The organism is Neisseria sp. RH3002v2g, assembly GCF_014596425.2.
GTDB lineage: Bacteria > Pseudomonadota > Gammaproteobacteria > Burkholderiales > Neisseriaceae > Neisseria.
In genome coordinates this window covers 115,164-230,506 of record NZ_CP110721.1, presented here as the reverse complement: position 1 = coordinate 230,506, position 115,343 = coordinate 115,164, and the positions used below count along the sequence as shown (strand labels likewise).

Genomic DNA, 115,343 nt, shown 5'->3' with positions numbered 1-115,343 from the left:
TTGAAAAAGCAGACGCAGAATACCGCGCCTCTAAATAAGGTGTTTTCAGACGGCCTGCATGATTCCGTGCAGGCCGTTTTTACGACATAAACTGTCTCAAAATAATCTGATACTTATCAGAAAAAACAGCAATTTATGCGGATGCATCTTGTATCCGCATCATAAATTTATTACGATATTACTATCCTTCAGAATACCTGTTTTAGCAATCCTATCCAGGCCGTCTGAAATCATGAAAAAACCTCTGGAGAACTTAAATAATGTTTAACTTTGCTTTTCCAACACAAACTCCTTTGCGCCAAGCGATAACCGATGCCTACCGCCGCGATGAAATCGAAGCCGTACAGGATATGTTGCAACGTGCACAGATGACCGACGAAGAGCGCAACGCCGCTTCCGAGCTTGCCCGTCGTTTGGTTACCCAAGTCCGTGCCAGCCGTACCAAAGCCAGCGGTGTAGATGCCTTGATGCATGAGTTTTCCCTCTCCAGTGAAGAAGGTGTTGCACTGATGTGTCTGGCCGAAGCCCTGCTGCGTATTCCGGACAATGCCACCCGTGACCGCCTGATTGCCGACAAAATCTCTGAAGGCAACTGGAAAAGCCACTTGAACAACAGCCCTTCCCTCTTCGTTAACGCGGCCGCATGGGGTCTGCTGATTACCGGCAAACTGACCGCGACAAACGACAAACAGATGAGTTCCGCATTGAGCCGTCTGATCAGCAAAGGCGGCGCGCCCCTGATCCGTCAAGGCGTTAACTACGCCATGCGCCTGCTGGGCAAACAGTTCGTCACCGGTCAAACCATTGAAGAAGCGCTGCAAAACGGTAAAGAGCGCGAAAAAATGGGTTACCGCTTCTCCTTCGATATGTTGGGCGAAGCCGCATACACCGAAGAAGATGCCAACCGCTACTACAACGACTACGTCCAAGCCATTCACGCCATCGGTAAAGATGCCGCAGGCCAAGGTGTTTACGAAGGCAACGGTATTTCCGTCAAACTTTCCGCCATCCACCCACGCTACTCACGCGCCCAACACGAACGCGTGATGAGCGAACTGCTGCCGCGCCTGAAAGAATTGTTCCTTTTGGGTAAAAAATACGATATCGGTATCAACATCGATGCCGAAGAGGCCAACCGTCTCGAATTGTCTTTGGACTTGATGGAAGCTTTGGTTTCCGATCCTGACTTGGCCGGCTACAAAGGTATCGGTTTCGTTGTTCAAGCCTACCAAAAACGCTGCCCGTTCGTTATCGACTACCTGATCGACCTGGCCCGCCGCAACAACCAAAAACTGATGATCCGTTTGGTTAAAGGCGCATACTGGGACAGCGAAGTGAAATGGGCCCAAGTAGACGGCATGGACGGCTACCCGACTTACACCCGTAAAGTCCACACCGACATCTCCTACCTTGCCTGCGCACGCAAACTCTTGGATGCACAAGATGCCGTGTTCCCACAATTTGCCACACACAATGCCTACACCTTGGGCGCAATCTACCAAATGGGTAAAGGCAAAGACTTCGAACACCAATGTCTGCACGGCATGGGCGAAACCCTGTACGACCAAGTGGTCGGCCCGCAAAACTTAGGCCGCCGCGTACGCGTGTATGCCCCGGTCGGCACACACGAAACCCTGCTTGCCTACTTGGTACGCCGTCTGCTGGAAAACGGTGCGAACTCTTCTTTCGTGAACCAAATCGTTGACGAAAACATCAGCATCGACCGCCTGATTAAGAGCCCGTTCGACACCATCGCCGAACAAGGCATCCACCTGCATCCGGCATTGCCTCTGCCACGCGATTTGTATGGCAAAGGCCGTCTGAACTCCCAAGGCGTCGATTTCAGCAACGAAAACGTATTGCAAAACCTGCAAGAAAAACTCAACCAAGCTTCTTCCGAAGACTTCCACGCTGCATCTATCGTCAATGGCGAAGCGCGTAACGTGGGCGAAGCGCAACCCGTCCGCAACCCTGCAGACCACAACGATATTGTCGGCACTGTCAGCTTTGCCGATGCAGCCTTGGCTCAAGAAGCTATTGGCGCAGCCGTTGCCGCCCTGCCGGAGTGGAGCGCCAAACCTGCTTCAGAACGCGCCGACTGCCTGCGCCGTTTTGCCGATTTGTTGGAACAACACACGCCTGCATTGATGATGCTGGCCGTCCGCGAAGCCGGTAAAACCCTGAACAACGCCGTTGCCGAAGTACGCGAAGCCGTTGACTTCTGCCGCTACTATGCCAACGAAGCTGAGAACACCCTGCCTAAAGATGCCAAAGCCGTCGGCGCAATCGTTGCTATCAGCCCATGGAACTTCCCATTGGCCATCTTTACCGGCGAAGTCGTTTCCGCCCTGGCTGCCGGTAACACCGTTATCGCCAAACCTGCCGAACAAACCAGCCTGATTGCCACTTACGCCGTTTCCCTGATGCATCAAGCCGGTATTCCGACTTCTGCGCTGCAACTCATACTCGGCGCAGGCGATGTCGGCTCCGCCCTGACCGGCGATGCCCGCATCGGCGGCGTGATCTTCACCGGTTCTACCGAAGTAGCGCGCCTGATCAACAAAGCACTGTCCAAACGCGACGACAGCCCTGTCCTGATTGCCGAGACCGGCGGTCAAAACGCGATGATCGTGGACTCTACCGCCCTGCCGGAACAAGTCTGCCTCGACGTATTGAACTCTGCCTTCGACAGCGCAGGCCAACGTTGTTCCGCCCTGCGTATCTTGTGCGTTCAAGAAGATGTTGCCGATAAAATGATCAACATCATCAAAGGCGCAATGGATGAGCTGGTTGTCGGCAAACCGATCCAACTGACCACAGACATCGGTCCCGTCATCGATGCTGAAGCCCAACAAAACCTGTTGGCCCACATCAACAAAATGAAAGGCGTAGCGAAGGCTTACCACGAAATCAAAACTGCCGCCGACGTTGATGACAACAACTCTACCTTCGTTCGTCCAATCCTGTTTGAATTGAACAACCTGAACGAGTTGCAACGCGAAGTGTTTGGTCCTGTACTGCACGTTGTCCGCTACCGCGCCAGCGAATTGGATCAACTCATCGACCAAATCAACGCCAAAGGCTATGCTCTGACCAGTGGTGTACACAGCCGTATCGAAGGCACTGTCGACCACATCCGCGACCGCATCGAAGCCGGTAACATCTACGTTAACCGCAACATCGTCGGTGCCGTTGTCGGCGTACAACCTTTCGGCGGTCACGGCTTGTCCGGTACCGGTCCAAAAGCAGGCGGTTCATTCTATCTGCAACGCCTGGTACGTACTCCTGAATGGGTTGCCCCAACCCTCAGCCGCATCGGTCAAGCAGACGAAGACGCGCTCAAACGTTTGGAAACCCTGGTTCACAAACTGCCGTTTAACGCCGAAGAGAAAAAAGCCGCAGCCGCAGCTTTGGGTCACGCCCGCGTTCGTACCCTGCGCAAAGCCGAAACCGTATTGGTCGGCCCGACCGGCGAACGCAACTCATTGAGCTGGCGCTCTCCAAAACGCGTTTGGGTACATGGCGGCAATCTGCTGCAAGCCTTCTCTGCCCTAACCGAGCTGGCAGCCGCAGGCATCCAAACCGTTGTTGAGCCTAACAGCCCATTGGCTTCCTACTCAGCCGATTTGGACGGTTTGTTGCAAGTCAACAGCAAACCTGAAAACGCAGGCATCAGCCATGTTGCCGCTATCGAGCCTTTGAGCAGCGAGCGCAAACAAGAGTTGGCTGGCCGCGACGGTGCGCTCATCCGTATCCTGCCTTCCGAACAAGGTCTGGACATTCTGCAAGTATTTGAAGAAATTTCTTGCAGTATCAATACTACCGCTGCCGGTGGTAATGCCAGCCTGATGGCAGTTGCCGACTAATCACAGCCAAATCAAAGGCCGTCTGAAATTCAGACGGCCTTTTTTTATCTGTTTTTATTTACATTTTTGCAGGATATTCGCACAAATCATTAATCAAACATTTGCTGCATTGCGGTTTCAAAGCCTTACATGTATAGCGACCGTGCAAAATCAACCAATGATGGGCATCCATCAAAAATTCTTTGGGAATAAAACGCATCAGCTTGTCTTCAACTTCGCGCACATCTTTGCCCGGCGCGATTTTGGTGCGATTGGCCACACGGAAAATATGGGTATCGACCGCCATAACAGGTTGCCCAAATGCAGTATTCAATACCACATTAGCGGTTTTCCGGCCAACACCGGGCAAAGATTCCAAAGCCTCGCGGTCGGCAGGCACTTCACCATTGTATTTTTCCAGCAAAATACGGCAAGTCTGCATGATGTGTTTGGATTTGGTTTTGTAGAGGCCTATGGTTTTGGTGTATTCCATCACGCCGTCCAGCCCCAAATCCAATATGGCTTGCGGTGTATTGGCAACGGGAAAGAGCTTGGCAGTCGCTTTGTTCACACCGACATCAGTCGCCTGAGCAGACAATAAAACGGCGATGAGCAGCTCAAACGGCGAGCTGAAATTTAACTCGGTAGTCGGATGAGGATTGGCAGCGCGGAAACGCTCGAAAATTTCTTGGCGGATTTGTTTGTTCATGGTTGGAATTGTTTTTATATGGCGCGGCAATTATATCCGATGGGGCTGCTTCAAACAAAGCAGGCCGTCTGAAACACATTCAGACGGCCTGATGATCAAACAGCCTACTGTTTATTTTTTACTCAGAGTCAGCCCTGTCCAGCCAAACACCAGCGTCAGAGCCAAGCTCAAGTAGCAGAAGAAGGCATAAGGCAGGTATTCCCAAACAGGCACGCCCAAGGCATGGCTGATGAATACGCCGCAGACGCTCCAAGGCACCAACGGGTTGATGACCGTACCCGCATCTTCCAACGTACGGGCAAGGTTGCGCGAATGCAGGCCGAGTTTGTCATAAACCGGCTTAAAGGTTTCACCGGAAAGCAGAATACTCAAATATTGTTCACCAATCAGGAAGTTGACGCCGACCGATGTCATGGCCACGCTGAAAGTAGCGCGTCCGGCATTGGTCAGGAACGCACGAATGGCTTCCAACAAAGACGGAATCACACCAATGCTGAACAACAGGCCGCCCAAGCTCATGCCGAGTATCACGATGGTTTGCGTAAAGAACATGCTTTCCAAGCCGCCGCGCGAAATCAAGCGGGCAATGTCTTTGAATGCTTCGCCTTCGAGTTTGTATCCGCTGTAAAACCACGCGCCCAGCTGTTTCAAATCAGGCGTACTGTGGAAGTAAGTCACAATCAGCGCCACCACAACGGTAAACAACATGGCCACAATGGCATTGACGCGCATCAGGGCGAGGACGACCAATAAAGCAAACGGAATCAATGAATAAGCATGCACCAAACCGGTTGCTTCCAATTGCGCGCGGAAAGCTTCGACGCTGTTCATGTCATGCGCAGCCACATTGGGCAAGAGCCACAACATCAAGGCCGCACTGATCAACCACGCAGGTACAGTGGTGTACATCATGTTTTTGATGTGTTCGAACAAATCAATGCCGACAATCGAAGCAGAAATACCGGTCGTATCGGAAAGCGGCGACATTTTATCGCCGAAGAACGCGCCCGACACAATCGCACCTGCCGTCATCGCCATATCGGCATGAAATGCAGCCGCCATCCCCATAAAGGCCACGCCGACAGTCGCACAAGTCGTCAAACTACTGCCGATAGAAATACCGATGACCGAGCAAAGCGCAAACGCCGAGAAATAAAAATAAGTCGGCGAAATCAATCCGAAACCGTAATACATCAGCGTCGGAATCGCACCGCTCATCATCAGCGCGCTGACCATCAGGCCGATAAAGAAAAACAGATAAATCGCGCCCATGCCCTGCCCGACCGCGCCGATCATACCGTTTTGCATGTCTTGATATTTCAAGCCGCGCATCAAGCCGTACAAAAGCAAGACCACAATCGCCGTCACAATCGACATATGCGGCAGCCATTCAAGCGAAATAATCGTATAACCCATTGCCGCCACCAAAGCCAAGGCCACCGCAATGGCCTCGAAACGCGGCATATTGAGTAAGGATTTGAAAGCAAACATTGTTCTTTGCCTTTTTAATAAGTATTTAACAGATTTTAGCATAACAGGCCGTCTGAAAAACCGGTTTCAGACGGCCTGCTGATTATTTTACGAAAACAACGCTCACAAATCCTTGCCATTTTCTTTAAAATAAACGAATTATTTAGAATAAAATATTTTTTAATTAGAATAAATGGTGTTTTATTGCTTTTTAAAATATCCATCATGCAAAAATGCCACCACCTGTCCGGCAGTTTTGCGGTTGAACAGCATACCGCTATGGCTGACCGGCAAAACGACATGATCGCGCATATTCGGACAATGCGTTTCGCTGACCAAAACCGTACCATCATGTTCGCCGTGCAAACCTAAAACACGGCCCAGACCATACGGTTTGTTACCGGCGATACTGCCCAGCTCAATACCGACAGGCAACTCAGGCATACTGCCGTCCAACGCCCCTTTGTAAGAGCCGCCCAATACCGGCTTTTGCAAACCCAAATTGAGCACACGTTGCGCAGCCCGGCTGCCTTGGTGCGGCGTACCCATGGTAACGATACGGCCGCTGACTTTATCCGGATATGCCGCCGCAAAATTGCGTAAAACCAAGCCGCCCAAACTGTGGCCGACAAAGTGCAGCGTTTCATCAGCATGATTCTCATCAATCCATCGGGCCAAGTCCTCAACATGCCGATTCATCGCGTGCAACACACTGCAATAATCGAACAGCGCAACTTCAAAACCTTCTTGTTCCAGCAAATACGCTAGCGGTCTCATGACCCACGAATGCATATGCAAGCCATGCAGCAAAATGATTTTGGCCATTTTTTCCTCCTGTCATTTAAATCATTATGCCACAAAGTCAAAAGGCCGTCTGAAATCCCATAAGGTTTCAGACGGCCTGTTATCAGGATAGATTATTCGTCAGCTTTGTAGCCTTTTATAGCAAAGAAGACGATATAGACATAACAAATCGCTGATACAACGAAAGAAATCATCAAGCCGTAAGTATCCGCAGCCCAACCTTGTACCACAGGCACAACCGCACCGCCGACAATCGCAGTACACAATACGCCGGAAGCGCTGCTGGTGAATCGGCCCAGACCTTTGGTTGCCAAAGAGAAAATCGTTGGGAACATGATGGAGTTGAAAAAGCCGATGGCCAACAATGCCCACATCGCAATATCCGCACTGGCTTTACCTGCCAACATAGCAACGCCCAACAAGGCAACAGCAGCAGTAGCGTTAAATGCCAAATAGCGGTTAGGCGCAATTTTCGCCATGATGGCAGAGCCTAAGAAACGGCCGACCATTGCACCGCCCCAGTAGAACGACAAATATTTCGCGGCAGATGCGTGGTCCAAACCTTTCAGATAGCCCAACACGCTGACCAATAAAGAACCGATGGATACTTCCGCACCGACATAACAGAAAATACCGGCCGCACCAAAAACTAAATGACGGTATTGCCAAACACTATGTTTGCCATCATGGTTATGTTCGCTCTCTTCTTCGGCAATTTTACGCGCATCAGGCAAACGAATCATTTTGACAAACACAGCCAAAATAATCAGTAAACCGGCCAACCCTAAATACGGAATTTGAACGGAAGAAATTTGCTCGGCTTTGCTGACAGTTTGTGTTGCATCAGCCAAAATCAGGAATGCACCGATTTGCGGAGCAATGGTCGTACCCAAAGAGTTAAATGCCTGAACCAAAGTCAGTGTTGCAGATTCTTTACCTGGTTTAGACAACAGGGTCACATAAGGGTTACCCGCTACTTGCAACAGTGTTACACCTGAAGCCAAAATAAACAATGCACCCAAAAAAGTTGCATAAGAATGACTGCCGGCAGCAGGATAGAAGAGCAGACAGCCGATGGTAGTCAATACGAAGCCGCTAATCACGCCGTTTTTATAGCCGATTTTGCCGACCAAATAACCCATCGGAATCGACATAATCGCATAAGCGGTAAAGAAACAGAATTGAATCAGCATTGCCTGAACATAAGTCAGGTCGAAAATATCTTTCAAATGCGGAATCAAAATATCGTTCATGCAGGTAATGAAACCCATCATGAAAAAGAGTGTGGTTAGGACAACCAGCGCAGGAGTATGATTTTGTTGTGAATGCGCAGACATGATTTGCCTTTCGTTTTGTTAAGATTTGCTGGAAAAATGAGCTTAAATCAGTTCATTAAACTTAACACCCATTAACAGCCGCCCGTATCATACTGATAATCCATCACTTTGAAAACTATTTTCTAACAGCCGACTACATTATCCTTCAGCCGTTTAATTTTAAAAAATTCAATAATATTGGATTTATCTTTTGATAGATTAAAAAATAAAGGCATAATCCTCTTATTAAGCCTGTTATTTCTTTTTTACAATACTCATTGATATAACTCAAAATATGCCCCTTCTTTACGCTTACCTTGGCCTGATTGCCTCTGCCTTTACTTCTGCCACACTACTTCCGGGTACATCCGAGGCGGCATACGCCGCATTTGTGTACCAATATCCGCAACACGCCCTCAGCGCATGTTTGTGTGCCGGATTGGCGAATGGCTTGGGCAGTATGGTTTCGTATTACATGGGCAGGATGTTTCCGGCCAAGAAAAGGCCGTCTGAAAAAGTATTGGCGCGTATACAAAGATGGGGAATTTGGCCGCTATTGTTTGCATGGCTGCCCATTATCGGCGATGCCCTCCCCCTTGCTGCAGGCTGGCTCAGGCTTAATGCTTTGCATTGCGCCATTATTCTGATTGCAGGCAAACTGCTGCGCTATGCCATGATTTATTGGGGAATGAACGCAGTTGCCGGATAAGCTGACAAGTCAAAAATAAAGGCCGTCTGAATAATTCAGACGGCCTTTGCCTTTAATTCGACAATTACAACACTTTCACAATGCTCTCGCACAAATAATCGATGTTGTCATCGGTAATGCCTGCAACATTAATGCGGCCGGAGCGGACGGCATAAATGGCAAACTCGTTTTTCAAACGGTCGACTTGTTCGGGAGTCAAGCCGCTGAAAGAGAACATGCCGTTTTGTTCGATAATGAAATCAAAGTCTTGGCTAGCACCTTTGGCCTTGAGCAATTCGACAAATTTTTGGCGCATGGCTTTGATGCGGCCGCGCATTTCATCGAGTTCGGCAATCCATTGTGCTTTCAAATCATCATTTTTCAACACCAGCGCAATGGTGTTCGCACCGTGTGAAGCCGGGTTGGAATACAAGGTACGGATGATGGTTTTGACTTGGCTGTGGGCACGGGTGGCAGTTGCTTCGTCTTCAGCCACCAAAGTGAACGCGCCGACGCGCTCGTTGTACATACCGAAGTTTTTGGAATAAGAGCTGGCAATCAGCAATTCTTTATTGTATTTCAAGAATACGCGCAAGCCGTAGGCATCTTCTTCCAAACCATTACCGAAGCCTTGGTAAGCAAAGTCAAACAGCGGCAACCAGCCTTTTTCGGCAGAAAGTTTTGCCAAAGTTTCCCATTGTTCAGGCGTAGGGTCGATACCGGTAGGATTGTGGCAGCAGCCGTGCAGCAGGACGATGTCGCCTTTTTGCGCTTGGCTCAAGTCTTCAATCATGCCGTCCCAATCCAGACCGTGTTTGGCGGCATCGTAATAACGATATGGTTTGTCTTGGATACCGACTGCTTTGGCGATGGCGTTGTGGTTTGGCCAAGTCGGATTGGAAATCCAGATGGTTTGCGCGTTCAACTGGCGTTTGGCAAACTCGGCAGCAATGCGCAATGCGCCTGTGCCGCCGAGGCTTTGCGCTGTTTTGGCGCGACGGCTGGCAATGATTTCGTGGTCTTTGCCAAACAACAGGATTTGGGTTTGCTCGTTGTAATCGGCAACGCCGTCGATGGTCAGGTAATTTTTAGTCGTCTCGCTTTCCAGCAGGCGTTTTTCAGCCTCTTTGACGGCTTTGACAATAGGCGTTGCGCCGGATGCGTCTTTGTACACGCCGATGCCGAGATTGACTTTTTCGGGACGGGTTTCGGCTTTAAACGCTTCGCCCAAACCTAAAATCGGATCAGCAGGAGCTGCTTCGATATGCTTGAAGAACATGATTTTTCTCTTTACAAGTAGTAAAACGGTTGAAAAAATACAAATTTATGTAATTTTACGCCGTTTCAGGCCGTCTGAAAACGGATTATTACAGGGTTTTAACGCAAGATTGCCAACAAATCCAAAGGCGTGGCAATACGGAAATCGGCAAGCCAGTTTTCGGTTTGGTCTTCGGCAGAAATATAGCCCCAATCGGCAAGCACGGTTGTCATCCCGGCATTTTTGCCTGCCTGCATATCGCGCTCTGCATCGCCGACATAAAAACATCGCTGCGCCTCAACGCCAATCTGTTCGCACGCATAAAACATAGGCTTCACGCTGGGCTTGGGTTCATCGCAGGTATCGCCGCTGACAATCACGGCGGGAGGCACGGCAAACCCAAGCTTAGGCACGAGGACATCGGTAAAACGCATGGGCTTGTTGGTGATAATGCCCCATTGGATACCGCGTTGAACTAAGGCTTCCAGCATTTCGTTTACGCCGTCGAACAAGATGGTTTGATCGGCATAGCAGCGGCTGTATTCATCCAAAAATTCTTTGCGCCATTGCATATAGTCCGGATGCTCGGGCGTAATGCCTGCACCGAGTTTGAGCAAACCGCTCGCACCGTGGCTGGCCTGCGGACGGATTTCATCCATGCTTTTTTCAGGCAAACCGTGTCGGCGCAATACCGTGTTGAGCGCGCCACCCAAATCAAGTGCGGTATCGGCAAGCGTGCCGTCAAGGTCGAATAATACGGCTTGGGTCATAAGTGTTCCTTTGATGATTTTAGAAGGCCGTCTGAACAATCCAACAAGTTTCAGACGGCCTGAATATGGTTAATGGTGATGGTGTTCATGCATTTCCTGCGAACACAAGACTTCATCTTTATGCGGGTGCCGTTCGCTTTCAATCTGAATCGTACAATGCCCGATGTTGTGATGCACCAATTCATGTTCGATACGGTAGGCGATTTGTTCGGACTCTGCCACCGTCATGCCGCCATCGACAACAATATGGCAGGATAAAACGTGGATATTGCTGGTAATCGTCCAAACATGCAAGTCATGAACGGATTTTACGCCTTCCGTATTGCGGATCACGCTGAGCAACTCATCGGTATGGATGTTTTCCGGCGCGCCTTCCATCAAAATGTGCAAAGTCTGTTTAAACAGCGTCCAACCGCTGCGCCCTACCAAAGCCGCCACCAATACGCTGGCAACTGTATCCGCCCATTGCCAGCCATACGCCATTATTAGCACTGCTGCAACAATCGCCCCTATCGAGCCGAACAAATCGCTGATTACATGCAGATACGCGCCGCGCATATTGACGTTTTCTTTAGTATCGCTATTTTTCAACATATAAACGGCGACGCCGATGTTGACCAGCAATCCGATGATACTGACCACCAACATGCCGCCCGTCAAAATTTCCGGCGGATAAAACAATCGTTTGACTGCCTCATAAAAAATCATCGCCGCAATCAACACCAGCGACAATCCGTTAAACATCGCCGTCAAAATTTCAAAACGTTTGTAACCGAATGTCTTTTGCAGCGTGGTCTGTTTCTCGCCAAGTTTGAATGCCCACAATGCCATGCCCAGCGAAAACGCATCGCTGAACATATGCCCCGCATCGGAAAGCAGGGCCAAAGAGTTGGTCAGCCAGCCACCGACCGCCTCAACCAGCATAAATCCGGCAATAACAAAAAATGAAATGCGCAATACCTGCTTGTTGGCGGTATGCGTATGAGCGTGCGAATGATCGTGATAATGTGCCATGATGGTTTTACCGTTTCAGACGGCCTTTTTATCCTGTTTCAAACTTTTCTCAAAATCTTCCAACATATCCAGCTCGAAACGGCTGAATCCAGCACGTTCCCGCGCTTCGATATTGACGTAGCCGCGGAAGATAAACATATCGTAACGCGCAATCAGGCTGCGGAACAGGGCGACCGGTTCCAAACCGCGCTCACGGCAAAGATGCTGATACCAATGATTGCCGATAGCGACATGCCCCACTTCATCGCGGTAAATAATATCCAGCACATCGCAGGTTTCCATATCGCCGCGCTGCGCCACTTTTGCACGAATACCCGGCGTAACATCCAAACCGCGCGCTTCCAACACCCGTGGCACCAAAGCCATGCGCAATAAAGGATCGTAAGCGGTTTTATACGCCATGTCCCACAAATGCCCGTGCGCTTCAAAATCGCCGTAATCGTAGCCCAAGCTGTTCAGACGGCCACGCATCAAGCCGAAGTGAAACACTTCTTCTTTCGCCACCCTTACCCAATCGCGTACAAACTGAAACGGCATATTGCGGAAACGATACGCCGCATCCAAAGCCAAATTAATCGCATTAAATTCAATGTGCGCAATCGCATGCAACATCGCCGCATAGCCTTCGACCGTATTCATCTTGCGCGGCGTAACCTCCGAAAGGGCAACCAAACGCGGACGCGACGGATGACCGGCAAAACGGCAATCCACAGGTTTAGACGCTTCAGCCGTCAAGCCTTCCGCCTCGCCCAACTGCGCAAACAAGGCCTGCGTCAATTTTCCTTTTTCATCCGGATTGTCCGACAGCAAAGCCTGTTCCAATAAAGGATAAGGATTCAGATACATACAAAACCATTGTTTTCAAAAGATAAATATTATAACCGTTTTAAAAAGCAAACAGAAAGACTATAATTTCACGCTTTCCGTAAAATGACATTAAATACCACACCAAGCCCTTATGCGTTTCATTAAAAAAACGTCAAAACCAAATACAGGCCGTCTGAAGAAATAAAATTATTTCAGATACTTGCTTAGTTTTTTCATATTTACACAAATTAAACCCGCCCTTCAGCCCCTTGCCTGTTACACCATAACGTCTATACTGAACCCATCTCTCCGAACAAGGAACCAAAACATGAAAACTACCCGACTGTTCACCCTGACCGCTGCCGCGCTGCTTTCTTCAGCCATCGGCTTTGCACAAGCCGGCGCAGTGGACGCCCTGAAAAAATTCAATAATGACGCCGACGGTATCAGCGGCAACTTCAGCCAAACCGTTCACAGCAAAAAGAAAACCCAAACCACATACGGTACATTCAAAATCCTGCGCCCGGGTTTGTTCAAATGGGAATACACCAAACCCTACAAACAAACCATCGTCGGCGACGGCAAAACCATTTGGCTCTATGACGTAGATTTGGCGCAAGTAACCAAGTCCTCACAAGACCAAACCATCGGTGACAGCCCTGCCGCCATTCTCTCCAACAAAACGGCATTGGACAGCAGCTACACGCTGAAAGAAGACGGCTCTGCCAACGGCATCGACTACGTTTTGGCTACGCCTAAGAAAAACAACGCCGGCTACCAATACATCCGCATCGGCTTCAAAGGCGACAACCTCGCCGCCATGCAGCTGAAAGACAGCTTCGGCAACCAAACCAGCATCAGCTTCAGCGGTTTGAACACCAAACCTAACCTTTCCAGCGGTATGTTCAAATTCACTCCTCCTAAAGGCGTTGATGTCTTGAGCAATTAAGCTTCTAATGAAACACAAAGGCCGTCTGAACAACAGACGGCCTTTTATTTAGTTCAATTCAACATCAAACACACTGTTACTTTTGACCTTGAATGGCGGCGGCAATTTTTTCTGCGCCTTTTTTCGCCCAGTCCGCCTGTTTGGCTTCCACCATCACACGCACGACAGGCTCGGTACCGGATGCACGCAAGACCACGCGGCCTTTGCCTTCGAGTTCTTTTTCCACTTCGGCCAAAGCTTCTTTAGAAGCATCCTGCCAGTTTTGGCCTTTTTTGATGCGGACGTTAATCATGGTTTGCGGATACGGCTGCCAATCGGCGCAAACGGTGGCAAGGTCTTGATTCAAGGTTTGCAATGCAGCCAAAACTTGCAGCGCGGAAATGATGCCGTCGCCGGTATTGTGTTTGTCCATGCACAAAATATGACCGCTGGCTTCGCCGCCAATCAGCCAACCGCGTTGGTGGAGCTGTTCCAACACATAGCGGTCGCCTACTTTGGCGCGGCAGAAATCAACGCCCTGCTCTTTCAAAGCAACTTCCATCGCCATATTGGTCATTACCGTACCCACAACGCCGCCGATTTCCACGCCTTCATGTGCGCGTGCTTTGGCAATCACATAAATCAAGCTGTCGCCGTCATACACTTTGCCATTGCGGTCAACCATCATCAAACGGTCGCCATCGCCGTCCAAGGCAATGCCGTAATCGGCTTCATTTTGCAACACAGCGGCTTGCAAAGCTTTCGGATGGGTCGCACCGCATTTTTCATTGATGTTGTAGCCGTTTGGCTCATTACCGATACTGACCACTTGCGCACCCAATTCATGGAATACTTTAGGCGCAACCGCATAGCCTGCACCATTGGCGGTATCGACCACCAATTTCAGACCGCGCAAGTCCAAATGACTTGGGAAAGTGGATTTACAGAACTCGATATAGCGGTCATCCGCACCATTAATCCGGCGCGCACGGCCAAGACGGCTGGACGGCTGGGTTTTCATTTCCTCATCGATTTTGGCTTCGATTTCCAACTCGATTTCATCGCTCAGCTTCACACCGCCTTCGGCAAAGAATTTAATGCCGTTATCGGAATAAACATTGTGGGAAGCAGAAATCATCACACCTGCAGACAAACGCAAAGCACGGGTCAAATACGCCACGCCCGGAGTCGGCAAAGGGCCGGTTTGAATAACATTAACACCGGCGGCGGTAAAACCGGCAATCAGCGCGGCTTCCAGCATATAGCCTGAAATACGCGTGTCTTTACCGATCAAGACGGTCGGTTTGATTTCGCCTTCATGCTGCACCAAAACCTGACCTGCCGCATAGCCTAATTTCAGGACAAAATCAGGATTAATAGGGAATTGACCGACTTCGCCACGCACACCATCAGTACCGAAATATTTTTTTGCCATGAGATAACTCCGTGATTGTTTTGTCGTATGTGAATATGGTTGAACTTCTTTAAAAGAATCTTGATTGTATTCGAAGGCTGTCTGAATCTTTCAGACGACCCTTGATCATGAGAATAATTTACTACTTCAGTATTATAGCAAGATCCGGATTTCCTGCACGAAAAAAGCGCATCCTTTTGCAGAATGCGCTTCCTATTCGAGATTCGAAATCAAATCTTAGAATTTAGCACCAGACTGATTAGCCATGTAATCAACTGCAGCTTTCACTTCATCATCGCTCAGGCTACCGTTACCGCCTTTGGCAGGCATTGCGTTAAAGCCTTCGAGTGCGTGTTTGTGCAGGGTGTCTTTACCTTGTTTGATACGAGGAGCCCAGTCTTCTTTTTTACCTACATGAGGAACACCTGGAACTGCACCGCCGTGACATGCTTGGCAGTTGGCTTCGTAAACTTTTTTGCCGTCTGCGCCGCCGGCTGCTGGAGCTGCCGCACCTTTATCATCTGCTTTGGCCGCATCTGCTTTAGGGGCTTCTGCAGGAGCTGCACCTTCAGCCGCCGGAGCTGAAGCAGCTTCGCCGGAAGCGGCTGCATCGGCAGGAGCTGCGGCATCAGGATCAGGGAAAGTACCGCCAGCTTTGTTGGCCATATAAGTAATCACGCGTTTCAATTCTTGGTCGGTCAAATCAGCCGCACCGCCTTTGGCAGGCATTGCATTGAAACCGTTCAGAGCGTGTTGGAACAAGGTATCGAAACCTTGGGCAATGCGAGGCGCCCAATCGCCTTTGTTTTCAAATTTAGGCGCTTTGGGAACGATGCTGTCCGCCGCGTGACATTGAATACAGATTTTGTTGAAAATCTGATCGCCTTGACGCTCGCCGACTGGAATACCGTCGCCCAATTTCAGTTGGCCGACTGGCTGGATACGGGTTTGAGTCGCAGCTTCGGTTGTTTCGGCAACATCGCCGAATGAACCGCTTCCCGCCAGTTTGATCAGGAAGTAAATCACTGCAATGACAATAACGATACCGCTCACAAGGGTGAACAATGCAGAGCCTTGGGCTTTGTGGTCGCGGAGTTGTTTCATTTGGTAGGCCTCGCCGTTAGGTTAGGTTGTGCTGTAAGTTATAGTTTATGTGTTAAACGCAGTTAACAATATTTTGCTGGATTATACTGAATTCGCAAAGGCTTTCCAATCCATCTTGAGAAAAAGATACGCAAAAATCCTCAAAAAGGCCGTCTGATTCTTGTAAACCTTTGTAGTTATTTGAATATTCCACCCATGCAAAAGCGTGACCGCCAATGCCACTTTCTGACACTTTCAAGATAAACTTTGCCAACGGCGCCAATATGCGTTAACCTTACGGCTCTCGCACCCATAGCTCAGTTGGAAGAGTGTCAGTTTCCGAAGCTGGAGGTCACAGGTTCGATCCCTGTTGGGTGCGCCAATTATAAAGAGGCCGTCTGAAAGATGAAAATTTTTCAGACGGCCTTTTGATTTACTTCAAATAAAACTACATTCAATTTCAGATTAAACGGCTATTGCAACACTTTGGCAAATGCTTCGGCCACATAATCGATATTCGATGCATTCAAACCGGCTACACACATCCTGCCCGAATCCAGCAGGTAAACGGCAAACTCGTCACGCAGGCGGTGTACCTGCTCTACGGTCAAGCCTGTATAGCTGAACATACCGCGCTGTTTGATGAAATAGCTGAAATCACGATTGGGGATTTTGGCCGTCAAAACATCATAAAGTTTCTGACGCATGGCACGGATGCGGTCGCGCATGGCGTAAACTTCGTTTTCCCACAAAGCGCGCAGCTCCTCGCTGTTCATCACATCAGAAGCGATATATGCACCATGCGCGGCAGGGCTGGAATAAATACGGCGGACGGTAAATTTCAACTGTCCGAACACCAGCTCTGCTTCTTCCTTATTGGGACACACTGCGCTCAAACCGCCGACACGCTCGCCGTACAGCGACAGGTTTTTCGAAAAAGAATTGCTGACAAACAAAGGCAGGCCCATTTCGACGGCTTTACGGATTGCATAGGCATCGCTGTCCAAATCCTCGCCGAAACCTTGATAGGCAATGTCCATAAACGGAATCAGCTTGTGCGTTTTGATAATGTCCAACACTTTATCCCATTGCGCTTGCGACATATCGACGCCGGTCGGGTTTTGACAGCATGGGTGCAAAATCAAGACGCTGTTTTCCGGCAAGGTCTTGAAAAACGCAGTCATTTCTTCAAATTTCACGCCGACGGTTTCAGGGTTGTAATAAGGATACGTCCCCACTTCAAAACCGGCGCCTTCAAAAATACCTTTATGGTTGTCCCAAGTCGGGTCGCTGACATAGGCTTTCGCTTCAGGGAACCAACGGTGCAAAAAGTCGGCACCGACTTTCAACGCCCCCGAGCCGCCCAAAGTCTGTACGGTCGCAATGCGCCCTTCTGCCAATGCCGGATTATCCTTGCCAAACAACAAACGCTGAACCGCGCTTCGATAAGTGTCCAAACCTTCCATCGGCAGATAAGGCGATGGGCGCGGTACGGCCGCACGCTCTGCTTCTGCCCGGCGGACAGATTCCAAAACCGGCATTTTGCCTTCGTCATCAAAATAAATGCCGATGCTCAAATTGACTTTTTCAGGACGCTCGTCGCGTTTGAAGGTTTCAACCAAACTCAAAATCGGGTCACCCGGATAATACTCGACATGACGGTACATGGTGCTTCCTTTGTTTTTAGACAGAATGAGGAAGATTGTGGCACTAAAAGGCCTTATTTGCAAAATCAGGCCGTCTGAAAAAATTCAGACGGCCTGATTATTTTTAAACGCTACCAATCTACCCGTTTCAAATCATTTTGCGCCAATACGTCCGCATGCTCGCTGCGGCTTTGATATTCCCTGTCCTGCAAAATACGGCGGGCGACATAATTCAAATGCAGTTTTGCCGCTTCTGCCGCCTCGGCCGGTTTGGCCTGGGCAATGGCTTCAAAAATAGTGCGGTGCTGCGCAATCAGCGTCGGGCGCGGGTCTTCGGTTTGATGGATATAGATAATGCCGCTGCGTGTTTGCTGATAAAGCATTTTGAGCAGGCTGCTGGAAAGGTGGCTGAACAGGATATTGTGTGCGGCATCGGCAATGGTTTGATGGAAGCTGACGTCTGCTTCGGCTTGATGCTCCAAATTTCTGCTTTCGCAGGCCGCTTCAAATTTCTGCCGCCAAAAGTCAATGCGTTTCAAGTCGGCATCAGTCCGTCTTTCGGCGGCCAGCGCCGCCATACAGCCTTCAACGTGACAGCTGAAATCGAATACGTCTGTTTCCCAATTGGTATGTTTGCCGAGCAACTCCTGCCAGCTTTGTAAAAAATCCTGCTGCGGCTTGACGGAAACATAATAGCCATCGCCCTGCCGCGCTTCCAAAACCTGCTTGGCAATTAAAATATTCAACGCCACCCTGACCGACGGCCGCGATACGCCGAATTCTTCCGCGAGCGTACGTTCGGGAGGCAATTTACTGCCTTCTTCATAAATGCCGGTCGCGATACGTTCTTCCAAAACGGCTAAAACCTGATCGCTGATTTTTTGCGGACGAACCAATTTCGTCATGTTGTATTCCTGATGATTGAAGGACAGTTTTATTCAGACGGCCATAAATTGGATTGACCAATTGGCCGCCCATTCTAATCAATCCCCTATTTTTTCGTCAAGAAATGCCATTCTCCCCATCGCAAGCATTTTAATTCAAACACATTCATTTTTATTGATTAACCTCACCAATGCCTTCAAATCAATATTTTGGTATGACCAATCTTAACAAACAACCTATGCGCCAAAAATCTGAAAATATTGATTTAGATTAAAATCCCACTGCTTCTATTTTACTAGACTTTATGTATAATACTTAGGTATTAGTTAATATAATTCCTAATAATAGAGAGAAACAATATGAAATACCCACCATTACTTATCTTACCCATTGCCTTAGCCGTATCCCAAGCATGGGCAGAGACTAACCCTACACCTGAAGAAACAGTTACCCTTTCCCCTGTCACCGTCACCGGCACACAACAACAAAAAGCCAATCGCGTTACTTTCAACCCCAAAGCTGCTTTGCAACCCCTCCCTGCCGGAGACGGGGCAGACCTTTTACAATCCGTGCCCAACATGAGCATCATCCGCAAAGGCGGCAGCTCGGGCGATCCGCTGTTCCGCGGTTTGGGCGGCTCGCGCCTCTCCGTCAATGCCGACGACCAGTTTATTTATGGCGGTTGCGGTATGCGCATGGACCCGCCGACTGCCTATATCCACCCCAATTCTTTCGACAAAGTCGTGGTCACCAAAGGCCCGCAAACCGTTACCCAAGGCATGGGCTTGGTCAGCGGCTCGGTGCAATTTATCCGCAAAGACCCTGATTTCACTGAAAAACCTTACAACGTTAACGCTACCCTGACGGCAGGCAGCAACGACCGCCGCGACGGCTCGTTGGAAGCCGAGTTCGGCGGCAAATACGGCTACGTCCGCAGCAATATTTCCCATAACGAAGCCGACGATTACAAAGACGGCGACGGCAACCGCATTCACTCCAACTTCAAACGCGACAGCCAAATGCTGCAACTGGGCATCACCCCGACCGAAAACACCACCATTGCCGGCACATACGAGCGCAGCAGGGCCAAGGTTGCCTACGCCGACCGCATGATGGACGGCAGCAAGTTCGACCGTGATGCGTGGAATGTCCGCTTTACCCAACGCAACCTCACCCCATGGTTCAGCGAATTGGAACTGCGCTACGGTAAAAGCGAAATCGACCACGTGATGGACACATACAGCCTGCGTACCATCCGCAACCCTGCCGGTATGCAGATTAAAAATGCCAACAACCCTAAACGCAATACCGATACAGGCCGTCTGAAAGCCACTTTCGACTGGGACAAACTCAATCTGCAAACCGGTTTGGATTATCTGGACGACGTCCACGTCGCGCGTATGGAGCGCGGCGGCGACGGCTACAGCCACAAGCCCTATATGCCCAACCAAAGTTTCAAACAATGGGGTATCTTCACCGAAGCCTCTTGGCAGCAAACCGACAAACAACGCTGGGTAGCAGGTTTGCGCCATGACCAAGTCAAAGCGCATTACGATACCGCGCGTGTGACCGACCCCATTTTGAAACATCAAAAATTCAATTTGAACTCAGGCTTCCTGCGTTGGGAAAGAAATACGGACAACGGCCTGAAATACTATGCCGGATTCGGCATTGCCGAACGCGCGCCTGACTACTGGGAACGCCTGCGCTCTGAAAACAAAGCCATCCGCGCAGAGCAAAATCGCCAAATCGATGCTGGTGTAATCTGGAAACGTCCCAACCTCCACGCATCCGTATCCGTATTCGGCAGCGACATCAAAGACTTCATCATGATGGAGCGCCAAGGCATGAATTTCAACGTGCGCAACATCAACGCTTCACGCTTTGGCGGCGAAGCCGAAGTCAAATGGACATTTGCGCCTAACTGGGAAGTCGGCACCAGCCTCGCCTACACCCACGGCAAAAACCGTACCGACGGCAAACCTTTGGCACAAACGCCGCCGCTCGAGTGGAACAACACCCTTGCCTTTGACAACGGTAAATTCAGCGCGGGCGCATTATGGCGCGTCGTAGCCAAACAAAACCGTTACAGCAAAGGCCAAGGCAATATCGTCGGCCAAGACATCGGTGCATCTTCGGGCTTCGGCGTACTCTCGCTCAATGCCGGTTGGAAATTCAGCAAATACGCCACATTGCAAGGCGGCGTGGACAACGTGTTCAACAAAACCTATGCTGAATTCGTCAGCCGCGGCGGCGACCCGTCTGCCGGTACTCAAACCATGCGCGTGAACGAACCCGGCCGTACTGCATGGCTGAGACTGCAAGCGAAGTTCTAATCAACCTCGAGCGTATATAAAAAGGCCGTCTGAAAATTTTTCAGACGGCCTTAATATTTTTATGATGTTTTAAACAAACAGTCCGGCGAAGCAATGCAACGCCGGACTGTTTGCTCACTATCGGTTTAAATCAAACCTAAAGAGTTGATGAACACCACAATAATCGCAATCGGCGCAAGATAGCGAAGCGCACCCAGCCACAGGTAAAGCAACTGTTTCGGAATGGTGCTGCCCATGCCTGCATCACGCAGGACGGACTGTTTGTCCTGAACCCATGACGTAAACACGGCAACGCTCAATGCGCCAATCGGCATGATGACGGCGGAAATAATGAAGTCCCACAAGTCAAAAATGGTTTTGCCGAAAATCTTAAATTCGCCCCAAACGCCAAATGACAGCGCCGAAGGAATACCGACTATGAAAATCGCAATGCCGGTTACCCAAGCGTGGCTGCTGCGCTTTTTCTCGTCTTGGCGGATGGTTGCCGCGATAACGGTTTCCAGCATGGAAAATGCGGAAGTCAGCGTCGCAAAGACAACCAACAGCATAAACACGGCAAACAAATATGTACCCATCGGCATCTTCATAAAGACCGCAGGCAACACGACAAAAATCAAACCAGGGCCTTGGCCGGGCTCAAAACCGAAGGCAAATACCGCAGGGAAAATCACCAAACCGGCCAGCAGCGATACAAACAGGTTCATCCACATAATCATATGGCCGGAGCGGAACATATCCTGATCCTTACCCAAATACGAGGCATAGGTAATCATCGCAGACACGCCGATACTCAAGGCAAAAAATGCCTGACCCAAAGCAGTCAGCATTGTGCCCGGTTTCAAATACGACCAATCCGGCTTCAACAAGAATGCCACGCCCTCCATTGCGCCGGGCAAAGTCAGCGAACGGATAGCCAGCGCGATAAAGAGGATAAACAAACCCGGCATCAACACGCGGTTTGCCTTTTCAATGCCGTCTGAAATGCCGCCTTTAACCACCCAAATGGTAATCAGCATGAACAAGCCTTGGTAAAACAGCGAACCAAACGGTGAAGAAATCGTGTTGCCGAACAAGGCTTCAAAGTCTGCACCGGCATGAATTTCACCGGTAAAGCTGTGCACGACGTAGTTCAACACCCAGCCGCCGACCACGCTGTAAAACGACAGCAAAATAAAACACGCGGCCACACCCATGCGGCCGACCCACGGCCACTGCGAACCCGGGCGCAATACTTTAAAGGAATCAATGGCGTTTTTACCGCCTGTACGGCCGATGTAAAACTCGGCCAGTTGAACCGGCAAAGCCACCAAAATGGTGAAAATCAAAAACAAAAGAAAGAATACGGCGCCGCCGTTGGTACCGGCTGTATAAGGGAATTTCCAAATTGCACCCAAACCGATGGCCGAGCCTGCCGCAGCAAGCACAAAGCCGATTTTGGATGACCAAGACGAATGGTTGCTCATGATGTAAGATTAAGAAATGTGAAGATGCCGAATTGTAACAGGGTGAAGTCAAGCCGTGAGTGGCCTGCAGACCGCCGATAAGCAATTCGCACGGATGGTGCGTACTTATCAAGCAAATTGGCATGAATTTTTGATAATTAAGCTTTTAATAGCACAAAACTAATTTTTATATTTTAAATTTGACGATTTGTTTCAAAAATAAGCATATAAAAGGCCGTCTGAAACCTTGTTTCCAAGTTTCAGACGGCCTTTATCTTGAAACCGTTTTATTTTTTCATGGCATCAGTCAAAACTTTGACATTGTAGCGGTACATGCCGATGTAGCTGTTGGCCGGTGCGCCACCCAATGCATCGGAATACAAACGTCCGCTGACATTGACGCCGGTTTCTTTGGCGATACGGTCAATCATGCGCGTGTCTTTGATGTTTTCGGTAAAGACGGCTTTAATGCCCTCGCGTTTGATTTGGCGGATGATGGAAGCCACTTGTTTGGCAGACGGCTCGGCTTCGCTGCTCACGCCTTGAGGGGCGATGAATTCAATATTGTAGCGTTTGCCCATGTACGTGAACGCATCGTGTCCGGTCAAGACTTTACGCTTGGCGGCAGGTACGGCATTAAAGGCAGCCTGCGCATCGCTGTGCAGTTTTTTCAGCTGCATTTGATAGTTGCCCAAACGTTGCTGATAGTAGGTTTTGCCTTCAGGGTCAGCTTGAATCAGCGCATTGGCAACGTTTTGCGCATAAGTGCCCATCAGGACGGGGTCGGTCCAAACGTGCGGGTCAAATTCGCCGTGATCGTGATGATGGCCTTCGTGATCGTGGTCATGATGATGGCCGCCCTCTTCTGCTTTCAAAGCCTGAATGCCTTTGGTCGCTTCAGCGAAAGGCACTTTGCTCTGTTTGACTGCGCGTTGCACATCGGCGGCTTCCAAGCCCAAGCCGTTGAGCAATACCAATTTTGCGCTGCGGATTTTTTTGATGTCGCCGCTGGTCATGTGGTAGGCATGGCTGTCTTGGTTGGCGCCCACCAAGCTTTGAACGGCCACGCGGTCGCCGCCAATCTGTTTGGCCACGTCGCCCAAAATGCTGAAGCTGGTCACAACAGGCAACGGAACGGCATAAGCGGCACCGGTCAATAATGCGGCAACGATGCCGAGTTTCCAATGTTTCATATTCTCTCCAGTGATATAACGTAACATTAACATCATCATAAGACAGACCGCCTGATTATTCAAGCCGCCGTCTGAAAAATCATGCCGTGCGGTGTTTTTTACGGCGCAACCATTTTGCCAAAATGCCGCCCTCCCAACCAAACACGACGGAAATCAGGTAAAGCGTGCCGCAGCATAAAATAATCGCCGGGCCGGACGGGATTTCAATATGGTAGGAAAACAACAGTCCTGCCAAACCGCAAAGCAAAGCCAATGCGACCGACAAAATCATCAGCCAACCCATGCTTTTCGCCCACAGTCTGGCGGTAATTGCCGGCAACATCATCAAACCGACCGACATCAGCGTGCCCAATGCCTGGAAACCGGCAACCAGATTCATCACGACCAGCACCAAAAACAGCACATGCCAAAAGCCGCCCTTACCACCGACAGCCTTGAGGAACAAAGGGTCTATGCTTTCCAACACCAGCGGGCGGAACATAACCGCCATCAGCAAAATAGTGACGCTCGCAGAAACGGCAATCAGCTGCAAAGCCGGAATATCCACCGCCAACACCGAGCCAAACAGCAAATGCAGCAAATCGACGCTGCTGCCGTTTTTGCTGACCAAAACCACGCCGATGGCAAGGCTGCTCAAATAAAATGCGGCAAAGTTCGCGTCTTCTTTCAATGAAGTAAACCGGCTGACCAAACCGGCCAACAAAGCCATCAGCAAACCGGCTGCAAAACCGCCGACGCTCATCGCAGGCAAACTCAAACCGGCAAACATATAGCCAATGGCCGCACCGGGCAAAACCGCATGGCTCAAAGCATCGCCCACCAAACTCATGCGGCGCATCACCAAAAATACACCGACAGGCGCCGCGCTCAATGCCAGGCAGAAAATCGACGCCAGGGCATAGCGCATAAAGTCGAATTCGACGAACGGCGCGACGACCAAATCATATAAATCCATGTTTTATCGCTTTTTTATTAATCTCTGAAAGCCTGAGGCCGTCTGAAAAACACTTACTTTCAGACGGCCTTGTCCATTAAACCGCGCACCAATCGGCCGCTTCCTGCTTCTGCATCATTCGGTTGGCCTGTGCCAAAAATTCATCGGTCAACACATTTTCCGTCGCACCGGCAGCCACTTTTTCACGCGCCAAAAGCAGCGTGTTGGCAAAATATGCCCGCACCTGCTCGTAATCATGCAACACGGCAATCACTGCCTGACCGTCCTGATGGCACTGGCGCAAAACTTCCAACAGCGCATAAGTCGTCCGCGCATCCACTGCGTTAAACGGCTCATCCAGCAGCAAAAACTTGGCATCCTGCACCAGCATCCGCGCAAACAATACGCGTTGGAATTGGCCATTGGACAAGTGCGCGATTTGGCGCGTGGCAAAATCCTGCATTTCCACGCGTTCCAAAGCCGCCATCACGCGCTTTTTCTGCGCTGCGTTCACACGTCCGAAAAAGCCGATTTCATACCACAGCCCCATCGCCGCCAGTTCAAACACCGTCATCGGCTGGCTGCGGTCAATGTCCGACTGCTGCGGCAGATAGGCAATATCCTTGCGCGCCATATTTTCATAGCGCACGCTGCCCGTATCCGTTTTCTGCAAACCCATAATGGCTTTGAGCAGGGTCGATTTGCCCGCGCCGTTCGGCCCGAAAATCGTCCACATCTTACCATCTTCAAACACCATATCAACATGGTGCACCACCGGCCTGCGCTGATAGCTGACCGTCAGATTTTCTACCACGATACTCATGGCGATACCGCCCAAAAATATACAGCCCACAACGCCACCAATGCGACAAGTGCAATCAGCAGCCTTTGCAGCAATCCGGTCAACAATACAGAATTCATAAGCCTAAAACCGCCCTTGCCCGAATACGGACAACAGGCCGTCTGAAAGAAAATTAAAACATTAAAATGATACTGTATAACGTTAACCCTGTAAATTTCTTTCGTTTTCAGACGGCATCGGGCAAAAGGCCGAATATCGGTTACAATCCGTTTTTTATTTGATGATTGTCCTATGTCTATTCCACTCTTAAACGAAAAACTCAATACCGAAACCGCCCGCATTTCATGGGAAGAGCTGCAACCCCACTTCGCACGCGGTGCCGCCGTTTATGTTGCGCCCGATTTGGATTTGATTGCCGTCGCCCGCCATGTTGCCGAAGATGAAGCCGCGCCATTGAAACAATGGATGGAACAAGGCAAATTCGGCACCGTCAGCGATGATATGGCGCGTACTTTTCTAGCGGATAAGCAAGAAATGTGGGCGGTCGTTGTAGCGCCATGGGTATTGGTACAACCTTGCAAAGACTGATAAGGCCGCCTGAAAAAACGAAACCGGAACATTTCCCATGTTCCGGTTTTTCATTTTTCAGACGGCCTATTGTAAAGTAAAGCCTGCTTTGAATTCAAGCTTCGGCACCCCGATAACGAAACGTTTGCCGATGCTGTCTTCAAATTCATACGCGCCTTCAATACTGCCCCAAGGCGTGCTGATTTGCGAACCGCTGTTGTACTCATAGGCTTCGCCCGGGTACAAAACAGGTTGCTCTTCAATCAAGCCAGCATGACCGACCTGCTCTGTCTCACCGTGTCCGTCGGTGATTTCCCAAAAACGCTGACGCAAAGTAATGATTTCATCGCTGCGGTTGCAGATGGTAATCAGATAATTGAAGGCGTAGCGGTCGCGGTAGACGTCGCTTTGGCCGGCCATATAACGCGGCTCCACGTTAATCTCGATTTCGTTCATAATTGTTCACCCGTATATTTATTTTATTTAAAACCGGATAATTCCGGCGTGTCCGCCCTATTTTTGCAAAGGGTCGAAACACTTAAAACACATCACGCAATCCAATGAAACAGCCCCAAGACCAATAAAGTCATCACAGCCACAATCAAATCATCAAGCATAATGCCCAAACCTCCATGAATCCGCCGGTCAAACCATTTGATCGGCCAGGGTTTCAACGCATCAAACAAGCGGAAAATAACAAAAGCCGCCAGCCACCAGCTCCATTTAAACGGAATCAGCGACAGCACCAGCAGCATCGCGACAATTTCATCCCAAACGATACCGCCGTAATCCTGAATGCCCAGTTCCCTCTCGGTATAACCGCAAATGCGGATGCCCCAGAAAAACAAGGCGATACACAATAAAAGCAATATCCAGCCGTCTATGCCCAACAGGCACAATACAAAAGCCAGAGGTAACGCGGCCAGCGTCCCTGCCGTACCCGGCGCAACCGGCGATAAGCCGCTGCCAAAACCAAATCCTAAAAAACACAATGGTTTGTGCAACAGCCAAGAAAAAGTAGGTTTACGTTCAGCCAAAATGATCAAATCCTAAAGAAGTCAGTTCCAATACGCCGCCTTCGGCATCCAAAATATTCAGACGGCCTGAGTCAGTCATTTTACCAATTCGGGCAACCGGTACGCCACTTTGTTCCGCCGCCTGACAAACACGTTCCCTGTCTTCTGGAGCAGCAGTAAAAATCAGTTCGTAGTCATCGCCGCCGGCCAATACTGCCGACAACCATTGCTCGCTCGACAAAACGTTTTTCAATTCAGGCAACGACGGTACACAATCGGCAAAGATTTCCGCCCCGACAGCAGAGGCTTTTAAAATATGCCCCACATCTTGAGCCAGGCCGTCAGAAACATCTTGCGCGGCATGGGCAAACGGCAACAATGCCTGACCCAATGAAACGCGCGGCTCCGGACGGAGCAATTTCTCATCGCAAACCGCCATGATTTCAGACGGCAATTGATAATGCCCAAGATGTTTGTTCAACGCAGCGGCAGCCAAACCCAAGCGGCCCGATACCCAAATATCGTCGCCGACTTCGGCCCCATCACGCCGCAGGGCACGCCCTGTCGGAACTTCACCCACTATCGTTACATTAAAGACCAAATCGCCTTTGGTGGTATCGCCACCAATCAACACCGTATCAAAACGCGCGGCCAAAGCAAAAAAGCTGTCGCAAAAACGTGTCAGCCAGTCTTGATTCAATTCAGGCAGCGCAGCACTGAGTAACACCCACCGCGGCTTGGCACCCATAGCGGCCATATCGGACAAATTTACTGCAAGCATTTTCCATGCCAAATCTTCAGGCGAAACATCTTCAAAAAAATGTCTGCCTTTGACCAACATATCTGCGCTAAAACATAAATCAAATCCGTTACTTGGGCGAATAATAGCGGCATCGTCCCCTATGCCCAAAATCAGACCTTCCGATTTTTGTCGCTGCAAATATTGTCTGATAAAGTCAAATTCCGTCATATTTATCCAATACAACTATAACTTAGATTATTATATCTAATTTTGTGCCAGCCTGATGTTTGCCTGCTAACACGTCAAACATCAAACTTCAACATTATTTAGATATAAAACTCAATAAGTTAAAGGCCGTCTGAAAATACAGATTTCAGACGGCCTCATGTTTTCAAACCACTCTGAGCAGGTAGATTTACAGATAGACGATTTCGCCTGTCCGCCCCCTGCTCTCTCGGCTTGCCCACCAAATAAATTGCGGCAGGACATCTTCGTAGTTTTTACGTTCGCTTTTCGATTCGCCCGGATGAGATTTGATACGTTGCGGCGAATTGATGGCTCCCGGCACCAAAACATTGGCACGCAGGTTGTCAAAACGTTCCCACTCGTCCGCAGCCACTTTACACAAATAATTAAGCGCAGCTTTGGAGGCACCGAAACCACCCCAATAAGCTTGCGGTTTTTCGCCGTGGCTTTCGCCGACAAAAATCACAGAAGCGTCTTCGGATTGCTTCAACAATGGGAACAGCGCACGGGTCAAGCCCATAGGCGCAACAGTATTGATACGGTATTGGTTGACCCATTCCGATACGGTTTGGAAATCCAATGGCGACAAGGCATAGAAATAGCTGGCGCAATGCACCACGCCATCCAATTTTCCGCCGGTAGCTTCATCAATGGTTTCTGCGAATTGCTTAAACTCTTTCTCCTCCGCGCTCATCAAATCAAAGCAGATGGCAAATGGCTCAGGGCTGCCCGCAGCCACAATGGCATCATATACTTTTTCCAAACGCTTTTGATGACGCGCCACCAAAATGACAGTCGCTCCGGCAGCCGCATAGGCTTTGGCAACCTGCTCGCCCAAGCCTTGGGATGCGCCAGTAATCAAGATGGTTTTGTTCGCTAATGTCGTCATGACTTTTCCTTGAACTTTATGGTTTCGGATATTGTATCGGCTTGGTAAGTTTTGTAAAGTCAAAAAGGCCGTCTGAACATTCAGACGGCCTCAGTTTATTCAAACCGCAAATCCAGCATAAGCTTTTCAGCCGCGGCAAAACCTGACTGAACCGCCGCTTCCAAGGTTGCCGGATAGCGCGGATGGAGGTAGTCGCCGGCCGGATAAATACGGCGATGGTGCAGCCATGAGAAACCAGGTTGTACAAAATCAACCGTTGCCTCCGTAGTCGCGCGTTTTTCCGTAATAATGCGTACGGCTTCGGGTTTATCCAAATCCGGACAAATCCGCTTGATGTCCGCATGAATTTTCTCGGCTAAATCTTTGTCCTTCCAAGCCTCGACGTAATCGGAAACGCTGATGACGACCGCGACTTCATTATCCGGCAAACCCAACACCCCCCGATGCAGCACCCACTGCGCCATACCATCAGCAAACCCGGTTAAAGGCGCAGGCAACTTGACTGCTTGGGCATAACGCAAATAAACCGTAGTAATCGCATGGTAATGCAACGATTGATAGGCCGTCTGAATATAGTCAGGCGTATCTTCAGGCAAAAGCGCGTCAACATGATATGGCGCAACGGCTAAAATCACCGCATCAAATACTTCGCCATTGATTTCAATTCGGCCATCGATATGATGATTTAAATCGGAAACACGAGTTTCAAGATGTATTTTTGCACCATGTTTGTGTAGAAAATCCAAAGCCGGTTCGGCTACGATCCGCCCTAAATCCTGCTTGGGCAAAAGATAATCGCTGTTCGCCTTTTCAGACCACACGCCATCATTCAATACATTGCATAAAATGCGCAACGATGCCTGTTCTAACGGCGTATTTAAAGCACCCCAAACCAAAGGTTGCCAAAATTGGCCAAGTAGGCTGCGCGGAACATTTCTTGTTCTCAACCACTTTGCAACCGTCAAATCGGTTTTATGATGGCCTGCCCAACGTTGCAATGCCGACATATCCGACAGCAATTTGATTCTCAATGAAAAGGAAAGATTTTTTGCACGCAGGATACCGACAAGCAAATGCCACGGTGCAGGCAGAGAGGCCGTCTGAAACTGTAATCCTTCATGGATGTACCATTGCAAAGGCTGGCGTAAAAAGGCTGATTCAGGTTTAACGCCAATATGTTGCATCAAAGTTTGAACACCATGATACGCACCCAACAAGATATGCTGCCCATTATCCAAAAAGCTGAATCCATCATTTTTCCCGGCTAAGGCACGCGCTCTACCGCCCGCTTGCCTCCCGGCCTCAAACAAAGCAATATCAGCTCGATGAATCAGGGAAACCGCCGCAGACAAACCTGCCCAACCGGCACCAATCACAGCAATTTTTGGACGCTGAGTATTCATGGTTTAAATCCAAACAGCCAAGTTTTCAAAGCAATCCGTTTTTTACGGGGAGAAGGAATCGCAATTTTGTAAGTCAACACATTTTGCGCACCATCACGGTCGATTTCATTCAACAGCGCATAATAAATGGCCGCCATAATCAGACCGACTTTTTGCGATTTCTTATCCGCAGCCGGCAAAAGCAACATAGCCTCACGATAAGTTTCACGCGCCCTATCCACTTGAAACTGCATTAATTTCGCAAAATTGTCTGTTGGTTTACACTGCATGATGACGTTGGCAGGCACATCAAATTTCTGCATTTCCTCTATCGGCAGATAAATTCTTCCCTGCCGCGCATCTTCGCTCACATCACGAATAATGTTCGTCAACTGCAAAGCTAAGCCCATTTTTTCCGCATATTCCAAAGTTTTCGGATTGGAAAAACCTAAAATCCGTGCAATAAGACGCCCTACAACTCCGGCAACACGGTGGCAATACAGCTTTAATTCATCAAAACTACCATAACGAGCCTGCTCCAAATCCATCTGCATCCCATCAATCAAAGCTTCAAATTCATTCTTCGGCAAATCAAAACTTGCCCGAATATCTTTTAAAGCTTGATGAACTGGATGCTCAGGCATCTCATTGTTGAATACTTTCTCTAAATCACTGCGCCACCAATTCAAGGTAATCTGAGCCACATTCGGATCGGTACAGCCATCGACCACATCATCCAGTTCGCGACAAAAAGCATATAAAACAGTGATCGCATTTCGTTTTTCTACTGATAAAAAACGAAAACCGGATAAAAAACTGGAATGGCTTTCCGCGGCCTTTTGATGACAATAATCCAAAGCAAGCACTGTGAGTCCTAAAAATATCGTTATAAATAATTAGCAGGGATTTTATCTGTATTTAAAAAAGTACGCCAATATCAAAACTCATCTTACGACAAGGCCGTCTGAAAGCTGATTTCAGCATCTTTCAGACGGCCTAAGATCTTGCGATAATATAAGTTACTAAAATTTTATGATCAATCTCATTTTCAAAATACAAAAATTTTCTAATTTCCCAACTCTTTGTTCGATATGAGGAAAATTTTAGTTACTTGAAAATTTATGGCGCATTTTTATGCATTAAATGTCGTTAAAAGACTATTTTTATGAAGGTCTCAACCTGAAACCTATTTTGTAAATTCTATTTCATTTCCCATACTCATTCTCCTTTTCCAACAACCGTTTTTTAATGCAATATCGTCAAATCCTCCTTGCTTCTTACCTTATTACCCAACGGAAGCCCCCACTGGTTCAAGCTTCATCCCCGCCGCCCCAAACAAAGCCGCCCCGGGCCCAACCGGCAAACGGTTCGGCCGCAGGGCGGCATACAGGCAGAATCCGGCTTATTTTTTCACGGCAGGCTGGGCGGCCTTAGGCGCGGCAGAAGAAACCGTCGCCTCCGCCTTCAACTTGTTCAGCACCGCATCACCGATGCCCTTCACGTTTTTCAGCTCCTCCACCGATTTGAACGCACCGTTCTTCTGACGGTATTCCACAATCGCCTTCGCCTTAGCCGGGCCGATACCCGGCAATGCCTCCAGTTCCACAGAAGAGGCCGTATTGACGTTCACGGCAGCCAAAGAGAATGCCGTACACACGGCGGCAACTACACCAAATAAAAATTTCTTCATCAGGGTTTTCCTATAACGTGTTGGATTGAATCAACCGGGCCGTCTGCAGGACGGTTTTCCCCACCCCGCCGACACTGCCACACGACAGTAGAACACGGCCCTATTCCATATAAATGCATACGACATATTAACGCAAATACCGTTCGATTTCAAACATTCCAAACGGTTAACCATAACTTTCGGTACTTTTGTGCAAGAATAACAACAGGGTAAATATTTCCGATTCCAATACCAAGATGCACAAATACTCCATAAACACCGGCATATCACTATCCCAATGTGTGATCCCAACACCTGTTACCCCAATTCTGCCGCCAAACCGATAGAAACGACAGGCATGTAAAAAGCCCCCGACATCAGTCGGAGGCTTCGGAATGGGTGTTTGGCGGTGACCTACTTTCACATGGAAGAACCACACTATCATCGGCGCTGAGTCGTTTCACGGTCCTGTTCGGGATGGGAAGGCGTGGGACCAACTCGCTATGGCCGCCAAACTTAAACTGTTACAAATCGGTAAAGCCTTAATCAATTATTCGGTGATGACTGAATCAGTCAGTAAGCTTTTATTATTTGAAGTTCTTCAAATGATAGAGTCAAGCCTCACGAGCAATTAGTATGGGTTAGCTTCACGCGTTACCGCGCTTCCACACCCCACCTATCAACGTCCTGGTCTCGAACGACTCTTTAGTGTGGTTAAACCACAAGGGAAGTCTCATCTTCAGGCGAGTTTCGCGCTTAGATGCTTTCAGCGCTTATCTCTTCCGAACTTAGCTACCCGGCTATGCAACTGGCGTTACAACCGGTACACCAGAGGTTCGTCCACTCCGGTCCTCTCGTACTAGGAGCAGCCCCCGTCAAACTTCCAACGCCCACTGCAGATAGGGACCAAACTGTCTCACGACGTTTTAAACCCAGCTCACGTACCACTTTAAATGGCGAACAGCCATACCCTTGGGACCGACTACAGCCCCAGGATGTGATGAGCCGACATCGAGGTGCCAAACTCCGCCGTCGATATGAACTCTTGGGCGGAATCAGCCTGTTATCCCCGGAGTACCTTTTATCCGTTGAGCGATGGCCCTTCCATACAGAACCACCGGATCACTATGTCCTGCTTTCGCACCTGCTCGACTTGTCGGTCTCGCAGTTAAGCTACCTTTTGCCATTGCACTATCAGTCCGATTTCCGACCGGACCTAGGTAACCTTCGAACTCCTCCGTTACTCTTTGGGAGGAGACCGCCCCAGTCAAACTGCCTACCATGCACGGTCCCCGACCCGGATTACGGGTCTGGGTTAGAACCTCAAAGACACCAGGGTGGTATTTCAAGGACGGCTCCACAGAGACTGGCGTCTCTGCTTCAAAGCCTCCCACCTATCCTACACAAGTGACTTCAAAGTCCAATGCAAAGCTACAGTAAAGGTTCACGGGGTCTTTCCGTCTAGCAGCGGGTAGATTGCATCTTCACAACCACTTCAACTTCGCTGAGTCTCGGGAGGAGACAGTGTGGCCATCGTTACGCCATTCGTGCGGGTCGGAACTTACCCGACAAGGAATTTCGCTACCTTAGGACCGTTATAGTTACGGCCGCCGTTTACTGGGGCTTCGATCCGATGCTTGCACATCTTCAATTAACCTTCCAGCACCGGGCAGGCGTCACACCCTATACGTCCACTTTCGTGTTAGCAGAGTGCTGTGTTTTTAATAAACAGTCGCAGCCACCTATTCTCTGCGACCCTCCAGGGCTTACGGAGCAAGTCCTTAACCTTAGAGGGCATACCTTCTCCCGAAGTTACGGTATCAATTTGCCGAGTTCCTTCTCCCGAGTTCTCTCAAGCGCCTTAGAATTCTCATCCTGCCCACCTGTGTCGGTTTGCGGTACGGTTCGATTCAAACTGAAGCTTAGTGGCTTTTCCTGGAAGCGTGGTATCGGTTACTTCATGTCCGTAGACACTCGTCGTCACTTCTCGGTGTTAAGAAGACCCGGATTTGCCTAAGTCTTCCACCTACCGGCTTAAACAAGCTATTCCAACAGCTTGCTAACCTAACCTTCTCCGTCCCCACATCGCATTTGAATCAAGTACAGGAATATTAACCTGTTTCCCATCGACTACGCATTTCTGCCTCGCCTTAGGGGCCGACTCACCCTACGCCGATGAACGTTGCGTAGGAAACCTTGGGCTTTCGGCGAGCGGGCTTTTCACCCGCTTTATCGCTACTCATGTCAACATTCGCACTTCTGATACCTCCAGCACACTTTACAATGCACCTTCATCGGCCTACAGAACGCTCCCCTACCATGCCAGTAAACTGGCATCCGCAGCTTCGGTTATAGATTTGAGCCCCGTTACATCTTCCGCGCAGGACGACTCGACCAGTGAGCTATTACGCTTTCTTTAAATGATGGCTGCTTCTAAGCCAACATCCTGGCTGTCTGGGCCTTCCCACTTCGTTTACCACTTAATCTATCATTTGGGACCTTAGCTGGCGGTCTGGGTTGTTTCCCTCTTGACAACGGACGTTAGCACCCGCTGTCTGTCTCCCGAGGAACCACTTGATGGTATTCTTAGTTTGCCATGGGTTGGTAAGTTGCAATAACCCCCTAGCCATAACAGTGCTTTACCCCCATCAGTGTCTTGCTCGAGGCACTACCTAAATAGTTTTCGGGGAGAACCAGCTATCTCCGAGTTTGTTTAGCCTTTCACCCCTATCCACAGCTCATCCCCGCATTTTGCAACATGCGTGGGTTCGGTCCTCCAGTACCTGTTACGGCACCTTCAACCTGGCCATGGATAGATCACTCGGTTTCGGGTCTACACCCAGCAACTGTTCGCCCTATTAAGACTCGGTTTCCCTACGCCTCCCCTATTCGGTTAAGCTCGCTACTGAATGTAAGTCGTTGACCCATTATACAAAAGGTACGCAGTCACACCACAAGGGTGCTCCCACTGTTTGTATGCATCAGGTTTCAGGTTCTATTTCACTCCCCTCCCGGGGTTCTTTTCGCCTTTCCCTCACGGTACTGGTTCACTATCGGTCGATGATGAGTATTTAGCCTTGGAGGATGGTCCCCCCATATTCAGACAGGATTTCACGTGTCCCGCCCTACTTTTCGTACGCTTAGTACCACCATTGAGATTTCGAATACGGGACTATCACCCACTATGGTCAAGCTTCCCAGCTTGTTCTTCTATCTCGACAGTTATCACGTACAGGCTCCTCCGCGTTCGCTCGCCACTACTTGCGGAATCTCGGTTGATTTCTTTTCCTCCGGGTACTTAGATGGTTCAGTTCTCCGGGTTCGCTTCACTTATCCTATGTATTCAGATAAGGATACCTCCTAAGAGGTGGGTTTCCCCATTCGGACACCGCGGGATCATAGCTTTATTGCCAGCTCCCCCGCGCTTTTCGCAGGCTTACACGTCCTTCGTCGCCTATCATCGCCAAGGCATCCACCTGATGCACTTATTCACTTGACTCTATCATTTCAAGAACCTCTCTGACTTCGTTTACCTACCCGTTGACTAGGGAAGCAAACTTGAAATTCCTACTTTGATAAAGCTTACTGCTTGTTGTGTCTTAATCCTGCCTTTTGTGTTTCAGGATTAAGTCGATACAATCATCACCCAAATACTGTGTTTGTTTTCTTTTCTCTTGCGAGAGATTCTTTATCCTTTGCAAAGAATAAAAAATCAAAACAAACTCATTGTCTTTGTTTGTTGATTTCGGCTTTCCAATTTGTTAAAGATCGATGCGTCGATATTTCACTTCGCAAATCAAAATAAGCTGCTAAGTATAGCAGGCTTCCTTTGATTTGTAAAGTGCTTGGTGGAGGCAAACGGGATCGAACCGATGACCCCCTGCTTGCAAAGCAGGTGCTCTACCAACTGAGCTATGCCCCCGTTCTTGGTGGGTCTGGGAGGACTTGAACCTCCGACCCCACGCTTATCAAGCGTGTGCTCTAACCAGCTGAGCTACAAACCCGGATTCTCTTCTTAAGCGAATCTTGTCTTCACTCAAGCTTTTCTCTTCCGCATCTTTTACAGTTTACCGATAAGTGTGAATGCATCAGACCTCTTCTTTCTCTAGAAAGGAGGTGATCCAGCCGCAGGTTCCCCTACGGCTACCTTGTTACGACTTCACCCCAGTCATGAAGCATACCGTGGTAAGCGGGCTCCTTACGGTTACCCTACCTACTTCTGGTATCCCCCACTCCCATGGTGTGACGGGCGGTGTGTACAAGACCCGGGAACGTATTCACCGCAGTATGCTGACCTGCGATTACTAGCGATTCCGACTTCATGCACTCGAGTTGCAGAGTGCAATCCGGACTACGATCGGTTTTGTGAGATTGGCTCCACCTCGCGGCTTGGCTACCCTCTGTACCGACCATTGTATGACGTGTGAAGCCCTGGTCATAAGGGCCATGAGGACTTGACGTCATCCCCACCTTCCTCCGGCTTGTCACCGGCAGTCTCATTAGAGTGCCCAACTTAATGATGGCAACTAATGACAAGGGTTGCGCTCGTTGCGGGACTTAACCCAACATCTCACGACACGAGCTGACGACAGCCATGCAGCACCTGTGTTACGGCTCCCGAAGGCACTCCTCCGTCTCTGGAGGATTCCGTACATGTCAAGACCAGGTAAGGTTCTTCGCGTTGCATCGAATTAATCCACATCATCCACCGCTTGTGCGGGTCCCCGTCAATTCCTTTGAGTTTTAATCTTGCGACCGTACTCCCCAGGCGGTCAATTTCACGCGTTAGCTACGCTACTAAGCAATCAAGTTGCCCAACAGCTAATTGACATCGTTTAGGGCGTGGACTACCAGGGTATCTAATCCTGTTTGCTACCCACGCTTTCGAGCATGAACGTCAGTGTTATCCCAGGAGGCTGCCTTCGCCATCGGTATTCCTCCACATCTCTACGCATTTCACTGCTACACGTGGAATTCTACCTCCCTCTGACACACTCTAGTCACCCAGTTCAGAACGCAGTTCCCAGGTTGAGCCCGGGGATTTCACATCCTGCTTAAGTAACCGTCTGCGCTCGCTTTACGCCCAGTAATTCCGATTAACGCTCGCACCCTACGTATTACCGCGGCTGCTGGCACGTAGTTAGCCGGTGCTTATTCTTCAGGTACCGTCATCAACTGTCGGTATTAGCGACAGCCTTTTCTTCCCTGACAAAAGTCCTTTACAACCCGAAGGCCTTCTTCAGACACGCGGCATGGCTGGATCAGGCTTGCGCCCATTGTCCAAAATTCCCCACTGCTGCCTCCCGTAGGAGTCTGGGCCGTGTCTCAGTCCCAGTGTGGCGGATCATCCTCTCAGACCCGCTACTGATCGTCGCCTTGGTAGGCCTTTACCCCACCAACTAGCTAATCAGATATCGGCCGCTCGAATAACGCAAGGCCCGAAGGTCCCCTGCTTTCCTCCTCAGAGAATATGCGGTATTAGCTAATCTTTCGATTAGTTATCCCCCATTACTCGGTACGTTCCGATATATTACTCACCCGTTCGCCACTCGCCACCCAAGAAGCAAGCTTCTCTGTGCTGCCGTCCGACTTGCATGTGTAAAGCATGCCGCCAGCGTTCAATCTGAGCCAGGATCAAACTCTTATGTTCAATCTCTAACTTATAACTTCTGGTCTGCTTCAAAGAAACCGACAGGACAATGTCTAAAACATCATCTTGTCTGTCTTTCAAACAGTGTGAGGCCTAATGCACTCACACTTATCGGTAATCTGTTTTTTAAAGAGCGAATCGAATTATACAGTACATTTAGCAAATGTCAACTAAAATTATCGAAAATTTCAACCAACTGTGTTATACTGTCTGCTTCGTTTTCTTCACCGCGTCAGCGGCGAAGAACCGAACTATACGCCTCTCAACAAAACCAGTCAACACCTAATTTCAAAAAAATTGCAGAATTTCTGCAACTACCTGTATTTAAATAATTTTAAATTTATCAAATTTTATACATTCACTAGATATACAGAATCTTCAAAGATAATAGCCCTACAACTTTGCTCTTAATTTGCTACATTCAGATGCTATTTCTCTTTATATTGCTGGCGCTTTGGTCCTATCTACTCTTACAATCTACACTTTCTTCAATAAAACAATCATAAATTTAAAATTGTCCTATTATGAGCAACCAACAAATCCAACAAAAATTTGAACAGGCATATCACTCTTTTATCGAAGAGGAAAATTACGAGGAAGCGCTTAAACGTGCGGAGATTCTTTGCCTTCTCAATCCACAATCTGTCGAATTTCATCACAAAGTTGCTTATGTCTATCTAAAGCAATTGAAATGGGAAAAAGCCATTGAGGCCGAAATGAAAACATTGGAGCTGGATTGCGCCTATATCCCTGCTTTGGATTTACTTGCACATGCATACGGCGGTTTGGGAAATTGGGAAAGAACCGGATTTTATGGCCATCAGGCTTTGGTCTTGAAAGATAAAGCCATACCTGATCTTCAGCATGAAATTATTCCTGCATCGGCGCCAAAAGATGGAAAACGGATTATCTCGTTTTCTTTATTTGGTAATAGTTCCAAATATATTGAGCCTGCCGTCTTAAATACCCAGCTTGCTCCTGTTCTTTTTCCTGGCTGGACATGCCGTTTCTATGTTGATGATTCTGTTCCAGCCGAAGCCATCCAACGGTTTAAGGCCAATGGTGCGGAGGTTATCCATATTGATCCCCAACTGCGCAACTGGCCCGGAACGATGTGGCGTTTTCTTGCGATAAATGATCCTGAAGCTGAATATGTGATATTTCGCGATGCTGATTCTATTATTTGTTATCGAGATGCAGCTTCTGTTTCGGAATGGATAAAAAGTGGCACCCTATTCCACACCATACGCGATTCGGGCTCGCATACTGCTTTAATTCTTGCGGGCATGTGGGGGGCTAAGGCCGGTGCCGTTCCTAATATGCAGGAAAGAATTCAAAACTTTATTGATAGCGGCTATTCTTCAAGGCATTTCGCGGATCAGGATTTCTTAGAAAAAGAATTGTGGGCCTATATACGCCAAAATCTCTTTGCACATGACCGACTGTTCAACTTCCGTAATCCGCATGACATCCCCGGAGAATTCAACCCAGATTATCAAATTGCTTTCTGCGAAGGTGCAACCAGCTTCAACGCGACAACCGATTATGAAGATAACAGCTTGGCGAGATGGACTTTATATTCGCGTGTATCTCCTTTAGTCAATCGGGATTATTCGCTTAATATTGTTCCTGAATTTAAGGTGTGCAGTTACGTAACTGAAGTAAAAAACGGAATTGTTTCAGCTTCCTTACCCAGAAGATACGGTAATGCCATTAAAGCAGGATTGGCAAAAATCAATATCGAGAGAATTTGATTTCAAACAATAGCTTAACTAAACATCCAATATCATGAGCAAACACATTCTCCTCGGCATTACCGGTGGTATTGCGGCGTATAAATCTTGTGAACTGGTTAGACTGCTGAAAAAGCAAGGACATTCTGTTTCAGTGGTGATGACAGATTCTGCGACGGAATTTGTCTCTCCGCTGACTTTCCAAGCTTTAAGCGGCAATCCCGTGTTATCGGATACTTATTCAGGCGCTTCCAATAATGGCATGGCGCATATCAATCTGACGCGTGAAGCCGACGCATTTCTTATTGCGCCTGCGACTGCCAATACGATTGCCAAAATTGCCAACGGATTGGCCGACGACCTGCTGACTACTTTGGCCGCAGCCAGAAAATGTCCTTTGGCCGTTGCGCCTGCAATGAATGTCGAAATGTGGAGCAACCCTGCCAACCTGCGCAATATTGAGCAGCTGGTTTCAGACGGCATTACCGTGTTTTACCCAAACAGCGGCGAACAGGCTTGCGGCGAAACAGGCACTGGTAGAATGGTCGAAGCGGTCGATCTGGCAGATTTGCTAGAGGATTTATGGACACCCAAGCTACTGAGCGGAAAAAAAGTTCTGATTACCGCCGGCGCAACGTTTGAAGCCATCGATCCTGTTCGCGGCATTACTAATATTTCCAGCGGACAAATGAGCATAGCTTTAGCGCGTGCCTGCCGTGCTGCCGGAGCGAAAGTCACGCTGATTTACGGTCAAATTCAGACGGCCTTGCCCGCAGGATTGGATCATTCTGAACAGGCTGTCAGCGCAGAAGCCATGTATCAGGCAGTTCATCGCCATATTCCGGAACAAGATGTCTTTATTTCCGTTGCAGCCGTTGCCGACTATAAAATCAAAAACAGCAGCAACGAGAAACTGAAGAAAAACGGCAATCAGCCTCCGGTTATCGAACTGACGGAAAATCCGGATATTCTCGCATCCGTTGCCGCCCTGCCTTCTCCACCGTTCTGCATCGGCTTTGCTGCCGAAAGCCATCAGGTTTTGGAATTTGCTCGGGCAAAACGTTTGCGTAAAAACGTACCGATGCTGGTGGCCAACCAAGTTTCCGTTTCCATGGGTAAGCCAACCAATCAAATCACCATTATTGATGACCTTGCCGAAACCTCATTTCCGGAAACATCAAAACGCCAAGCAGCAGATGAAATCGTCAAACGCCTGGCTGAATTATTGGCTTGATCAAACAAAAGGCCGTCTGAAAATTTTTCAGACGGCCTTTTGTTCAAACACACATTACATTACAGTCCCAATTCGCGTAGAAAACGAATATCGTCTGCCCAACCGGATTTTACTTTCACCCAAATCTTCAAGAAGACTTTGGTATCAAACAATTTCTCCATATCAAGGCGTGCTTCAGTAGAAATTTTCTTCAATTTCTCCCCACCCTTGCCAATCAGAATCGCCTTTTGGCTGTCTTTATCGACCAACACTGCGATATAAATGCGGAACAGTCCACTTTCCTCTTCCTCAAACTGCTCCACTTCAACATTCATCGCATACGGCAACTCTTCGCCCAAATAGCGGAACAATTTTTCACGTACAATCTCCATCGCCAGGAATCGGCTGGATTTGTCCGTCACCATATCTTCCGGATACATCGGAATACTTTCCGGCAGATACGGCTTGAGCAGTTCCAGCAAATTGGCAATACGCAGGCCATGTTTCGCACTGACTGCCTCGCTGGCGGCAAACTCAAACTCTTGGCGCACTTCATTGATAAACGCCTCAAGCGCAAATTTGTCTTTGGCTTTGTCTTTATCGATTTTATTGACCACCAATACCACAGGCGTATGCTTAGGCAACTGTTTCAACACCACGCGGTCGGCATCGGTAAAACGCATGGCTTCCACCACAAAAACCACCACGTCCACGCCGCTCAACGCTTCAGTTACGTTTTGATTAAGACGGTCATTCAAGGCATTGCGGTGATTGGTTTGAAAACCCGGTGTATCGACAAACACAAATTGCGCCGTATCGTCGGTGTAAATACCGGTTACACGGTTGCGCGTGGTTTGTGCTTTTTTACTGGTAATACTGATTTTCTGACCGATTAAATGGTTCATCAGCGTGGATTTGCCGACATTCGGGCGACCCACGATGGCCACAAAGCCGCAACGATAATCCGTCGGGTGTTGCGACTCGTTTTGCAAAAAGGTTTCGATATCCATTTATATATGACTTTCTTGATTGTTTCAGACGGCCTTTGCATTTTCTCAAAGGCCGTCTGAAATATTATTTTTTAGATTTTTTCAAAGGAAACTTCTGTTCCAACCATTCCAAGGCTTCACATGCCGCTTTTTGCTCGGCTACTTTCCGACTGCTGCCGCGTGCATTGCAGATGAAACCGAGTTCGCCCAAATCGCAGGAAATTACAAACATCGCATCGGCCGTCTGCTCCGCCTGCTCTTCGATTCGATATTTTGGCAGGGCAAAGCGGCGTGCCTGCAAGGCTTCCTGCAAAGCGGTTTTACTGTCTTTTTTGCCGATATTCAAATCCGCACGTTTCACGCGTTCCGCAAACAAATGGCGAACCACTTTTTCCGCCGCAGAAAAATCCGCGTCAAAGCTGACCGCCGCAAACATCGCCTCCATCGCGTCGGCCAAAATCGAAGGCCGTCTGAAACCGCCACTCTTCAACTCGCCGGCACCCAAATACAAACCGTCGCCAACATTCATTTCCAACGCAATTTCAGCCAACACGCCTTCATTCACCAAAGCCGCGCGCATCCGCGACAACTCGCCTTCCGACAATTTTGGAAACGCGTCAAACAACATCCGCGCCACGGAATAGTTCAAAATCGAATCGCCGACAAATTCAAAACGCTCATTGTGTTTGGCATTGTAGCTACGGTGGGTCAAAGCCTGCTGAAGCAGCTCCATATTGCGGAACTCATAGCCCAGACGCTTTTGAATCGCTCGATGCGCCTGCTGTTTGAGCAAATCAGGTTTCATTCCATACTTTCAAAAAACAGCCCGAAAATACGCCTCATCCGCAGTGAAACAAAATAAAAAGGCTACACCGGCAACTTTTTTATTTTGGCTCATTGTTTCTTGCGTCCCTCAAGCCGATAAACAATCAAAAGCCGTCATGTTCAAACCTGACGGCACTCGACCGACATTGTACCATCAAACCGCCCCCGCACACATCCGTGCGGAAAAGCGGCGAATCGTGTAAAATCATGCCAAATCATCTCTTTGTCAACTCCATGAACAAATTTGCCCAAGCATTGGCCGCAGCGCTCGACCGCTGCATTGTTACCAACACCGTCGCCGAACAAGGCGAACCCGTCGGCTTCCTCTACCGCGAAGCCCCCGTATTTGAAAACGACAGCGGCTGGCGTATTTTCAGCGGCGACGAAACCGACGAATACACCGACAATCCCGACAACTTCAGCATTGTTAGCCTCTCCGCCATTACCGCAGACAATCCCGACATCGCGCCCCTGCTGACTCAGGCAGAAGGCAGCGCGTGGGAATTGAACGAAGACGGCGAGTTCCAAGCCGTTGCCGATTGGCAGCCGCAAGAATAATCCATCCCCATTTCGTTTCAGACGGCCTTCCCTCTAACCAGGCCGTCTGAAACCGAGCCGAATCCCTATTTCACCAATATTGAAGGAATCATCATGAACATTATCGAACCCCGCCTCGACGGTACCAACTTGCGCATCGGCATCGTTCAAGCCCGCTTCACCAACGAAATCGGCAGCGAAATGGTCAAAGTTTGCTGCCGCACCTTGAAAGAATTGGGCGTATCCGAAGACAACATCACGCTTGCCACCGTTCCTGGCGCGCTTGAAGTGCCTATCGCGCTGATGAACCTTGCTTCATCTGAACAATTCGATGCCCTGATTGCCATCGGCGTTGTCATTCGTGGCGAAACTTACCACTTTGAATTGGTATCCAATGAGTCCGGCGCAGGTGTCAGCCGCGTTGCCCTTGACTACAACATCCCTATCGCCAACGCCATCCTGACGACTGAAAACGACGAACAAGCCGTTGCACGAATCGAAGAAAAAGCCTCCGATGCCGCCAAAGTTGCCGTAGAATGTGCCAACTTGGTCAACCATCTTTTGTCAGAACAATACGAAGACGACGAAGAATAAGCTTCTCTCCGTATTGAATACCGTATATTTTCAGACGGCCTCTCAATCATGACATTGAGGCCGTCTGAATCATTCAATATTCAGCCGACAACCATCGTCCCTCTTCACAAGGAATACCCATGAAAAGCCCACGCCGCCGCGCACGCGAGCTTGCCGTACAAGCTATTTATCAAGCAGGCATCAACAAAACTGCCGCTCCCGAAATCGCCAAAAACATCCACGAACTGTCTCAAACATCCAATATGGATGAAGAGCTGTTCAACAAACTGTTTTTCGGTGCACAAACCCATGCCGAAGAATACATGGAAAAAATCAGCCCCCTGCTCGACCGCGACGAAAAAGACCTCAGCCCTATCGAACGCGCCGTTTTGCTGGTTGCCTGCCATGAGCTGAGCACCATGCCTGAGACCCCCTACCCTGTTATCATCAATGAAGCCATCGAAGTTACCAAAACTTTCGGCGGTACAGATGGCCATAAATTCGTCAACGGCATCCTCGACCAACTGGCTTCACGCATCCGCCCTGACGAACCGCGCCGCAAAGGCTAAGCTGGGCTTCACATCAGGTCGGGATTGCCGATCTTTGCCCTGTTTAAGCTAATGTGCTTATACAGCCAAACCATCAAAAAGGCCGTCTGAAATTCAGACGGCCTTTTATACTTCAATTTATTCTGATTTTGGCATTTCATAACCGGGACAGTTTTGCTTGTCGCTGCTTGCCCAGATGATACCGCTGTCGTTGTAAAAAACGGTACAAGTTTCATCGGCATTGGTTTCTTTATTGGGTACAGCCTTCAAAATATAACCTGAATCGGAAGGATCCGCACCTTTGGAAAAACTAATATCGAAATATTGATTTTGCTGCAAATTTTCGGCAGGAAAATCCTTAAAAGTACTTTTTTGAGTATAGTAGCGTTCAAGTTGTTGGGCATTATGCAGCATCTGTGTGCGGACGGATGCGAGACGCGTTTGGCGGATGTAGTTTTGATAAGACGGATAGGCGATGGTAGCAAGAATGGCTGCAATCAAAACGACTATCAGCAGCTCGATAAGCGTGAAGCCTTGTTGGAGTTTCATTTTATTTGTGTCGTTAATAATTGGAATAAGACATGAATATTATAGTCGTTTTCTTGTGGCTTAAATGTTCAGATTCGGAGGGAGTTTGGGAATTTATGTAAACGAGGTACAAGTTCTGAAAAATATCTTCATCCTTTTATTTTTTATTTCAATAAGTTAAACTTCAATTTAAGCTGACCGTCTCTTGGTTGGCCTTGGTCTTTACAGTAAAATCCAGTTGTTTTTTGTCTCCATCACACATTTATTGCTTGTCTGCAACGTTATTTTATTGAATTGGTTCCTTTTATATGTCTAAAGTTTTCAAGTGGGCGGCCGGTACGGCTGTTGTAGTAGCAGCGGCTTTCGGCGGCTGGTCTTTGATGAAGCCTGAGCCTCAGTCTTCTTTTATTACGGAAGTGGTCAAACGCGGCGATATCCGTCAAACCGTGTCGGCAACCGGCGAAATCTCACCTTCCAATTTAGTATCCGTAGGCGCGGAAGCTTCAGGCCAGATTAAAAAACTGTATGTGAAACTGGGCCAACAAGTGAAAAAAGGCGATTTGATTGCAGAAATCGACTCAACCAATCAGCTCAATACCTTAAATACCGAAAAATCCAAACTGGAAACTTATCAGGCAAAATTGGTTTCTGCCGAAATTGCACTTTCCAGTGCGGAGAAAAAATATAAACGCGAACTTGCCTTATGGAAAGAACAGGCTACTTCCAAAGAAGATTTGGAATCTGCACAAGACTCTTTAGCCGCAGCCAAAGCCAATGTCACCGAATTGAAGGCCTCCATCAAACAATCCAAAATCTCCATCAATACGGCCGAATCCGAATTGGGGCACACGCGGATTACCGCCACCATGGACGGAACCGTGGTCGCCATTCCTGTTGAAGAAGGCCAATCCGTCAATGCGGCGCAATCTACGCCGACCATTATCCAGCTGGCCAATCTGGAAACCATGTTAAACAAAATGCAGATTGCCGAAGGCGACATCACGAAAGTCAAAGCCGGTCAGGATATTTCGTTCACCATTTTGTCTGAGCCGGACACCCCGATTAAAGCGAAATTAGACAGTGTCGACCCCGGCCTGACCACCATGTCTTTGGGCAGCTACACCAGCAGCACGGACACGACATCCAATGCGATTTACTACTATGCCCGCGCACTGGTACCGAATCCCGAAGGCAAACTTTCTATCGGTATGACCACTCAAAACACGATTGAAATCAACGGCGTGAAGAATGTTTTACTGGTACCGACGCTGACCGTGAAAAAGCATAACGGCAAATCCTATGTCAGCATTTTGGGCGCAGACAATAAAGCGGTAGAACGCGAAGTGACCGTCGGCTTGAAAGACAGCATGAATACCGAAATCAAAAGCGGCTTGAAAGAAGGCGAAAAAGTGATCGTTTCTGAAATGAGCGCAGATGAAAAGAATAAGAGCAGTGAACGCGCGATGATGGGCGGCGGCCCTCCTCGCTGATTGATTAAGGCCGTCTGAAAGGTTTGGCTGTGTTTCAGACGGCCTTAGTTCCTGTATTTCTATTTTTCGCCCGGAAAGATTATGAGTTTAATCGAATGTAAGAATATCAACCGTTTTTTCGGTAGCGGTGAAAACCGTGTGCACGTATTGAAAGATGTCAGCCTTTCTATTGAGAAAGGCGACTTTGTGGCGATTATCGGCCAGTCCGGCTCAGGCAAATCGACGCTGATGAATATCTTGGGCTGTCTGGATACCGCCACCTCCGGCTCTTATCAAATTGACGGCATCGAAACATCGCAAATGCAGCCGGATGAGCTGGCAGCTTTGCGCCGTGAGCGTTTCGGCTTTATTTTCCAGCGTTACAACCTGTTAAGCTCGTTGACCGCCCGGGACAACGTCGCCCTGCCTGCCGTGTATATGGGCATGGACAGCAAAGAGCGCGCGGAACGTGCGGAAAAACTGTTGGGCGATTTGGGTTTGCAAAATAAAGAAGGCAACAAACCCAGCGAACTTTCCGGCGGTCAGCAACAGCGTGTTTCGATTGCCCGCGCGTTGATGAACGGCGGCGAAATCATCTTTGCCGACGAACCGACCGGCGCATTGGATACCGCCAGCGGTAAAAACGTGATGGAAATCATCCATAAGCTGCACGAAGACGGGCATACCGTGATTATGGTCACCCACGATCCGGGCATTGCGGCAAACGCAAATCGCGTCATCGAAATCCGCGACGGTCAGATTATTTCGGATACATCTAAAAATCCGGATATTCCGCCAAGCAAAGTGGAGAGGATTAAAGAAAAAGCTTCTTGGTCGTTTTATTACGATCAATTTATGGAAGCATTCAAAATGTCGGTACAGGCGATTATGGCGCACAAAATGCGTTCGCTGCTGACCATGCTGGGGATTATCATCGGTATCGCCTCGGTGGTATCGGTAGTGGCCTTAGGTAATGGCTCGCAACAAAAAATCCTGGAAGACATCAACTCGATGGGCACAAACACCATCAGCATCTTCCCCGGTCGTGGTTTTGGTGACCGCCGCAGCGGACGAATCAAGACACTGACGATTAATGACGCAAAAGCCATCAGCCAACAAAGCTACGTCGCCTCTGCCACCCCTCAAACCAACTCCGGCGGCACCTTAACCTACCGCAACACCGACCTGACCGCCTCACTTTACGGCGTAGGCGAACAATATTTCGACGTGCGCGGTTTGAAATTGGAAGAAGGCCGTCTGTTTGATGATGACGATGTAAAAACCGATGCCCAAGTCGTCGTCATCGACCAAAACACCAAAACCAAACTCTTCGGCGAAGGCGTCAATCCTTTAGGCAAAACCATCCTTTTCAAAAAACGCCCGCTAACCGTCATCGGCATTATGAAAAAGGATGACAACTCATTCGGCAATTCCGACTCGCTGATGCTTTGGTCGCCGTATACAACGGTCATGCACCAAATCACCGGCGAAAGCTATACCAACTCCATCGTTGTCAAAATCAAAGACGATGCCAACACGCAGGTTGCCGAAAAAAGCCTGACCGAGCTGCTGAAAGCACGCCACGGTACAGAAGACTTCTTTATGAACAACAGCGACAGCATCAAAGAAATGGTTGAAAGCACGACCGGCACCATGACGCTGCTGATTTCTTCCATCGCGGTCATCTCTTTGGTGGTCGGCGGTATCGGCGTGATGAACATCATGCTGGTCTCCGTTACCGAGCGTACCAAAGAAATCGGCGTGCGCATGGCAATCGGCGCACGTCGCAACAATATTTTGCAGCAGTTTCTGATTGAGGCTGTCTTAATTTGTATCATCGGCGGCCTGTCAGGCGTATTGTTGTCCGCAAGCATCAGCCTGGTGTTCAATTATTTTGTCACTGATTTCCCGATGAGCATTTCCATGGCTTCCGTCATCGGCGCAGTTGTCTGCTCAACCGCCATCGGCGTCGCGTTCGGCTTTATGCCTGCCAACAAGGCTTCCAAGCTCAACCCGATTGATGCCTTAGCTCAAGATTGATTATGTTTCAGACGGCCTATTATCTTAAGGCCGTCTGAAATGCCGTTACCCGAAAGATTTTTATGAAGACGAAACCTTTTTCCCAAGTAGCCTTGTCATTGGCTGTTGCCCTTGCCCTAAGTGCATGCGCCGCGCCTAAAGCCAATCCGAACCTGACGCTGGAAGCAACCGGCCAAGTCATGAGCGCAGCGGAAACTGCCGAACGCTACGATGTAAACGGCAACTGGTGGGAAATCTACCAAAGCCCGCAACTCAACGCGCTGATGGAGCAGGCGTTGGCGAATAATGTCGATTTGAAACAGGCGGCCATCAGCGTCAACAAGGCTTTGTACCAAGCCAATATTTTGGGCGCGGATTTGGTGCCTTCGTTCAGCGGCTCGTTGGGCGCGAATGCTTCTAAAAACCTGAAAACCGGCAGCCACGGCAATACCTTCAGCAGCCAGCTTGGCTTGAGCTACGAATTGGATTTGTGGCGCAAACTCAGTGCCACTGCCGATGCGCAGGTATGGGAATACCAAGCCACGCATGAAGACATGGCCAACACGCGCCTGACTTTGATTAATAATGTCGCCGATGCGTATTTCAATATCGCCTACCTGAACGAAGCCATCGAGTTGGCGCAAAAATCGCTGAAGCAATATCAGGAAATCAACCGCATTGCGAATGCCAAGTTCCGCTACGGCCGGGCCGACTCCAGCCAACCGACGCAAGCCAAACAGTCATTGTTGAACGCAGAAAACAGCCTGTTGTCTTTGCAAAACAATTTGGATACGCAAAAACAGGTTTTGCGTAATTTATTGAATTTAAGGCCGTCTGAAAACATGGCCGCCGATCCGGCACAATTCCGTCTGTTGCCGGTCAAAGGCGTGAACTTGGACGTACCGATTACCGTTTTAGCCAACCGCCCTGACCTGCGCGCCGCCGAATACCGCCTGCAAGCGTCGCAACAATCGGTCAACGCGCAAAAACGCAGTTGGTATCCGTCGATTACTTTGGGCGCAAGTTTGAGTACGTCGTCCGACAAAGCAAAAAGCACGTTCAATATCCCCATGTTAGGCGGCTCGGCCACCATCAATCTGCCTTTCCTTAATTGGCAGACCATGAAATGGAAAGACAAAACCGTACAAGCGGAGATGGACAGCGCCAAGCTGAATTTTGAAAAAGCCCTGACCACCGCGCTCAACGAAGTCAACACCAACTACCTTGCCTACAAAAACGCGCAGGCCGGCCTTGCCAATCAGGAACAGCGTTATCAGTTGGACAAGAAAAACAGCCATTACTATCAAGTGCGCTACCAACACGGTAAAAACGAACTGAAAGACTGGCTGGAGGCTTTGAATACGGAATACAGCTCGGCGCAAAACCTGCTGAACCAACGCTATGAGGCTTTAAAATACGAAAATATGGTGTACAAAGCCATGGCAGGACGTTATACACCGAAATAGCATTTTCAGACGGCCTTTGGTTAATTTCCGTCAAAGGCCGTCTGAAACCATTCAAGCAACTGAATTTTCATATATAATCGCGCGTTTATTTGATTTTATCCGGACAACATTATGGCCTTCGCCTCTCTCTTTACGCTTTTGGACGACATTACCGCCGTTTTGGACGATGTAGCGATGATGACCAAAGTCGCCGCCAAGAAAACCGCCGGCGTGGTCGGCGACGATTTGGCGCTCAACGCCAATCAGGTAACCGGCGTATCTGCCGAGCGCGAATTGCCGATTATTTGGGCGGTGGCAAAAGGCTCTTTGGTCAACAAGCTGATTCTGGTGCCGCTTGCGCTGTTGCTTTCCGCTTTCGTGCCTGCACTGATTACGCCCTTGCTGATGATCGGCGGTGTTTATTTGTGTTTTGAAGGCGTGGAAAAACTGTTGCACAAATTTCTGCACCGCAATGAACACGAAGACGGACACGATGCCGAGCCTGAAGTTACAGACGAAAAAACAAAAGTTAAAGGCGCGGTCCGCACGGATTTCATCCTCTCCGCCGAAATTATCATTATCGCGCTGGGCGTTGTTGAAAAATATGACCTGATAACACGTTCTTTGGTTATGGCCGCCATCGGTGTCGGCATGACTGCATTGGTCTATGGTTTGGTCGGCATTATCGTCAAACTTGACGACCTCGGTATGATGCTGATGCGCCAGAAAAGTGCCGCCGTACAAGGCATCGGACGCGGTTTGATTTCATTTATGCCTTGGTTTATGCGCGGCTTGAGCATTGTCGGCACGCTGGCGATGTTCTTGGTCGGCGGCGGACTGATCGCCCACAACCTTGGTTTTTTGCACGATTTCCTCCACGTGCAACATTGGGACAGCGGCATGATGGAACATATCGCCAATCTGGTGGTCGGAGTAGCCGCCGGTGCATTGGCCTGTGCCATTGTCCTGCCTGCAATGAAACTGTTTCAAAAAGACTGATTTTGTTTCCCTGCCGTCTGAAAACCTTTCAGACGGCCTCAATACCATTTAAAGCATGAATATTTTCCGTAAACTCGAACAATACTGGCAACACCCGCTGCTGTACTGGCCGCTGGTCATCTTGATTGCCGCCGCGACGCCGTTCACTTTTGCCCCGTATTATCATTTCTGGCTGATGCCGCTGTTGTTTGGCGCGCTGATACGCCTGATTGAATTGCGTCCGCGCTTTGCCGTCATGACTGCCTATCTATTCGGATTAATCGGTTATACAGCGCAGTTTTATTGGATACACACTGCCTTGCATGATGTTTCGGGTCTGCCGGATTCATACGCCATCCCTCTCACCTTCCTGCTGCCGGCATTTCTTGCGCTTTATCCGGCCATCTGTTTTTGGGTGTGGAGAAAATGCAACCTGGCTCGCTGGGCCAAAACCGGCCTCCTGCTGCCGATTTTGTGGACGCTGGCAGAATTTGCCCGCGAACGCTTCCTGACCGGATTCGGCTGGGGCGCAATCGGCTATTCCCAAATCATCAAAGACAGCCCGTTGGCAGGCTTCGCGCCTTTGGGCGGCATTCATATGGTTACGCTGGCAACCGCTTTCCTCAGCGCATGGCTGGTGTTGCTGATTGACAACCACGGCCGTCTGAAACACCGCCTGCTGCCTTTATTCCTTATCGTTGCGCTCTGCTCCGTCGGCTACATTTCCCAACAAACCGAATACACCCGCCCTGACGGCAGCACCAGCACCGTCGCCCTGATTCAAGGCAATATCGAACAAAATCTGAAATGGAAAGAAGAGCAAATTATTCCGACCATTCAGAAATACTACGAACAAATCAGCAAAACCAGTGCCGACATCGTCATCCTGCCTGAAACCGCCCTGCCGCTGATGCGCCAGGACCTGCCCGAAGGCATCTTGGAACAATTCGCCGAACAGGCGCAAAGCAACGGCAGCGCATTGGCCATCGGTATCAGCCAATATACGCCCGACGGCAACGGCTACGAAAATGCCGTCATCAATTTGAGCGACTATCACAACAGCACTTCCGACACCATCCCCTACTACGCCAAGAACCACCTCGTTCCATTCGGCGAATACAAGCCATTGCCCATCATTACCGAGCGCCTCTATAAAATGATGGATATGCCTTTGGCCGACTTTCAAAAAGGCGGCGACAACCAAGCGCCTTTGACAATGAAAGATCAAAAAGTCGCCTTCAATATCTGCTATGAAGACGGTTTCGGCGACGAACTCATCGCAACGGCCAAACGCTCCACCCTGCTTGCCAACATCAGCAATATGGCGTGGTACGGCAAATCCAATGCCATGTACCAGCAGCTTCAACAGTCCCAAGCACGCGCAATGGAGCTAGGCCGCTACATGGTTCGCGCCACCAATACCGGTGCGACCGCCATTATTTCCCCTAAAGGCACGATTGTTGCCGAAGCCCAACCGGATACAGAAACCGTCCTCGAAGGCCACGTCAAAGGCTACATCGGCGAAACGCCTTATATGAAAGCAGGCGGCTCAACCTGGCTTATCAGTATTTTGGCCGCCATCAGCGTATTCCTTATCCTAATCGGCAGAAAGAAGTCTGAATAAAAATTTTAATACCTTGTTTAACAAGGTCTTTTTTATTGATATAACTATTTACATACAGAAATGTTTGTAATATACTTACCCAAAACCTAGCAAATCACTCAAATTTTCAAAGACAATCAACCCCTGCAATTTAAGCAGCAAAAACTATTGAATCCATCGTTTAATTTACAGAAAAAATCCAACCCATAACAAAACAAACCACAGGCAGTGTTATACTGCTTGTCACACAATAAACAAAAAGCCGTTTTCAGACGGCCTAATCAAGGAGAGCATCCTTTTATGAATAAAGCTTTTGCATTACCCGTTATCCAAAGCGGCAACGGTAGCCTCGAGCAATACATTCATACAGTCAACAGCATTCCCATGCTGACTGCCGAAGAAGAAACGCAACTGGCCGAACGTCAACAAAAAGGCGACCTCAACGCCGCCAAACAGCTTATTCTGTCCCATCTCCGCGTCGTCGTATCCATTGCACGCGGCTACGACGGCTACGGCCTCAACCAAGCCGACCTGATTCAAGAAGGCAATATCGGCCTGATGAAAGCCGTCAAACGCTACGAGCCAAGCCGCGGCGCGCGCCTGTTTTCGTTTGCCGTGCATTGGATTAAAGCCGAAATCCACGAATTCATTTTGCGCAACTGGCGTTTGGTCCGCGTTGCCACAACCAAACCGCAACGCAAACTGTTCTTCAATCTGCGCAGCATGCGTAAAAACCTGAATGCCTTGTCTCCAAAAGAAGCGCAAGAAATCGCCGACGATTTGGGCGTCAAATTGTCCGAAGTCTTGGAAATGGAACAACGCATGACCGGCCACGACATCGGCATCATGGCAGAAAACAACGATGACGAGGACAACTTCGCCCCTATCGACTGGTTGGCAGACCACGATGCAGAGCCTAGCCGTCAGTTGTCCAAACAAGCCCACTACGCCCTGCAAACCGAAGGTCTGCAAAACGCCTTGGCGCAACTGGACGACCGCAGCCGCCGTATCGTTGAAAGCCGCTGGTTGCAAGACGATGGCGGTTTGACCCTGCACGAATTGGCTGCCGAATACGGCGTATCTGCCGAACGCATCCGCCAAATCGAAGCCAAAGCCATGCAAAAACTGCGCGGTTTCTTGGCAGAAGAAGCAGAAGCCGTTTAAGCCTTTCTTGATAAAAAGGCCGTCTGAATCTTTTCAGACGGCCTTTTCGATGGCAAACCTCATCATATCTTCTCCCCCCAACACATTCATTTTAAAGCCCACTTAAGCTATAATAGCCACCACACACACTACCTGGTCATACCATAACCATGCAACTTACCGTCGTCGGACTCAACCACCAAACCGCGCCCTTGAGCATACGCGAAAAACTGGCATTTGCTGCTGCAAATTTGCCGGATGCCGTGTCTAACCTCGCGCGCAGCGAGGCGGCGGAAGAAGCAGTCATTCTTTCTACCTGCAACCGCACCGAGCTTTACTGCGTCGGCGAATCCGAAAAAATCATCAACTGGTTGGCAAAATATCACAATCTGCCTGTCGAAGAAATCCGCCCCTACCTCTACACCCTAGACAACAATGAAACCGTCCGCCACGCCTTCCGCGTCGCCTGCGGTTTGGATTCCATGGTCCTGGGCGAACCGCAAATTCTCGGCCAAATCAAAGATGCCGTCCGCGTTGCGCAAGAACAAGAAAGCATCAATACCCACTTAAACGCCCTGTTTCAAAAAACCTTTGCCGTTGCCAAAGAAGTGCGCACCGATACCGCTGTCGGCGAAAACTCCGTCTCTATGGCTTCCGCATCGGTCAAAATGGCAGAGCAAATCTTCCCTTCCATTTCCGACCTTAATGTCCTCTTTATCGGTGCAGGCGAAATGATCGAGCTGGTGGCCACTTATTTTGCCGCCAAAAATCCCAAGCTCATCACCGTTGCCAACCGTACACACCAGCGTGCGCAGGAATTGTGCGACAAACTCAGCGTCAACGCCGAAGCCTGCCTACTAAACGAATTACCCGATATTCTTCATGATTACGACGTGGTCGTTTCTTCCACTGCCAGCCAACTGCCCCTCGTCGGCAAAGGCATGGTCGAACGCGCATTGAAAAAACGCCACAACATGCCTGTTTTCCTGCTGGATTTGGCCGTTCCGCGCGACATTGAAGCCGAAGTCGGCGAATTGGAAGATGCATATCTCTATACCGTGGACGACATGATGGATATTGTCCAAAGTGGTAAAGACGCGCGCAAAAAAGCAGCGGCGGCGGCTGAAAGCATGGTGGAAGAAAAGGTCGGCGAATTTATCCGCCAGCAGAAAAACCGCCAAAGCGTTCCGCTTATCCGCGCCTTGCGCGACGAAGGCGAACGTGCACGCCGCCAAGTGCTGGAAAATGCCATGAAACAACTGGCAAAAGGCGTATCGGCCGAGGATGTCCTCGAACGCCTCTCCATTCAGTTGACCAACAAACTGCTCCACTCTCCGACACGCACGCTCAACAAAGCCGGCTCGGACAACAGCGAATTAATCGATGCCGTGGCGCAGATCTACCATTTGGACCAACACGACTGACCTTAATTTAAAGGCCGTCTGAAAAAAGCGAGACAACAGGTTCTATGTCAAAGTTTTCAGACGGCCTCAAAGCAACAAATTTCAATCATCATTTTTTCATTTAAAATGAAATGCTTGAAAAAAAACCGTTAAAGTGTAAAAATCCTACTTTATACATTTGAACAACATTCAAACAATAAAACTGCCTGCCGGCTCAAATACATGCCGACAATACGATAGGCACCGGCAAAAGGAACTTTCGTGCATATTAAAACAAACACATATCTGGCCCTTGCTGTCCTCTCAGCATCCCTTCTTTCAGGTTGCGACAAAGTCAGCACCTTTTTCGGTAAAGAAGAAAGCAAAGAACTCGTCCAACGCATAGAAACCAATACCGATGACGGTAAGGTCGGTATGCTGTTGCCCGATTTCGCCCAATTGGTACAAAACGAAGGACAGGCCGTCGTCAATATTCAAGCAACTCCGGCAAAACGCACTGCGACACCGGATGACGACCACAGCATGGACCTGAGCCAATTCCCCGACAACGACCCGTTTTACGAGTTCTTCAAACGCCTCGTTCCCAATATGCCCGATATGCCTCAAGAAGAGGCCGAAAGCGATGATTTGAATTTCGGCTCCGGCTTCATCATCAGCAAAGACGGCTATATCCTGACCAATACCCACGTGGTTGCCGGCATGGGCAACATCAAAGTCCTGCTCAACGACAAACGCGAATACACGGCCAAACTGGTCGGCTCAGACGCCCAATCCGACGTTGCCCTCTTAAAAATCGAGCCGCAAGAAGACTTGCCTGTTGTCAAAATCGGCAATCCGAAAGATTTGAAACCGGGCGAATGGGTAGCCGCCATCGGCGCGCCTTTCGGCTTTGACAACAGCGTAACTTCAGGCATCGTCTCCGCCAAAGGCCGCAGCCTGCCGAATGAAAACTACACGCCGTTCATCCAAACCGACGTTGCCATCAACCCCGGCAATTCAGGCGGCCCGTTATTCAACCTCCGCGGCCAAGTGGTCGGCATCAACTCGCAAATTTACAGCCGCAGCGGCGGTTTCATGGGTATTTCGTTTGCCATTCCGATTGATGTCGCCATGAATGTGGCCGACCAATTGAAAGCCAACGGCAAAGTCCAACGCGGCCAATTGGGCGTGGTTATCCAAGAAGTTTCTTACGATTTGGCCAAATCTTTCGGTTTGGACAAAGCAAGCGGCGCGTTGATTGCCAAAATCATGCCGAACAGCGCAGCGCAACAAGCCGGTTTGCAAGTCGGCGATATTGTCCGCAGCGTGAACGGGGAAGAAGTCCGCGCTTCCAGCGATTTGCCGGTCATGGTCGGCTCGATGATGCCGGGTAAAGAAGTGACTTTGAGCATTTGGCGCGGCGGCAAACAAACCGATGTCAAAGTCAAACTTGGCAGCGCAGCCGAACAAACGGAAACATCGGCCAAAGAAACCGAACAGCCGCAACACGAAGGCGGCCATGACGGCTTTACCGTTGAAAACGCAGGCCTGACTTTGCAGGTTGAAAACGCAGACGGCAAACAACGCTTGATCGTTCTGCGCGTTAGCGGCGCGGCCGAACGTGCCGGCCTCAAACGCGGCGACGAAATCATTGCCGTCAGCCAAATCAGCGTCAATGACGAATCTACCTTCCGCAGCGCCTTGGAAAGCGCAGGCAAAAACGTACCGCTTCTGGTGCAACGCGACGGCAATACCTTGTTCCTCGCACTCAATCTGCAATAGCAAGATTTTCAGACGGCATGATGATGCGTTAAATGGTAAAATACCCATCTGTCAGAGGCGGTGGGTATTTTGTTATCCGCTTTCCAAATCTAGGCCGTCTGAAAATATTTCACCGCTTATATACAATATAATTATGCAACTTATTAATTATTCGAATTCTATTTTATCCATTGTTCCGGCAGCCATCGCGCTCGCCCTGGCCATTGCCACGCGCCGTGTATTGCTGTCCCTGGGTGTCGGCATTATCGTCGGCTCATTCCTGCTGGTAGGCGGTAATCCGCTTGATGCCTTGGTTCACTTGAAAGACATGGCTGTCAGCCTGACTTGGGCGGACGGAGATTGGTCTTTGGGCAAACCCAAAATCCTGCTCTTCTTAGTGCTTTTGGGGATTTTTACTTCCCTGCTGACACATTCCGGCAGTAACCAAGCATTTGCCGATTGGGCGAAACAGCACATCAAAGGCCGCCGCGGTGCGAAGCTGCTGACTGCCTGCCTGGTATTCGTTACCTTTATTGACGACTATTTCCACAGCCTTGCCGTCGGCGCAATTGCCCGTCCTGTAACCGATAAATTCAAAGTTTCCCGTGCCAAACTGGCTTACATCCTTGACTCCACTGCTGCACCGATGTGCGTTTTGATGCCGGTATCCAGCTGGGGCGCATCGATTATTGCTACTTTGGCCGGCCTTTTGGTAACGTACAACATCACAGGCTACACACCGATGGGCGCATTCGTGGCCATGAGCCTGATGAATTACTATGCCGTCTTCGCATTGATTATGGTATTTGTCGTTGCTTGGTTCTCTTTCGATATCGGCTCAATGGCTCGCCTGGAACGCGCCGCTTTAAACGAAATTCATGATGAAACCGTTGACACCGGCCATCCCAACGGCCGAGTATTCGCGCTGATTGTACCGGTTTTGGTACTGATCGCCGCCACGGTTTCCGCCATGATTTACACAGGCGCGCAAGCTTCTGAAACCTTCTCTTTGCTCAGCGCATTTGAAAATACCGATGTGAACACTTCCCTCGTGTTCGGCGGCACTTGCGGCGTATTGGCCGTTATCCTCTGCACCATCGGCACCATCAAAACCAGCGATTACCCCAAAGCCGTTTGGCAGGGTATCATCTCTATGCGCGGCGCCATTATCATCTTGATTTTGGCATGGATTATCAGCACCGTTGTCAGCGAGATGCACACCGGCGAATACCTCTCCACCTTGGTAGCAGGCAATATCCATGCAGGCTTCCTGCCCGTGATTTTATTTCTGCTCGCAGGCGTGATGGCCTTCGCTACCGGTACAAGCTGGGGTACATTCGGCATCATGTTGCCGATTGCCGCCGCCATGGCCGTCAAAGTCGAACCAGCGCTGATTATCCCCTGCATGTCCGCCGTCATGGCCGGTGCCGTATTTGGCGACCACTGCTCGCCGATTTCCGACACCACCATCCTCTCTTCTACCGGCGCACACTGCAATCACATCGACCACGTTACCTCGCAATTCCCTTACGCACTGACCGTTGCCGCCTCTGCCGCTATCGGCTACCTGATTTTAGGCATGACCGGCTCTGCGCCTTTAGGTTTTGTGGTAACCGGCATCGTGATGGTTGTGTTGATTTTCATCTTAAAAGACAAGAACAAAGCAACTGCCTAATTCAAAACCAATATTCAGACGGCCTGAGATATTCCGACACGCTCAGGCCGTCTGAATATTGCAATTACCCATATATCCATTATTCAGGACAAAACAATGAATACGCCCCATCTTCCACGCGGCCCTGTCATGGCCGACGTCGCCGCCTACCATCTGACCGAAGAAGAAAAACAACGCCTGCTCGACCCTGCCGTCGGTGGCGTTATTTTGTTCCGCCGCAACTTTGAAAATGTTTCCCAGCTCAAAGCTTTGGTTCAAGAAATCAAAGCCATCCGCACGCCTGAACTCATCATCGCCGTCGACCACGAAGGCGGACGGGTTCAACGTTTTATTGACGGTTTCACCCGCCTGCCTGCCATGAACGTATTGGGCGAAATTTGGGACAACGAAGGCCAAGAAGCCGCCTGCGCCCAAGCAGAACAAGTCGGCTGGGTTTTGGCGACTGAACTCTCCGCCTGCGGTATCGACCTATCCTTCACACCTGTATTGGATTTGGACTGGGGTCAATGTGCCGTTATCGGCAACCGCAGTTTCCACCGCGACGCCAACATCGTAACCCAGCTTGCCCTTGCCCTGCAAAAAGGCCTGAACAAAGGCGGCATGAAATCTTGCGGCAAACACTTCCCCGGCCACGGCTTTGTCGAAGGCGACAGCCATCATGTCCTGCCTTGCGACGAACGCAGCCGCGAAGCGCTCGAAGTCGCCGACCTTATCCCCTTCCGCGCACTGAGCCAGGCAGGCATGGCCGCAGTCATGCCTGCCCACGTCGTATATCCGCAAATCGACAGCCAACCTGCCGGCTTCTCCGAAAAATGGCTGAAACAAATCCTGCGCCAAGAAATCGGATTTAACGGCGTTATCTTTTCAGACGACCTGACCATGGAAGGCGCATGCGGTGTCGGCGGTATTAAAGAACGCGCGCGACTTTCTTTTGAAGCAGGCTGCGATATTGTACTGGTATGCAACCGCCCTGACTTGGTCGATGAATTGCGAGACGGTTTCCACGCGCCGGCAAACGCCGACTTGACCGCACGTTGGCAATACATGGCCAACACATTGACTATCCAGGAAGCAGCCGACATCATGGCAACCGAAGCATTCCAAGCCGCCCAACAGGCAACCGCCAAACTGGCAACGCCCAAAGACATCGCAGGCGGTGTCAAAGTCGGCGAAGCATTCTGATTCAAGGCCGTCTGAAACATTGACGGCAAATAAAAAAGGAAGACTTTTTCAAGTCTTCCTTTTTTGTCTTCCTAATTAATGAAGTTTTACGTTATAGCGACGTTCCAAACGTAAGAATACCCATCCTAATACACTCGTCAATACAAGATAAATCAATGCAACCGTATAAAGCGGCTCTTGGAATATCGAATACTGACCTGTGATTGCTTTTTGAACAGACATAAGTTCAGGAACTGCAATAACAGACAGCAAAGAACTATCTTTCAAAAGTGTGATAAATTCGCCTGCAAGTGGTGGCAACATACGGCGAAGAGCCTGAGGCAAAATCACATAACGCATCGCCTGGGTATAGGTCAGACCCAAAGAACGTGCGGCTTCCATTTGGCCTTTATCAATCGACTGGATACCGGCACGGAAAATCTCACAAACATATGCACCTGAGTTTGCAATCAAAGCCATTACACCTGCGATCAATGGGCCATAAGAACGACGAAAATTAATTGCAGATTCTCCGCTGATTAATGCACCATCGGTAGGATGTACAAAAAATGGGAAAATAACAAAAGCCCAAATAATAACTTGAGCAAGCAATGGCGTACCGCGGAACAACGCAACATACACAAAAGAAATCTTACGTAAAACCCAAGCCAATGCACGTATCGGTGCACCGGCTTTTTCCGGATTAACCAAACGAGCCAATGCCAGCAGCAAACCTAAAATCGAACCGCCAATCGTTGCAACCACTGTAATTCCCAGCGTTGCTAATACGCCGTAAAAAAACATCCAGCGGTATTCATAAATGATGTCAAAACGAAAATCCATAAACCTTCCGTCGGTCAAAATCGGTAACGAATCCGAATATTTTTTAAAATGAAGCTTGATATTTTACAAGAAAATACATTGCTTGAACGGTTTTTTGTTAAATTATTCCGCCCAACCCTGCTTTTTTTACATTTCCAATGAATTGCAGCCCCTTTTCGCCTTTGCCCATATAGGACATTTTCCGTATAAAAAACAAAGCGCAAACCCGAGACAAAATTGACCGAAACGCAAAAACAGCGGATAATCCGCCCATTCTTCAAACATCTTTCAGACGGCCTTCCCTCTTCCCTTAAAGGCCGTCTGAAAACATTTTAAAAAGCATAAAACATGAAAGCACCCGAACTCTTATTGCCTGCAGGCGGCCTCGAACGTATGCGTGCTGCCTACGATTACGGCGCAGATGCCGTTTACGCCGGCAGCCCGCGTTACTCCCTGCGCGCCCGCAACAACGAATTTGCCAAACTCGACGTTCTCGAGCAAGGCATTAAAGAAGCGCACGAGCGCAACAAAAAATTCTTCCTGACCGTCAATACGCTGCCGCACAACTCCAAACTCAAAACCTTCGTTTCTGATATGGAGCCCTTGATTGCCATGAAACCCGACGCGCTGATTATGGCGGATCCGGGTTTGATCATGACCGTGCGCGAAAAATGGCCGGAAATGCCGATTCACCTGTCCGTACAAGCCAACACCACCAACTACTGGGGCGTAAAATTCTGGCAAAACATCGGCGTCGAACGCATTATTCTGTCGCGCGAATTGAGCATGGAAGAAATCGCCGAAATCCGCCAAGAATGTCCCGACATCGAACTCGAAGTCTTCATTCACGGCGCATTGTGTATCGCCTACTCCGGCCGTTGCCTATTGTCGGGCTACTTCAACCACCGCGACCCCAACCAAGGCACCTGCACCAACTCCTGCCGTTGGGATTACAAAGTCCATAACGCCGTCGAAAGCGACGCGGGCGATGCCCAGCTTCTGCAAGGTTTCAACTTTGAAAAAGCCCAAGAAGAAGCCAACCAAAACTTCGAAGGCATCAACGGTCAAAAACGCCATCCCTACGCCGACAAAGTTTTCTTGATTGAAGAGTCCAACCGCCCGGGCGAAATGATGCCGATTATGGAAGACGAACACGGCACCTACATCATGAACTCCAAAGACCTTCGCGGTATTGAAGTGGTTGAGAAACTGGCCAAAATCGGCGTGGACAGTCTCAAAGTCGAAGGCCGTACCAAGTCGCTCTATTACGTCGCCCGCGTGGCCCAGTCCTACCGCAAAGCGATTGACGATGCCGTTGCAGGCCGTCCGTTTGATTACAGCCTGTTGAGCGAACTCGAAGGCCTTGCCAACCGCGGCTACACCAGCGGCTTCCTCGAGCGCCACCAAACTCAGGATTACCAAAACTACCTGACCGGCCACTCCATCGCCAAACAAAGCCAATATGTCGGCCACGTTACCGAAATCGATGAAAACGGCTGGGCGACCATCGAAGTCAAAAACCGCTTTGCCATCGGCGATTCACTCGAAATCATCCACCCGAGCGGCAACCAAACCATCAAATTGGAACAAATGACCCGCAAAGGCCAGCCTGTCGATGTGGCACCAGGCAACGGCATTCAAGTCAAAATCCCCAATATGCAGGGCAAAGAAAAAGCTTTGGTTGCGCGGATTATGAATCCTTAAGCATCAACAAAATAAAGGCCGTCTGAAAGTTTCAGACGGCCTTTTAAATTATCTATACTGTTTTAAGCCTGTTCTTGCAATACGGCGGCAATCAACTCTTCCGCACCATCATCTGCCAGTTTTTTGGCGACTGCACGACCCAAGGCATCGGCGTATTCGGCAGGGGCTTGCGCGTCCGCTTGCAAAATGACCGAACCGTCAGGATGACCAACCAAGCCGCGCAAGGTCAGCAAGCCGTTTTCTTCAGTGCAATATGCGGCCAGCGGCACTTGGCAGCTTCCACCCAGAGCGCGCGCCAAAGCGCGTTCGGCAGTAACGCAGGCGTGCGTGGTATCGTGGTTCAAAGGCTTTAAGACTTCGTACAAATCTTCGCGATGCGCTGCAATTTCAATACCCAATGCGCCTTGTCCGGCGGCAGGCAGGCTGTCGGATTCTGTCAAAATCATGCGGATGCGTTCGTCCAATTCCAGACGCTGTAAACCGGCGGCAGCCAAGATAATCGCGTCGTATTCGCCGTTATCGAGTTTAGACAAACGGGTTTGCACATTGCCGCGCAAAGGTTTGATAACCAAATGCGGATAGCGCGCACGCAACTGGGCTTCGCGGCGCAGGCTGGATGTGCCGACGACGGCGCCTTTGGGCATTTCTTCCAAACGCGCGTATTGGTTGGACACAAACGCGTCAAACGGATTGGCACGTTCGCCGATGGCTGCAAGCGCGAAACCTTCAGGCAAATCCATCGGTACGTCTTTAATCGAATGCACGGCCAAGTCGGCCCGGCCGTCATACAAAGCCTGTTCCAACTCTTTGACAAACAAGCCTTTACCGCCGACTTTTGACAAAGTTCTGTCCAAAATCTGGTCGCCACGCGTGGTCATGCCCAAAATCTCGACTTCGCAATCGGGATACAGGGCTTTCAGACGGCCTTGGATATGTTTTGCCTGCCACATGGCAAGCAGGCTTTCGCGACTGGCGATAACGAGTTTTTTCGGGTTCATAATGGTTGCCTGAAAGATGGAAAACGGCATGAAGTCTATCATATTTTGGGCGGTTTTTCAGACGGCATGGGGGTGAATATGTTATATTTACACCTAAAAACCAAATTTTCCGGACAACATGAAACGCGCCAAAAAATATCCTTTTTTATCCTTACAGCGGCAACGTTTTCATCTGAACTTTGAAAACGCCTCTTCCGCCGCCGACCTTCCGAGCGAACGCGATTTTTACCGCTGGGCATGGTCTGCCTTGAAAAACAAATACCGCCGTGCTGACATCAGCCTGATTCTTCTGGACGAAGAAGAAGCCCGCGCCTACAACCGCGACTACCGCGGTAAAGATTACGCCACCAATGTATTGAGTTTTGCACTCAACGAAGGCGAAATCCTGCCCGACCAGTTTTCAGACGGCCTGTATGGCGATTTGGTGATTTGCCCGCAAGTGGTTTTGAAAGAAGCCGCCGAACAAGGTAAAACACCCGAGCAGCATTTTGCCCACCTGACCATACACGGCACTTTACACCTGATGGGCTACGACCACATCGAAGACGATGAAGCCGAAATAATGGAAGCCGAAGAAATCCGCCTGATGCTGGCGGCAGGTTTCCCCAACCCCTACCAAGAGGACGAATATTAAAATGGACGGTACGCAGTCGAAACCCAAGTTTTTCGAACGCCTAATCTCCCGACTTGCCGGCGAGCCCGACTCCGCCGAAGACGTATTGACCCTGTTGCGCCAAGCGCACGAACAGGAAGTTTTTGATGCCGACACACTGACTCGGCTGGAAAAAGTATTGGACTTTGCCGAGCTAGAAGTGCGTGATGCCATGATTACGCGCAGCCGCATGAACGTATTGAAAGAAAACGACAGCATCGAGCGCATCACAGCCTACATCATCGAAACCGCCCATTCGCGTTTCCCCGTCATCGGCGAAGACAAAGACGAAGTTTTGGGCATTTTGCACGCCAAAGACCTGCTCAAATATATGTTCAACCCCGAGCAGTTCCACCTGAAATCCGTCTTACGCCCTGCCGTTTTCGTTCCCGAAGGCAAATCACTGGCCTCCCTGTTAAAAGAGTTCCGCGAACAACGCAACCACATGGCGATTGTCATCGACGAATATGGCGGCACATCCGGCCTAGTAACCTTTGAAGACATCATCGAGCAAATCGTCGGCGACATCGAAGACGAGTTTGACGAAGACGACAGCGCCGACAATATCCACGCCGTTTCTTCCGAACGCTGGCGCATCCACGCCGCAACCGAAATCGAAGACATCAACGCCTTTTTCGGTACGGAATACAGCAGCGAAGAAGCCGACACCATCGGCGGCCTGGTCATTCAAGAATTGGGGCACCTGCCCGTACGCGGCGAAAAAGTCATCATCGGCAACCTGCAATTTACCGTCGCACGCGCCGACAACCGCCGTCTGCACACCCTGATGGCCACACGAATTAAAGAAAACACGGATAAACCATGATTATTCTGGATCACGTCTCCAAACACTATCAAACACGCGACAACAAAGACTTTGTCGCCGTCGAGCCGACCAGCCTCGAAATTAAACAGGGGGAAATCTTCGGCCTGATGGGCTATTCCGGCGCAGGCAAATCCACCCTGCTGCGCCTGATTAATTTATTGGAACGTCCCGACACAGGTACCGTCCGCGTGTGCGGCCAAGAACTGACCGCGCTCAACGCCACGCAACTGCGCCACGCCCGACAAAATATCGGTATGGTGTTCCAACAGTTCAACCTATTGAGCAACCGTACCGTTTCCGAAAACGTCGCCTTCCCTTTAGAAATTGCCAAATGGCCGTCTAAAAAAATCCAAGCGCGTGTTGAAGAATGTTTGGAAATCGTTGATTTGCAAGACCGTGCCAACCATTACCCGTCCCAACTTTCCGGCGGTCAAAAACAACGTGTCGGCATTGCCCGCGCGCTGGCGCCGCAACCTCAAGTCATCCTCGCCGACGAACCCACTTCCGCCCTCGACCCTGCCACTACTCGCAGCGTTTTGAAGTGTTTGGAGGACATCAACCGACGTTTCAACGTAACCATCGTCATCGTTACCCACGAAATGAGCGTTATCCGCCGTCTGTGCGACCGTGCCGCCCTCTTGGACAAAGGCCGTCTGTTGGAAATCGTTGAAGTACACGGCAACCAAATCCATGCCCAATCCGAAATCGGGCAAGAGCTGATTCGAGAGGACTAATATGGCAGATTTAACATTTGAAAGTGCTGTTGCGACCATCGTCAGCATGAAGGGCGAAATTATCCAAGCCTTGGGCGAAACCTTTATTATGGTCGGCCTATCGACTACTTTCGCCGTTATCTTCGGTACGGTTTTGGGCGTATTGCTGTTTGTGACGTCAACTCATCAGTTGCACTACAACAAACAGCTGAATTTATTTTTGGACAACCTGGTCAACCTGATGCGTGCGTTTCCTTTCGTCATCCTGATGATTGCCATGATTCCTGTTACACGCGCCATCATCGGCACGACCATCGGCCCGGTTGCCGCCTCATTGGTATTGAGCGTATCCGGCTTATTCTACTTCGCCCGCCTGGTCGAGCAAAACTTGCGCGAAGTGCCCAGAGGCGTGATTGAAGCAGCCTCCGCAATGGGCGCTTCCCCCATGTGCATCATCTGCAAAGTGCTTTTGAATGAAGCGCGCGCAGGTATGGTTTCCAGCATTACCATCCTAGCTATCGGCCTTCTGTCGTACAGCGCGGCAGCAGGCATGATTGGCGGTGGCGGCTTGGGCGACCTTGCCATCCGTTACGGCTACTACCGCTATCAAATGGAAGTCATCATCTTCATCGTTGCCATCCTGGTTTTACTCGTTATCCTGATTCAAAGTATCGGCAACAGATTGGCACGCAAACTGGACAAGCGTTAAGTAAACAGGCCGTCTGAAATGGACTTACTATTTTTCAAACGGCCTGTTCTCTATTTAGGACATATATTCCCATTAAGTTTACAAAAAAGCATCCTCATCTTTCCAAAATAGATTTACAATCCCTCTTTTTTTGACAGCGGCAGTTTGAGGCCGTCTGAAACCGTTTTATCATCCATCTGGAGCAAAATTATGCGAATCAACCCATTCTTCAAAACCCTTTCTGCCGCTGCGCTGGCCATCGTATTGGCTGCCTGCGGCGGTCAAAAAGACAGCGCACCTGCTGCCTCTGCCGCTTCTTCCACCGATAACGGCGCAGAGAAAAAAGAAATCGTCTTCGGTACAACCGTCGGCGACTTCGGTGATATGGTAAAAGACCAAATCCAACCGGCTTTGGAGAAAAAAGGCTATAAAGTCAAACTGATCGAGTTTACCGACTATGTGCGCCCCAACCTTGCTTTGGCAGAAGGCGAATTGGACATCAACATCTTCCAACACAAACCTTATCTGGACGACTTCAAAAAAGAACACAAACTGGACATCACCGAAGCCTTCCAAGTACCGACTGCCCCTTTGGGCCTCTATCCTGGCAAACTGAAATCTTTGGACGAATTGAAAGACGGCGTCAGCGTTTCTGCACCTAACGACCCATCCAACTTTGCCCGTGCATTGGTTATGTTGAACGAATTGGGCTGGATTAAACTGAAAGCCGACGTTGATCCGCTAACCGCATCTAAAGCAGATATTGCCGAAAACCCTAAAAACATCCAAATCGTAGAACTTGAAGCCGCCCAACTGCCGCGCAGCCGTGCCGACGTTGACTTTGCCATCGTTAACGGCAACTACGCCATGAGCAGCGGCATGAAACTGACCGAAGCCCTGTTCCAAGAGCCGAGCTTCGCCTACGTTAACTGGTCTGCCGTCCGCACTGCCGACAAAGACAGCCAATGGTTGAAAGATGTAACCGAAGCCTACAACTCTGACGAGTTCAAAGCCTACTCACAAAAACGCTTTGCCGGTTACAAATACCCTGCGGCATGGGGTGAAAACGCAGCAGCAGGTGCTCAAGCCGAAGCCGCCTCTACTGCTTCCGCAACCAAATAAATCGCTCTTTGAAAAAAGGCCGTCTGAACGTTCAGACGGCCTTTTTCTATCATCACTCACAAAGTCAAAACTATTTTTTATTGATAACAATCACTTATATAATTTCTTATATCAAACCGAATCAACTGTTGTAAAAATATTCAATAAAAATCCATGTTTTTATTCAATATAATCAATCACTAAATGAATTATTCTACTTTTTTATAATATTCACTGGTAATGTTCCGCTTATCCTGATATTATACCGTTTATCTAAAGGCATCCGGTTATCTGCTTTTTAGACCGCTCATCTTAATTGCTTTAAACCACTTTGTCGGATTTTCCCATAATGTTGTGTTTCTCCGTTTCGAAGGGGTTTGAGCGGTCGAAATACCGTATTGCTTAGATATTAAAGCTTCGTGCTTTGAAATGAGTGAATTTTTGTTTTAAGTGTCGTAATCTCTTGCTAATTACTCCCAGCTGCAAGAGTTTCAGGGTTGTCTATTTGGACAACCCTTCTTTTTTATACTCCATCATTTCAATAACTTAAGATTTTCTTATTCATATTCAAACCAACTGGCAAAACCATTCTTTTTCCCACCTCAAATCTTCTTCAATTCATTATTCGGCATTACCAGCCAAACCTGTGCATTTTTGACTTGGGCCGCTGCTCGGATGGCCGCTTCATCCATAATAGAAAATGCAGTCGAAAAAGCATCGGCAACTGCCGCACTCTCCGCCATAACGCTCATGCTTTTATAGCGCGGCTGGCTTCCGCCTGTGCGCGGATCAAACAGATGGGTAAATTTGCCTGCCTCGTCCATTACCGTGCCATAGCCGCCCGATGTGGCAAATGCTTGATTTTTCATGGTAATAGTGGTCAGGATTTGGTCTTCTTGGTCAGGATTGCGAATGCTGACATTCCACTCGCGCTGGTTGGCATTATCAAAGCCGTAAATCTCCCCCATATCAATCAATGCCTGAGAAACGCCTTGCTGCTTCAACAATTCGGCTACTTTGTCGGTGATATAGCCTTGGGCAATGCCGTTAAGCGACAAGCCCATGCCTTTTTGGGCAAAGCGAATTTCTTTGGTATCAAAATCAACTTTGTTGAAGTCCACCAATTTAAGCGTATCTTTGATGCTGCGTTCGGACGGCGGCGTTTCGGTTTTTGGGTTTCGTCTGAAATGGTCGGCATACAGATTCCACAAAGGCTGAATGCTGGGATCAAATGCACCTTGCGTCAGCTGATGAATATCCCGGCTGATACTGAGCAGCTGCAAAAAATCGGATGGCGGATTTTTCAGACGGCCTTCTCGGTTTAAGCGGCTGATCAGGCTGTCATCCCGATACAGACTGAAGATTTTTTCCAATCGTGAGACTTCCGCCAATACTTTGTTGACCAATATTTCCGCCTGCTTGCGTTCAACGCCGAACAAACGCAATTCTGCACCCGAACCCAATGCAATCCCTTTCCAGATAACAGGCTGCCCTTCTTGATTCGGGTCGGCTGAATGAGTCGGCCGATTGGTTTTTCGGCTGATGGCAAAGGGAATGCCGGCACCGACGGCAAGTGTGGCGGCGATGGCAATGAAGCGGCGACGCGTTAAAGGGATGGACATGGCGTATTCCTTGGATTTTTTATTTTTACATTGAAAGCCTGCATCATTAAATATCAATCGGCACGCCTTCAACACAAAGGCCGTCTGAAATGGTTTCAGACGGCCTTTATTGATTGTTTTATTTGAAAATATATTCGTCGGGCATTTCTGCAAAACCGACTACTCTGCCGCCTTTTTCTTTGGCGAATTTTTCAGCTTGTGCCTTGTCGGCAAAAGGAAGCGCATCTTCCGCACCCATGCCGCCGATAAAGCTGCTTTCGATAACGTAATAGGCCTTTTTCGCATCTATCCATTCGGTGTCGGCATTGGGTTTTTCCCAATCTTTGACTTTACCCATATCGGTAACATAGATGACATGAATGCCTTTCGGCTCTTCAGGCAGCTTGGTGTAGCCAAACATCTGCTTGATGGTGGAAAACCAAACTGGTTTTTCAGGTTTGCCGTTCAAGAAGATTTGCGCTTTAGGGCCGTTGTGTTCAGTCAAATTCATGCTGCAGTAATGACCCACTGCGCTGTCGCTGATTTGTTGGGGCGCAGGCGGAGGGCTGTTGTCCTGCTTGCTGCAGGCTGCCAATGCGATGAGTGTGAAGGTTGTCAATAATATTTTTCTCATATTTGTCGCTTTCCGAAAATCCAGGCGGCTAAAATCAAAGGAATGATAACCCATAATACCTGAGCCGTCAGCAAAACAGGCATACTCAGGCTGATTTGTTCGCTCAAACCCGCCATGCCGGCATACATGGCTGTATTTTCGTAACCCGTCAGGTTCAGCAGGCGATAAATGTCTGCGGGGTTGAACAAAAGAACGGTTTCCACTACAGGCGCGGTAATGACTTGTTCGGTATCGGCAACCAAAACACCTAAAAGCGCCATATCAAAAATAACGACAAAAAACAGCCATACGCCGATGGCGATACCGGCGGCGGTACCGCGTTCTTTAACTTTTGCGCTGATCAAATAGCCCATGGACAAAAAGGCTGCGCCAAGAATCACGCTGGCAGCAATCAAGAGGGCGAAAGGCTGCCATGCGGCAATATCAAAACCGCCGTTGGCAAGCTGAAGGGTAATACCTGCCAACCCGTAGCCTGCCGTGGTGGCAAGGGCAAGGATGATGAGGTGGCCGATAAATTTACCGGCAAGGATTTGGTTGCGCGAGATGGGGTAACTTAGCAGCAACGCCATTGTACCGCGCTCGATTTCGCCGATCAGTGCATCATAAGAGAGCAACATCGCAATCAGCGGAATCAGGAAAATAGACAGGCTGGACAGGCTGACTACGGTTACCGTCAAGGGATCAACCTTGACCGAACCGGTAGGCGAGCTGCCGAGAAAGCCTAATGACAGTGCCAATGCGGCAAGCAAAAGTGCGGCGGCAAGAACCCAACGGTTGCGCAGGCTGTCGCGGACTTCTTTGCCGGTAATAATCCAAACGGGGTTCATACGTCTTCCCTCTTCAAGAATTGCGCGTACATATCGTCAAGTGTAGGCGTGTGGATATCGATGTAGGCAAGACTGCCCAAATCACCCAATTCGCTCAAAAGAGCCATGCGCTCTTCTGCTTTACATTGCGCTTGGTATGACAGGCCGTCTGAAAGCGGATGCCAACGCTCGCTCAACGGGCGCGCTTCTTTCAAGCGGACATTGACGGTCAACGGCAGACCGCTTTGAACATGCAACTCATCCATGCTGCCGTCGGCAACTTTCACGCCGTTTTTCATAACGATGATGCGGTCGGCGTGCCCGTCAAGCTCGGCCAGTGCGTGGGTGCTGAGCAATACAGTTGCGCCGCGTCCATTGAGTTCGCGCACAACTTCATAAAACATTTGACGCGAAGCCGGATCAAGGCCGGTAGTCGGCTCGTCAAACAGTAAGACTTTAGGTTCGCCCAACAAGGCTTGTGCCAAAGCGAGGCGTTGGCGCATACCTTTAGAGTAAGTGCCGACACGGCGGCGTGCGGCCTGAGAAATGCCGACACGCTCGAGCAATTCGCGGTTTTTACTCAGGGGCTGTTTTTTTAGTTTGGCATAGAAATCCATGGTTTCGATACCGGTCAATGAAGGATGCAATGCAACCGTTTCAGGCAGGTAACCGATTTGGCTGCGACGCTGCGCACCTGCTTTACTGCCGGTCGGCTCTCCCAAAAGCATCACTTCGCCCTCGGTCGGCGTAATCAGGCCGAGTATCAGCTTCATAATGGTAGATTTGCCCGCACCGTTGTGTCCTGCCATGCCGACGCTCTCGCCAGCCTTGAGAACCAGATCGACTTGGTTGACGGCCTTTTGGCTGCCAAACTGCTTGGTCACGTTTCTCAATTCAACGTGGTTGGTACTGCTCATGGATATTCCTCTAGTGAATGTTTCAGACGGCCTTTGATATTGGGCCGTCTGAAAGGTTACATATTGGCATTTCCGCCTGTCAGCGCACCGTTTTCGGCATTACCCCATTCGGATTGGTGCGTTTTTGCTTCATGCAGCAATTCGTCCTTCATGGCTTCGTATTTGGTTGTCGTTTTATTGCGGACGGGGTTCATCAAAGGCTTGCTGTCAATTACACCGCCGGGCAGGATGGCGGGAAATTGCGATTGCGCCCATTTGACAATGCTTATGGCAGGGCTGTTCATCAATAACCGGGCGACGGGTGCGCGCCAGATGATTTGGTCGATAATCCCGTTGGGACGGTAGGCACTGTCGCCGAAGCCGTCGCCGTCAAGGTCAAAGGCGCTGTTATCGCTCCAATAGTTGCCGCGACCACCCTCGCCCCAATCGAGGAAGCGGGTGCTGACATATTTAACCTGGCTTTCGTTGTTGATAAATGAATTTTCGTACAGGGTTGTGCCTTCGATGGCTGCGGTGAAGTGGATACCGATTTGGCAGTTCTCGAAATGATTGGCAAAGATTTTATCGTAGTTGGCATTGTAGGCAAACACACATTTGCCCGCCTTGTTGATCACATTATCGTGAATTTCGGAATAATTGACGTAGTTGAGCATAATGCCTTGGTCGCGGCTACCAACGGCAATGTTGCCATACACTTTCAAGCGTTCAGAAAACATCAGCACATAACCCATATTGTTGCCAACGGAGATATTGTTGCTGACTTCGCTGTCATTGGTATACATATAATGGACGGCAAAGCGCAAGTCGCTAAAACGGTTGCCTTTGTAGGTATTATGGGTACTGGTATTTGAAAAAATACCGTCACGGCCTTTGGAAATATCGTTATCGACCACTTGCGCACCGGGCGCATTCCAGACGGTTACGCCGTTGCCGCGTTCGTTGACGCGCAGGGTTGCATCGCCGATGATTTTATTTTCCCGCACCATGGATTCTGCCGCACCGTGAATATACACGCCGACAGAATTGTCAATGATGTTGTTATGCTCCACCAGCGCGCGCGTTGCCGTCTCTTCCAAATAGATACCGGCATCCATTGCCGGCAAACTCATGCCGGAATGGGAAACGGTCAGATTGCGCAAAGTTACATCAGGCGCATGAACGGCAACCGTCCTCCCCCTTCGGTCGCCGACGATCTTGGCGGAACGGTCGGCAGGGCCTTCGATGGTAATGGGTTTGTCGATATAGAGTTTGGTTTTGTATGTACCGGAGGCAAGCTTGAGCGTATCGCCGGCTTGGGCGCGCGCCAAAGCATCATTGAGATTGTCTTGTGCGGATACGTTGATGACTGCGGCAAAGGCCGTCTGAACCATGCTGCCAAGCAGCAATACGAGTGCGGCACGTTGCCATTTGGAACGATGGATTTGTGTGTGCGTCATAATCATATCTCTGTTTCAGACGGCCTGCTTGCCGCATGATAAACCGATGCGGAAACAGGTATTTTGGTGTTATAGCAAAGCTGTCTGATGATGGCTTTCATTTTGTGGCCATATCGGCCGACAAACAACTTTGCTATAAAGGCCGTCTGAAAGAATATTTTTTCAGACGGCCTGAAGAATTAAATCATCAAACCGAAATTATTTTGGTTTAACAATCATTTGGCCAGACATTTCCATGTGCAATGCGTGGCAGAACCATTGGCAGTAGTACCAGTGTACACCTGGACGGACAGCCTTGAAGGTTACAGAAGATGTAGCTTGCGGGCCAATCTCCATAGCAATGCCATAACCTTCCAAAGTAAAGCCGTGAGTCAAGTCTTCAATGGTCTCAACGTTGGTTACATATACGGTAACTTCGTCGCCTTGGTTCACTTCAAATTGAGGAACGCTGTAAGCAGGCGCAACGGCAGTCATGTACACGCGTACTTTGTTGCCTTCACGTACGACTTTGGCAGCTTTTTCCAGCTCAACACCGTCTTTTTGAGCTTGTTCCAAAGCTTCTTGCCAGAACCATGGGTCTTTGCGGTCCCAAGTTTTGCTTGGGTTCACTTTAGACGCAGCAACCAAGCACAAGTCGTGTGGTTCGGCAAAAGTCGGATTGTCATGCACCAGACGCATTTCATCGCCAGAGATGTCGATCAATTGGTCACACTCAGGTTTCAAAGGACCGGCATTCAAGAAGCGGTCTTTAGAGAACTTGTTCAAAGATACCAACCATTTACCGTCGGCTTCTTTGGTTTCGCCCATGGTAGTGTGGTTGTGGCCAGGTTGATAGTGAACGTCGAGTTTTTGTTTAATCGGATCAATTTTCTCGCCTTTATAGGCTTTAATCGCGTCGTCGATGTTCCATTTCACCATTTGGCTGTCGATAAACAATGTAGTATAGGCATTGCCGCGACCGTCAAATGCAGTGTGTAATGGGCCAAGACCCAGTTGAGGCTCGGCTACGACAACATCGCGCTCTTTGATTTTACCTGCAAACAAGTCATCCAGTTTGCTGACATCCAATACGGTAACAGTTGGAGACAGTTTACCGTTGAGCATGATGTATTTGCCGTCAGGGCTTGCATTACAGCCGTGAGGAGAGTTAGGAACCGGGATGTAACGAGTGTATGGAGAGTTGGCTTCCGCACGACCGTCCAACATTTTCACGCCGTTAACTTCTTTGAAGTCGCCTTTTTTGATGCCTTCTTCGATGGCGGCCAGGTTAAATACCACACACCAGTCTTGCTCGTTAGAAGAAGCACCTTGTACAGTCAGAGCGCGTTCAGAGTTATAGCAGGTAGAGAAAGAGTATTTACCTTGGTAGTCGGCATCGCCGTTGTCCAAGTTACCGTCTACCAAAACTTGCCATGCGATTTCCATGGTTTCGCCGTCAATTGCGGTATACACGGCATTCCAAGTTTTCGCATCATCCCATTTGCCTACGCCGTCAACTGGAACAATGTGTTCGCCGTTGGCAAAAACGTAACCGGTTTTCGGATAACGTTGCGGACGCAGACCGTGGATACCTGAAGCATTAGGAATATCGATGATTTTATCGGTTTTCATTACATCCAAGCGGACGCGGCAAACACGGGTGTTTGCTTTATCGTTGGCGTAAGCATAACGGCCGTCGTAAGTTTGATCGGTAAAAGACAAGTGCGGGTGGTGCAAGTCGCCGTTAGGGTAGCAGCGCAGACCGCTGTCTTGCAGGAATTTACGGGTTTCCGGCGTAATTTTTTCATTCAAAATACGCAGGCTCTCGTTGGTACGGCCCCAACCGGTAGCGCTGTCCATATTGAATACAGGGATACGCATCAACTCACGCATAGAAGGTACGCCGATCAAGCGCATTTCGCCTGATTGACCGCCTGACAAGAAACCGTAGTATTGGTCAAGTTCGCCTGGACCGACTTCGGAAGTCTGTTTACCCGGCTCGGCAGAATGAGCAGCGGCTTTTTCCGCAGGTGCAGCACCGGAAGCAGCAGCTTTATCACCCTCGCCGTTAGAGCAACCGGCCAAGCCCAACAAACCGGCACCGGCAATACCTGCACCGGAAGCAGCGGCAGTACCTAAGAATGAACGACGGCTTAAGCCGTTTTGTTCTAATTTTTCGTCTGACATACGACACTCCTTGGATAAAATCCGGCGGCCGATTTTTCAGACGGCCTGCCGATGAAAAACTTTCTAAGTCGGGCTGCCGATACAGCCCTCTTTTTTTATTGATAAATTACTACTTGTCGACACTGATTGCCGATTCTTTTTTAACAAACTGGACGACTTGTTCTTGGGCATTTTGCGTTGCTGCCGCATCATGCTGTTCAGCTTTTGCCGCCGCTTGTTTTTGTTTTTTCTTATTCGTTGCCACTACTTGAGGACAACGCGTATCGTGATGATACATTACCTGACAATGCAGACATTGGATACATTCGTTCGGATGAATGTCGCCTTCTGGTGCGATTGCCTGTACTGGACATTCGTGTGTACAAATCTGGCATGGGTTACCGCACATTTTATAACGGCGCAACCAATCAAACACACGGAAGCGGCCCGGCAATGCGATACCTGCACCCAAAGGACACAGATAACGGCAGAAGAAACGTTCGATGAACAAGCCTGCAACCAGCAAAGCGGCGGCGAACAGAACGAACCACCATTCACGCATGAATTTCAAAATAATTGCAGTTTTGAAAGGCTCAATTTCAGCAAATTTTTCAGCCGTACCCAAATCGTACAGGGAAATTGCCAACAAGGCGAAGAAAATTACATATTTAATCGCACTCAGACGGGTATGCAACAAGTGTGGCACTGTAATTTGTTTCAGACCCAATTTTTTGGCGATACGGTTGGTTAACTCTTGCAATGCACCGAAAGGACACAGCCATCCACAGAATGTACCGCGGTTCCACAACAGCATGGTCGCCGCCGTAAAGAGCCACAAAATGAATACCAGCGGATCCATCAGGAAGAATTCCCAGTGGAATTCAGTCAAAATGGCTGAGAACAACGTCAAAGTATTCACTACCGATAATTGTGCCTGAGCATACCAGCCGATATAAAACAGCGTAAAGGTCAGGAAACAGAGACGGAATCGGTCATACCATTTTTCGTAACGGACAATCCAGTCTTGGAACAGGAATACCAACAGAAGAATTGTCAAAGCAATACCAACAACTACGATTTGACCTTGTTTGGCTTTCCAAACCTGTTTCCAAAGTTGGTTGGATACGCCTTCCTCAGCCGTTGCATCTTCTGCAATACCTGTACTTTCTTCCGGAGCAGAGGCTGCCGCAGCCACCGGCTCAACCGGTGCACTGATTTCAACCGGCGGTGCTTTAGGATCGTCAACGTAATAGCCTTTTGGCAATTCATAATCCAAATCGGCAGTTACAAATGCCTTATCATTTACGCTCAATACGCGTTGGATCATCAATTGCAAACGCCATGGCTCAGCACCATCAAATTCTACACCTTCGGGGATGGTGAACCAAGAAACCTCTTTAAATGCGGGCGCACCTTCGGCGGATAAAGCAACTACACGTTCATGTTGCGCATCGGTAAAGCGGAAGCTGGTATCGCCTTGAATCATTTCAATACGGTCAAAGATACCGCCGCGGACATAACCCGAACCTTTCCAAGAATAGCGACCCTCGCCGGCCACCATCACAGCTTCTTGGCCAGGTTTCAAACGTTTTTGCAGGTTGTTCCAACCAGCTTCACCTAAAAGGCTTTTACCGATGGAAGGTTGGCTGACCAAGGCAACATACAGATCAATAAATGTATCATTACCATCGCCCTGCTCCGCATGATCTGCCACACCTGCTTTACCGCTTTTCTCAAACAGTTTATTGATTTCGTCGATAGAAATATGCAGATGACCGACGGCTTTTTGTTCCAAAAGCGCATTCCATGACAGGATATCTTGTTTGTCTTGATTGGCAACACGACGCGGACGGGTTTGAACGGCAGGTTCTGCAGACTGTTCGCCGGAAGCAGCTGCCGTACCGGCTTGAACTGCTTTATCTGTACCCAAATGATATTGATGGATTACTGCTTTAACAGAGCGCTGAATACTGTCATTGATGACCATCAGGGTTACAGTCGCACCACTAATAATATCCCCTGGTGCAACACCTGGTTGAGGCGGGTTTTTAATAAAATTTAAGCCGATATATTTGTCAATGAATTTATCGACACGGGATTGCGGGATACCGATCAGCATAATCGGCTCATGATGTTCAACCAATTTTGCGCCGGCAATAGTGCCATCATTGGCCAAGGCAACCATCGTATCGATCGGTTTGCTCGAATAACCGCGCGTATTAACTACGTCAGTCGTGATATAAACCAAGCCAAGCTGCTCTTCACCCTTGTATACGCGAGCAACCAAGGGCTTACCTTCTGGCTTACCGTAGCGGTCAGCACCTGGGAAAATTTCAGACGGCTGAACTTTTGCCAAGAAATCAGGCAAGCGTTCCGCGTAAGCAGGCAGGCTTACCATCATCACGAAAAATACAGCAAACAGCATAAGGATTCGTTTCCAAATGCCACTTAAACACTTTATTTCAAGGCAGGACATGGCTATTCCCGATATATCGATACTCTAAACACTGATATTATATGAATCATCCATCGGCGATAATTTGATTAAAATCAAGTTTACAAATCTTAAAACCAAATTCTATATGCTAATAATACTTTAGAACTATATTGAACAATCCCATCTTTAGCAGACATGAAACACAGTAAAATCAACCCGATTCAACAAATCTTACTATATTATTAATTTATTTATAATAATACTCAAAATAATTCCCAAAATCCTATTCAGCATATATTAAAGCAGAATACAAAGATTCGATTTTAATTTCAATAGGCCGTCTGAAAATAATTCAGAAAATACTTTACTCCACTCTTTCAACAACAAATGTACTTTCCACACAAACAAAAAGAGCCTGTATAACACAGGCTCTTTTTTCAGACTAATCTTAAGTCAGATTAGAATTTGTGACGCAGGCCAACAGTACCAGCAGTTTTCTCGTATTTAGCATCGCCTTTGCCTTCTTTCAACCAGCCGGCTGACAACAGGGCAGAAGTGCGTTTAGAGAAGTCGTAGTCAGCACCAACGATAACTTGGTTGTAAGCGCTGTTCTCTTGTTTCACGCCGTTTTCTTTAGCTTTGAAGCCGTGAGCGTAAGAAACACGAGGAGTTACGTTACCGAAGCGGTAAGCAGCAGTTGCACCAACTTCAGTACGTTCGTTTTTCTTAGCACCAGCTACGTCAGCTTTGAAACCTTCGTATTGACCTACAACAGCAACCATCAGGTTGTTAGCATCGTAACCAGCAGTCAGACGGTGGGCTTGGTGATCTTTGTAAGTACCGGCAGCCAAAGTAGTATTGCCGTTGAATGCATCCAAGTAGCCAGCATCCAAATCAGCACGTTTAGCATAAGAACCAGCATAGCGACCGAAGAAGCCAGAGTTTTCGTAGTTCAGGCCCAAATCGTAAGATTCACGGCTTTTCACAACGTGAGTGTATTTGTCGCCAGGATTAGCATTGTCGCGAGGTTGGTATTGTACGCTTGTACTGAAACCACCAAATACAGGAGAGTCGTAACGTACAGACACTTTACGAGTATCTACACGTTTGATTTTACCCAGTTGCAGGGCGTCTGCGTTAGCGGCACCAGATTCCCAAGGGTCGAAGCTGTCGCTGCTGTCTTTCAGAGCAGTGTTCAGGTTACCGGCACGAACTTTACCGAAGCCACCTTCCAAACCGATGAAAGATTCACGGTTAGCAAAACCAGAGTCACCACCGGCGATAGAAGTGTTTTGTTCAACTTGCCAGATAGCATTCAGGTTGTTACCCAAGTGTTCGTGGCCTTTGAAGCCGATGCGAGAACCGTAGTCAGCAATCTCAGTAGCAGTTTTAGAAGTAGCTTTACCCACTTTTACTTTAGAAATTTCAACGCCGGCTTTAACTTGACCGTACAGAGTCACATCAGCCATAGCTGCAACAGGCAGAGCTGCCAAAGTCAGAGCAATCAGAGATTTTTTCATTGCTGTATTCCTTTTCTATTGTGAAGAAATAACTTAAGCAGACCGGACAATCCGCTTAGGCTTACATTATCGCTGGAATCAGCGATTCCATGACTGTTACTATAATTGCTCCTCTCTAAAAAAACAAACTTTATTCAATCCACCCCCACCACCATTGAAACCCAGCAAAGGCAAACACAGCCTAGAAAAAGGAAATTTATTATTTAAAATCAATGATAAATTTCTTTTAAAACCAATTGTGCATTTTTACAACACTTTGTTAATTTACACATCAATCACGCTATTTTGTTGCTTTTATACCAACAATCCGTCAATTAGGCCGTCTGAAAAACATTACCCGAAACATTCATCCACTCAGGCAGAGGCAGTCTTACCACCCCAAACTCATCAGGATAATCGACACCTGTCAAATACAGGCCGTCAGACATAAAGGTCGGAGGCGCTTTCAATCTGCTTCTTGCATGAAAGATTGACTGAAATTCATCCACACTGATCCTGCCACTTCCTACATATACCAATGCGCCCATGATATTGCGCACCATATGATGCAAGAATGCATTTCCATGCAAATCAAGGCACAAATAACGAGGAGTCCCACTAATACTTGCTCTATACAGCGTTTTTATCGGCGATTTTGCCTGGCATTCAGCCGCTCGAAAACTGGAGAAGTCATGTTCACCCTCCAATAAAGCAGCAGCCTGCCTCATCAGATTTAAATCTAATTTCAAATGCGTCCACCCCACCCTGCCGACCAACAACGGAGAGCGAACCGGAGATGATTCCAGCAAATAACGGTAATGCCGGCCATAAGCATCAAATCGGGCATTGAAATGTGGTGCAACTTTTTGTGCAAGCAATACAGCCACACCGTCAGGCAAATGCGCATTGACTCCACGCACCCACGCTTGCTCCGGACGGCTTACAGATGTATCAAAGTGTACAACCTGAGCTGTCGCATGCACACCCGTATCCGTCCTTCCTGCAACAATCGTATTAATCCGCTCTCCTGCTATTGAAGTTAATGCCTGCTCTAAGGCCGTCTGAACAGTCGGCAGGTCTCCTGCCTGTTTTTGCCAGCCATAAAAACGGCTTCCGTCATAAGATAGAGTTAAAGCCCAACGCTGGACGGAATGTCCTGTTGTATTCGTTTGTTCGGTCATTTCTTATACTTCTTATAAATGGATATTGTTGTCCACGCTCAAATAACAAATATTAAAAGGCGTGATCATCACACGCCTCTCATCATGTATTTCAGACGGCCTTTATCTTCGTCCACCATAGAACTGCCATGCAATACTGTCATATCTAAAAATGGATTCGGCCCAAATCTCATCTTTTAATTTACCATAAAAAAGATGCCGTCTGAAACGGCATCTTCATTTGACTGACACTTATGCGCCAAGTTCTTTCATCAGTTTTTGGGCTTTATATAGAATATCGCCTTCAGCTTCTTCAATCAGCCCTTGCAATGTTTCGCGGGCTGCCTCAGGATCACCGATTTCGATATACATCTTGGCCAAATCATATTTAGCCTCGAGCGGAGCAGTCATACCGACTGATTCTGAAACAAAGCCTCTTTCGCTATTACTTTTATCGGCGGCCACTGAAACATCTTCAGCTTCCCATTCCAATGCACCTTCTTCAATCACAAACTCGGAAGCAGCTTCTTCTTTCTCTGCTTCTTCTTTGGTTTCTTGAATTTGTACGTCCTGATCTTGCTTGACATCAAATGGCAGCACATGGTCGTCTGAATTTTCAGGCGTTTCTACTGTAAACTCTAGCAGCTCTTCATTTCGCTCAGGCATGACAACAGATACCGGCTGATACGGATTTTCCGGCTCGGGTTCATACACGCTTTCTGTCGACTCAATATTGTCCCAATCCGCATGACGGCGTTGCTCTGTTTCTGCATCATGCGTTACTGCACTGGAAAGAATGCCTGCCTGACTATGGTCAATCTTGCCCAAATCAAGTTTGACATCGTCAACATTGGAAGATTCTTCTACTTCATTGATAACGATATCATCTTCAAAATCATCTTCGACAAGCAAACCTTCTTGAGTTTTTTCAGACGGCGTTACTTTGCTTGCGGCAACCGCAGCAGCGGCTGAAGCAGCAGCACTTTTCTGTACAGGCTTTTCTTCATCCTTACGGCTTGCAGGTGCGGCTTTCGGCTCGTCTTTACGCTTACCGGCAGCTCTCAACAACAACCAAGCAGCAATAAGGGCTGCGCCGCCTGCCAACAACCATTTCCACAAATTGCCGTCTGATTCACTCTCTGCCGGCTCTGCAGCAGAATCAGTCGTAGCGACAGGTTCTGAAGCCAATACATTCTCTTGGTTATCGGAAGCCATAACATCTTGAACATCGGAAGCAGGAGCTGCTGATGCTGCATTTTCATTGACAGCCACAGATGCTGCTTGCTCTGTTTGCGCAGCTGAAGCTTGTTTCACTTCTTCCTGTTGCTGAAGATTTGCGCCGGCATCTTTAACCTGAGTTTCAGTCTGAACATCAAGCTGAGTAACAGGTTTTTCTGTTTTAGCTTCTGTTGTATTGGCGGCCTCATTGCCTTTTTCCGGCGCCGTATCGGCTTTAACAGGCGAAGAAGCAGCCAAGCGTTGCAATTCGCTACGGCTCGGGATATTCAGCACTTTACCTGCCAACATACGGTTGGCATTGTTATCAATAAACACATTCGGATTGGCATTAACCAACGCTTGAATAGTTTGATCCAAGGTCATACCTTGCGGACGGATGCTGGACGCAATGGCAATCAGGGTTTCACCCGTACGCACCAAATGCTGTCTGCCTGAACGTACGGCCGTATCGTTTTTAGCAGAGGCCGTCTGAACTTGTTTTTTCTCAGCCTTACGCTGCGCATCTTTACGCACTTGAACTGCCTGATTGCCTGTTGCTTTATTGTTTTTTGTGGCAGGCTGTTGGGCATTGCGCGTCGGCTCGAAGGTTTGGGATTCGGCAGCCTGACGGGTGCGGACGGATGCCGCATCTTTAGCGTCGTATCCGGCCGGATCAATGATGGCAGTGTATTCACGCGATTGCGCGCCCACACCTACTTGGAAAACCAAAACAGGATCTTTAATGGCTTTAGAAGAACGAATCGTAACGACTGCCTTATCGCCTGATTTGCGTACTGCCGCGCGCAAATTGCCATTTGAAATAGTGGCATTGCCGCCGTTAAGCAGAGCCTGGGCTTCCTCGCCTGTTACGGTAATACTGCCTGTAAAAGGCTCGCCCAAATGAGATTGAACGTTCAAACCGCCCAAACCTGCAGAAGCACTGAGCGATGTCATTAAAGCGATAGAAGCTGTAATTAATTTAATATTGTGATGTTTTTTCAAAACTGATCCCCTGTTCGGAAATTATGGTACTGACCAATGTGCGCGCATTTAACCATATATTTACTAGATATTACGTCATGATATATTTTTAACCCATTCCTGCCAAGCAATACAGGCCATTCAGCCTGAAATTCCTTGGTAAATCTATTACTTTTGCATGCTTGTGTTTCTTTTTTACAAATTTCTCCGACCCAAAACAAATATTTTATATAAATATATGCGGCATTAAAGTCATGAGGGAAGGTGCAAAAAAACACATCTGCCTGTATGATTAGCATTTACTCAATTAGTTTCATCATTAACATATGAAAGTTTTGAGCGACTTATTCGCCGTATTCTTATTTTTCATTACATACATCATCACCAAAGACATGATTGCCGCAACGGCTGTTGCGGTTGTAGTCGGCATTGCCCAAGCTGCACTGACCTTTTGGAAACACCACAAGCTGGACACCATGCAATGGATCAGCCTGATTTTGATTGTCTTTTTTGGCGGTGCAACGATTTTACTGAAAGACAACCGCTTCATCATGTGGAAACCGACCGTTCTGTTTTGGATCGGCGCGATCGTCATGCTGTTTAGTCATCTTGCCGGTAAAAACGGGCTAAAAGCCGTGATGGGTAAAGAAATGCAGCTTCCTGATTTTGTATGGACGCGCCTGACTTATGCATGGATTGGCTTCCTGATTTTTATGGGGGCTGCCAATCTCTTTGTCTTTACGTATTTTCCAGACCAATGGGTCAATTACAAATTGTTCGGCACATTGGGTTTCACAATCATTTTTTCTATCGCACAGGGCATGTATCTGATGCGTTTCCAGCCTAAGGAGGATCAATAATGGAATATTTCATGCTTTTGGCCACTGATGCCGAAGATGTCCACGAAGCACGCATGGCGGCACGCCCCGCGCATTTGGCACGTTTGGAAGAATTGAAAGCGCAAGGCCGCCTGCTGACTGCCGGCCCCAATCCCCTGCCGGATAATCCGGAACGCGTCTCCGGCAGCCTGATTGTGGCTCAATTTGAGTCTTTAGACGCCGCACAAGAATGGGCCGAACAAGACCCTTACGTCGATGCCGGCGTATACGCCGAAGTCTTGATCAAACCCTTTAAAGCCGTGTTCAAATGAGCAATATGCGTCAAATGATTGAAGAACGCCTGCAGGCACTTGAGCCTGAGTTCTTCGATTTTGAAGATGAGAGCCATCTGCACGCCGGCCATGCCGGCAATAAAGGCGGCGGGCATTATGCGATACTGGTGGTCAGCAACACATTTGAAAATATCGGCCGCCTCCAACGGCAACGTATGATTAAGCAGCTTTTACAAGACTTGTTTTCAGACGGCCTGATTCATGCGCTCAGCATCAAAGCAACCACGCCGGATGAATACTTCCATTAAGATTACCGCCCAAACTTTGATTTCCAATCATTAATTTAGAAGAGAAATACGATGAAAAAAACCTACTTTGCTTCAGCCTTGATGCTCGCTCTGACTTCCGGCACCCTGTTTGCCCAAACTTTGGTTACCGTCAACGGCCAGGCCATCGACAGCAGCGTTATTGACGACCAAGTGGCTTCCGTACGCACCAGCAATCCTAACATTCAAGATACGCCTGAATTGCGCCAAATGCTGACTGAACGTCAAGTTATCAGCACTGTGGTTACCCAAGAAGCCAAAAAATTAAAGTTGGATCAAAGCGCTGAATTCAAAGCGGCACTGGAGCAAGCACGTGCCGATGCCGCCAAGCAAGGAGCGGATAAAAAGCCCACATTCAAAACCGAATGGGCGGCTTTTGAAAATGATTTGTTAGGCCAAGCTTTCGCGGCACACATCATCCGCCAATTTCCTGTTCAAGAAAAAGATGTCAAAGCCGCTTACAATGATTTCAGCAACTTCTATAAAGGCACCCAAGAAGTCCAACTGGGCGAAATCGTAACCGACAGCAACAGCAATGCCCAAAAAGCCATTGCCGACTTGGACGCGAAAAAAAGCTTTGCTTCGGTATTGAACCAATATTCAATTGATGAAGCAGCCAAAAAAGCCGGCGGCATCCCTAAAGCTTATGTTCCGCTCAAAGATTTACAAGAATCAGCACCTCCGCTTTATGCAGCCGTCAAAGACCTGAAAAAAGGCGCGCACACTAAAACGCCACTACAAAACGGTAATCTGTATGCCGTCTTCTATGTCAATGACCGCCGTAACGTTACCGTACCTTCTTACGAAGCCTCTAAAAACGAGATTGGCAGCGATTTACAGGGTGCCCGTGTCAATGCGGCCATTCAATCATTGCTGAAAAAAGCCAGCATCAAAGTCAACAAGTAATATAACGTGCCCGCCGTTTATAGCGGCGGGCAATAAGGAACTCACATGAACATCAAGCCCAAAACTGCCGTTTTGGCCATCCTTACCCTGTCGACGATCGGTTTGGCAACCGCCAAAGCACCTGAAATCGATCCCGCCCGTATCGACAGCATGGTTGCCGAAGTATTGAGACAGGCCGATCAACATCCCAACCAGACTGCCAAACCCGATGGTCAGGCAATCCGCAAAGATGTGGTTACACGCTTGCAGACTTTGGAAATCTTGAAAAATGAAGCCTTCAAAGCTGGTTTGGACAAAGATGCGGAAGTACAGAATCAGTTCAAAAACGTTGAAGCTGAGTTCTATGCCAACCAATACGCTGCTTATCTAGAACGTCAAACCGCAGTTGACGATGCCGAGTTGCGCCGTTTCTACGACCAGCAAACACGCATTATCAAGCTGCAACAAGTCAGCTTTGCCTCAGCCGACGAAGTACGCGCCGCGCAAGAACTGCTGCTCAAAGGCTTGTCATTCGAAGAGCTGATGAAGCGCTATCCTAACCCAGAACAAGAATTTGACGGCTTCATTTCTCCGCAACAGCTTCCTCCCCAACTGGCCGTTGCTTTTGCCGACATGACCCGGGGCGACGTAACGCATGAGCCGATTCAGATGGAAAACCGTTTTTATCTGTTTAAACTCAGCGCGGTAGAGCATGATCCGAATGCCGAACCTTTCGAGCTGGTACGCAACCAAATTGCCCAAGCTGTCAAACGGCAAAAAGTTAATAATCAGATCGAACGCATCTTAAAAGAAAACGGCATTAATCCGTAAATTGATTCAATGGTTTCAGACCGTCTGAAACCATACTCCAACCCAAAGGGCGTGTGTTTTACGCCCTTTTTTACAAACTTCTTTTATTCAAAAACATCATGCGCGCCGTTATTCAAAAAGTTACCCAAGCCAAAGTTGACGTTTTGTCCGAAAACTCCCGCGAAACCTGCGGAAAAATCGACAACGGATTTATGATATTGCTCGGCGTTACCCACGCCGACACGGAAGCAGACGCCAAATACATTGCGGATAAAACCGCCAACCTGCGCATCTTTGAAGACGAAAACGGCAAATTAAATTTATCGCTCAAAGATGTCGGCGGCTCGATATTATTGGTTTCCCAGTTTACCCTTTACGCCGATGCACGCAGCGGCCGCCGTCCGTCCTTCTCCAATGCCGCCCCTGCCGAACAAGCGGATAAGCTTTATCAATATACCGCGCAACTTTTGCGCGAACATGGACTGACTGTCGAAACCGGCAGATTCCAAACCCATATGCAGGTTTCCCTTTGCAATGACGGGCCGGTTACCTTATTGCTTGACTCGCAAAAAACATTCTAAATCCCATCAAAAAAGGCCGTCTGAAAGATTTCAGACGGCCTTTCCATTTCTGATCATTACTAAATCAAGCCTTGCGCTTTCACCCAATTCACAATATCTGCCTCAACGGCTTCAGGCAAACCCGGATTGTCGATTTTGACACCGTACTCATCAGCACCCAGCTCTTCCAAAATCTCCAGCTGCGAATCCAGCATTCCGGCTTTCATATAATGCCCCTGACGCGACAGCATACGTTCAAGATTGATTGCTTGAGGCGGAGTCAGATGAATAAAAGCCACCTTCCCTTCCGCACCACGCAGAATATCGCGATAGTGATGCTTGAGTGCGGAACAAGTAACGATGGAATATTTTTCCCCGTTTTTTGCCTGCTCTGTCATCCAGTCACGCAAATTGCCCAGCCAAGGATAGCGGTCTTCATCCGTCAGCGGAATACCGGCACCCATCTTGTCGCGGTTGGCTTGGGTATGAAAATCATCGCCTTCGGCATAGGGACATTGATCAAGATATTTTTGCAACGAGAGTGCGGCAGTGGTTTTACCGCAACCGCATACGCCCATCATGACAAAATGTGTCGTCACTTTTCTACTCCTTGTTTATCTGGATTTTAACGGTATTTGAAAACAGGCGGATTGTGTTATCTCAAAAACACTATCCGCCGGCCGTTTTCGATTAAACCAAGATAAACAACACTGACGATAAAGCAAAACCGATGAGTGCGATAAGTGTTTGGTTGACCGTCCATGTCTTCAAGGTCGTCGGCACATCCATATCCAACAGACGGCCGACAAGCCAGAAGCCTGAGTCGTTAAAGTGGCTGCAACCGACAGAACCCGCCGCCGTCGCCAATACCACGCAAGTAATCTGCCAATCGCTGAAACCTGCCGCCGCAACGGCCGGTGCCATCAACGCGGCAGCGGTAGTCAGGGCAACAGTCGCAGAACCTTGCGCAATACGCAAAGCCAAAGCCACCAAGAAACAGCCCAGCAAAACGGGAATACCCAAGTCAGCCATGCTGTCGGCCAAAGCCTTACCGATACCGGAAGCACGCAATACGCCGCCGAACATACCGCCCGCACCGGTAATCAAAATAACCGAACAAACCGGGCCCAATGCGCCATCAATGGTTTTCTCCAAAGCGCTGGCTTTTTCGCCACGTTTACTGCCCAATACATACAGGGCCACCAAAACAGAAATCAGCAAAGCAATCGGTGTCGAACCGAGCATTCGCGCAAACTGCACCCAGCCTTCATCCGCACTGACCATTTTCTCGCTGATCAGAGTAGACAAACCAGTATTCAAGAAAATCAACAGCATAGGAATCAGCATAATACCGATGACTGTAGATGCTTTTGCAGGCGCTTTCGGTTGGTCGTTATCTTGCGTACCGCCGCTGAGCAGATCAGGAACGGGCACATGAATGCTGCGACCCAAAACTTTACCCAATAAATAGCCACTGAAATACCAAGTAATCAAGGTAACCGGCAAACCCAAAATTAGCAGTTGACCAATATTTGCACCATAAAATTCAGAAGCGGCAATCGGGCCGGGATGAGGCGGCAGGAAGACGTGCATGACGGAAAATGCGCCAATAGATGCCAACGCATAGGGCAAAACAGTTTGCTTCATGCGGCGTGCCGTTGCAAACACAATCGGCAACATCACCACCAAACCGGCATCAAAGAAAATCGGAAAACCGAAAATCAAAGAAGCCACGCCTAAGGCAAACGGCGCACGTTTTTCACCAAAAATCCGAATCAGCGCATCTGCCAAAGATTGGGCACCGCCGGAAGTTTCCACCAAACGGCCGAGCATTGCGCCCAAACCGACCAACAACGCCACGCTGCCGAGCGTGCCGCCAAAGTTTTTGACCAACACATCATTGACGATGCTGCCCATAGGCAGGCCTGTTACGATAGCAGTCAGCAGGCTGACCAATACCAACGTCAGCAAAGCATGAACACGCAGTTTCACAATTAAAATCAAAATCAGCAAAATTGCCGCCGCCGCAATACCGAGCAAAGTACCAGCACTCAGCGTTTGAGTCCAACCATCCATTTTGAAGCCTTTCTCTGTAAGAAAAATACAAATTTATTAATGTTTTTTAACATATATGAATACGATAACACATTTATCCATGAAATCGTACGGCTGAATCCGGTCAAAATATAAGCATCTATTTTTCCAAACCCTTTTTGTAAGATGCTTGAAAAATAAGGAGGACAAAGAAAAACAAGAACAATAAAAAGGCCGTCTGAAAAGTAGTTTATTTTCAGACGGCCTGACATTATGCTTCTCAATAAGATAGAAACAGATGGCTTTTTCAAAGATCTGAAACCAAGCCCCTCGGTTATACCTGGGTAAAAATTACCTCGTTTTCCAAACGTGATTTCGGCAATTTGGCATTAAAATCATCTTCGGCGCGATAGCCCAATGCGACAACGGCAACAGCACGATAACCTTTTTCAGCCAAACCAAATTCTTGATCCAAAACAGCCATATCCACCCCTTCCAACGGAACGGCATCCACACCCAAGGCCGCGGCGGCAAACAGGGTAAAGCCCAAATTAATATGAACTTGTCTCGACAACCATTGGGTTTCGTCTTACATTTGATTGCGGTGGATACCCAAGAAAGTACGGCGCGCATTATCGCCCATTTGCTTATTTTCGGCCGTAGCAAAACGTCCGTCTTTATCTTCCTGTTCTAACACGCCTGCCAAATAGTCATCATCGGCATACACCCGCGCCGCAAATACGATTACATGAGAAGCGTTGATGATTTTGGGCAGGTTGTACGGAAAATTTTCTGCAGATTTGGCTACCCGTGCTTTCCCTGCTTCATTATCCGTAATCACAAAATGCCAAGGTTGGATATTGACGCTGGAAGGACTGTAGCGCAGTGCCGCTTCGATTTGGGCAAAATCTTCGGCTGAAATATTTTTTTGGAGGCATCAAAAGATTTGGTGCTGTAACGTTTTTGTACGATATCCTGAACATTCATCATGTTGCTCCTTAAAATTTAAAACTGTCATAAACACAAAGGCCGTCTGAAAAATCCTTCAGACGGCCTTTATTCTCAAATTTCCGCCGGCGGTTGCGGTTTATCCTCATCTTCCTGCTGCGTTTTGGCCTTGGCAAAACGGCTGAACCAAATGCCGGCTTCGTAGAGCAGAATCAGCGGAACGGCAAGCAGGGTTTGAGAAATCACGTCAGGCGGCGTGATGATTGCGGCCACGATAAACGCACCCACGATAACATACGGACGGGCGTTCTTAAGCTGAGCGGTCGAAACAATGCCCATTTTTGCAAGCAACACCACAACGACGGGTACTTCAAACGTCGTACCGAATGCGACAAACATGCCCAAAATAAAGGACAGGTATTTGTCGATATCGGTCGCCATATTGACGCCGACAGGGGTTACACCGGCCAAGAATTTGAAAATAACGGGAAACACCAGAAAATAGGCAAACGCCATACCGACGAAGAAAAGCGTTACGCTGGACAACACCAGCGGCGTAATCAAACGCTTTTCGTTTTGGTATAAGGCCGGGGCGACAAACGCCCAGACTTGATACAGCGTGTGCGGCAAGGACAGCAGAAACGCCGCCATCAAGGTAACCTTCACCGGCACAAAAAACGGCGCGATCACATCGGTCGCAATCATGCTGGTATCTTTAGGCAGATTGGCCATCAATGGTTCGGCAACAAAAGTATAGAGCTGCTGGGCAAACGGCATCATGCCCAAGAAGCAGACGACGATGCCGATGACGATCCACATCATGCGGCGGCGCAGCTCGAGAAGATGCTCGATAAGCGGTTGGACGGGTTGTTCGTGTTGAGGTTCGGACACCGGTTGACTCACTTTTTACTTACGGACGCGCAGTTTGGGTTTGGCGTGGAATTTCGGGCGCATATCGCGCTTGCGGCTCATCGCCTGCTTACGCAGAGATGTCGTATGCAGCGGAGGAACATCGGCGGCAGGAGCTTCGACATAGCTGACTTCAACCGCCGGAGCGGGGGAAACCGATGCGGTCAAATACTCACGCCAAGCGCGGTCTTGCTCGGACTCGGCATTTTCAGCCCCGGCAGGCTCTTGGGTTTGCGCTGCCCCACCCTCTTCAGAAACTTGGGCCGCACTTTCATTTTCAGTGCTGCTTGGCGCCAAATCAGGCAGAGGATTACCGAACTCGTCCACACCAAAATCAGCTGGCGTTTTTTGTTCGGGCAGGCGCTCCCACGGTTTGAGGCCGTCTGAAATATCATTCAGATTTTTTTGTGCATCATCGCCCAAGTCTTTGATACCGTCGCGAAACTCCGAAGCGGCGGCTTCAAATTCCTGCTTGACTTTGCGCAATTCATCCAACTCAGCCTGAGTATTGAGCTCCTGCTTGACGTTGTTGACGAATCCTTGCAATTTACCGACCAAACGCCCGGCCGTGCGCGCGGCTTGCGGCAGACGTTCGGGGCCTAACACTATCAGGGCGACAACGCCGACCAGCAGCAATTCGCCCAAACCGAAATCAAACATGGATTATGCTTTGTCTTCGTCTTTTTTGTGTTCGATGACTTCGTCTTTTTTGGCATCTTTGCCGTCTGTACCTTCGTTCAGGCCTTGTTTGAAGTCATGCACTGCACCGCCGAGGTCTTTGCCGACGTTGCGCAATTTTTTGGTACCGAATACCAAAACGACAATAATCAGTACGATAATCCAGTGCCAGAGAGAGAAGCTACCCATGATAAATCCTTGAATTTGTTTAATTTAAAAAGAGATAATAATTATGCGGGCGTACCCATGATATGGATATGCAGGTGGAAGACTTCTTGTCCGCCGCCTTTGCCTGTGTTGATCAGGGTTTTGAAACCGTCGGTCAAACCTGCCTCTTGGGCGATTTGAGGGACTTTCAACATCATTTTACCCAACAGGGTTTGATGTTCGGCAGTGGCGTGTGCCAGTGAATCGAAGTGTACTTTCGGAATCAGCAGCAGATGTACCGGTGCGGCAGGGCGGATGTCTTTAAAACAAAGCATCTCATCGTCTTCGTAAACGGTTTGTGCCGGAATATCTTTGGCGGCGATTTTGCAGAAAATACAATTATCCATAATGGCTCCAATGGCCGTCTGAAAACGGGCGTAACGGGTTTCGCCAAACAAAGTGAAATCGTTTTTGCCCCAAGAGACGGATTCTGAAACAAGTCAAATACGGGATTGTAATATAAATTCAAGATTCTTTGCGAGAAGCTTTTTCCACCAATCCCGACAAACCTTGACGGCGCGCAAGCTCGTTGACCACATCTTCGGCGCGTAAGTCATGATGCGCCAATAAAACCATGGTGTGAAACCACAAATCCGCCACTTCGTAAACCAAATGTTCGCCGCCGCCATCTTTAGAAGCCATCAAGGTTTCACCTGCTTCCTCGATGACTTTTTTCAAAATCTTGTCTTCGCCTTTGTGCAACAGTTGGGCAACGTAAGAAGCATCGGGATCGCCGCCTTTGCGCGAATCGATGACGTTTTGAATTTGGGTAAGGATGGTATCGGTCATGGTCGGTTTCTCTTATTTCTTTCAGACGGCCTTAAGGATGTTTATGTCCGTAAATTGCTTCTTCGTCTTTCAACACGGCATCCACTGTCTGCCATGCGCCGTCTTGCCAAACTTTGTAAAAACAGCTTTCGCGCCCGGTATGACAGGCAATGCCGCCGTTTTGTTCAATCAACATAACCACAGCGTCGCCATCGCAATCCAGGCGCAATTCGTGTACTTTTTGCGTATGCCCGGACTCTTCGCCCTTCATCCATTGTTTTTGGCGGGAACGGCTGTAATAGTGGGCAAAACCAGTTTCTACGGTTTTTTGCAGGGCTTCGGCGTTCATCCAGGCGACCATCAGCACACGGTGTGTCTGCCAATCTTGGGCAATGGCGCAAACCAAACCTTTTTCATCAAATTTTACGGCATTCAGCAGCGTTTCGTTTATATTCGACATTCGCGTTTTCTCCCATATTTTTCAGACGGCCTTTGGGTAACAATCACAAACGCACTTCGATTCCTGCTTCGCGCATGGCCAGTTTTGCTTCGCGGATACTCGCTTCGCCAAAGTGGAAAATACTGGCGGCCAATACCGCATCGGCCTTCCCTTCTTTAATACCGTCCACCAAGTGTTGAACCGAACCGACGCCGCCGGAAGCAATGACCGGAATATCGACCGCTTCACTGACCGCGCGTGTCAACGGCAGGTTGAAACCTTGCTTGGTGCCGTCCCGGTCCATGCTGGTCAGCAAAATCTCGCCTGCGCCGCGCCGCTGCATTTCAACAGCCCATTCCACCGCGTCCAAACCGGTCGGATTACGTCCGCCGTGGGTAAAGATTTCCCAACGGGTGTTTTCAGGGTTGACCGCTTTGGCATCGACAGCAACGACAATCGCCTGAGAACCAAAAAAACCGGCCGCTTCGTTGACCAAATCAGGATTGGTTACGGCAGCTGTATTGATGCTGGCCTTATCGGCACCGGCATTGAGCAGGCGGCGGATATCGGCAACCGTACGCACACCGCCGCCGACTGTCAATGGAATAAAAACTTGCGAAGCGACCGCCTCGATAACGTACAAAATAGTATCGCGATTGTCGCTGGAAGCGGTGATGTCCAAAAAGGTCAACTCATCCGCACCTTCATCATTGTAGCGTTTGGCAACGTCAACCGGATTGCCTGCATCGCGCAAACCCAAAAAGTTGACGCCTTTTACCACGCGGCCGTCTTTTACATCCAGACAAGGAATAATTCGTTTTGCCAATGCCATACCCAATACCTCTTATCCGTTATCAGGCCGTCTGAAACCGTCAGGCCAAAAATTTGCCCAACCAATCCGGCAAATGTTGCAACAGCTGAAAATAACCGATACCGGCCATCATCGCCAACACGCAGGAAATAATAAAATTGCTGTCGATACGGCCGACAATGGCGAAAATCAACCCGGCAAATGCCCATATTATCCCGTTGAAAATCATCCAATAGGTATCGATAATCGGCAAATCAAACGCCGTCAGCTGCCGCAATATCACTGCAATCAGTGTAAACCACAAACTTTCGCTTAGCGGATACACTTCGCGGTCAGATGACCAGATAATCCAAAAACCCAAAACAAACGCTTCAAGCATACTAATCCCTTAATAAAATATCGATTGGGTTGTTTTTATAATTATTTCAAACAAATATAAACCCATAACCTATACAGGCAATCCCTTTGAGTGCATTTTTATGTGCTGCGTCAGCCGCTGCGTTTTAATGGCCTGCAAGGTCTTATCCGCATAATCCGACACACTTAAGCCAAAGAATCGGCCAGTTTTTGCGCCTGTGCAAAATCAATGCTTCCCTCGTAAATTGCACGGCCGGTAATCGCACCGCTCACGCCTTCTTTTTCGACGGCACACAATGCGCGGATATCATCCAAATTCGTCAAACCGCCGGAAGCGATAATCGGGATATTCACGGATTGGGCCAATTTGACGGTAGCTTCGATATTCACGCCGCTCATCATGCCGTCGCGGCCGATATCGGTGTAAATAATGCTGTTGACGCCATCATCTTCAAAACGTTGGGCCAAATCGACAACATGATGTTCCGTTACCGTTGCCCAACCGTCTATCGCCACCATGCCGTCTTTGGCATCCAAGCCGACAATAATCTGCCCCGGAAATTCCTTGCATGCTTCGCGCACAAATTCAGGATTTTTTACCGCAGCCGTGCCGATAATCACATTAGTCAGCCCCAAATCCAAATACTTTTCAATGGTTTCCAAATCACGGATGCCACCGCCAAGCTGTACCGGAATATCTTTGGCCACGGCGGCCAAAATTTCTTTAATCGCCGGAAAATTTTGAGGAACGCCTGCGAATGCGCCGTTCAAATCAACCAAATGCAAACGGCGTGCGCCTTGGTTGCGCCAATGCAAAGCCGTCTCTGCAGGCGAATCGGAAAACACCGTCGCCTGCTCCATCAAACCTTGTTTCAAGCGGACACAACGTCCTTCTTTCAAATCAATGGCAGGTATCAACAGCATTTTTTTCTCCTCTATTCAGTTTCAGTATATTTTACACAAATTAGCGATTTTTAGCAGATTTATGTTAGAAACCTCAAATCTGCCAATTTAAAAAATTCCGCAGCAGCAATAATCCCGCCTGATGGCTTTTTTCCGTGTGAAACTGTGTGGCAAACACATTGTCTTGACCGACAATGCAGGCAAATTCATTCGGATATTCGCTGACGCCTAAAACAATCTCTTCATTTTTCGGCGCAAAATAATAGCTGTGAACAAAATAAAAATACTCGTTCTGCCCAATGTCTTGAAACAAAGGATGCGGGCGGGTTTGACGTACCGTATTCCAGCCCATATGCGGCACTTTCAGACGGCCTCCTTGCGCATCGGTCTGATTGGGCAAAAACCGTTTGACTTGGCCTTCAAACCAACCCAAACCATCTGTATCGCCTTCTTCGCTGTGTTCAAACAATAATTGCGCACCTACGCAAATTCCAAAAAACGGCTTGTTTTTCAGGCCGTCTGAAACCGCCTCGCCCAAACCGCTGGCTTTCAGCGCAGACATACAGTCCGGCATGGCGCCCTGCCCCGGAAAGATAACCTTATCCGCCGCCATCACTTCTTCGGGCCGCGAAGTCAGATAAACCTCGGCATTTTGCTTGGACAAGACCTGCGCCGCCTGAACCGATTTCAACACTGAATGCAGGTTTCCCATTCCATAATCGACAATCGCTACTTTCATTGCTTCTCCTCAGGCCGTCTGAACCATTTAATGATTAATATAATAATAAGAATGATTGTAGCAAAAGATGGTTTAAAACAAAATATTGCCACCATACAAGACAAATAATAAAAGGCCGCCTGAAATCCCGATCGGTTTCAGACGGCCTTTATTCATTCACACAATGCCTTATTCTTCAGACGCAGCTTCCGCTTCTTCTTGAACAGATTCTTCGCTCAGCGTGCCTTTGGTAGAAGGCATTTGACCAATCATACGCGGATCGTATTCGACTGCCATGCGCAGGGCGCGGCCGAAGGCTTTGAAAACGGTCTCGGCTTGATGGTGCGCATTACGGCCGCTCAAGTTATCGATGTGCAAGGTCATCATGCTGTTGTTCACAAGGCCATGGAAAAATTCTTCAAACAAATCGACGTCAAAACGGCCGATCAGGGCGCGGGTAAAGTCGATGTTGTATACCAAACCGGGGCGGCCGGAAAGGTCGATGACCACACGGCTCAATGCTTCATCCAGCGGAACATAAGCATGGCCGTAACGGGTAATGCCGGCTTTATTGCCAAGCGCTTGTTTCAGGGCTTGACCCAATACGATACCGATGTCTTCAACGGTGTGATGGTCGTCAATGTGCAAATCGCCTTTGCAGGTAATATCCAAGTCAATCAAACCGTGACGCGCTACTTGAGCAAGCATATGCTCAAGGAAAGGAACGCCGATGTCAAAGCGGTATTTACCGCTACCATCAAGATTGAGGCTGACAGTGATTTGGGTTTCGCTGGTATTGCGGGTAACGGTAACAAAACGTCCCTCGGTCGAAACACCGGCATCTGCCGCTTCGGCGGTTTGTTTTTCCAAACGCGCCGCTTCAACCGCTGCTGCTTTTTCTTGGTCTTTGCTGTGATCACGGTTCAGCCAGCCTTTGCGTTTGTGCATACCGGACTCCAACTTCGCAGCCAGGCTCGGACGGATGCCGCGCGCAGACTCATCGCCTGCTTGTTGTTCCAAACGGCGTTTGAGCTGAGACAAAGAGGCGGAGTTTTCATAACCGCACGCGCGTGCAAGCTTGGTCAATGAGCCGGCTTCTTCAACCAGTAACAGAAAATTGGTCAAATGCAGTTGAGCTTTGTTCATGATAATAGTTCCTTGAAATCAAAGATTGGGGTAAAGGTTTTTAATAACGGCCAAGACGGCATCATTTTGCGCTGCCGAGCCTATGGTTATGCGGACACACTGATCCAACAGCGGATGGCTTCCATGCAGTTTTTTAATCACTATGCGGTTTTGCTTCAATGTTTCAAACAGTTCGTCCGCATCAGGAACGCGAACGGTAATAAAGTTGGCTTCGCTTGGGAAAACTTGCAAACGGTTTAATTTCGACAATTCATTCATTACGCGCGAACGCTCGTTTTTTAATGTATCTATGTTTTGTTGAATGATTGGATGATGTTTCAATGAGAATTTCGCCGCCGCCAAGCTTAATTGATTCATATTGTAAGGAGGCAGGATTTTAGCCAGCTCTCCAATAATGCCCGGGCTTGCCGCCGCATACCCCATCCGCAATCCGGCAAAACCGATTTTGCTGATGGTGCGCATTACGACCAGATTTTCAACTTCTCCCGCCCACGGAAGGAAACTGTCATGATGAAATGCGCCATATGCCTCATCAACAACCACAATGCCGGTTGCCGCACGAACAACCGCCTCTACTTCTTCTCGTTTAAAGCACACGCCGGTAGGGTTATTGGGATAGGCAATAAAAATTAATGACGGCTGATGTTGCTCAATCTCGGACAAAACGGCAGAAAGATTTAAAGTGAAGTCCGGATTTAAGGGAACGCCGACATATTTCATGCCATAAAGCGCGGCATTATGACGATACATAACAAAACTTGGCTCAATACCCAATACACACGCATTGGGTTTGGCAACCAGCATAGTCAAAAACTGGATAAGCTCGTCGGAGCCGTTGCCCAATGCGATTTCCGCCTTGCCGGGAATACCGAAGACTTCCCTTAATTCTTCATAAATCCCGCTCTTGGCCGTATGAGGATACAAATGAATCGGGGCTTCTTTTACTATATCCGCCCATTCTGACAACAAAGATTCATATCCGGCGAAAGGATGATGCGGACACTCCATGGCGTCCAACTTAATAAAACCTTCCGGCAAATCGGCAACCTGATAGGCTGTCATTACTTTAATATCATCACGGATAACGTCAGCAACGCGATTCATGGTTTTCTATCCTCCTGAGATAAAGCGTCTATAATAATAGCACAATCTTTATTTGATAAATATATTAATAAGACTATAAAACAGGATAAAGTTTCATTAATTTAAAGAAAAACAATAAATTCTTTCTTGAATATCCTTAAGCAATATTCTTGGCTCCCCCTGCATTTTTAGCGGTATAATTTCAAGTTTTCCAGTACGGCTTACGCCCTTTATATTGTGAACAATACTCGCTCCCCGTTACCTTATCTTGCAACTTCCATAAGCCTTATCCTTTTGATTTTGCTTTCCTTATCATGGGAATTATGGATCGCACCATTGCGCGAAGGCGGCTCATGGCTGGCATTGAAAGCTCTGCCTTTGTGCCTGCCGTTGACCGGCATTTTGAAAAAACGCATCTACACTTACCAATACAGCTCCATGCTGATTCTGATTTACTTTGCTGAAGCCTGTATGCGCCTGGCAGACACGGCTCTCGCCAGCCGGATTTGCGCCGCTATTTCCGTATTATTGTGCATTACCTTTTTTCTCGGCTGCCTTGCATTTATCAAACAACAAAAACACACATCAAAATGACCTACCACACACTTTCAGACGGCCTGGCCGAATCTTCAGTAAAAACCTTTTGGCCTTTATGGCTCAGCTTTATTTGGATTTGCGCCATCCCTTTTCTTTCACTCTACCGAGTCGGCCCACTACCCAGCTTTTATCTGGAAGCCATTTCACTGAGCGGCTCATTGGTACTGACATTGATTAGCGCACACAAAGGCCTGCTGAATACCCGCCTTCCCGCACTCAGCATCGGTTTGTTTGCCATAGCTGCATTCTGGTCGCTCCAAGCGCGCTTCATGCATTCCACCTACCCCGGTATGAGCGACATCACTGCCTGGACCTTTGTCATTTTGGCGCTGGGTGCATGGTCGGTTCGCGGCTGGGTAGCAGCTTACGGACAAGAACGCGTCGTCAGCATCTTTGCTTGGTCTTTATTGATAGGGGCAACCATACAGGCCGCCATCGTCTGGCTGCAATTTAAAGGCTGGTCCAACGTAGAATGGTTGAACGGCATCATTGCCCGAAGCAACGGCACCGTAAACGGCCAACTCGGCCAGCGCAACCACTTGGGACATTATTTAATGTGGGGCATTTTGGCGGCATCCTATTTATGGACGGCACGTAAAATGTCCAATACAGCAGGTTTTCTGTTCGTATTGGCTTTGACCGCAACCCTCGGCCTGGTCAACTCACGCACCATCTTAGGCTACATCGCCGCCCTATTTCTGATTACGCCGTTATGGTTTTGGCGTACCCGTTTCCAACACAAACGCGCACTGTGCATTTTCCTTCTGACCGCCATCCTGGCCGCCGCTTTCCAATTCGGTATGGGCAGCCTGTTGGACTTGTTTGGCAACGTCAAATACGAAACCGCTGTCGAACGCGCAGGCACCAGCGGTTTTGAAGGTTCCATGCGCCAAATCGAATGGAGCAAGGCATGGATTGCCTTTCAATCCGCACCTTGGTTCGGCCACGGCTGGAACAGCTTTGCCCAGCAAACCTTCCTGATCAATGCCCAACAACAATACTTCCCCAACAACATCCTCGGCGTACTGTTTACCCATTCGCACAACATCGTCATGCAGTTATTGTCCGAAATGGGCATTGCCGGCACCTTGCTTGCAGCCTTAACCCTGCTTGCAGCAGTATGGCGACTATTGGGCAAAAACCAAACACCGGCCTCGCTGTTTTTACTGACTGCCGCCGCCGTCAGCCTTTGCCACAGCATGCTCGAATATCCGCTTTGGTATATCTACTTCCTCACCGTATTCAGCCTGATTCTGTCGTTGACACCTTCTTATCTGAAAGATGTTTCAGACGGCCCTTTATCTAGCCGAATCAGACAGTGGGCAGGTGGTATAGCCGCTTTATCGATTTTAATCGGCATGGCAAACCTCAGCTGGGAATATCAAAATCTGACCCAATATAGCCGTGTAGGGAAAACCGATGATCAGCAAACGGTTCAAAACAAAATCGACGGCTTGCAACGACTTTCCAAAGAAAGCCCCATGCTTGCCTATTACGCCGATTTGAGCTTGAGCAAACGTGCAGATCCGACCGATGCCTACATCCGTCCGTGGGCGGAAGAAGCCGCACTCAAAGCCCTGACCTACCGCCCCTACTCCAGCGCCTACCAAGTCGGCCTTTACCTCTACCGGCAAGGCAAAAAAGAAGAAGGTGCGCAATGGATGCAGGCCATGCAATATTATTACCCTTATATGATGTATTTCTACGCTGACAAAATACGCAGCCACCCGGCATTCGCCCCCTTGCTGCCCAAACTTTTGTCCGATTGCAAAGATTTCATTAACGCACCGAAACACCAAACCGCCCAATCATGCGACAAACCCTGAACAAAACACACCCAATTGTCAGTTTGTCCTTACAGGCCGTCTGAAAATGTAAAGAGCAGCGAGTTTCTATGCAAAAAAGCGCAAAAGCACAGAAAATTACGCTATCAACAAAAGCAGATTGCATGTTAAGATTGAACACAACTCTATTTTAAGCGCCGTACTGCCATTTAGTACCGCAGCGCATACAATCACGAAAAGGAAATTCCATGAGTCGCGTATTACTCGTAGATGACGATGCTCTCTTGACCGAATTGCTGACCGAATACCTGACTGCCGAAGGCCTCAACGTTCACAGCGTTCCCGACGGCGAAGCCGGCGTTCAAGAAATTCTGACCGGACAATACGATGTCGTCGTATTAGACTCCATGATGCCTAAAATGAACGGTTTGGACGTACTGAAAAACGTACGTACCCAAAGCACCGTGCCCATAATCATGCTGACCGCGAAAGGCGACGACATCGACCGCATCATCGGTCTGGAAATGGGCGCGGACGATTATGTTCCGAAACCATGCACACCGCGCGAACTCTTGGCCCGCATCAACGCCATCCTGCGCCGTGCGCAACACAGCAACGAACAAAACAACGCGCCCAACAGCATTTCTGTCAGCGACGTCGTTTTGTACCCGGCCAAACGCCAAGCCAGCATCAAAGACACTCCGCTCGAGTTGACCAGCACCGAATTCAACCTGCTCGAAGTTTTGATGCGCCACGCCGGACAAGTCGTCAGCAAAGAGACCCTGTCCATCGAGGCACTCGACCGCAAACTGGCTAAATTTGACCGCAGCATCGACGTACACATCTCCAGCATCCGCCACAAATTGGGCGATGCCTCCCTGATTCAAACTGTACGCGGCTTAGGCTACCTGTTTGTTAAAAACTAAAGATTAAACAGATCAATGAAACTGTTTCAACGCATCTTCGCCACATTTTGCGCAGTCATCGTCTGCGCAATCTTTGTGGCGAGTTTTTCATTTTGGCTGGTACAAAACACCCTCGCCGAAAACCAATTCAACCAACGCCGCACCATCGAAACCACATTGATGAGCAGCATCATCTCCGCGTTCAACTCGCGCGGAGACAGCGGTGCGCGCGAAATTCTTTCGGAATGGAAAAACAATCCGGTTTCCAATGCCGTTTATGTGATTACCGGCGACGATAAAAAAGATATTTTAGGCCGCAACATCGACAGCCTGTCCATCGAACGCGCCCGCATCTTTGCCATCAACAATCCCGAATCCGATTTAGCCCACATTGAATACGACCGTTTCGGCGAAGAATACCTCTTCTTCATTAAAGGCTGGGACAACCATCAAGCCCAACGCCTGCCCAGCCCGCTTTTCATTCCCGGCCTGCCGCTTTCGCCGATTTGGCACGAATTTATCATTCTGTCTTTCATCATCATCGTCGGCCTCTTGATGGCATATATCCTTGCCAACAACATCACCAAGCCCATTAAAATTCTTGGCGGCGGTATGGACAGGGTAGCCAACGGCGAACTCGAAACACGCATTTCCCAGCAGGTTGACGACCGTGACGACGAATTGTCCCACCTTGCCGTACAGTTCGACAAAATGGCCGAAAAATTGGAAAAACTTGTGGCCAAAGAGCGTCATTTGCTCCACCACGTTTCTCATGAAATGCGTTCGCCGCTGGCGCGCATGCAGGCAATTGTCGGCCTGATTCAATCTCAGCCGCAAAAACAAGAGCAATACCTCAAGCGGCTTGAAGGCGAATTGATGCGCATGGATACTTTGGTAGGTGAATTATTGACCCTCTCCCGCCTAGAGACTTCCAATATTCCTTTAGAAAAAGAAAACCTCAAACTCGTTCCGTTCCTGACCAACTTGATTGAGGACAACCAAAGCATTGCCCACCAAAACAATCAAAGCGTTACCCTGAGCATTGACCCTAAAATCCCTGAAAATGCCGTGATCAGTGCCAACGAAGGCTATTTGTACCGCGCCTTTGACAACGTTATCCGCAACGCCATCAACTACAGTCCGGAAGGCAGTACCATTCAGGCCCATATCGGACAAGACGGCAAACACTGGATTATCGATGTTACCGACAACGGCCCGGGTGTCGATGAAATGCAGCTTCCGCATATTTTTACCGCCTTTTATCGTGCCGACTCCAGCGCACACAAACCCGGCACCGGCTTGGGACTTGCCTTGACGCAACACATCATGGAGCAGCACTGCGGCAAAATCATTGCTGAAAATATCAAACCCAACGGCCTGAGGATGCGTTTCATCCTTCCCAAAAAGAAAGCCGGAGACAAAAAAGAAGCCTAAAAATAAGGCCGTCTGAAACTCTTCAGACGGCCCAAAACACAAATAAGGAACCATCATGAATGCAACCGTCCAAACCGGCTACTTCTTCATGCCCGAACACATCATCCTTGTCGGCGCCAGCGAACGTCCGCACAGCCTTGGCGAACGCATTTTCAGCCACCTGCTCGGTTCCTCATATCAAGGCAAAATCACGCCCGTCAATCTCCGCCACAGCAGCGTCGCCGGCCTCCCTTCCTACTCCAGCCTCAGCAAAATTCCAGGCCAGGCCGACCTAGTTGTCGCCGTCATCCCGCACGACCATTACGACACACTGTTCAAAGCCTGCCGCAAAAAAGGCCTGCGCCACATTATCCTGATCCAAGATTGGGAGAACCTGCCGCCCGAATCCTGCAAAAACGCCCGTTCCATCATTCAAAAATATCATGGCGACGAATTAAACATCAGCGTATGCAACAGCGCAGGCGTCCAACTTCCCTCACTCAATCTCAATATCGGCACCCAAGCCGACTATCCGGCCGGCCATATCGCATTACTCACCGGCCACAGCACTGTCAGCCGCAACATCAACCATCTGCTAAACACAATACATCAAGGCGTATCGCGCCACATCAGCCTCAACTACAACCTAAGCCCCACCACATCAGCCGACTGGCTCAACCGCTTCGGCCACAACCGCCATACCAAAGTTGCCGTCATCCACTACAATCCGGCCGAAAACCAACGCGAGCTGTTCAGCGCCATCCGACACTTTACACGCCACACCCCGCTTATCCTGTTGTCCACACATTACACCGACGACACAGACAAAGCCGTCCTACACAGCCTCAGCCGCCATTGCAACTTCCTGCCGGTATTCAATATCAACGAACTCGAAGCAGCCTTAAAAGCCCATCTTTCCGGCATTCCCGTCATTACCCATCCCACTATTTTGTCCGATACGCCGATAGAATGGCTGCGCAGCACCGCCGATGCCTGCCAATTGACCCTCAACCTTCCAACCGACGCACCATCCATCCAACAAGGCTGCATCGGCAGCGACCCCACACCCGCACGCATCCACCGCCTGGCACTCGAACAATTGCAAAATCCGCACACCCAAGCCCTGCTCGGCATTATTTCGCCGGACACGCCGGACGCGTACGGCATTCATCAAACTCTGGATAATTTGGCACAAAAAACCAGCAAGCCCATTCTCATCAGCCATCATTTTTCAGACGACCTAACCCGGTTCAATACCCCGGAAGAAGCCTTGCTGACACTTTATTTCCGCAATCAAACCGCCTGTTTGCAACAAGCGCAAAACACCCCCGCCCCGGCCAAAACAGGCCGTCTGAAAACGCCTAAAAACAAAAGTATCGATAAAGCCATTGCATCCGGCCAAACCGAACTGATGGCGGAAGCCCTATACCTGCCTCCGTGCCAAACCCAAAAGCACAATGCCGTTCAATTCCGATTCAGCCGTCATCCCATTTACGGCAATATCCTGACCGCCCATTACAACGGCCAAACCCAAGCCGCATTACCGCCCTTTACCACGCTCGATATCCAGCGTTTAAGCCAATTTGCAGAACTTGACAACACTTCCGTTCTCAATCAATTTCTGCATTCCCTAAACACGCTTATCCACAACAATCAGCATATCGGCGACATTATCCTCAACTACAACGACAGCCAATACAGCAGCACCATCATTCCCGAAATTGTGGAAAAACCAGCCGCGCCAACAACCAAAATCCCCAAAAAAGCCGTCCAAACCTTAGAACAGGCCGCCGCCAAAATGCAAAGTGCCGCCGCCTACCTCCAACAAAAAAATCCGGCCGCAGCCGAGTTTCTACGCAACACCGGAGAAGCCGCGTCCGAACTGCTGCACCCTAAAACCGAAACACCCGAAATACAAAACGTACTCGCCCCCTACCCGAACCAAACCGACACATTCGTCCTGCCCGACGGCAACACCCTGCACATTCGCGCACTAGAGCCTGAAGATGCCGAAGCCAAACAAAAATTTGTCCGCCAATTACCTGCGGCCGACCGCTATACGCGCTTCATGACCCACACCAACGAATTGCCGCAGCCCACACTCGCACGGCTGACCCGCCCCGATTTCCATACCGAATGCGCGTGGGCAGCCTTCGCTTCAGACGGCCGTATCGTCGCAGTCAGCCGTTACAGCCGCATCAATCGTAATGAGTGCGAGTTCGGCATTACTTTAGCACCTGAAGCACGCAAAACCGGTTTGGCAGGCAAAATGATGAGCCTCATTATCCAAACTGCCACACAGCAAGGTTACCAAACCATGAATGCGGAAATCCTCAAAGAAAACACACCGATGCTCAAACTCGCTGAAAAATCAGGATTTACCGTTACCCCGTCGGAAACCGACCGCGGACTGTATCAAGCAAGCCTCGATCTGAACGCATGGCAAAACAGCAACAAAAACAAATAAAAACTTGCATAACTCGTGTGAAATATCCTAAAATTAGCGGTTTCTATATATCCGCATTTTTCAAAAGGACTCAAAATGGTAGTTATCCGTTTGGCTCGCGGCGGCTCAAAACACCGCCCTTTCTTCAACGTAGTCGTAACTGACTCTCGCAACCGTCGTGACGGCCGCTTCATCGAGCGCGTAGGTTTCTACAACCCCGTTGCCAACGAAAAACAAGAACGCGTACGTTTCGACGCAGACCGCATCAACCACTGGGTCGCTCAAGGCGCGAAAGTTAGCGATGCAGTTGCCAAACTGATTAAAGAGCAAAAAATCGCTGCTTAATCAGCTGAAACGACCATGACAGACACTCAAAAACGGGTAGCCATGGGCTACATCAAAGGCGTATTCGGCATTAAAGGCTGGCTTAAAATCGCCGCCAATACCGAATACACCGACAGCCTGCTGGACTACCCAGAGTGGCAGTTATGCAAGGATGGCAAAACCCTGAATGTCACGCTTGAAACAGGTAAAATTGTCAATGGCGAACTTCAGGTCAAATTTGAAGGTATAGACGATCGCGATCAAGCATTTGCCTTGCGCGGCTATACCATCGAAATTCCCAGAGAGTCATTCGCCCCTACTGAGGAAGACGAATACTACTGGGCAGATTTAGTCGGCATGACCGTCATCAACAAAGAAAACATCGTCCTCGGCAAAGTCAGCAACCTGATGGAAACCGGCGCGAATGATGTTTTGATGATTAAAGGCGAACACGGACAAATCCTGATTCCCTTCGTCTCCAACTATATCGAATCTGTCGATACCGACAGCAAAACCATTATCGCCGACTGGGGTTTGGACTACTGATGCTGATTCAAGCCATCACCATTTTTCCAGAGATGTTCGACAGTATTGTCGAATATGGCGTTACAGGCAGGGCAAGAAAACAAAACCTTTGGCAGTTTCAAGCCATTAATCCCCGAAAATTTGCCGACAACAAACTTGGCTATATTGATGATCGCCCCTTCGGAGGCGGCCCGGGAATGATTATGATGGCACCGCCGCTTCAAGCGGCAATCGAAGAAGCCAAAACAAACTCGCCAAAACCGGCCAAAGTAATTTATCTCAGTCCGCAAGGTCAGCCGCTGACACACAAAAAAGCCGCAGAACTTGCCGAACTACCCCATCTTATCCTTCTATGCGGACGCTATGAAGGCATAGATGAAAGACTGTTGCAACGCAGTGTGGACGAAGAAATCAGCATTGGCGACTTTGTTGTCTCGGGCGGTGAATTACCTGCTATGATGTTGATGGATGCCGTCTTAAGATTGGTACCGGGTGTATTGGGCGATATACAGTCAGCCGAACAAGACTCGTTTTCAGACGGCCTTTTAGACTGTCCTCATTACACCAAACCCGTAGAATTCCAAGGCATGATGGTTCCTGATGTCTTACGTTCAGGAAATCATGGCTTGATTGCCGAGTGGCGATTAAAACAATCGCTGCGACGCACCTTAGAGCGCCGACCCGATTTATTGGAAAAGCGCAGTTTAATCCCAAAGGAATCCCGCCTCTTAAAAGAAATCTTGCAAGAGCAACAGGAAATCCAATCATAACTTAGGAAAAACAAATGAACTTGATTCAACAATTAGAGCAAGAAGAAATCGCTCGCTTGAACAAAGAAATCCCTGAATTCGCTCCAGGCGACACCGTTGTCGTATCTGTACGCGTGGTTGAGGGTTCTCGCAGCCGTCTGCAAGCATACGAAGGTGTGGTTATCGCTCGCCGCAACCGTGGTCTGAACAGCAACTTCATCGTTCGCAAAATCTCTAGCGGCGAAGGTGTAGAACGTACTTTCCAACTGTACTCTCCTACCGTAGAAAAAATCGAAGTTAAACGCCGTGGTGACGTACGTCGCGCCAAACTGTACTACTTGCGTGGCCTGACCGGTAAAGCAGCTCGTATTAAAGAAAAATTGCCTGCTCGCAAAGGTTAATAGCTTTCATCAAAAACCCACTTCAATGAAGTGGGTTTTTTGTTTTTATACAAGATCTCCTCGTCTTTCTTACACAATCCTGTAAGCCAATCACAATTCCCATCTCACGCATAAACTTAAACAGAATCATAACCCCCTACTTTTGACCTTTATAAAAAAGGCCGTCTGAAACAAAAGATTCAGACGGCCTTGAATCACATCGGGCGGTTATTTAAACCATCTTGTCAATGCTGGGATACGCGACAACAACAGTGTATCCAAAATCCAAATAATAGCGATTGCGGCAATGGCTGTTGGAAAAATCACAGCCAAAATTAGAAGTGGCACAGCCATTGCCCACCATACCGGCAATTTGATTTTCTGCGCAGGAGGAACCAAACCTCGCGCTTCCGAAGGACGACGTTTCCACCACATTACACAACCGCTGACACAGATAAAAATAATCGCCAGGCAGAACACAACATTCGCCAACACGCTCCACCAGCCCAGCGTACCCATATGCAAAGCAATGCTTGCTGCCATGAACTTGCCAAACCAGTTGTAATCGTCAAAATGAATATCCGCCAGGATTTTGCCACTGTATTGATCAATGTGTACCGTACGATCCGCAGCCGGACTAATCATATCGTAGCTCATTGAGTCTTGCGACAGCGTCCATACGCCGATTTCGCCTTTAGGCAGGTTCAACTGATAGCGGCCTTTGAAGCCAATTTCGCGCGCAAAGCGGTCAACCGTTTCCAAAGTCATCGGCTCGCTCGGATTAATGCAGTTTTCGCCCAGTGTCGTACCGGAAACCGGCATAGGCGTCAGCTCTAAAATCCACGGTACTTCTTTGGATTTGCTATCATTCAACACATCGCCATGAGTTGGCACAGAAGATACCGGATTAGGCTCCACGCCCCATTTACCGGCTGGGAATTGGCTCCATGCCTGAACCACTTTACCGCCCCAAATACCTGCCCAAGCAATACCAGAAAAACAGAACAGCAGCAAAATCAAAGAAACCCAAGAGCCAACCGCGCCGTGCAGGTTACGCCACCAGGAACGGCCTTTTCCTGCTTTAGGTAAAAGAACGGCCTTCAGACTACGCTGTTTTACCCACCACAAATAAATACCGGTCACAATCATGATGATGGTTAGCGACGCAGCAGTTTCCAACAGGTAGTCACCAGTCGCACCCATCATCATGTCGCCGTGGATTTCGTCCATCGTGTGATACCAGCCTTGACCGCGCGGCATCGTATTCACGACTTTTGCCGTATAAGGATCAACGGCAACCATAGTGGCTTTATCGTCGTTGTTCACACGAAATACGGCCACCATATCATCTGCGCGCGGCGCAATATACTGCACCACAGAAGCAGTTTCCGGATTCACAAACTGTCTGGCGGCTTCAGCCTGAGCCGACAAAGGCTGCACCACTGCTTGCGGCGTAACATGTATCCGCTCGCCCTCTTTACCGGTGATATTGGCAAATAGCAGCATTCCCAACCCTGTAACAGCCAGCAGGGTTAAAAACGGCGCGACCAAAAGTCCGGCATAAAAATGCCATCGCCAAACAGTCAAATAACGGCGGTTAGCCTGTTGTTCATTTTGGGAAGTTGGTTTTGTTTCCATATATTCTCTTTATATAATTAAAGTAGACTAATCCTTAAGGATTATTAACGGACATTTTAATTAAAACCATTCATTTACGAAACCGTTTTTCAAGCGCAGCTTTGAAATACTTCAATATTTAGTTTGCAGGCCGTCTGAAAAAACAAAATAGACAGAAAACAACACTTTACTGAAAACCCATTTTAATCATTGCGGTTTCGGCAGAATTTGGTAGAATACAGGCATTACTTATTTATTCATCAAGCCGCCAAGCTTTGGCGGCTTGTATTTTTATTTCCAATCCGGCTCCCGCGCGTGGCCGGATAAAATTTTAAAAGCATCATCATGCTTTCATGGAGAACTCAATGCAAAAAATCCCTTTGACCGTCCGTGGTGCAGAATTGTTGAAACAAGAACTTCAACACCTCAAAAGCGTAGCACGCCCAGAAGTCATCGAAGCCATCGCCGAAGCACGCTCACACGGCGACTTGTCTGAAAACGCAGAATACGAAGCCGCCAAAGAGCGTCAAGGCTTTATCGAAGGCCGTATTGCCGAGCTGGAACACAAACTCTCTATGGCCCACATCATCAATCCTGCCGAAATCCATGCTGAAGGAAAAATCGTATTCGGCACAACAGTAACACTGGAAGATTTGGAAACCGAAGAACAGGTTACCTACCAAATCGTCGGTGAAGATGAAGCAGACATTAAAGAACGCAAAATCTACGTTGGCTCCCCAATTGCCCGTGCCTTGATCGGAAAAGAAGAAGGCGACGTTGCAGAAGTTCAAGCCCCCGGCGGCGTGCGTGAATATGATATTATTTCCGTACAATACATCTAAATAAACTCAAGGCCGTCTGAAAACGTTTTCAGACGGCCTTTTGTTACACCATCACAACTAAAACAGAATTTCCCAAAGAGAAACCAGATGAGTCTACCCTACAAAATCACTCAAACCGCTGCTGCCATTTGGCTAGGCATGCAACTGACAGCAGGCTATATTGTCGCCCCCATCCTATTCCATCTCCTGCCTAAGATGCTGGCAGGAGAAATCGCCGGCATTTTGTTTGCCATTACTGCAATATGCGGCTTAGTTATTTTTGGCGCAGCCTATGCCTTTTTCAGACGGCAACTGGCCTCCCTCTCTTGGTGGGTTTTGGTACTTTGGCTACTCTTAGCCTGTAATCATCTTTTGGTTACGCCGGTTATTGAGGCGCACAAGTACGGACTGGATAACTGGCTCTTGTCCCTAGTAGGCGGAACATTCGGCATTTGGCATGGCTTATCCAGTATTATTTTTTTAATCTGTACGATACTGGCAGCTATGTGCGTATGGAAATGGCCCAGGCCAAACTAAACTGTTTTAATGAAAGGCCGTCTGAAAATAAATCTTTCAGACGGCCCTTCTTATTTTGAAATCACGAATTATCTTGATTACTCAAATACAAGCCATAAAGAAATGCCCCGCATATCGCAGGGCATTTTTCACAAACCGATTAAGGTTTAGCGTAACCGTGAACGCCATTGTAAGGAGCTGGGATCCAACCTTCATCAGTAGCAGGCAATTCGCCTTGACCTTCGATAGTTTGGCCTGGAGCAACTTGACGAGTGACAACGCTGCGGATTTTAACATCAACGCGACGGTCAGGTTCGATACAAGCGATAAGAGCAGCACGTTTCTTAGCTTTAGAAACTTTTTTGCCCAGTTTAGCAACTTCAGCTTCACAAGTAGCAGTCATGCGAGCTTGAGATTCGCCCAGACCTACTGCAGAGATTTTGCTAGAAGCAACGCCATGACCTACCAAGTAGTTAGCAACTACGTTAGCACGACGCTCAGACAGAGCTTGGTTGTATTGTTCAGAACCCATGAAGTCAGTGTGACCTTCAACACGTACGGTTTGTACGCTTTCGTTGCTCAGGCGTTGAGCCAAAGAGTCCAGGTTTTCTTGAGCTTCAGGACGCAGGTTGTCTTTGTCGAAGCCGAACAGAGTTTTAGTAGACAGAGAAACAGTTTCATCAACATACTCAGGATCTTGTTGTACAGGAGCAACTGCTTCGCGGTCACCACATTCAACACGGCCTTGGGTAGCTTTGTCGAAGTAGCTGTTTTTCCAGCATTCGCCGTAGTTGTTACGGACGATTTCTTGAGATTGGCTGCTTACGGTGTAACCGTGTTTGGTATGCGCTTCGCTGGCCATTGCGGTGCCAGAGGCAACCAAGGCAACGAACAATGCGCTTAATTTCAGCTGTTTGGTCATTTTATTCCCTCATCAAATTGTTATGCGGCGGACTAGGAAAGCAACCGCTGCAAAGTACCAATATACAGGCCGCAGTATCAAAACAGCGGCAAATCGGATATATCAGGTTGCACTATAAAGAAGCGCAAGGCAAACTGTCAATACTCGATGCCTTCAAACAATTATGAAGTGCCTGCTTCCTAGTAGTTAATCATGCCGAAAAATCAATCTTGTGTCATTAATTTAGGGCAAAATCAGCCAATTCATCCGCCTAAAGTTGTACAAAAACAACAAAATTTCATCCTCCCTTCATTCACAGATTTCCTGTTTTCATATCATTAAAAGATATTTTCATTAAAAACAACCGTTTTCAAAACTCAGGGCAAAACCGGGCAAAATATGTTAAATTACAGACCGTTTGTCGCACAAAATCCACAATAACAACGTATCCGATACTGCTACCATGAAACTGCAACAATTACGTTACGCCCTTGAAGTTTACCGGCACAATCTGAATGTCTCCGAGGCTGCCGATGCGCTTTTTACATCCCAGCCCGGCATTTCCAAACAAATCCGCCTGCTTGAAGAAGAATTGGGTATCCAAATTTTTATCCGCAGTGGCAAGCGTGTGGTTTCCGTTTCGCAACCGGGCAAAGCCGTGTTAGAGATTTCGGAACGGATTTTGCGTGATGTACAGAACATTAAAAATATCGGCAGCGAATTTACCGATCATGACAGCGGCTCCCTGACCATTGCCACGACGCACACCCAGGCGCGTTATGCATTGCCTAAAATCGTTGCAGAATTTGTGAAAAACTACCCTAAGGTCAATTTGACCATCAAACAAGGCAGCCCTTCCGCTATTGCCCAAATGGTCAGCAGCGGAGAAGCAGATTTGGCAATTATTACCGAACGCATTGACGATCATCCCGAGTTGGGCAAACTACCCTGCTATGAATGGAACCATGCCGTCATTGTTCCGCACGACCACCCGCTTTTAGACTGCCGCAATCCTTTAAGCCTTGAAGATTTGGCTTCTTTTCCGCTGGTTACTTACGAATTTGCGTTCAACTCCGGCAGCAGCATTGCGCGTACCTTTAATAAAGCGCATATTGAGCAACCTGATGTTGCCTTATCGGCTGCCGATACGGATGTATTGAAAACGTATGTACGCTTAGGCTTAGGCGTGGGTTTGATGGCCAAAATGGCGTACGATCCCGTTGTCGATCAAGATTTGCAGCTGATTGATGCGGCGCACTTATTTGAGCCGTCGCCCACCTGGATAGCCTTACGCACCGACACTTACCTGCGTGGTTATGCCTATGATTTTATACAGATGTTTGCACCAAAACTGACCCGCGAAGCGGTTGACCGCATTCTGTACACGCCGGTCGTTGAAGACTTTTCAATTTAACATCTAACTATCACTTGCGTAACTTAACAATTATTCTTTAACTTTTGTTAAAAAGGCCGTCTGAACAATTTCAGACGGCCTCAGATTCAGATAGCGTGCGAACAACCGGAAACCATTTTCTTCAAGGTTGTCGCATCTAAGATTTTGATGTGCTTGTGTTCAACCGAAATCAAGCCTTCGTGATGGAATTTGGATAAGGTGCGGCTGACCGTTTCCAGTTTCAGCCCTAAATAGCTGCCGATCTCCTCACGCGACATTCGCAGGATAAAATCGTTGGCGGCAAAACCTCGGGAATAGAGACGCTGAGACAAGTTAAGCAAAAATGCGGCCAAACGCTCTTCGGCGCGCATATTACCCAAAAGCAACATCACGCCCTGATCTCGGACAATTTCACGGCTCATCAAGCGGAAAAAGTGAGAGCGGAGGCTGGGAATATCCTGACCGAGTTCTTCAATGTGCGTAAACGGAAGCTCGCATACTTCGCTGTCTTCCAAAGCCACAGCATCACAACTATGAATATGGGAACAAATCCCATCCATCCCGATCAGCTCGCCCGACATAAAAAAGCCGGTTACCTGATCCCGTCCGTCTTGGCTGGCGACTGTTGTCTTAAAGAAGCCCGCACGGATGGCAAATAAAGAGGTAAACGGCTCGCCGGCACGAAATAAGTACTCGCCTTTTTTCAGACGGCGGCTTTGACGGATAACCGCATCCAATTGTAAAAATTCGTTAGGCATTAGTCCGACAGGCAAACACAGTTCGCGTAAAGAACATGTGGAACACAAGGTTTTCATTTGATGTGTTGCATTGTGTGTAGCCATAACGCACCTTTAATTTGCTTAGTTCTCTCAATCCCTGATTAAGCCGAATAACTATTGACCCATGTCAAAGTCGGCATATCATTATGAGGCATTCTACCAAACTATCGAAATTTTGACTAAAATTTTCCCTAATTTCCTTACCTCATACTACAAGCCCCGACCATGAAAATCATCCCCATCTCAAATAACACCAACGCAAACAATGAATTACCGGAATTCGACCGCGAATTGATTGCCAGTTTGCCATCAAGCGGCCCACGTTATACATCCTATCCGACCGCCGACCGCTTCCATGAAGGCTTTAAAGAAGCCGAATATATCCAAGCTTTAAACCTGCGCAACATGGGCGCACTCAACAAACCCCTTTCACTCTACATCCACATTCCCTTCTGCAATACCATCTGCTACTACTGCGGCTGCAACAAAATCATTACCAAAGACAAAAGCCGTGCCGATGCCTATATCCAATATCTGGAAAAAGAAATGGAATTGCTGGCACCGCATTTGGGCGGAAGACACCAGCTCGCGCAACTCCACTTCGGCGGCGGCACGCCGACCTTCCTGAGCGACGACCAACTCGAACGCGTCTTCGAAATGATCCGCAAATACTTCCAGCTCATCCCCAACGGCGAATACTCCATCGAAATCGACCCGCGCAAAGTCAGCCGCGAAACCGTCCTCAAACTGGGCAAACTCGGTTTCAACCGCATGAGCGTCGGCATTCAAGACTTCGATCCTAAAGTGCAGGCAGCCGTCAACCGTATCCAAAGTTACGAAGAAACCAAAGAAGTCATCGATGCCGCCCGCGAAGCCGGGTTTAAATCAGTCAGCGTCGATTTGATTTACGGCCTGCCGCACCAAAATACCGAAAGCATCAAGACCACCATCGACACGGTCTTGTCCCTCGACCCCGACCGCCTCGCCCTCTACCACTACGCCCACCTGCCGCATATCTTCAAACCGCAACGCCGTATCGACACCAATGTCGTTCCCGGCAGCGAAGAAAAACTCGATATGCTGCAATATTGCGTCCAAACCCTGACTGAGCGCGGCTACGTCTTCATCGGGATGGACCACTTTGCCAAACCTGACGACGAGCTCTCCATCGCCCTCAAAGAAGGTTTCCTGCAACGAAATTTCCAAGGTTATTCCACCTATGCCGACTGCGACTTGGTGGCGATCGGCGTGTCCTCTATCGGCAAAATCGGCAGCACCTACTCCCAAAACGAGCGCGATATCGATGCCTATTACGCCGCACTCGACGCCGGACACCTGCCCATCATGCGCGGCTACCAGCTCAATCAAGACGACATTTTGCGCCGCAACATCATTCAGGATTTGATGTGCCGCTTCTCGCTCGATTATCGGATTTACGAAAGCGTGTTCGGCATTCCGTTTAACCGTTATTTTGCGGTCGAACTGGAAGACATGAAGCAACTGGAAACCCTCGGCCTGGTCCGCCTCAAACCGCACGGCCTGACCGTTACGCCGAAGGGACGTTTCCTGATCCGCAACATCGCCATGGTGTTCGACTATCATCTGCGCCATAAAGAAACCAAAGCCAAATATTCACAAACCGTATAAACACTTAGGCCGTCTGAAAGTATGTGTTATATTTCAGACGGCCTTTTTCACATCAAAAACAACACAATGGATCAACCCGATTTCTTCCCCATTCCCAGCCCCTGCATCGGCGTTTGCGAAGCCAATGCCAAAGGCTATTGCAAAGGCTGCCTGCGCAGCCGAGAAGAGCGCTTGTATTGGCACCAGATGACCGACAGCCAAAAACATCAAGTCATGCACCTCCTAGCCCTCAGGAAAACCAAAATCCGCAACCGCAAAACAGAAAAGCCCGACACGGGCGAACAACCGCTTCAAAACCTGCTCGATTTCTAAACCGCCCTTACCGCACACACCAAAAGGAAAAACATGAAAAGACTGCTCGCCTGCCTGCTTGTACCATTGACCGCCCTCGCCCTGGGCGCCTGCAAACCCGCCGCAACCTCATCCGACAGCAAACCCGCCGAACTTAACTGGCAGCAGCCCAAACTCACCAGCAATGTTTGGAAAATCAGCAAAGAAGGTCAACCCGATTCCTATCTGCTCGGCACCATCCACATGGGGCAAACCAATCAGACCTTGTCTTCCGATGCCCTCAAACTGTTGCAATCCACCGACCAACTGACCACAGAAGTTGACGCATTGCCGGACAGCAGTCCGGAAACAAAAAAAATGTATCAAAAATACTTCAAAGAAGTCATGAGTACCGAACCGCTCAGCCGCAAGCTTGGAAAAGCAGATTTCCGTCTTTTACAAGAAATCTATTCACAAAATGAAGAAAGCCGACCCATCGCCAAAATTGCCGACAAACTCCACCCGTGGGCAGCATTGGTTTTTGCCGGCAGCGCATTTCCCCAAGGATATAGCTCAGAAACCGGTGCAGATATGTTGCTGACCAACGCAGCAGTCAATATCAACAAACCGCGTGGTTCATTAGAAAGCTTGGACGAAGTTTCCGCAATCTTCAAAGCACAGCCAGAAGAAACCATGATCAACTTTCTGAAAGCCAGCATTAAAACCAATAAAGAAGAAACCGAAGATGTCAAAAAACTCCATCAAGCCTATTCAGACGGCCGCTTTGAAGAACTCATTCCACTTTTGGAAGAAACCGAACAACGCACCCTCAAACGTGTTGATACCAAGTACGCCAAAGCCATGTCCGATTGGCTGAAAAACGATCTCCTGATCCGCCGCAACCAGGCATGGCTGCCTAAAATCCGCAAGCAATCCGCCAAACAAAGCACCCTCTTTGCCGTCGGCATTGCCCATTTACCCAGCGAAAAAGGATTAATCGAACTATTGCGTCAAGAAGGCTATCAAGTGACGCCCGAACCCAAAGTCCTGATTTGGCAATAAACCCCAATCCAATTACAAGGCCGTCTGAAAGTCTTTCTTTCAGACGGCCTTTATTTAATCTCTATTAAATGAAGCGGTAAGCAATGTTGAGCGCAAAATCAATCGCCCAATGCCGCTACCATCACCGCTTTAATCGTGTGCATCCGGTTTTCTGCCTGATCAAACACGATACTGGCCTCGCTTTCAAAGACTTCTTCCGTTACTTCCACACCATTCAGGCCGAATGTCTCATAAATCCATTCGCCGACTTTGGTTTCGCGATTATGGAAAGCAGGCAGGCAATGCATAAACTTGACTTGCGGATTTTCCGCCGCCGCCATCAATTCGGGCGTAACGCGGTAATCTTTCAGCAAATCGATACGTTCCTGCCACGCCTCTTTAGGCTCGCCCATGCTGACCCACACATCGGTATGGATAAAATCCACGCCTTTCACGGCTTCTTTCACATTCTCCGTCAACAGAATCCGTCCGCCGGTCTCTTTGGCAACAGCCTGCACCGTCTCGATAATGTTTTCAGACGGCCATAAACTTTTCGGCGCACCGATACGCACGTCCATGCCCAGTTTCGCAGCCAACACCAGCAACGAATTGGCCATGTTGTAACGCGCATCACCGACATAGGCAAACGCAACTTGTTTCAAAGGCTTGCCGCTATGCTCGCGCATCGTCAGCGCATCGGCGAGCATTTGAGTCGGGTGAAACTCGTTGGTCAGACCGTTGAACACAGGCACGCCTGCATACTTGGCCAGCTCTTCCACCACATCCTGCCCAAAGCCGCGATATTCGATGCCGTCAAACATCCGCCCCAAAACACGCGCCGTATCCTTAATGCTTTCCTTATGCCCGATTTGGCTGGCGGACGGCTCCAGATAAGTTACCCCTGCCCCTTGGTCGCGCGCGGCCACTTCAAACGCGCAACGGGTGCGGGTCGATGTTTTCTCAAAAATCAGGGCAATGTTTTTTCCCTTCATCCGTTGCACCTCGTTTCCTGCTTTTTTAGCGGCTTTCAATTCAGCGGCAAGGTCGAGGTAGGCGGTGATTTCTTCGGGCGTGAAATCCAGAAGTTTCAAGAAATGGCGGTTTTTCAGGCTCATGT

General features: G+C 48.9%; 106 protein-coding genes, 3 tRNA genes and 3 rRNA genes (1 of these 112 only partly in view). 49 read left to right on the top strand and 63 right to left on the bottom strand.

Annotation, left to right across the window (positions count from 1 at the left end; all coding sequences use genetic code 11):
• Positions 1–38, top strand: the 3' portion of a protein-coding gene (gene putP, locus BBP27_RS01115) for a sodium/proline symporter PutP (RefSeq protein WP_188211430.1). 1,489 nt of this gene lie to the left of the window's left edge; only the last 38 of its 1,527 coding nucleotides appear in the window; the start codon falls outside the window, past its left edge; it ends in the stop codon at positions 36–38.
• A gap of 222 nt (positions 39–260) precedes the next feature.
• Positions 261–3,866, top strand: a complete 3,606-nt coding sequence (gene putA, locus BBP27_RS01110) for a bifunctional proline dehydrogenase/L-glutamate gamma-semialdehyde dehydrogenase PutA (RefSeq protein ID WP_188211429.1) — start codon at positions 261–263, stop codon at positions 3,864–3,866.
• A 58-nt stretch (positions 3,867–3,924) separates the two neighbouring features.
• On the opposite strand, the gene nth is transcribed toward putA, so the two are convergent.
• The 4 genes from nth to BBP27_RS01090 form a co-directional block, all read right to left on the bottom strand.
• Entirely contained in the window at positions 3,925–4,554 is a 630-nt protein-coding gene (gene nth, locus BBP27_RS01105; protein ID WP_049336266.1) for an endonuclease III, read from the bottom strand.
• Positions 4,555–4,665: 111 nt separating this feature from the next.
• A complete protein-coding gene (gene nhaC, locus BBP27_RS01100; protein ID WP_049348810.1) occupies positions 4,666–6,045 on the bottom strand; it encodes a Na+/H+ antiporter NhaC in 1,380 nt (459 codons plus the stop codon).
• 180 nt (positions 6,046–6,225) lie between these two features.
• Positions 6,226–6,849, bottom strand: a complete 624-nt coding sequence (locus BBP27_RS01095; protein ID WP_188211428.1) for an alpha/beta fold hydrolase — start codon at positions 6,847–6,849, stop codon at positions 6,226–6,228.
• A 92-nt stretch (positions 6,850–6,941) separates the two neighbouring features.
• Positions 6,942–8,165 (bottom strand): sugar MFS transporter, encoded by a 1,224-nt coding sequence (locus BBP27_RS01090; RefSeq protein WP_188211427.1) that lies wholly within the window; start codon positions 8,163–8,165, stop codon positions 6,942–6,944.
• A 274-nt stretch (positions 8,166–8,439) separates the two neighbouring features.
• On the opposite strand from BBP27_RS01090, the gene BBP27_RS01085 reads away from it, so the two are divergent.
• Positions 8,440–8,853: a YqaA family protein gene (locus BBP27_RS01085; RefSeq protein WP_188211426.1), complete on the top strand. Its 414-nt coding sequence runs from the start codon at positions 8,440–8,442 to the stop codon at positions 8,851–8,853.
• Between the two features lie 64 nt (positions 8,854–8,917).
• On the opposite strand, the gene BBP27_RS01080 is transcribed toward BBP27_RS01085, so the two are convergent.
• The 4 genes from BBP27_RS01080 to BBP27_RS01065 form a co-directional block, all read right to left on the bottom strand.
• Positions 8,918–10,111 carry an amino acid aminotransferase gene (locus BBP27_RS01080; RefSeq protein WP_188211425.1) on the bottom strand — a complete coding sequence of 398 codons (1,194 nt, stop codon included), beginning with the start codon at positions 10,109–10,111 and terminating at the stop codon, positions 8,918–8,920.
• Positions 10,112–10,209: 98 nt separating this feature from the next.
• On the bottom strand, positions 10,210–10,860 hold the full coding sequence (locus BBP27_RS01075; protein ID WP_188211424.1) for an HAD family hydrolase: 651 nt from the start codon (positions 10,858–10,860) through the stop codon (positions 10,210–10,212).
• 69 nt (positions 10,861–10,929) lie between these two features.
• Positions 10,930–11,874 (bottom strand): cation diffusion facilitator family transporter, encoded by a 945-nt coding sequence (locus BBP27_RS01070; RefSeq protein ID WP_188211423.1) that lies wholly within the window; start codon positions 11,872–11,874, stop codon positions 10,930–10,932.
• 15 nt (positions 11,875–11,889) lie between these two features.
• Positions 11,890–12,720: a ferritin-like domain-containing protein gene (locus BBP27_RS01065; protein WP_188211422.1), complete on the bottom strand. Its 831-nt coding sequence runs from the start codon at positions 12,718–12,720 to the stop codon at positions 11,890–11,892.
• A gap of 289 nt (positions 12,721–13,009) precedes the next feature.
• Here BBP27_RS01065 and lolA point away from each other — a divergent pair, with 289 nt between their 5' ends.
• The gene (lolA, locus tag BBP27_RS01060) at positions 13,010–13,630 is read left to right on the top strand and encodes an outer membrane lipoprotein periplasmic chaperone LolA (protein WP_036493771.1); all 621 of its coding nucleotides are present in this window, start codon (positions 13,010–13,012) and stop codon (positions 13,628–13,630) included.
• Positions 13,631–13,706: 76 nt separating this feature from the next.
• Here lolA and glmM read toward each other — a convergent pair whose 3' ends face one another.
• Both glmM and BBP27_RS01050 read right to left on the bottom strand, forming a co-directional pair.
• Positions 13,707–15,044, bottom strand: a complete 1,338-nt coding sequence (gene glmM, locus BBP27_RS01055) for a phosphoglucosamine mutase (RefSeq protein WP_003747557.1) — start codon at positions 15,042–15,044, stop codon at positions 13,707–13,709.
• Between the two features lie 216 nt (positions 15,045–15,260).
• Entirely contained in the window at positions 15,261–16,127 is an 867-nt protein-coding gene (locus BBP27_RS01050) for a c-type cytochrome (protein ID WP_049323135.1), read from the bottom strand.
• A gap of 285 nt (positions 16,128–16,412) precedes the next feature.
• Here BBP27_RS01050 and BBP27_RS01045 point away from each other — a divergent pair.
• Positions 16,413–16,488, top strand: a tRNA-Arg gene (locus tag BBP27_RS01045).
• Between the two features lie 91 nt (positions 16,489–16,579).
• Here the strand turns inward: BBP27_RS01045 and BBP27_RS01040 are convergent.
• Together BBP27_RS01040 and BBP27_RS01035 are read right to left on the bottom strand one after the other, a co-directional pair.
• Entirely contained in the window at positions 16,580–17,773 is a 1,194-nt protein-coding gene (locus BBP27_RS01040; RefSeq protein ID WP_188211421.1) for an amino acid aminotransferase, read from the bottom strand.
• Between the two features lie 110 nt (positions 17,774–17,883).
• Positions 17,884–18,657 (bottom strand): FadR/GntR family transcriptional regulator, encoded by a 774-nt coding sequence (locus tag BBP27_RS01035; protein ID WP_188211420.1) that lies wholly within the window; start codon positions 18,655–18,657, stop codon positions 17,884–17,886.
• A gap of 339 nt (positions 18,658–18,996) precedes the next feature.
• On the opposite strand from BBP27_RS01035, the gene BBP27_RS01030 reads away from it, so the two are divergent.
• On the top strand, positions 18,997–20,973 hold the full coding sequence (locus tag BBP27_RS01030; RefSeq protein ID WP_188211419.1) for a TonB-dependent copper receptor: 1,977 nt from the start codon (positions 18,997–18,999) through the stop codon (positions 20,971–20,973).
• Between the two features lie 125 nt (positions 20,974–21,098).
• Here the strand turns inward: BBP27_RS01030 and BBP27_RS01025 are convergent, their stop codons facing one another.
• The 4 genes from BBP27_RS01025 to BBP27_RS01010 form a co-directional block, all read right to left on the bottom strand.
• Positions 21,099–22,436, bottom strand: a complete 1,338-nt coding sequence (locus BBP27_RS01025; protein ID WP_188211418.1) for a sodium-dependent transporter — start codon at positions 22,434–22,436, stop codon at positions 21,099–21,101.
• Positions 22,437–22,702: 266 nt separating this feature from the next.
• Positions 22,703–23,608, bottom strand: a complete 906-nt coding sequence (locus BBP27_RS01020) for a metal ABC transporter solute-binding protein, Zn/Mn family (protein ID WP_188211417.1) — start codon at positions 23,606–23,608, stop codon at positions 22,703–22,705.
• A gap of 79 nt (positions 23,609–23,687) precedes the next feature.
• A complete protein-coding gene (locus BBP27_RS01015) occupies positions 23,688–24,563 on the bottom strand; it encodes a metal ABC transporter permease (RefSeq protein ID WP_003747573.1) in 876 nt (291 codons plus the stop codon).
• A gap of 76 nt (positions 24,564–24,639) precedes the next feature.
• Complete coding sequence (locus tag BBP27_RS01010; protein WP_188211416.1) at positions 24,640–25,365, bottom strand: metal ABC transporter ATP-binding protein; 726 nt, start codon at positions 25,363–25,365, stop codon at positions 24,640–24,642.
• 270 nt (positions 25,366–25,635) lie between these two features.
• Between BBP27_RS01010 and BBP27_RS01005 the strand changes: the two genes are divergently transcribed.
• Positions 25,636–25,932, top strand: coding sequence for a DUF2288 domain-containing protein (locus BBP27_RS01005; protein WP_003685376.1), 297 nt, complete (start codon positions 25,636–25,638; stop codon positions 25,930–25,932).
• Positions 25,933–25,998: 66 nt separating this feature from the next.
• On the opposite strand, the gene apaG is transcribed toward BBP27_RS01005, so the two are convergent.
• From apaG to BBP27_RS00945, 12 genes are all read right to left on the bottom strand, one after another.
• Positions 25,999–26,367 carry a Co2+/Mg2+ efflux facilitator ApaG/CorD gene (gene apaG / locus BBP27_RS01000; RefSeq protein WP_003682575.1) on the bottom strand — a complete coding sequence of 123 codons (369 nt, stop codon included), beginning with the start codon at positions 26,365–26,367 and terminating at the stop codon, positions 25,999–26,001.
• Between the two features lie 92 nt (positions 26,368–26,459).
• A complete protein-coding gene (locus BBP27_RS00995) occupies positions 26,460–26,948 on the bottom strand; it encodes a phosphatidylglycerophosphatase A family protein (RefSeq protein WP_188211414.1) in 489 nt (162 codons plus the stop codon).
• On the bottom strand, positions 26,941–27,897 hold the full coding sequence (thiL, locus tag BBP27_RS00990; protein ID WP_188211413.1) for a thiamine-phosphate kinase: 957 nt from the start codon (positions 27,895–27,897) through the stop codon (positions 26,941–26,943). The genes BBP27_RS00995 and thiL overlap by 8 nt, the downstream gene beginning before the upstream one ends.
• 187 nt (positions 27,898–28,084) lie before the next feature.
• Complete coding sequence (locus BBP27_RS00985; protein WP_070822525.1) at positions 28,085–28,804, bottom strand: SDR family oxidoreductase; 720 nt, start codon at positions 28,802–28,804, stop codon at positions 28,085–28,087.
• A 95-nt stretch (positions 28,805–28,899) separates the two neighbouring features.
• Complete coding sequence (gene hpnE, locus BBP27_RS00980) at positions 28,900–30,207, bottom strand: hydroxysqualene dehydroxylase HpnE (RefSeq protein ID WP_188211412.1); 1,308 nt, start codon at positions 30,205–30,207, stop codon at positions 28,900–28,902.
• A complete protein-coding gene (gene hpnD / locus BBP27_RS00975) occupies positions 30,204–31,052 on the bottom strand; it encodes a presqualene diphosphate synthase HpnD (protein WP_188211411.1) in 849 nt (282 codons plus the stop codon). Before hpnD ends, hpnE begins: the two co-directional genes overlap by 4 nt.
• Positions 31,053–31,588: 536 nt before the next feature.
• Complete coding sequence (locus BBP27_RS00970; RefSeq protein WP_188211820.1) at positions 31,589–31,876, bottom strand: ComEA family DNA-binding protein; 288 nt, start codon at positions 31,874–31,876, stop codon at positions 31,589–31,591.
• A gap of 380 nt (positions 31,877–32,256) precedes the next feature.
• Positions 32,257–32,370: ribosomal RNA gene (gene rrf, locus BBP27_RS00965) — 5S ribosomal RNA — on the bottom strand.
• Between the two features lie 95 nt (positions 32,371–32,465).
• Positions 32,466–35,354, bottom strand: a 23S ribosomal RNA gene (locus BBP27_RS00960).
• A gap of 347 nt (positions 35,355–35,701) precedes the next feature.
• Positions 35,702–35,777: transfer RNA gene (locus tag BBP27_RS00955), tRNA-Ala, on the bottom strand.
• Positions 35,778–35,782: 5 nt separating this feature from the next.
• Positions 35,783–35,859 (bottom strand) — tRNA-Ile (locus BBP27_RS00950).
• A gap of 105 nt (positions 35,860–35,964) precedes the next feature.
• A 16S ribosomal RNA gene (locus BBP27_RS00945) occupies positions 35,965–37,505 on the bottom strand.
• The 16S, 23S and 5S rRNA genes sit together here with 2 tRNA genes alongside, the layout of an rRNA operon.
• Before the next feature lie 524 nt (positions 37,506–38,029).
• On the opposite strand from BBP27_RS00945, the gene BBP27_RS00940 reads away from it, so the two are divergent.
• Positions 38,030–39,259 carry a tetratricopeptide repeat protein gene (locus BBP27_RS00940; RefSeq protein WP_188211822.1) on the top strand — a complete coding sequence of 410 codons (1,230 nt, stop codon included), beginning with the start codon at positions 38,030–38,032 and terminating at the stop codon, positions 39,257–39,259.
• Between the two features lie 34 nt (positions 39,260–39,293).
• Positions 39,294–40,472: a bifunctional phosphopantothenoylcysteine decarboxylase/phosphopantothenate--cysteine ligase CoaBC gene (gene coaBC, locus BBP27_RS00935; protein WP_188211823.1), complete on the top strand. Its 1,179-nt coding sequence runs from the start codon at positions 39,294–39,296 to the stop codon at positions 40,470–40,472.
• Between the two features lie 59 nt (positions 40,473–40,531).
• On the opposite strand, the gene era is transcribed toward coaBC, so the two are convergent.
• Positions 40,532–41,461, bottom strand: a complete 930-nt coding sequence (gene era / locus BBP27_RS00930; protein ID WP_036493257.1) for a GTPase Era — start codon at positions 41,459–41,461, stop codon at positions 40,532–40,534.
• Positions 41,462–41,525: 64 nt separating this feature from the next.
• Positions 41,526–42,245 (bottom strand): ribonuclease III, encoded by a 720-nt coding sequence (rnc, locus tag BBP27_RS00925; protein WP_003748556.1) that lies wholly within the window; start codon positions 42,243–42,245, stop codon positions 41,526–41,528.
• Positions 42,246–42,499: 254 nt separating this feature from the next.
• Between rnc and BBP27_RS00920 the strand changes: the two genes are divergently transcribed.
• From BBP27_RS00920 to nusB, 3 genes are all read left to right on the top strand, one after another.
• Positions 42,500–42,823: a DUF2185 domain-containing protein gene (locus tag BBP27_RS00920; RefSeq protein WP_003748560.1), complete on the top strand. Its 324-nt coding sequence runs from the start codon at positions 42,500–42,502 to the stop codon at positions 42,821–42,823.
• Positions 42,824–42,916: 93 nt separating this feature from the next.
• Positions 42,917–43,396, top strand: a complete 480-nt coding sequence (gene ribH / locus BBP27_RS00915) for a 6,7-dimethyl-8-ribityllumazine synthase (protein ID WP_036493252.1) — start codon at positions 42,917–42,919, stop codon at positions 43,394–43,396.
• Between the two features lie 119 nt (positions 43,397–43,515).
• A complete protein-coding gene (gene nusB, locus BBP27_RS00910; protein WP_049350952.1) occupies positions 43,516–43,944 on the top strand; it encodes a transcription antitermination factor NusB in 429 nt (142 codons plus the stop codon).
• A 117-nt stretch (positions 43,945–44,061) separates the two neighbouring features.
• Here nusB and BBP27_RS00905 read toward each other — a convergent pair whose 3' ends face one another.
• Positions 44,062–44,472, bottom strand: a complete 411-nt coding sequence (locus tag BBP27_RS00905) for a type IV pilin protein (RefSeq protein ID WP_188211824.1) — start codon at positions 44,470–44,472, stop codon at positions 44,062–44,064.
• Positions 44,473–44,759: 287 nt separating this feature from the next.
• Between BBP27_RS00905 and BBP27_RS00900 the strand changes: the two genes are divergently transcribed.
• The 10 genes from BBP27_RS00900 to nagZ all read left to right on the top strand — a co-directional run bounded on the left by BBP27_RS00900 (position 44,760) and on the right by nagZ (position 59,108).
• Complete coding sequence (locus tag BBP27_RS00900) at positions 44,760–45,941, top strand: efflux RND transporter periplasmic adaptor subunit (RefSeq protein ID WP_188211825.1); 1,182 nt, start codon at positions 44,760–44,762, stop codon at positions 45,939–45,941.
• A gap of 81 nt (positions 45,942–46,022) precedes the next feature.
• Positions 46,023–47,960: a MacB family efflux pump subunit gene (locus tag BBP27_RS00895; protein WP_003748569.1), complete on the top strand. Its 1,938-nt coding sequence runs from the start codon at positions 46,023–46,025 to the stop codon at positions 47,958–47,960.
• 62 nt (positions 47,961–48,022) lie between these two features.
• Positions 48,023–49,405, top strand: a complete 1,383-nt coding sequence (locus BBP27_RS00890) for a TolC family protein (RefSeq protein ID WP_188211826.1) — start codon at positions 48,023–48,025, stop codon at positions 49,403–49,405.
• A 111-nt stretch (positions 49,406–49,516) separates the two neighbouring features.
• Positions 49,517–50,383, top strand: a complete 867-nt coding sequence (locus BBP27_RS00885) for a DUF808 domain-containing protein (protein ID WP_188211827.1) — start codon at positions 49,517–49,519, stop codon at positions 50,381–50,383.
• A gap of 55 nt (positions 50,384–50,438) precedes the next feature.
• The gene (gene lnt, locus BBP27_RS00880; protein ID WP_188211828.1) at positions 50,439–51,986 is read left to right on the top strand and encodes an apolipoprotein N-acyltransferase; all 1,548 of its coding nucleotides are present in this window, start codon (positions 50,439–50,441) and stop codon (positions 51,984–51,986) included.
• A gap of 279 nt (positions 51,987–52,265) precedes the next feature.
• On the top strand, positions 52,266–53,129 hold the full coding sequence (gene rpoH / locus BBP27_RS00875; protein WP_036493231.1) for an RNA polymerase sigma factor RpoH: 864 nt from the start codon (positions 52,266–52,268) through the stop codon (positions 53,127–53,129).
• Positions 53,130–53,278: 149 nt separating this feature from the next.
• Complete coding sequence (gene hemA / locus BBP27_RS00870; RefSeq protein WP_188211829.1) at positions 53,279–54,532, top strand: glutamyl-tRNA reductase; 1,254 nt, start codon at positions 53,279–53,281, stop codon at positions 54,530–54,532.
• 240 nt (positions 54,533–54,772) lie between these two features.
• A complete protein-coding gene (locus BBP27_RS00865) occupies positions 54,773–56,272 on the top strand; it encodes a DegQ family serine endoprotease (protein ID WP_049348847.1) in 1,500 nt (499 codons plus the stop codon).
• A gap of 133 nt (positions 56,273–56,405) precedes the next feature.
• Positions 56,406–57,926 carry a Na+/H+ antiporter NhaC family protein gene (locus tag BBP27_RS00860; RefSeq protein WP_049359165.1) on the top strand — a complete coding sequence of 507 codons (1,521 nt, stop codon included), beginning with the start codon at positions 56,406–56,408 and terminating at the stop codon, positions 57,924–57,926.
• Between the two features lie 96 nt (positions 57,927–58,022).
• Positions 58,023–59,108, top strand: coding sequence for a beta-N-acetylhexosaminidase (gene nagZ, locus BBP27_RS00855; protein ID WP_107810751.1), 1,086 nt, complete (start codon positions 58,023–58,025; stop codon positions 59,106–59,108).
• A gap of 75 nt (positions 59,109–59,183) precedes the next feature.
• On the opposite strand, the gene BBP27_RS00850 is transcribed toward nagZ, so the two are convergent.
• On the bottom strand, positions 59,184–59,930 hold the full coding sequence (locus tag BBP27_RS00850) for an amino acid ABC transporter permease (protein ID WP_070459299.1): 747 nt from the start codon (positions 59,928–59,930) through the stop codon (positions 59,184–59,186).
• 327 nt (positions 59,931–60,257) lie between these two features.
• Here BBP27_RS00850 and trhP point away from each other — a divergent pair, with 327 nt between their 5' ends.
• Complete coding sequence (gene trhP, locus BBP27_RS00845; RefSeq protein WP_049336697.1) at positions 60,258–61,613, top strand: prephenate-dependent tRNA uridine(34) hydroxylase TrhP; 1,356 nt, start codon at positions 60,258–60,260, stop codon at positions 61,611–61,613.
• 62 nt (positions 61,614–61,675) lie between these two features.
• Here the strand turns inward: trhP and hemC are convergent, their stop codons facing one another.
• Positions 61,676–62,611, bottom strand: a complete 936-nt coding sequence (hemC, locus tag BBP27_RS00840; RefSeq protein ID WP_188211830.1) for a hydroxymethylbilane synthase — start codon at positions 62,609–62,611, stop codon at positions 61,676–61,678.
• A gap of 118 nt (positions 62,612–62,729) precedes the next feature.
• Here hemC and ybeY point away from each other — a divergent pair, with 118 nt between their 5' ends.
• The 5 genes from ybeY to BBP27_RS00815 all read left to right on the top strand — a co-directional run bounded on the left by ybeY (position 62,730) and on the right by BBP27_RS00815 (position 66,612).
• The gene (gene ybeY, locus BBP27_RS00835) at positions 62,730–63,245 is read left to right on the top strand and encodes an rRNA maturation RNase YbeY (RefSeq protein ID WP_188211831.1); all 516 of its coding nucleotides are present in this window, start codon (positions 62,730–62,732) and stop codon (positions 63,243–63,245) included.
• A gap of 1 nt (position 63,246) precedes the next feature.
• Positions 63,247–64,089, top strand: a complete 843-nt coding sequence (locus tag BBP27_RS00830; RefSeq protein ID WP_003748594.1) for a CorC family transporter — start codon at positions 63,247–63,249, stop codon at positions 64,087–64,089.
• Positions 64,086–64,823, top strand: coding sequence for a methionine ABC transporter ATP-binding protein (locus BBP27_RS00825; protein ID WP_188211832.1), 738 nt, complete (start codon positions 64,086–64,088; stop codon positions 64,821–64,823). The genes BBP27_RS00830 and BBP27_RS00825 overlap by 4 nt, the downstream gene beginning before the upstream one ends.
• A gap of 1 nt (position 64,824) precedes the next feature.
• On the top strand, positions 64,825–65,511 hold the full coding sequence (locus BBP27_RS00820; protein WP_188211833.1) for a methionine ABC transporter permease: 687 nt from the start codon (positions 64,825–64,827) through the stop codon (positions 65,509–65,511).
• A gap of 189 nt (positions 65,512–65,700) precedes the next feature.
• Positions 65,701–66,612 (top strand): MetQ/NlpA family ABC transporter substrate-binding protein, encoded by a 912-nt coding sequence (locus tag BBP27_RS00815; protein ID WP_188211834.1) that lies wholly within the window; start codon positions 65,701–65,703, stop codon positions 66,610–66,612.
• 581 nt (positions 66,613–67,193) lie between these two features.
• On the opposite strand, the gene BBP27_RS00810 is transcribed toward BBP27_RS00815, so the two are convergent.
• The 10 genes from BBP27_RS00810 to BBP27_RS00765 all read right to left on the bottom strand — a co-directional run bounded on the left by BBP27_RS00810 (position 67,194) and on the right by BBP27_RS00765 (position 81,398).
• Positions 67,194–68,213, bottom strand: coding sequence for an FAD:protein FMN transferase (locus tag BBP27_RS00810; RefSeq protein WP_188211835.1), 1,020 nt, complete (start codon positions 68,211–68,213; stop codon positions 67,194–67,196).
• Between the two features lie 118 nt (positions 68,214–68,331).
• The gene (locus BBP27_RS00805) at positions 68,332–68,826 is read right to left on the bottom strand and encodes a nitrous oxide reductase accessory protein NosL (protein WP_003748604.1); all 495 of its coding nucleotides are present in this window, start codon (positions 68,824–68,826) and stop codon (positions 68,332–68,334) included.
• Complete coding sequence (locus tag BBP27_RS00800) at positions 68,823–69,653, bottom strand: ABC transporter permease (RefSeq protein ID WP_036493197.1); 831 nt, start codon at positions 69,651–69,653, stop codon at positions 68,823–68,825. The genes BBP27_RS00805 and BBP27_RS00800 overlap by 4 nt, the downstream gene beginning before the upstream one ends.
• Positions 69,650–70,549 (bottom strand): ABC transporter ATP-binding protein, encoded by a 900-nt coding sequence (locus BBP27_RS00795; RefSeq protein ID WP_003748608.1) that lies wholly within the window; start codon positions 70,547–70,549, stop codon positions 69,650–69,652. The genes BBP27_RS00800 and BBP27_RS00795 overlap by 4 nt, the downstream gene beginning before the upstream one ends.
• A gap of 56 nt (positions 70,550–70,605) precedes the next feature.
• A complete protein-coding gene (locus BBP27_RS00790) occupies positions 70,606–71,985 on the bottom strand; it encodes a nitrous oxide reductase family maturation protein NosD (protein ID WP_485953267.1) in 1,380 nt (459 codons plus the stop codon).
• A 198-nt stretch (positions 71,986–72,183) separates the two neighbouring features.
• Complete coding sequence (gene nosZ / locus BBP27_RS00785) at positions 72,184–74,151, bottom strand: TAT-dependent nitrous-oxide reductase (protein ID WP_070646250.1); 1,968 nt, start codon at positions 74,149–74,151, stop codon at positions 72,184–72,186.
• Positions 74,152–74,260: 109 nt separating this feature from the next.
• The gene (locus tag BBP27_RS00780) at positions 74,261–76,555 is read right to left on the bottom strand and encodes a NosR/NirI family protein (protein ID WP_188211837.1); all 2,295 of its coding nucleotides are present in this window, start codon (positions 76,553–76,555) and stop codon (positions 74,261–74,263) included.
• A gap of 470 nt (positions 76,556–77,025) precedes the next feature.
• The gene (gene porB / locus BBP27_RS00775; RefSeq protein WP_188211838.1) at positions 77,026–78,087 is read right to left on the bottom strand and encodes a trimeric porin PorB; all 1,062 of its coding nucleotides are present in this window, start codon (positions 78,085–78,087) and stop codon (positions 77,026–77,028) included.
• A gap of 314 nt (positions 78,088–78,401) precedes the next feature.
• Positions 78,402–79,247, bottom strand: a complete 846-nt coding sequence (gene truA / locus BBP27_RS00770; RefSeq protein WP_188211839.1) for a tRNA pseudouridine(38-40) synthase TruA — start codon at positions 79,245–79,247, stop codon at positions 78,402–78,404.
• Positions 79,248–79,478: 231 nt separating this feature from the next.
• Positions 79,479–81,398 carry a motility hub landmark protein FimV gene (locus BBP27_RS00765; protein ID WP_188211840.1) on the bottom strand — a complete coding sequence of 640 codons (1,920 nt, stop codon included), beginning with the start codon at positions 81,396–81,398 and terminating at the stop codon, positions 79,479–79,481.
• 353 nt (positions 81,399–81,751) lie between these two features.
• Here BBP27_RS00765 and BBP27_RS00760 point away from each other — a divergent pair, with 353 nt between their 5' ends.
• The 6 genes from BBP27_RS00760 (at position 81,752) to dtd (ending at position 85,138) form a co-directional block, all read left to right on the top strand.
• A complete protein-coding gene (locus tag BBP27_RS00760; RefSeq protein WP_070836890.1) occupies positions 81,752–82,285 on the top strand; it encodes a septation protein A in 534 nt (177 codons plus the stop codon).
• Positions 82,285–82,575 (top strand): YciI family protein, encoded by a 291-nt coding sequence (locus BBP27_RS00755; RefSeq protein ID WP_004519663.1) that lies wholly within the window; start codon positions 82,285–82,287, stop codon positions 82,573–82,575. Before BBP27_RS00760 ends, BBP27_RS00755 begins: the two co-directional genes overlap by 1 nt.
• Complete coding sequence (locus BBP27_RS00750) at positions 82,572–82,844, top strand: BolA family protein (protein ID WP_188211841.1); 273 nt, start codon at positions 82,572–82,574, stop codon at positions 82,842–82,844. Before BBP27_RS00755 ends, BBP27_RS00750 begins: the two co-directional genes overlap by 4 nt.
• A 51-nt stretch (positions 82,845–82,895) precedes the next feature.
• Positions 82,896–83,768 (top strand): peptidylprolyl isomerase, encoded by an 873-nt coding sequence (locus BBP27_RS00745; protein WP_188211842.1) that lies wholly within the window; start codon positions 82,896–82,898, stop codon positions 83,766–83,768.
• 45 nt (positions 83,769–83,813) lie between these two features.
• Complete coding sequence (locus BBP27_RS00740) at positions 83,814–84,578, top strand: peptidylprolyl isomerase (protein WP_188211843.1); 765 nt, start codon at positions 83,814–83,816, stop codon at positions 84,576–84,578.
• 98 nt (positions 84,579–84,676) lie between these two features.
• The gene (gene dtd, locus BBP27_RS00735; RefSeq protein WP_003748635.1) at positions 84,677–85,138 is read left to right on the top strand and encodes a D-aminoacyl-tRNA deacylase; all 462 of its coding nucleotides are present in this window, start codon (positions 84,677–84,679) and stop codon (positions 85,136–85,138) included.
• A 59-nt stretch (positions 85,139–85,197) separates the two neighbouring features.
• On the opposite strand, the gene BBP27_RS00730 is transcribed toward dtd, so the two are convergent.
• From BBP27_RS00730 to hisC, 16 genes are all read right to left on the bottom strand, one after another.
• Positions 85,198–85,716, bottom strand: a complete 519-nt coding sequence (locus tag BBP27_RS00730; RefSeq protein ID WP_188211844.1) for a gluconokinase, GntK/IdnK-type — start codon at positions 85,714–85,716, stop codon at positions 85,198–85,200.
• A gap of 91 nt (positions 85,717–85,807) precedes the next feature.
• On the bottom strand, positions 85,808–87,193 hold the full coding sequence (locus BBP27_RS00725; RefSeq protein ID WP_070814810.1) for a GntP family permease: 1,386 nt from the start codon (positions 87,191–87,193) through the stop codon (positions 85,808–85,810).
• A 292-nt stretch (positions 87,194–87,485) separates the two neighbouring features.
• Complete coding sequence (locus BBP27_RS00720) at positions 87,486–87,725, bottom strand: nitroreductase family protein (protein WP_223168936.1); 240 nt, start codon at positions 87,723–87,725, stop codon at positions 87,486–87,488.
• A 15-nt stretch (positions 87,726–87,740) separates the two neighbouring features.
• Complete coding sequence (locus tag BBP27_RS00715; protein ID WP_265511143.1) at positions 87,741–87,992, bottom strand: nitroreductase family protein; 252 nt, start codon at positions 87,990–87,992, stop codon at positions 87,741–87,743.
• A 221-nt stretch (positions 87,993–88,213) separates the two neighbouring features.
• Positions 88,214–88,990, bottom strand: a complete 777-nt coding sequence (tatC, locus tag BBP27_RS00710; RefSeq protein WP_036493177.1) for a twin-arginine translocase subunit TatC — start codon at positions 88,988–88,990, stop codon at positions 88,214–88,216.
• A gap of 15 nt (positions 88,991–89,005) precedes the next feature.
• The gene (gene tatB / locus BBP27_RS00705) at positions 89,006–89,668 is read right to left on the bottom strand and encodes a Sec-independent protein translocase protein TatB (RefSeq protein ID WP_188211845.1); all 663 of its coding nucleotides are present in this window, start codon (positions 89,666–89,668) and stop codon (positions 89,006–89,008) included.
• A gap of 3 nt (positions 89,669–89,671) precedes the next feature.
• Entirely contained in the window at positions 89,672–89,875 is a 204-nt protein-coding gene (gene tatA / locus BBP27_RS00700; protein ID WP_003679438.1) for a Sec-independent protein translocase subunit TatA, read from the bottom strand.
• Positions 89,876–89,916: 41 nt separating this feature from the next.
• Positions 89,917–90,240, bottom strand: a complete 324-nt coding sequence (locus tag BBP27_RS00695) for a histidine triad nucleotide-binding protein (RefSeq protein ID WP_003748648.1) — start codon at positions 90,238–90,240, stop codon at positions 89,917–89,919.
• Positions 90,241–90,358: 118 nt separating this feature from the next.
• Positions 90,359–90,682 (bottom strand): phosphoribosyl-ATP diphosphatase, encoded by a 324-nt coding sequence (locus BBP27_RS00690; protein WP_128582220.1) that lies wholly within the window; start codon positions 90,680–90,682, stop codon positions 90,359–90,361.
• A 31-nt stretch (positions 90,683–90,713) separates the two neighbouring features.
• Positions 90,714–91,121, bottom strand: a complete 408-nt coding sequence (hisI, locus tag BBP27_RS00685; RefSeq protein WP_004519653.1) for a phosphoribosyl-AMP cyclohydrolase — start codon at positions 91,119–91,121, stop codon at positions 90,714–90,716.
• 43 nt (positions 91,122–91,164) lie between these two features.
• The gene (gene hisF, locus BBP27_RS00680; protein WP_188211846.1) at positions 91,165–91,932 is read right to left on the bottom strand and encodes an imidazole glycerol phosphate synthase subunit HisF; all 768 of its coding nucleotides are present in this window, start codon (positions 91,930–91,932) and stop codon (positions 91,165–91,167) included.
• Positions 91,933–91,972: 40 nt separating this feature from the next.
• Positions 91,973–92,290 carry a hypothetical protein gene (locus BBP27_RS00675; RefSeq protein WP_036493171.1) on the bottom strand — a complete coding sequence of 106 codons (318 nt, stop codon included), beginning with the start codon at positions 92,288–92,290 and terminating at the stop codon, positions 91,973–91,975.
• A gap of 164 nt (positions 92,291–92,454) precedes the next feature.
• Entirely contained in the window at positions 92,455–93,192 is a 738-nt protein-coding gene (hisA, locus tag BBP27_RS00670) for a 1-(5-phosphoribosyl)-5-[(5-phosphoribosylamino)methylideneamino]imidazole-4-carboxamide isomerase (RefSeq protein WP_188211847.1), read from the bottom strand.
• 73 nt (positions 93,193–93,265) lie between these two features.
• Positions 93,266–93,910 (bottom strand): imidazole glycerol phosphate synthase subunit HisH, encoded by a 645-nt coding sequence (hisH, locus tag BBP27_RS00665; RefSeq protein ID WP_188211848.1) that lies wholly within the window; start codon positions 93,908–93,910, stop codon positions 93,266–93,268.
• A gap of 168 nt (positions 93,911–94,078) precedes the next feature.
• A complete protein-coding gene (hisB, locus tag BBP27_RS00660; protein WP_188211849.1) occupies positions 94,079–95,035 on the bottom strand; it encodes an imidazoleglycerol-phosphate dehydratase HisB in 957 nt (318 codons plus the stop codon).
• Positions 95,036–95,053: 18 nt separating this feature from the next.
• Positions 95,054–96,139, bottom strand: coding sequence for a histidinol-phosphate transaminase (gene hisC / locus BBP27_RS00655; RefSeq protein ID WP_188211850.1), 1,086 nt, complete (start codon positions 96,137–96,139; stop codon positions 95,054–95,056).
• A gap of 216 nt (positions 96,140–96,355) precedes the next feature.
• Here hisC and BBP27_RS00650 point away from each other — a divergent pair, with 216 nt between their 5' ends.
• The 9 genes from BBP27_RS00650 (at position 96,356) to rplS (ending at position 105,262) form a co-directional block, all read left to right on the top strand.
• On the top strand, positions 96,356–96,712 hold the full coding sequence (locus BBP27_RS00650) for a DUF2069 domain-containing protein (RefSeq protein WP_036493163.1): 357 nt from the start codon (positions 96,356–96,358) through the stop codon (positions 96,710–96,712).
• Positions 96,709–98,541, top strand: coding sequence for a PglL family O-oligosaccharyltransferase (locus BBP27_RS00645; RefSeq protein ID WP_188211851.1), 1,833 nt, complete (start codon positions 96,709–96,711; stop codon positions 98,539–98,541). Before BBP27_RS00650 ends, BBP27_RS00645 begins: the two co-directional genes overlap by 4 nt.
• Before the next feature lie 206 nt (positions 98,542–98,747).
• Complete coding sequence (misR, locus tag BBP27_RS00640; RefSeq protein ID WP_003748666.1) at positions 98,748–99,425, top strand: two-component system response regulator MisR; 678 nt, start codon at positions 98,748–98,750, stop codon at positions 99,423–99,425.
• Positions 99,426–99,440: 15 nt separating this feature from the next.
• Complete coding sequence (locus BBP27_RS00635; protein WP_188211852.1) at positions 99,441–100,838, top strand: HAMP domain-containing sensor histidine kinase; 1,398 nt, start codon at positions 99,441–99,443, stop codon at positions 100,836–100,838.
• 55 nt (positions 100,839–100,893) lie between these two features.
• Entirely contained in the window at positions 100,894–103,284 is a 2,391-nt protein-coding gene (locus BBP27_RS00630) for a bifunctional acetate--CoA ligase family protein/GNAT family N-acetyltransferase (RefSeq protein WP_188211853.1), read from the top strand.
• A gap of 75 nt (positions 103,285–103,359) precedes the next feature.
• A complete protein-coding gene (gene rpsP / locus BBP27_RS00625; protein ID WP_003684452.1) occupies positions 103,360–103,608 on the top strand; it encodes a 30S ribosomal protein S16 in 249 nt (82 codons plus the stop codon).
• A gap of 15 nt (positions 103,609–103,623) precedes the next feature.
• Positions 103,624–104,133 (top strand): ribosome maturation factor RimM, encoded by a 510-nt coding sequence (gene rimM / locus BBP27_RS00620; protein WP_036493152.1) that lies wholly within the window; start codon positions 103,624–103,626, stop codon positions 104,131–104,133.
• Positions 104,133–104,882 carry a tRNA (guanosine(37)-N1)-methyltransferase TrmD gene (gene trmD, locus BBP27_RS00615; protein ID WP_188211854.1) on the top strand — a complete coding sequence of 250 codons (750 nt, stop codon included), beginning with the start codon at positions 104,133–104,135 and terminating at the stop codon, positions 104,880–104,882. Before rimM ends, trmD begins: the two co-directional genes overlap by 1 nt.
• A 14-nt stretch (positions 104,883–104,896) precedes the next feature.
• The gene (gene rplS / locus BBP27_RS00610) at positions 104,897–105,262 is read left to right on the top strand and encodes a 50S ribosomal protein L19 (protein ID WP_003679470.1); all 366 of its coding nucleotides are present in this window, start codon (positions 104,897–104,899) and stop codon (positions 105,260–105,262) included.
• Between the two features lie 207 nt (positions 105,263–105,469).
• Here rplS and BBP27_RS00605 read toward each other — a convergent pair whose 3' ends face one another.
• A complete protein-coding gene (locus BBP27_RS00605; RefSeq protein ID WP_188211855.1) occupies positions 105,470–106,879 on the bottom strand; it encodes a PepSY-associated TM helix domain-containing protein in 1,410 nt (469 codons plus the stop codon).
• Between the two features lie 344 nt (positions 106,880–107,223).
• On the opposite strand from BBP27_RS00605, the gene greA reads away from it, so the two are divergent.
• Both greA and BBP27_RS00595 read left to right on the top strand, forming a co-directional pair.
• Positions 107,224–107,700, top strand: coding sequence for a transcription elongation factor GreA (greA, locus tag BBP27_RS00600; RefSeq protein ID WP_036493143.1), 477 nt, complete (start codon positions 107,224–107,226; stop codon positions 107,698–107,700).
• A gap of 87 nt (positions 107,701–107,787) precedes the next feature.
• Positions 107,788–108,216, top strand: a complete 429-nt coding sequence (locus BBP27_RS00595; protein ID WP_070836873.1) for a DUF4149 domain-containing protein — start codon at positions 107,788–107,790, stop codon at positions 108,214–108,216.
• Between the two features lie 139 nt (positions 108,217–108,355).
• Here the strand turns inward: BBP27_RS00595 and BBP27_RS00590 are convergent, their stop codons facing one another.
• Positions 108,356–109,117 carry an OmpA family protein gene (locus BBP27_RS00590; RefSeq protein ID WP_188211856.1) on the bottom strand — a complete coding sequence of 254 codons (762 nt, stop codon included), beginning with the start codon at positions 109,115–109,117 and terminating at the stop codon, positions 108,356–108,358.
• Between the two features lie 442 nt (positions 109,118–109,559).
• Here BBP27_RS00590 and BBP27_RS00585 point away from each other — a divergent pair, with 442 nt between their 5' ends.
• The gene (locus BBP27_RS00585) at positions 109,560–110,510 is read left to right on the top strand and encodes a CysB family HTH-type transcriptional regulator (protein WP_049348254.1); all 951 of its coding nucleotides are present in this window, start codon (positions 109,560–109,562) and stop codon (positions 110,508–110,510) included.
• A gap of 86 nt (positions 110,511–110,596) precedes the next feature.
• Here the strand turns inward: BBP27_RS00585 and fnr are convergent, their stop codons facing one another.
• Positions 110,597–111,331, bottom strand: a complete 735-nt coding sequence (gene fnr / locus BBP27_RS00580; RefSeq protein ID WP_003748691.1) for a fumarate/nitrate reduction transcriptional regulator Fnr — start codon at positions 111,329–111,331, stop codon at positions 110,597–110,599.
• A gap of 162 nt (positions 111,332–111,493) precedes the next feature.
• Between fnr and hemN the strand changes: the two genes are divergently transcribed.
• From hemN to BBP27_RS00565, 3 genes are all read left to right on the top strand, one after another.
• Positions 111,494–112,915 carry an oxygen-independent coproporphyrinogen III oxidase gene (gene hemN, locus BBP27_RS00575; protein ID WP_188211857.1) on the top strand — a complete coding sequence of 474 codons (1,422 nt, stop codon included), beginning with the start codon at positions 111,494–111,496 and terminating at the stop codon, positions 112,913–112,915.
• A gap of 66 nt (positions 112,916–112,981) precedes the next feature.
• Positions 112,982–113,227 (top strand): DUF1289 domain-containing protein, encoded by a 246-nt coding sequence (locus BBP27_RS00570; protein ID WP_188211858.1) that lies wholly within the window; start codon positions 112,982–112,984, stop codon positions 113,225–113,227.
• 33 nt (positions 113,228–113,260) lie between these two features.
• Complete coding sequence (locus tag BBP27_RS00565; RefSeq protein ID WP_188211859.1) at positions 113,261–114,247, top strand: TraB/GumN family protein; 987 nt, start codon at positions 113,261–113,263, stop codon at positions 114,245–114,247.
• Between the two features lie 98 nt (positions 114,248–114,345).
• Here the strand turns inward: BBP27_RS00565 and argF are convergent, their stop codons facing one another.
• Positions 114,346–115,341, bottom strand: a complete 996-nt coding sequence (gene argF / locus BBP27_RS00560) for an ornithine carbamoyltransferase (protein WP_188211927.1) — start codon at positions 115,339–115,341, stop codon at positions 114,346–114,348.
• Positions 115,342–115,343: the final 2 nt, after the last annotated feature.

Bases quoted from the DNA above. Each gene is read 5' to 3' on its own strand.
- putA (WP_188211429.1), top strand. From the start codon at position 261: ATGTTTAACTTTGCTTTTCCAACACAAACTCCTTTGCGCCAAGCGATA.
- nth (WP_049336266.1), bottom strand. From the start codon at position 4,554: ATGAACAAACAAATCCGCCAAGAAATTTTCGAGCGTTTCCGCGCTGCC.
- nhaC (WP_049348810.1), bottom strand. From the start codon at position 6,045: ATGTTTGCTTTCAAATCCTTACTCAATATGCCGCGTTTCGAGGCCATT.
- BBP27_RS01095 (WP_188211428.1), bottom strand. From the start codon at position 6,849: ATGGCCAAAATCATTTTGCTGCATGGCTTGCATATGCATTCGTGGGTC.
- BBP27_RS01090 (WP_188211427.1), bottom strand. From the start codon at position 8,165: ATGTCTGCGCATTCACAACAAAATCATACTCCTGCGCTGGTTGTCCTA.
- BBP27_RS01085 (WP_188211426.1), top strand. From the start codon at position 8,440: ATGCCCCTTCTTTACGCTTACCTTGGCCTGATTGCCTCTGCCTTTACT.
- BBP27_RS01080 (WP_188211425.1), bottom strand. From the start codon at position 10,111: ATGTTCTTCAAGCATATCGAAGCAGCTCCTGCTGATCCGATTTTAGGT.
- BBP27_RS01075 (WP_188211424.1), bottom strand. From the start codon at position 10,860: ATGACCCAAGCCGTATTATTCGACCTTGACGGCACGCTTGCCGATACC.
- BBP27_RS01070 (WP_188211423.1), bottom strand. From the start codon at position 11,874: ATGGCACATTATCACGATCATTCGCACGCTCATACGCATACCGCCAAC.
- BBP27_RS01065 (WP_188211422.1), bottom strand. From the start codon at position 12,720: ATGTATCTGAATCCTTATCCTTTATTGGAACAGGCTTTGCTGTCGGAC.
- lolA (WP_036493771.1), top strand. From the start codon at position 13,010: ATGAAAACTACCCGACTGTTCACCCTGACCGCTGCCGCGCTGCTTTCT.
- glmM (WP_003747557.1), bottom strand. From the start codon at position 15,044: ATGGCAAAAAAATATTTCGGTACTGATGGTGTGCGTGGCGAAGTCGGT.
- BBP27_RS01050 (WP_049323135.1), bottom strand. From the start codon at position 16,127: ATGAAACAACTCCGCGACCACAAAGCCCAAGGCTCTGCATTGTTCACC.
- BBP27_RS01040 (WP_188211421.1), bottom strand. From the start codon at position 17,773: ATGTACCGTCATGTCGAGTATTATCCGGGTGACCCGATTTTGAGTTTG.
- BBP27_RS01035 (WP_188211420.1), bottom strand. From the start codon at position 18,657: ATGACGAAATTGGTTCGTCCGCAAAAAATCAGCGATCAGGTTTTAGCC.
- BBP27_RS01030 (WP_188211419.1), top strand. From the start codon at position 18,997: ATGAAATACCCACCATTACTTATCTTACCCATTGCCTTAGCCGTATCC.
- BBP27_RS01025 (WP_188211418.1), bottom strand. From the start codon at position 22,436: ATGAGCAACCATTCGTCTTGGTCATCCAAAATCGGCTTTGTGCTTGCT.
- BBP27_RS01020 (WP_188211417.1), bottom strand. From the start codon at position 23,608: ATGAAACATTGGAAACTCGGCATCGTTGCCGCATTATTGACCGGTGCC.
- BBP27_RS01015 (WP_003747573.1), bottom strand. From the start codon at position 24,563: ATGGATTTATATGATTTGGTCGTCGCGCCGTTCGTCGAATTCGACTTT.
- BBP27_RS01010 (WP_188211416.1), bottom strand. From the start codon at position 25,365: ATGAGTATCGTGGTAGAAAATCTGACGGTCAGCTATCAGCGCAGGCCG.
- BBP27_RS01005 (WP_003685376.1), top strand. From the start codon at position 25,636: ATGTCTATTCCACTCTTAAACGAAAAACTCAATACCGAAACCGCCCGC.
- apaG (WP_003682575.1), bottom strand. From the start codon at position 26,367: ATGAACGAAATCGAGATTAACGTGGAGCCGCGTTATATGGCCGGCCAA.
- thiL (WP_188211413.1), bottom strand. From the start codon at position 27,897: ATGACGGAATTTGACTTTATCAGACAATATTTGCAGCGACAAAAATCG.
- BBP27_RS00985 (WP_070822525.1), bottom strand. From the start codon at position 28,804: ATGACGACATTAGCGAACAAAACCATCTTGATTACTGGCGCATCCCAA.
- hpnE (WP_188211412.1), bottom strand. From the start codon at position 30,207: ATGAATACTCAGCGTCCAAAAATTGCTGTGATTGGTGCCGGTTGGGCA.
- BBP27_RS00970 (WP_188211820.1), bottom strand. From the start codon at position 31,876: ATGAAGAAATTTTTATTTGGTGTAGTTGCCGCCGTGTGTACGGCATTC.
- BBP27_RS00940 (WP_188211822.1), top strand. From the start codon at position 38,030: ATGAGCAACCAACAAATCCAACAAAAATTTGAACAGGCATATCACTCT.
- coaBC (WP_188211823.1), top strand. From the start codon at position 39,294: ATGAGCAAACACATTCTCCTCGGCATTACCGGTGGTATTGCGGCGTAT.
- era (WP_036493257.1), bottom strand. From the start codon at position 41,461: ATGGATATCGAAACCTTTTTGCAAAACGAGTCGCAACACCCGACGGAT.
- rnc (WP_003748556.1), bottom strand. From the start codon at position 42,245: ATGAAACCTGATTTGCTCAAACAGCAGGCGCATCGAGCGATTCAAAAG.
- BBP27_RS00920 (WP_003748560.1), top strand. From the start codon at position 42,500: ATGAACAAATTTGCCCAAGCATTGGCCGCAGCGCTCGACCGCTGCATT.
- ribH (WP_036493252.1), top strand. From the start codon at position 42,917: ATGAACATTATCGAACCCCGCCTCGACGGTACCAACTTGCGCATCGGC.
- nusB (WP_049350952.1), top strand. From the start codon at position 43,516: ATGAAAAGCCCACGCCGCCGCGCACGCGAGCTTGCCGTACAAGCTATT.
- BBP27_RS00905 (WP_188211824.1), bottom strand. From the start codon at position 44,472: ATGAAACTCCAACAAGGCTTCACGCTTATCGAGCTGCTGATAGTCGTT.
- BBP27_RS00900 (WP_188211825.1), top strand. From the start codon at position 44,760: ATGTCTAAAGTTTTCAAGTGGGCGGCCGGTACGGCTGTTGTAGTAGCA.
- BBP27_RS00895 (WP_003748569.1), top strand. From the start codon at position 46,023: ATGAGTTTAATCGAATGTAAGAATATCAACCGTTTTTTCGGTAGCGGT.
- BBP27_RS00890 (WP_188211826.1), top strand. From the start codon at position 48,023: ATGAAGACGAAACCTTTTTCCCAAGTAGCCTTGTCATTGGCTGTTGCC.
- BBP27_RS00885 (WP_188211827.1), top strand. From the start codon at position 49,517: ATGGCCTTCGCCTCTCTCTTTACGCTTTTGGACGACATTACCGCCGTT.
- lnt (WP_188211828.1), top strand. From the start codon at position 50,439: ATGAATATTTTCCGTAAACTCGAACAATACTGGCAACACCCGCTGCTG.
- rpoH (WP_036493231.1), top strand. From the start codon at position 52,266: ATGAATAAAGCTTTTGCATTACCCGTTATCCAAAGCGGCAACGGTAGC.
- hemA (WP_188211829.1), top strand. From the start codon at position 53,279: ATGCAACTTACCGTCGTCGGACTCAACCACCAAACCGCGCCCTTGAGC.
- BBP27_RS00860 (WP_049359165.1), top strand. From the start codon at position 56,406: ATGCAACTTATTAATTATTCGAATTCTATTTTATCCATTGTTCCGGCA.
- nagZ (WP_107810751.1), top strand. From the start codon at position 58,023: ATGAATACGCCCCATCTTCCACGCGGCCCTGTCATGGCCGACGTCGCC.
- BBP27_RS00850 (WP_070459299.1), bottom strand. From the start codon at position 59,930: ATGGATTTTCGTTTTGACATCATTTATGAATACCGCTGGATGTTTTTT.
- trhP (WP_049336697.1), top strand. From the start codon at position 60,258: ATGAAAGCACCCGAACTCTTATTGCCTGCAGGCGGCCTCGAACGTATG.
- hemC (WP_188211830.1), bottom strand. From the start codon at position 62,611: ATGAACCCGAAAAAACTCGTTATCGCCAGTCGCGAAAGCCTGCTTGCC.
- ybeY (WP_188211831.1), top strand. From the start codon at position 62,730: ATGAAACGCGCCAAAAAATATCCTTTTTTATCCTTACAGCGGCAACGT.
- BBP27_RS00830 (WP_003748594.1), top strand. From the start codon at position 63,247: ATGGACGGTACGCAGTCGAAACCCAAGTTTTTCGAACGCCTAATCTCC.
- BBP27_RS00825 (WP_188211832.1), top strand. From the start codon at position 64,086: ATGATTATTCTGGATCACGTCTCCAAACACTATCAAACACGCGACAAC.
- BBP27_RS00820 (WP_188211833.1), top strand. From the start codon at position 64,825: ATGGCAGATTTAACATTTGAAAGTGCTGTTGCGACCATCGTCAGCATG.
- BBP27_RS00815 (WP_188211834.1), top strand. From the start codon at position 65,701: ATGCGAATCAACCCATTCTTCAAAACCCTTTCTGCCGCTGCGCTGGCC.
- BBP27_RS00810 (WP_188211835.1), bottom strand. From the start codon at position 68,213: ATGTCCATCCCTTTAACGCGTCGCCGCTTCATTGCCATCGCCGCCACA.
- BBP27_RS00805 (WP_003748604.1), bottom strand. From the start codon at position 68,826: ATGAGAAAAATATTATTGACAACCTTCACACTCATCGCATTGGCAGCC.
- BBP27_RS00800 (WP_036493197.1), bottom strand. From the start codon at position 69,653: ATGAACCCCGTTTGGATTATTACCGGCAAAGAAGTCCGCGACAGCCTG.
- BBP27_RS00795 (WP_003748608.1), bottom strand. From the start codon at position 70,549: ATGAGCAGTACCAACCACGTTGAATTGAGAAACGTGACCAAGCAGTTT.
- BBP27_RS00790 (WP_485953267.1), bottom strand. From the start codon at position 71,985: ATGACGCACACACAAATCCATCGTTCCAAATGGCAACGTGCCGCACTC.
- nosZ (WP_070646250.1), bottom strand. From the start codon at position 74,151: ATGTCAGACGAAAAATTAGAACAAAACGGCTTAAGCCGTCGTTCATTC.
- BBP27_RS00780 (WP_188211837.1), bottom strand. From the start codon at position 76,555: ATGCTGTTTGCTGTATTTTTCGTGATGATGGTAAGCCTGCCTGCTTAC.
- porB (WP_188211838.1), bottom strand. From the start codon at position 78,087: ATGAAAAAATCTCTGATTGCTCTGACTTTGGCAGCTCTGCCTGTTGCA.
- truA (WP_188211839.1), bottom strand. From the start codon at position 79,247: ATGACCGAACAAACGAATACAACAGGACATTCCGTCCAGCGTTGGGCT.
- BBP27_RS00765 (WP_188211840.1), bottom strand. From the start codon at position 81,398: ATGACATCGCTCAGTGCTTCTGCAGGTTTGGGCGGTTTGAACGTTCAA.
- BBP27_RS00760 (WP_070836890.1), top strand. From the start codon at position 81,752: ATGAAAGTTTTGAGCGACTTATTCGCCGTATTCTTATTTTTCATTACA.
- BBP27_RS00755 (WP_004519663.1), top strand. From the start codon at position 82,285: ATGGAATATTTCATGCTTTTGGCCACTGATGCCGAAGATGTCCACGAA.
- BBP27_RS00750 (WP_188211841.1), top strand. From the start codon at position 82,572: ATGAGCAATATGCGTCAAATGATTGAAGAACGCCTGCAGGCACTTGAG.
- BBP27_RS00745 (WP_188211842.1), top strand. From the start codon at position 82,896: ATGAAAAAAACCTACTTTGCTTCAGCCTTGATGCTCGCTCTGACTTCC.
- BBP27_RS00740 (WP_188211843.1), top strand. From the start codon at position 83,814: ATGAACATCAAGCCCAAAACTGCCGTTTTGGCCATCCTTACCCTGTCG.
- dtd (WP_003748635.1), top strand. From the start codon at position 84,677: ATGCGCGCCGTTATTCAAAAAGTTACCCAAGCCAAAGTTGACGTTTTG.
- BBP27_RS00725 (WP_070814810.1), bottom strand. From the start codon at position 87,193: ATGGATGGTTGGACTCAAACGCTGAGTGCTGGTACTTTGCTCGGTATT.
- tatB (WP_188211845.1), bottom strand. From the start codon at position 89,668: ATGTTTGATTTCGGTTTGGGCGAATTGCTGCTGGTCGGCGTTGTCGCC.
- tatA (WP_003679438.1), bottom strand. From the start codon at position 89,875: ATGGGTAGCTTCTCTCTCTGGCACTGGATTATCGTACTGATTATTGTC.
- BBP27_RS00695 (WP_003748648.1), bottom strand. From the start codon at position 90,240: ATGGATAATTGTATTTTCTGCAAAATCGCCGCCAAAGATATTCCGGCA.
- BBP27_RS00690 (WP_128582220.1), bottom strand. From the start codon at position 90,682: ATGACCGATACCATCCTTACCCAAATTCAAAACGTCATCGATTCGCGC.
- hisI (WP_004519653.1), bottom strand. From the start codon at position 91,121: ATGTCGAATATAAACGAAACGCTGCTGAATGCCGTAAAATTTGATGAA.
- hisF (WP_188211846.1), bottom strand. From the start codon at position 91,932: ATGGCATTGGCAAAACGAATTATTCCTTGTCTGGATGTAAAAGACGGC.
- BBP27_RS00675 (WP_036493171.1), bottom strand. From the start codon at position 92,290: ATGCTTGAAGCGTTTGTTTTGGGTTTTTGGATTATCTGGTCATCTGAC.
- hisA (WP_188211847.1), bottom strand. From the start codon at position 93,192: ATGCTGTTGATACCTGCCATTGATTTGAAAGAAGGACGTTGTGTCCGC.
- hisH (WP_188211848.1), bottom strand. From the start codon at position 93,910: ATGAAAGTAGCGATTGTCGATTATGGAATGGGAAACCTGCATTCAGTG.
- hisB (WP_188211849.1), bottom strand. From the start codon at position 95,035: ATGAACAAAGCTCAACTGCATTTGACCAATTTTCTGTTACTGGTTGAA.
- hisC (WP_188211850.1), bottom strand. From the start codon at position 96,139: ATGAATCGCGTTGCTGACGTTATCCGTGATGATATTAAAGTAATGACA.
- BBP27_RS00645 (WP_188211851.1), top strand. From the start codon at position 96,709: ATGACCTACCACACACTTTCAGACGGCCTGGCCGAATCTTCAGTAAAA.
- misR (WP_003748666.1), top strand. From the start codon at position 98,748: ATGAGTCGCGTATTACTCGTAGATGACGATGCTCTCTTGACCGAATTG.
- BBP27_RS00635 (WP_188211852.1), top strand. From the start codon at position 99,441: ATGAAACTGTTTCAACGCATCTTCGCCACATTTTGCGCAGTCATCGTC.
- BBP27_RS00630 (WP_188211853.1), top strand. From the start codon at position 100,894: ATGAATGCAACCGTCCAAACCGGCTACTTCTTCATGCCCGAACACATC.
- rpsP (WP_003684452.1), top strand. From the start codon at position 103,360: ATGGTAGTTATCCGTTTGGCTCGCGGCGGCTCAAAACACCGCCCTTTC.
- rimM (WP_036493152.1), top strand. From the start codon at position 103,624: ATGACAGACACTCAAAAACGGGTAGCCATGGGCTACATCAAAGGCGTA.
- trmD (WP_188211854.1), top strand. From the start codon at position 104,133: ATGCTGATTCAAGCCATCACCATTTTTCCAGAGATGTTCGACAGTATT.
- rplS (WP_003679470.1), top strand. From the start codon at position 104,897: ATGAACTTGATTCAACAATTAGAGCAAGAAGAAATCGCTCGCTTGAAC.
- BBP27_RS00605 (WP_188211855.1), bottom strand. From the start codon at position 106,879: ATGGAAACAAAACCAACTTCCCAAAATGAACAACAGGCTAACCGCCGT.
- greA (WP_036493143.1), top strand. From the start codon at position 107,224: ATGCAAAAAATCCCTTTGACCGTCCGTGGTGCAGAATTGTTGAAACAA.
- BBP27_RS00595 (WP_070836873.1), top strand. From the start codon at position 107,788: ATGAGTCTACCCTACAAAATCACTCAAACCGCTGCTGCCATTTGGCTA.
- BBP27_RS00590 (WP_188211856.1), bottom strand. From the start codon at position 109,117: ATGACCAAACAGCTGAAATTAAGCGCATTGTTCGTTGCCTTGGTTGCC.
- BBP27_RS00585 (WP_049348254.1), top strand. From the start codon at position 109,560: ATGAAACTGCAACAATTACGTTACGCCCTTGAAGTTTACCGGCACAAT.
- fnr (WP_003748691.1), bottom strand. From the start codon at position 111,331: ATGGCTACACACAATGCAACACATCAAATGAAAACCTTGTGTTCCACA.
- hemN (WP_188211857.1), top strand. From the start codon at position 111,494: ATGAAAATCATCCCCATCTCAAATAACACCAACGCAAACAATGAATTA.
- BBP27_RS00570 (WP_188211858.1), top strand. From the start codon at position 112,982: ATGGATCAACCCGATTTCTTCCCCATTCCCAGCCCCTGCATCGGCGTT.
- BBP27_RS00565 (WP_188211859.1), top strand. From the start codon at position 113,261: ATGAAAAGACTGCTCGCCTGCCTGCTTGTACCATTGACCGCCCTCGCC.
- argF (WP_188211927.1), bottom strand. From the start codon at position 115,341: ATGAGCCTGAAAAACCGCCATTTCTTGAAACTTCTGGATTTCACGCCC.